General features: G+C 38.5%; 90 protein-coding genes and 1 pseudogene (1 of these 91 cut by a window edge). 56 read left to right on the top strand and 35 right to left on the bottom strand.

Annotation, left to right across the window (positions count from 1 at the left end):
- The 14 genes from ACE3RB_RS00290 to glsA all read right to left on the bottom strand — a co-directional run.
- Window positions 1-396: the 5' end (the start) of a 1-acyl-sn-glycerol-3-phosphate acyltransferase gene (locus ACE3RB_RS00290; protein WP_374462334.1), read on the bottom strand. It extends 747 nt beyond the left edge of the window; 396 of the gene's 1,143 nt are visible here — the first part of the coding sequence; its start codon is at window positions 394-396; its stop codon lies beyond the left edge, outside the window.
- 444 nt (window positions 397-840) lie between these two features.
- Complete coding sequence (locus tag ACE3RB_RS00295; protein ID WP_374462335.1) at window positions 841-1,047, bottom strand: AAA family ATPase; 207 nt, start codon at window positions 1,045-1,047, stop codon at window positions 841-843.
- 158 nt (window positions 1,048-1,205) lie between these two features.
- On the bottom strand, window positions 1,206-3,380 hold the full coding sequence (locus tag ACE3RB_RS00300; protein WP_374462336.1) for a DNA/RNA helicase domain-containing protein: 2,175 nt from the start codon (window positions 3,378-3,380) through the stop codon (window positions 1,206-1,208).
- Between the two features lie 5 nt (window positions 3,381-3,385).
- The gene (locus tag ACE3RB_RS00305) at window positions 3,386-3,712 is read right to left on the bottom strand and encodes a nucleotide pyrophosphohydrolase (RefSeq protein ID WP_374462337.1); all 327 of its coding nucleotides are present in this window, start codon (window positions 3,710-3,712) and stop codon (window positions 3,386-3,388) included.
- Between the two features lie 238 nt (window positions 3,713-3,950).
- Window positions 3,951-4,436 (bottom strand): hypothetical protein, encoded by a 486-nt coding sequence (locus tag ACE3RB_RS00310; RefSeq protein WP_374462338.1) that lies wholly within the window; start codon window positions 4,434-4,436, stop codon window positions 3,951-3,953.
- 62 nt (window positions 4,437-4,498) lie between these two features.
- Window positions 4,499-5,752, bottom strand: a complete 1,254-nt coding sequence (locus ACE3RB_RS00315) for a hypothetical protein (protein WP_374462339.1) — start codon at window positions 5,750-5,752, stop codon at window positions 4,499-4,501.
- Complete coding sequence (locus tag ACE3RB_RS00320) at window positions 5,749-7,032, bottom strand: condensation domain-containing protein (RefSeq protein WP_374462340.1); 1,284 nt, start codon at window positions 7,030-7,032, stop codon at window positions 5,749-5,751. Before ACE3RB_RS00320 ends, ACE3RB_RS00315 begins: the two co-directional genes overlap by 4 nt.
- Before the next feature lie 3 nt (window positions 7,033-7,035).
- Window positions 7,036-9,438 (bottom strand): glycosyltransferase, encoded by a 2,403-nt coding sequence (locus ACE3RB_RS00325; RefSeq protein WP_374462341.1) that lies wholly within the window; start codon window positions 9,436-9,438, stop codon window positions 7,036-7,038.
- Window positions 9,431-10,213 carry an alpha/beta fold hydrolase gene (locus ACE3RB_RS00330; RefSeq protein WP_374462342.1) on the bottom strand — a complete coding sequence of 261 codons (783 nt, stop codon included), beginning with the start codon at window positions 10,211-10,213 and terminating at the stop codon, window positions 9,431-9,433. The genes ACE3RB_RS00325 and ACE3RB_RS00330 overlap by 8 nt, the downstream gene beginning before the upstream one ends.
- A complete protein-coding gene (locus tag ACE3RB_RS00335) occupies window positions 10,204-10,503 on the bottom strand; it encodes an acyl carrier protein (protein WP_374462343.1) in 300 nt (99 codons plus the stop codon). Before ACE3RB_RS00335 ends, ACE3RB_RS00330 begins: the two co-directional genes overlap by 10 nt.
- On the bottom strand, window positions 10,491-14,756 hold the full coding sequence (locus ACE3RB_RS00340; protein WP_374462344.1) for a beta-ketoacyl synthase N-terminal-like domain-containing protein: 4,266 nt from the start codon (window positions 14,754-14,756) through the stop codon (window positions 10,491-10,493). The genes ACE3RB_RS00335 and ACE3RB_RS00340 overlap by 13 nt, the downstream gene beginning before the upstream one ends.
- A gap of 19 nt (window positions 14,757-14,775) precedes the next feature.
- The gene (locus ACE3RB_RS00345; RefSeq protein WP_374462345.1) at window positions 14,776-20,013 is read right to left on the bottom strand and encodes an SDR family NAD(P)-dependent oxidoreductase; all 5,238 of its coding nucleotides are present in this window, start codon (window positions 20,011-20,013) and stop codon (window positions 14,776-14,778) included.
- A gap of 111 nt (window positions 20,014-20,124) precedes the next feature.
- A complete protein-coding gene (locus ACE3RB_RS00350) occupies window positions 20,125-21,798 on the bottom strand; it encodes a nitronate monooxygenase (protein WP_374462346.1) in 1,674 nt (557 codons plus the stop codon).
- 911 nt (window positions 21,799-22,709) lie between these two features.
- Window positions 22,710-23,723 (bottom strand): glutaminase A, encoded by a 1,014-nt coding sequence (gene glsA / locus ACE3RB_RS00355; RefSeq protein ID WP_374462347.1) that lies wholly within the window; start codon window positions 23,721-23,723, stop codon window positions 22,710-22,712.
- A 520-nt stretch (window positions 23,724-24,243) separates the two neighbouring features.
- Here glsA and ACE3RB_RS00360 point away from each other — a divergent pair.
- From ACE3RB_RS00360 to ACE3RB_RS00370, 3 genes are all read left to right on the top strand, one after another.
- A complete protein-coding gene (locus ACE3RB_RS00360; RefSeq protein WP_374462349.1) occupies window positions 24,244-29,118 on the top strand; it encodes a PKD domain-containing protein in 4,875 nt (1,624 codons plus the stop codon).
- A 71-nt stretch (window positions 29,119-29,189) separates the two neighbouring features.
- Complete coding sequence (locus tag ACE3RB_RS00365) at window positions 29,190-31,055, top strand: T9SS type A sorting domain-containing protein (RefSeq protein WP_374462351.1); 1,866 nt, start codon at window positions 29,190-29,192, stop codon at window positions 31,053-31,055.
- Window positions 31,056-31,215: 160 nt separating this feature from the next.
- Complete coding sequence (locus ACE3RB_RS00370; RefSeq protein WP_374462352.1) at window positions 31,216-31,659, top strand: hypothetical protein; 444 nt, start codon at window positions 31,216-31,218, stop codon at window positions 31,657-31,659.
- Here the strand turns inward: ACE3RB_RS00370 and ACE3RB_RS00375 are convergent, their stop codons facing one another.
- On the bottom strand, window positions 31,660-32,478 hold the full coding sequence (locus ACE3RB_RS00375) for a helix-turn-helix domain-containing protein (protein ID WP_374462353.1): 819 nt from the start codon (window positions 32,476-32,478) through the stop codon (window positions 31,660-31,662).
- Between the two features lie 194 nt (window positions 32,479-32,672).
- Here ACE3RB_RS00375 and ACE3RB_RS00380 point away from each other — a divergent pair, with 194 nt between their 5' ends.
- Entirely contained in the window at window positions 32,673-33,371 is a 699-nt protein-coding gene (locus tag ACE3RB_RS00380; protein WP_374462354.1) for a DUF1826 domain-containing protein, read from the top strand.
- A gap of 112 nt (window positions 33,372-33,483) precedes the next feature.
- On the opposite strand, the gene ACE3RB_RS00385 is transcribed toward ACE3RB_RS00380, so the two are convergent.
- The 3 genes from ACE3RB_RS00385 to ACE3RB_RS00395 form a co-directional block, all read right to left on the bottom strand.
- Window positions 33,484-34,596 carry a hypothetical protein gene (locus ACE3RB_RS00385; protein WP_374462355.1) on the bottom strand — a complete coding sequence of 371 codons (1,113 nt, stop codon included), beginning with the start codon at window positions 34,594-34,596 and terminating at the stop codon, window positions 33,484-33,486.
- Window positions 34,593-34,742 (bottom strand): hypothetical protein, encoded by a 150-nt coding sequence (locus ACE3RB_RS00390; protein WP_374462356.1) that lies wholly within the window; start codon window positions 34,740-34,742, stop codon window positions 34,593-34,595. Before ACE3RB_RS00390 ends, ACE3RB_RS00385 begins: the two co-directional genes overlap by 4 nt.
- Window positions 34,743-34,846: 104 nt before the next feature.
- Complete coding sequence (locus tag ACE3RB_RS00395) at window positions 34,847-35,635, bottom strand: helix-turn-helix domain-containing protein (protein ID WP_374462357.1); 789 nt, start codon at window positions 35,633-35,635, stop codon at window positions 34,847-34,849.
- A gap of 87 nt (window positions 35,636-35,722) precedes the next feature.
- Here ACE3RB_RS00395 and ACE3RB_RS00400 point away from each other — a divergent pair, with 87 nt between their 5' ends.
- The 7 genes from ACE3RB_RS00400 (at window position 35,723) to ACE3RB_RS00430 (ending at window position 42,794) form a co-directional block, all read left to right on the top strand.
- Window positions 35,723-35,962, top strand: coding sequence for a hypothetical protein (locus ACE3RB_RS00400; RefSeq protein WP_374462358.1), 240 nt, complete (start codon window positions 35,723-35,725; stop codon window positions 35,960-35,962).
- A gap of 5 nt (window positions 35,963-35,967) precedes the next feature.
- The gene (locus ACE3RB_RS00405) at window positions 35,968-37,302 is read left to right on the top strand and encodes a TolC family protein (protein ID WP_374462359.1); all 1,335 of its coding nucleotides are present in this window, start codon (window positions 35,968-35,970) and stop codon (window positions 37,300-37,302) included.
- A 10-nt stretch (window positions 37,303-37,312) separates the two neighbouring features.
- A complete protein-coding gene (locus ACE3RB_RS00410) occupies window positions 37,313-38,362 on the top strand; it encodes an HlyD family secretion protein (RefSeq protein ID WP_374462360.1) in 1,050 nt (349 codons plus the stop codon).
- Window positions 38,359-39,951: an MFS transporter gene (locus tag ACE3RB_RS00415; protein ID WP_374462361.1), complete on the top strand. Its 1,593-nt coding sequence runs from the start codon at window positions 38,359-38,361 to the stop codon at window positions 39,949-39,951. The genes ACE3RB_RS00410 and ACE3RB_RS00415 overlap by 4 nt, the downstream gene beginning before the upstream one ends.
- Window positions 39,952-40,192: 241 nt before the next feature.
- Window positions 40,193-41,335 (top strand): cation:proton antiporter, encoded by a 1,143-nt coding sequence (locus ACE3RB_RS00420; RefSeq protein ID WP_374462362.1) that lies wholly within the window; start codon window positions 40,193-40,195, stop codon window positions 41,333-41,335.
- A gap of 189 nt (window positions 41,336-41,524) precedes the next feature.
- Window positions 41,525-41,977: an Hsp20/alpha crystallin family protein gene (locus ACE3RB_RS00425; protein ID WP_002977715.1), complete on the top strand. Its 453-nt coding sequence runs from the start codon at window positions 41,525-41,527 to the stop codon at window positions 41,975-41,977.
- Window positions 41,978-42,197: 220 nt separating this feature from the next.
- The gene (locus ACE3RB_RS00430) at window positions 42,198-42,794 is read left to right on the top strand and encodes a Crp/Fnr family transcriptional regulator (RefSeq protein WP_374462363.1); all 597 of its coding nucleotides are present in this window, start codon (window positions 42,198-42,200) and stop codon (window positions 42,792-42,794) included.
- A gap of 36 nt (window positions 42,795-42,830) precedes the next feature.
- Here ACE3RB_RS00430 and ACE3RB_RS00435 read toward each other — a convergent pair whose 3' ends face one another.
- A complete protein-coding gene (locus ACE3RB_RS00435) occupies window positions 42,831-42,989 on the bottom strand; it encodes a hypothetical protein (protein ID WP_374462364.1) in 159 nt (52 codons plus the stop codon).
- Between the two features lie 586 nt (window positions 42,990-43,575).
- Here ACE3RB_RS00435 and ACE3RB_RS00440 point away from each other — a divergent pair.
- From ACE3RB_RS00440 to ACE3RB_RS00450, 3 genes are all read left to right on the top strand, one after another.
- The gene (locus tag ACE3RB_RS00440; RefSeq protein WP_374462365.1) at window positions 43,576-44,172 is read left to right on the top strand and encodes a Crp/Fnr family transcriptional regulator; all 597 of its coding nucleotides are present in this window, start codon (window positions 43,576-43,578) and stop codon (window positions 44,170-44,172) included.
- Between the two features lie 429 nt (window positions 44,173-44,601).
- Window positions 44,602-45,606: an SDR family oxidoreductase gene (locus ACE3RB_RS00445; protein WP_374462366.1), complete on the top strand. Its 1,005-nt coding sequence runs from the start codon at window positions 44,602-44,604 to the stop codon at window positions 45,604-45,606.
- Window positions 45,607-45,859: 253 nt separating this feature from the next.
- Window positions 45,860-46,918 (top strand): serine hydrolase domain-containing protein, encoded by a 1,059-nt coding sequence (locus tag ACE3RB_RS00450; protein ID WP_374462368.1) that lies wholly within the window; start codon window positions 45,860-45,862, stop codon window positions 46,916-46,918.
- A 114-nt stretch (window positions 46,919-47,032) separates the two neighbouring features.
- Here ACE3RB_RS00450 and mnmE read toward each other — a convergent pair whose 3' ends face one another.
- A complete protein-coding gene (gene mnmE, locus ACE3RB_RS00455; protein ID WP_374462369.1) occupies window positions 47,033-48,418 on the bottom strand; it encodes a tRNA uridine-5-carboxymethylaminomethyl(34) synthesis GTPase MnmE in 1,386 nt (461 codons plus the stop codon).
- 445 nt (window positions 48,419-48,863) lie between these two features.
- Here mnmE and ACE3RB_RS00460 point away from each other — a divergent pair, with 445 nt between their 5' ends.
- Window positions 48,864-49,865 carry a hypothetical protein gene (locus ACE3RB_RS00460; protein ID WP_374462370.1) on the top strand — a complete coding sequence of 334 codons (1,002 nt, stop codon included), beginning with the start codon at window positions 48,864-48,866 and terminating at the stop codon, window positions 49,863-49,865.
- 16 nt (window positions 49,866-49,881) lie between these two features.
- Window positions 49,882-50,397, top strand: coding sequence for a hypothetical protein (locus tag ACE3RB_RS00465; RefSeq protein ID WP_374462371.1), 516 nt, complete (start codon window positions 49,882-49,884; stop codon window positions 50,395-50,397).
- Window positions 50,398-50,467: 70 nt separating this feature from the next.
- On the opposite strand, the gene ACE3RB_RS00470 is transcribed toward ACE3RB_RS00465, so the two are convergent.
- The gene (locus tag ACE3RB_RS00470; RefSeq protein ID WP_374462372.1) at window positions 50,468-50,938 is read right to left on the bottom strand and encodes an Lrp/AsnC family transcriptional regulator; all 471 of its coding nucleotides are present in this window, start codon (window positions 50,936-50,938) and stop codon (window positions 50,468-50,470) included.
- 143 nt (window positions 50,939-51,081) lie between these two features.
- Here ACE3RB_RS00470 and ACE3RB_RS00475 point away from each other — a divergent pair, with 143 nt between their 5' ends.
- The 5 genes from ACE3RB_RS00475 (at window position 51,082) to ACE3RB_RS00495 (ending at window position 56,694) form a co-directional block, all read left to right on the top strand.
- Entirely contained in the window at window positions 51,082-52,470 is a 1,389-nt protein-coding gene (locus tag ACE3RB_RS00475; protein ID WP_374462373.1) for an MFS transporter, read from the top strand.
- A 117-nt stretch (window positions 52,471-52,587) separates the two neighbouring features.
- Window positions 52,588-53,334: a metallophosphoesterase gene (locus ACE3RB_RS00480; RefSeq protein WP_374462374.1), complete on the top strand. Its 747-nt coding sequence runs from the start codon at window positions 52,588-52,590 to the stop codon at window positions 53,332-53,334.
- Window positions 53,335-53,568: 234 nt separating this feature from the next.
- Window positions 53,569-53,823, top strand: coding sequence for a DUF2652 domain-containing protein (locus ACE3RB_RS00485; RefSeq protein ID WP_374462375.1), 255 nt, complete (start codon window positions 53,569-53,571; stop codon window positions 53,821-53,823).
- A complete protein-coding gene (locus ACE3RB_RS00490) occupies window positions 53,807-54,121 on the top strand; it encodes a DUF2652 domain-containing protein (RefSeq protein ID WP_374462377.1) in 315 nt (104 codons plus the stop codon). Before ACE3RB_RS00485 ends, ACE3RB_RS00490 begins: the two co-directional genes overlap by 17 nt.
- Before the next feature lie 386 nt (window positions 54,122-54,507).
- Window positions 54,508-56,694, top strand: coding sequence for an outer membrane beta-barrel protein (locus tag ACE3RB_RS00495; protein WP_374462378.1), 2,187 nt, complete (start codon window positions 54,508-54,510; stop codon window positions 56,692-56,694).
- A 420-nt stretch (window positions 56,695-57,114) separates the two neighbouring features.
- On the opposite strand, the gene ACE3RB_RS00500 is transcribed toward ACE3RB_RS00495, so the two are convergent.
- From ACE3RB_RS00500 to ACE3RB_RS00520, 5 genes are all read right to left on the bottom strand, one after another.
- Complete coding sequence (locus tag ACE3RB_RS00500; protein ID WP_374462379.1) at window positions 57,115-59,379, bottom strand: glycoside hydrolase family 3 C-terminal domain-containing protein; 2,265 nt, start codon at window positions 59,377-59,379, stop codon at window positions 57,115-57,117.
- Between the two features lie 385 nt (window positions 59,380-59,764).
- Window positions 59,765-60,574 (bottom strand): methionine ABC transporter substrate-binding lipoprotein MetQ, encoded by an 810-nt coding sequence (gene metQ, locus ACE3RB_RS00505; RefSeq protein ID WP_374462380.1) that lies wholly within the window; start codon window positions 60,572-60,574, stop codon window positions 59,765-59,767.
- A gap of 125 nt (window positions 60,575-60,699) precedes the next feature.
- Window positions 60,700-61,356: a methionine ABC transporter permease MetI gene (gene metI / locus ACE3RB_RS00510; RefSeq protein WP_332387753.1), complete on the bottom strand. Its 657-nt coding sequence runs from the start codon at window positions 61,354-61,356 to the stop codon at window positions 60,700-60,702.
- Window positions 61,349-62,377 carry a methionine ABC transporter ATP-binding protein gene (locus ACE3RB_RS00515; protein ID WP_374462381.1) on the bottom strand — a complete coding sequence of 343 codons (1,029 nt, stop codon included), beginning with the start codon at window positions 62,375-62,377 and terminating at the stop codon, window positions 61,349-61,351. Before ACE3RB_RS00515 ends, metI begins: the two co-directional genes overlap by 8 nt.
- Before the next feature lie 18 nt (window positions 62,378-62,395).
- Window positions 62,396-63,334 (bottom strand): EamA family transporter, encoded by a 939-nt coding sequence (locus tag ACE3RB_RS00520; RefSeq protein ID WP_374462382.1) that lies wholly within the window; start codon window positions 63,332-63,334, stop codon window positions 62,396-62,398.
- Window positions 63,335-63,950: 616 nt separating this feature from the next.
- On the opposite strand from ACE3RB_RS00520, the gene ACE3RB_RS00525 reads away from it, so the two are divergent.
- From ACE3RB_RS00525 to ACE3RB_RS00585, 13 genes are all read left to right on the top strand, one after another.
- Complete coding sequence (locus tag ACE3RB_RS00525; protein WP_374462384.1) at window positions 63,951-64,883, top strand: ring-cleaving dioxygenase; 933 nt, start codon at window positions 63,951-63,953, stop codon at window positions 64,881-64,883.
- Window positions 64,884-65,019: 136 nt separating this feature from the next.
- Window positions 65,020-65,238, top strand: coding sequence for a GNAT family N-acetyltransferase (locus ACE3RB_RS00530; RefSeq protein ID WP_374462385.1), 219 nt, complete (start codon window positions 65,020-65,022; stop codon window positions 65,236-65,238).
- Between the two features lie 433 nt (window positions 65,239-65,671).
- Entirely contained in the window at window positions 65,672-66,625 is a 954-nt protein-coding gene (locus ACE3RB_RS00535; RefSeq protein ID WP_374462386.1) for a VOC family protein, read from the top strand.
- 5 nt (window positions 66,626-66,630) lie between these two features.
- Window positions 66,631-67,251: an alpha/beta hydrolase gene (locus ACE3RB_RS00540; protein WP_374462387.1), complete on the top strand. Its 621-nt coding sequence runs from the start codon at window positions 66,631-66,633 to the stop codon at window positions 67,249-67,251.
- A gap of 532 nt (window positions 67,252-67,783) precedes the next feature.
- On the top strand, window positions 67,784-68,095 hold the full coding sequence (locus tag ACE3RB_RS00545) for a hypothetical protein (protein WP_374462388.1): 312 nt from the start codon (window positions 67,784-67,786) through the stop codon (window positions 68,093-68,095).
- 10 nt (window positions 68,096-68,105) lie between these two features.
- Window positions 68,106-68,690: a Crp/Fnr family transcriptional regulator gene (locus ACE3RB_RS00550; protein ID WP_374462389.1), complete on the top strand. Its 585-nt coding sequence runs from the start codon at window positions 68,106-68,108 to the stop codon at window positions 68,688-68,690.
- 482 nt (window positions 68,691-69,172) lie between these two features.
- Window positions 69,173-70,048: a pirin family protein gene (locus ACE3RB_RS00555; protein ID WP_374462390.1), complete on the top strand. Its 876-nt coding sequence runs from the start codon at window positions 69,173-69,175 to the stop codon at window positions 70,046-70,048.
- Between the two features lie 386 nt (window positions 70,049-70,434).
- Complete coding sequence (locus tag ACE3RB_RS00560; protein ID WP_374462391.1) at window positions 70,435-71,064, top strand: hypothetical protein; 630 nt, start codon at window positions 70,435-70,437, stop codon at window positions 71,062-71,064.
- A 125-nt stretch (window positions 71,065-71,189) separates the two neighbouring features.
- Window positions 71,190-73,316 carry a DNA topoisomerase 3 gene (locus tag ACE3RB_RS00565; protein WP_374462392.1) on the top strand — a complete coding sequence of 709 codons (2,127 nt, stop codon included), beginning with the start codon at window positions 71,190-71,192 and terminating at the stop codon, window positions 73,314-73,316.
- Between the two features lie 615 nt (window positions 73,317-73,931).
- Complete coding sequence (locus tag ACE3RB_RS00570; protein ID WP_374462393.1) at window positions 73,932-74,354, top strand: PaaI family thioesterase; 423 nt, start codon at window positions 73,932-73,934, stop codon at window positions 74,352-74,354.
- Window positions 74,355-74,471: 117 nt separating this feature from the next.
- The gene (locus ACE3RB_RS00575) at window positions 74,472-74,816 is read left to right on the top strand and encodes a phage holin family protein (protein WP_114821738.1); all 345 of its coding nucleotides are present in this window, start codon (window positions 74,472-74,474) and stop codon (window positions 74,814-74,816) included.
- A 282-nt stretch (window positions 74,817-75,098) separates the two neighbouring features.
- Window positions 75,099-77,093 (top strand): prolyl oligopeptidase family serine peptidase, encoded by a 1,995-nt coding sequence (locus tag ACE3RB_RS00580; protein WP_374462394.1) that lies wholly within the window; start codon window positions 75,099-75,101, stop codon window positions 77,091-77,093.
- Window positions 77,094-77,392: 299 nt separating this feature from the next.
- A complete protein-coding gene (locus ACE3RB_RS00585; RefSeq protein WP_374462395.1) occupies window positions 77,393-77,884 on the top strand; it encodes a DNA-deoxyinosine glycosylase in 492 nt (163 codons plus the stop codon).
- Window positions 77,885-78,056: 172 nt separating this feature from the next.
- Here the strand turns inward: ACE3RB_RS00585 and ACE3RB_RS00590 are convergent, their stop codons facing one another.
- The 4 genes from ACE3RB_RS00590 to ACE3RB_RS00605 all read right to left on the bottom strand — a co-directional run bounded on the left by ACE3RB_RS00590 (window position 78,057) and on the right by ACE3RB_RS00605 (window position 82,633).
- A complete protein-coding gene (locus ACE3RB_RS00590) occupies window positions 78,057-79,094 on the bottom strand; it encodes a phosphotransferase enzyme family protein (protein ID WP_374462396.1) in 1,038 nt (345 codons plus the stop codon).
- Window positions 79,085-79,999: a sugar phosphate nucleotidyltransferase gene (locus ACE3RB_RS00595; RefSeq protein ID WP_374462397.1), complete on the bottom strand. Its 915-nt coding sequence runs from the start codon at window positions 79,997-79,999 to the stop codon at window positions 79,085-79,087. Before ACE3RB_RS00595 ends, ACE3RB_RS00590 begins: the two co-directional genes overlap by 10 nt.
- Window positions 79,989-81,386 (bottom strand): Gfo/Idh/MocA family oxidoreductase, encoded by a 1,398-nt coding sequence (locus tag ACE3RB_RS00600; RefSeq protein WP_374462398.1) that lies wholly within the window; start codon window positions 81,384-81,386, stop codon window positions 79,989-79,991. Before ACE3RB_RS00600 ends, ACE3RB_RS00595 begins: the two co-directional genes overlap by 11 nt.
- 554 nt (window positions 81,387-81,940) lie before the next feature.
- On the bottom strand, window positions 81,941-82,633 hold the full coding sequence (locus ACE3RB_RS00605) for an AIM24 family protein (RefSeq protein ID WP_374462399.1): 693 nt from the start codon (window positions 82,631-82,633) through the stop codon (window positions 81,941-81,943).
- 366 nt (window positions 82,634-82,999) lie between these two features.
- Between ACE3RB_RS00605 and queA the strand changes: the two genes are divergently transcribed.
- From queA to ACE3RB_RS00645, 8 genes are all read left to right on the top strand, one after another.
- On the top strand, window positions 83,000-84,049 hold the full coding sequence (gene queA, locus ACE3RB_RS00610; protein WP_374462400.1) for a tRNA preQ1(34) S-adenosylmethionine ribosyltransferase-isomerase QueA: 1,050 nt from the start codon (window positions 83,000-83,002) through the stop codon (window positions 84,047-84,049).
- Between the two features lie 40 nt (window positions 84,050-84,089).
- A complete protein-coding gene (locus tag ACE3RB_RS00615; RefSeq protein WP_374462401.1) occupies window positions 84,090-84,254 on the top strand; it encodes a four helix bundle protein in 165 nt (54 codons plus the stop codon).
- The gene (locus tag ACE3RB_RS00620; protein WP_374462402.1) at window positions 84,232-84,372 is read left to right on the top strand and encodes a four helix bundle protein; all 141 of its coding nucleotides are present in this window, start codon (window positions 84,232-84,234) and stop codon (window positions 84,370-84,372) included. Before ACE3RB_RS00615 ends, ACE3RB_RS00620 begins: the two co-directional genes overlap by 23 nt.
- A 91-nt stretch (window positions 84,373-84,463) precedes the next feature.
- The gene (rlmN, locus tag ACE3RB_RS00625; RefSeq protein ID WP_374462403.1) at window positions 84,464-85,498 is read left to right on the top strand and encodes a 23S rRNA (adenine(2503)-C(2))-methyltransferase RlmN; all 1,035 of its coding nucleotides are present in this window, start codon (window positions 84,464-84,466) and stop codon (window positions 85,496-85,498) included.
- 74 nt (window positions 85,499-85,572) lie between these two features.
- Window positions 85,573-86,523, top strand: coding sequence for a sterol desaturase family protein (locus ACE3RB_RS00630; protein ID WP_374462404.1), 951 nt, complete (start codon window positions 85,573-85,575; stop codon window positions 86,521-86,523).
- A gap of 281 nt (window positions 86,524-86,804) precedes the next feature.
- Window positions 86,805-87,683, top strand: coding sequence for a hypothetical protein (locus ACE3RB_RS00635; protein ID WP_374462405.1), 879 nt, complete (start codon window positions 86,805-86,807; stop codon window positions 87,681-87,683).
- Between the two features lie 72 nt (window positions 87,684-87,755).
- Window positions 87,756-88,733, top strand: coding sequence for a polyprenyl synthetase family protein (locus ACE3RB_RS00640; RefSeq protein WP_233334663.1), 978 nt, complete (start codon window positions 87,756-87,758; stop codon window positions 88,731-88,733).
- A 259-nt stretch (window positions 88,734-88,992) separates the two neighbouring features.
- Entirely contained in the window at window positions 88,993-89,787 is a 795-nt protein-coding gene (locus tag ACE3RB_RS00645) for a hypothetical protein (RefSeq protein ID WP_374462406.1), read from the top strand.
- A 214-nt stretch (window positions 89,788-90,001) separates the two neighbouring features.
- Here the strand turns inward: ACE3RB_RS00645 and ACE3RB_RS00650 are convergent, their stop codons facing one another.
- Window positions 90,002-90,295, bottom strand: a complete 294-nt coding sequence (locus ACE3RB_RS00650) for a hypothetical protein (protein ID WP_374462407.1) — start codon at window positions 90,293-90,295, stop codon at window positions 90,002-90,004.
- A gap of 137 nt (window positions 90,296-90,432) precedes the next feature.
- Here ACE3RB_RS00650 and ACE3RB_RS00655 point away from each other — a divergent pair, with 137 nt between their 5' ends.
- On the top strand, window positions 90,433-92,865 hold the full coding sequence (locus ACE3RB_RS00655; protein WP_374462408.1) for a thiamine pyrophosphate-dependent enzyme: 2,433 nt from the start codon (window positions 90,433-90,435) through the stop codon (window positions 92,863-92,865).
- A 55-nt stretch (window positions 92,866-92,920) separates the two neighbouring features.
- Here the strand turns inward: ACE3RB_RS00655 and ACE3RB_RS00660 are convergent, their stop codons facing one another.
- Both ACE3RB_RS00660 and ACE3RB_RS00665 read right to left on the bottom strand, forming a co-directional pair.
- Window positions 92,921-93,337, bottom strand: coding sequence for a carboxymuconolactone decarboxylase family protein (locus ACE3RB_RS00660; protein ID WP_374462409.1), 417 nt, complete (start codon window positions 93,335-93,337; stop codon window positions 92,921-92,923).
- A gap of 107 nt (window positions 93,338-93,444) precedes the next feature.
- A complete protein-coding gene (locus tag ACE3RB_RS00665) occupies window positions 93,445-93,837 on the bottom strand; it encodes a helix-turn-helix domain-containing protein (RefSeq protein ID WP_330747086.1) in 393 nt (130 codons plus the stop codon).
- Between the two features lie 165 nt (window positions 93,838-94,002).
- Here ACE3RB_RS00665 and ACE3RB_RS00670 point away from each other — a divergent pair, with 165 nt between their 5' ends.
- On the top strand, window positions 94,003-95,064 hold the full coding sequence (locus ACE3RB_RS00670) for an NADH:flavin oxidoreductase (RefSeq protein WP_374462410.1): 1,062 nt from the start codon (window positions 94,003-94,005) through the stop codon (window positions 95,062-95,064).
- A gap of 243 nt (window positions 95,065-95,307) precedes the next feature.
- Here the strand turns inward: ACE3RB_RS00670 and ACE3RB_RS00675 are convergent, their stop codons facing one another.
- Window positions 95,308-95,466 carry a hypothetical protein gene (locus tag ACE3RB_RS00675; protein WP_374462411.1) on the bottom strand — a complete coding sequence of 53 codons (159 nt, stop codon included), beginning with the start codon at window positions 95,464-95,466 and terminating at the stop codon, window positions 95,308-95,310.
- Window positions 95,467-95,656: 190 nt separating this feature from the next.
- On the bottom strand, window positions 95,657-96,859 hold the full coding sequence (locus ACE3RB_RS00680; protein WP_374462412.1) for an aminopeptidase C: 1,203 nt from the start codon (window positions 96,857-96,859) through the stop codon (window positions 95,657-95,659).
- 217 nt (window positions 96,860-97,076) lie between these two features.
- Between ACE3RB_RS00680 and ACE3RB_RS00685 the strand changes: the two are divergent.
- The 12 genes and pseudogenes from ACE3RB_RS00685 to ACE3RB_RS00740 all read left to right on the top strand — a co-directional run bounded on the left by ACE3RB_RS00685 (window position 97,077) and on the right by ACE3RB_RS00740 (window position 115,300).
- Window positions 97,077-97,595: pseudogene (locus tag ACE3RB_RS00685) on the top strand (RNA polymerase sigma factor).
- 12 nt (window positions 97,596-97,607) lie between these two features.
- Complete coding sequence (locus ACE3RB_RS00690) at window positions 97,608-99,917, top strand: T9SS type A sorting domain-containing protein (protein WP_374462413.1); 2,310 nt, start codon at window positions 97,608-97,610, stop codon at window positions 99,915-99,917.
- Between the two features lie 66 nt (window positions 99,918-99,983).
- Window positions 99,984-102,755 (top strand): hypothetical protein, encoded by a 2,772-nt coding sequence (locus tag ACE3RB_RS00695; RefSeq protein ID WP_374462414.1) that lies wholly within the window; start codon window positions 99,984-99,986, stop codon window positions 102,753-102,755.
- A complete protein-coding gene (locus tag ACE3RB_RS00700; protein WP_374462415.1) occupies window positions 102,752-105,760 on the top strand; it encodes a TonB-dependent receptor plug domain-containing protein in 3,009 nt (1,002 codons plus the stop codon). The genes ACE3RB_RS00695 and ACE3RB_RS00700 overlap by 4 nt, the downstream gene beginning before the upstream one ends.
- Before the next feature lie 91 nt (window positions 105,761-105,851).
- A complete protein-coding gene (locus tag ACE3RB_RS00705) occupies window positions 105,852-107,270 on the top strand; it encodes a hypothetical protein (RefSeq protein WP_374462416.1) in 1,419 nt (472 codons plus the stop codon).
- 125 nt (window positions 107,271-107,395) lie between these two features.
- Complete coding sequence (locus ACE3RB_RS00710) at window positions 107,396-107,899, top strand: GbsR/MarR family transcriptional regulator (protein ID WP_374462418.1); 504 nt, start codon at window positions 107,396-107,398, stop codon at window positions 107,897-107,899.
- Between the two features lie 429 nt (window positions 107,900-108,328).
- Window positions 108,329-108,739, top strand: a complete 411-nt coding sequence (locus ACE3RB_RS00715) for a hypothetical protein (protein WP_374462419.1) — start codon at window positions 108,329-108,331, stop codon at window positions 108,737-108,739.
- Window positions 108,740-108,894: 155 nt separating this feature from the next.
- Window positions 108,895-109,371, top strand: a complete 477-nt coding sequence (locus tag ACE3RB_RS00720) for a cell division protein (RefSeq protein WP_374462420.1) — start codon at window positions 108,895-108,897, stop codon at window positions 109,369-109,371.
- 17 nt (window positions 109,372-109,388) lie between these two features.
- Window positions 109,389-110,093 carry a YqjF family protein gene (locus ACE3RB_RS00725; protein WP_374462421.1) on the top strand — a complete coding sequence of 235 codons (705 nt, stop codon included), beginning with the start codon at window positions 109,389-109,391 and terminating at the stop codon, window positions 110,091-110,093.
- A 199-nt stretch (window positions 110,094-110,292) separates the two neighbouring features.
- Window positions 110,293-111,192: a TIGR01777 family oxidoreductase gene (locus tag ACE3RB_RS00730; RefSeq protein WP_374462422.1), complete on the top strand. Its 900-nt coding sequence runs from the start codon at window positions 110,293-110,295 to the stop codon at window positions 111,190-111,192.
- Between the two features lie 50 nt (window positions 111,193-111,242).
- A complete protein-coding gene (locus ACE3RB_RS00735; RefSeq protein WP_374462423.1) occupies window positions 111,243-112,688 on the top strand; it encodes an alpha-L-fucosidase in 1,446 nt (481 codons plus the stop codon).
- On the top strand, window positions 112,688-115,300 hold the full coding sequence (locus ACE3RB_RS00740) for a glycoside hydrolase family 3 N-terminal domain-containing protein (protein WP_374462424.1): 2,613 nt from the start codon (window positions 112,688-112,690) through the stop codon (window positions 115,298-115,300). The genes ACE3RB_RS00735 and ACE3RB_RS00740 overlap by 1 nt, the downstream gene beginning before the upstream one ends.
- Window positions 115,301-115,343: the final 43 nt, after the last annotated feature.

The raw sequence follows: 115,343 nt of genomic DNA on the forward strand, positions 1-115,343 counted from the left end.
AAACTTTTTGCGGACAAGATTATCTCCGATCGCCGAAGCGGTCATAATATAACCACCCTCCAGCAAGACCAGATTAAGCAGTGAAGTATCCAGAACAATATCCCTGTGGTTCGAGATGAAAAGGTAAGGGGTATTCTTATCCAGCTTATCGAAGCCCGAAGTCGTTAAGCCGTCAGAACTTTTCGCAAGGATCTGCCGAACGGCAAACGCCACAAACTGATGCTGGAAATCACTAATGGAATGAACATTTTTGAACTGCTCCAGCCAAACCTGCTCATCCGTATCAGGAAAAGTAAAATTCATCAGTGCTTTCATCATCGGATCACGGGCTATGCTCTGTAATCTCTCATTCACTTCCTGATCATAGAAATACCGGATTTCATCAAACTTAGACATGCGGTTAGGTAAAAATTAAAACTTTTTGCAAAAGAACGAAAATTTATCCGGGAAGCGGGTATAATGGGTGTTAAAGTATTATGAAGGGCGTAGGAGTTCGGGGGGAAATAAATGTATTTATAACAAAGCGATCTATGTGCGCGTTCACTTTATACACCAACACTTATGCGCTCACTTTGTCATTCCGTAGGAATCTAACCTGTTATTATCACCATGCATTAAGAAAAACTTTCTGTGTCTGGATTCCTACGGAATGACAAACTGTGCGGCTAGTCTAAGTGAGTATAAAGTCTGGATTAAGTCTGGAGCAAGTAAGCGGTTATACACTAATACTTATGCGTCCACCTTGTCATTCCGTAGGAATCTAACCTGTTATTATCACCATACATTAATAAAAACTTTCTGCGTCTGGATTCCTACGGAATGACAAACTATGCGGCTAGTCTAATTTGTATCCATTCTATGTATATCTTCTAATATAGGACTAGAATTTCTGTAAAAGAAATCGTAAGCTTTTAAAAAGCTTGATTTTCCAACATTATTTTGTCCCAGAAGGAAAATTGTATTTGAATTATTAAATTCGATTGTATTTTTTTCTATTCCACCAGAAATACCTCTAAAATTATTTACTCCAAAAGAAATTATTTTCATAATATTATTTTGTTTCAAATATATTTCAGACTATCTGTTATGCCTTACGGGATTCCATAATTACAATTGTTATTTCAATCTGTTCATATAATATGATTATAATAAAACCTTCTAAAAATTAGAAGGTTTTATTATTTATTTTAGAAGTGAAATAATTATTATTTTACAACTCTCACAAAAATACCTAGTACTTTAAAATCAACTGTTTCCTCATCTCTGAGAATAATTGGTTTAAAATTGGGATCATTTGATTTTGGTAGTAATATTATTTCTTCATGATGCCATCCCTCTTCATCAGTTAATTTTTTGCTGGAGTATTCTTTAATAGTATAGTTACTGCCAAATTCCAGATCAGCAATATTTCTTCCTTCAACTAAAGTGATTAGTCCGTTGCGCGAACCGCCACTATATTTTTTAAATAGGCAAATACTGCCGTTAGGTATAATCTTATTCATAGATTCACCCATCACAATGCACGCAAAATAGTCGTCTTTATTGTTTATATTATCTAATTCAAGATATTTTATATTTTCTGATTCTTGCAGTTCAGAAAAAGAGCCTGCAGCAATATTTAAATCATAGAAAGGAATTGAAAATTCTGTAGGTACGTCAGAAATCTGTACTGATTTATCTTGTGTATACGAATTAAAAGATGGAATATATTGGCGAAGAAAAAGTTTCATATTTTCATTGCAAGCGTAAATATATGTACCTTCAATTCCTCTTAACAATATTGTTTTATAGATATTGATAATAAAATCGAATAATTCTTCTTCATTTTGAATAGAATTTTTACCATTTTTATCTTTGTACTTTTGTTTATCAACAATGAATTTACCAGCTTCAAAATCATAATCTAATTCAGGTCCTATAATAACACCTGTATAATTCAAATCGTAACCTTGTGTGGTATGAATACACCCAACTTCATTAATAGAATTGGGAGAATTTACCCAATCTACGGAAATACTGTTCCATTTTAATTGATTTTCACCAATAATGATATCATAAGCTTCAGGGTTTTTGTTTGAAACCCACTCCCATGCATATCCTGCTACTATTCTAGACAACCCATAAAGCTCATTTTTCTTTTTAATCCTGTCAATCATTTGTGATAAGTCATCAAAAAGATATAATTCGTAATCATCAGTTTTATTCTTTTCTAAGGAAGGTGTAGCAGGTGCATCAAAAATTTTATGTATTAATTTTATATAATTATTGCCACCTCGTACCCGAAGTTGAGTTTTTAGTTTTTCAACACGTGTTGAAGGTTCCAATTCTAATTTTTTAAAGCTTTCCTTAAGAGTATCTGATGGTTTTATAGATTGATACTGATCATAAAAGATAATGGATTTAGTACTTTGCAGGATAACCCAATCCAATTCAGAGGCGGAAAATTTATCTAAATTCAACTTTTCACAGTTACGATCGAAAGTTCCAAAGTATGAACCTAGATTAACCCGTCTTCGTAATCGATGTCCTTCGTCAACTATAATAAGGTCATATTTATTTTGTGCTAAATCTGAAGGGCCAATTACCATCTTTGCTGATAAACCATTTACATTCTTAAAAACATTGGAAATCGTTTTTCTGAATGAGGCCATAGGAATTACCAGCGCCATATTTAAGTCTGTATATTTATGTTTAACTCTCTTTAACAAATCAAAAAGTTCCTCATCATCTTCATCAAAATCAGCATAGTTAAAATCTTCCAGATTTGTCTTTAATAACTTGAATAAGAAAATAGCTAAAATTGATTTACCCGTACCGGCACCTCCATGAATCAAACTGACTTTAGCATTCTCATCAAGCAGACAGTTAAGAATCATTTTTAATCCTTTAATTTGTTCTTTGGAAAGAGATTTATAAGGAGAGTATTTAAAAAGGTCTGAATTATTGATAAAATCCAGAGAATGGCGGGATATACCTAACTGTCGCAGTTCATCCCAAATATCTTTGAATAGGTCCCAATATAATTTCTTTTCATGATACTGGTGATTAGAAATACCAAGGTTAGCATTTTGTAAAGTGTATTGTCCGTCAGCAGAAATGTATTTGATAAGATTTGACTCTAAGTCCAGAGTGGCGGATTTGTGGAATAAATCGCTTAAAATGAGATTTACTGACGATAATTGCTTCTTTTCTTCTGATTTTAAGTGAGTATTTATTCTCGTTACTACATCAGTAGTCTCTCCCACATAAGCAAGTTTAGTTTTTTTATTTTTCAGGAAATATACTACAGGCCAAGATAAATAGTCTTTGTGATTATTATATATTTTTGTTTCTGTGAGACGATCCAAATCGTATTCCTCCGTAATTGTAAAATTCTTCATTTGTCCTACAAATCATCGTACTTATTTGATTTTCCTTTTGCTTTTTCTACAGGATATTTCTCGTTATTTCTCTGTAACTTTTTTAGAATAATATTATTGATATCTATATCATTTTTATTTGCAAGGAGAATTCCATACATAAATACATCTGCCAATTCTTCTTCTAGCCTGTCTTTATTAAAATCTTCGTTTTTTTTCCATAAAAAAACTTCCAACAGTTCTGACGCTTCAATCGATAGGGCAAGCGCCAGATCTTTTGAATTATGAAACTGTTCCCAATCCCGTTCATCCCGAAATTTAAGAAGTCTTTCTATTGTACTTTTATCCACCATGGTATTAATTAATAGATGAAGTTAATTCAACTTTAAAAATAATAAAAACTTAAGTATAATTATGCTTAAAGTACCAGATTATTCTGGAAATTTTGAATAAGAATGTATTATCAATATAACAAATTATATTGAATCACCATTAAAAAAGTTATAATGAGGTTTCAAAGTCTTAATAATATCAAATGATACTATAAAGGCTAAAGATTGATTAGAGCGAATTGATATTTAGGAAAATGAACTATTGTTGTAAGTCCATGGTTATGGTCTGCGTCCTCCTACACATCCACCTCCTCAATCTCCACACCGGCAAATATACAAACACCACAGACAGCACAGCAGCCAGTACACCTACCACCACAGCTATTGCCGTAGCATCCAGCTTATAATCTTTTGAGAAATTATACTGTCCTATAAAGAGCAGGGATAAAACCAATGCTCCTGTAATCAGGCCGTGTAAGATGCTGAGTTTGGTCATGAGCTTTTTAATATTCAGCTGTTCATCTACGGTAAACTCTATGGCTTCCTGGCTGGCGGCATCGGTTACCCTTTTGATGATATCAATGGTAAGGACTACCGGAAGGAAAATAGCCATCGGCAGGGTAAGGCGGGCCAGGTTCTGGGTTCCTGAGAAGAAATGCGTGTAGCCTAACTCTTTGAAGCTGGCATACGCGATGATGAAATTAAAAAATACATTCGGAAGGACATAGTAAATCGTACGCTTCATGAGAAAGCGTCTGAGGGTGGTTTTTTTGATGGGTTTTGGCTTTGGAGGCTTTATTTTCAATTTCATACGGAGGTGGTCAGTAGCTCGATGGCTTTATCTTTTATCTTGTGGGCTTCCTCTTTCGGAAGAAAATTTTCATTGGACATGAAGGTGAAGTCCATCTGCTGGTTGTACGTACTGGCGACTAAGGTATTTGAGTTCAGCCATGGGAAAGCCACGGTAGGACTAAAAACGGTTTCCAGACTGAAGTTTTTATAATCATTCGGGATATTCACCTTTCCCATATTGGATAGGGTCACATCATGGCCGCCTTCACTGGATTTCAGCATGCTGATCATACGGTCTACAATGGGGTGCATATGTTCTCCCATCCACAGGAGCTCACGGGCTTCCAGTTTATTGATTTTCTCCGTAAGATCTTTTTTGATCTGTTTGGCATTGCCCAGCACATCCTTGCTGTCTTTTTTGAGGGAAAGCTCTACCGTTGGGGCGAAAGCAAATAAATGATCCTCCTTGATTTCCGGAATAAAATGACGCACATCTACCGGACTGATCACCTTCCCTTTGGCACGGTCTCCCTGAACATCACGGAAGGCCTGCATCACGGAAGAACACAGCAAAGCATGTACAGAAATTCCGTTGGCTTTACATTTTTCTGTGATCAGTTTGGTGTCTTCAGGGGTCATTTTCCAGTGAATGGCGTAGTTTTTCCCAAGGTTTCTCTTTTTACTTTTCCGCTGGATAGAAAAGAATATCCTGGCAAAAAGCAGATAAAGGCCAGCTTTATATTTTTTAATGCCTGTATTAAAATCCGAAGGCAGAAAATCATCTACCGATTCAAAAGCAACATAAGGAATCAACGGCAGATAAGGATTGTCCAGCAGGCTCAGAAGCTCCCGCATTAAAGTCACTCCGGTAGTTCCGTCTGAAATGCAGTGGGGCATGATCCAAATGATTTCCGAAGTATCCTTTCCTTTTACCCATACTACTTCAGCCAGTGGTTTTTTAGGTTCTCCAAAAAATCTGAACCATCCTTTTTCGGATTCCTTGAACCAGTCGTCGTCTGTTTTTCTTTCTACAATCCGGAGCGGAATAGGTTCAATATCCTTTTGTTCTATAAAAAAAGGATAACGTCCTTTGCTGTGATCAATATTGGCTCTCAGCATAGGATGTTTCTGCTGGATTTTGAGTAGGGCCGTTTTAAACGTTTCCTCAGCAATCTGCCCGTTGATCTTTGCGGTGTAAACACTGTTTAAGGGCGTTTCAGGATCTACATACATGATCCTTTCCACCATCATTAGAGGTCTTTTGATCATGATACTGCCATTTGTTTTAGTTGTGAATGAATCGTTTGCATAACTTCGTCACGTACTGCCATGGCTTCAGTATATGGTAAATAGCCTTCGCTTCCCATGAATGAAAAATCCATTTTGCCACGGTAGGTAGAAACCACCAGGGTAGTGGTATTTCCCAAAGGACCAATGACAGACGGGCTGAGGATGGTTTCCACTGTAAACGCTTTGTACTCATGAGGAATCTGAATACGTCCCAGATTGGAAAACATACAGTCGTTGGATGATTTCCCGTTCTTTAAAAGCTTGGTGAAATTCTTAAGCGCATCATGCCCGGATTCCATAACCATCATGGTGAGGTAAGGATTCAGCTTTGAGGTCTTCTGTTCCACAGATTTCTGCATGGCCCGGAGATTATCTGTAAAGCTTAGCTTTTCATCAGCAGACACCACAATCATCAGCCCGAAAGCGAAAATGTGGTCTTCTTTGATCTGTTGGGCAAAACGCCTGATGTCTACAGGGCAGGAAACTTTATTGAAGGATTTTTCTCCCCTTACTTTTTTAAATGCCTGCAATACTGCTGCGCTCAAAAATGTATTCACTGTTACCTTCTGGGATTTACAATAAGCGATTAATTCTTTGCTTACCGTTTCATCCAGTTTCCAGTTGATCAGGTAATCACTCTGTCTTTCCACAGCTTTTTTACCTACCGGAATCCATTTGATCGCAGTAGCAGCCAGCCTTCCGATAAATCTGGCTTTCAGTTTCTGTCTGCGGCTGTTCAGAATATGTGCAGGAACCACATCTTCAATTCCTAAGATCGGGTTTTCTGTCCCGATATCGGCCGCCGGGTTGTCCAGTGCTACCAGGAATTCTTTTAAAAAGGCCATTGCAGAACCACCATCGCAAAGACAATGGTGGAACGCAAACAGCATGTCAGAAACGTCTTCCCCTTTGATCCAGATAAACCGGATCAGGGGTAATTTTTCGTAATTAAAGGTAGTGTTCCATTCTTTCCTGGATTCTTCCTGCCACTGATCTTCACTTTGTCTGGTGACGATTCTTACAGGAATGGAAACTGTTTTTTCAGGAACATTAAACCATGGAATATTTTTTTCATCATGGCTGATCAATGCTCTCAGCCATGGGTGTTTGTTTTGAATTTTGGCTAATGCCTGCTGGATCTCTTTTAAGGTAAAAGTCCCTCTCAGTCTGAACGGGATGACTGCGTTAAAAGGTTCTGTTCCGTCCCCTAATAACATACGTTCCCCGAACAGCAATCTTCTTTTTATAGGTGGATTCATAGGCTACACAGAAGCTAATGTTGAATGTTCGCGTACAAAATTTTCTAACAGTTCTACGGCTTTGTCATTTCCTCCGGCAAGGGTGAAGGTGTTCTGAACTTCCCTGGCGGCTTCCCTGTATTTAGGATTTTCCAGCAATTCAAAAACGGTTTCACGAAGCGCATCTACACGCAGTCTCTTGTACCGGATGCTGATTCCGCAGCCTGCCTGCTCGATCAGTTTGGCAATATGGAAATGATCGTAAGCAATAGGTGTGATCAGCATCGGTAATCCGTTACGGAAAGTATCGTTTACCGTATTGAAGCCACCGTGGCAGATCACCATGTCCATTTGCTGCATCACTGCTGATTGGGGAACAAAGCTGTTTACGATAAAATTATCCGGCCATTCTTCAAAGATTTCCGGTGGAGTAGCGGCAATCACTGTAACCGGCTGGTCTTTAAATGCAGCAATGATCTTTTCAAAAAAGGCCTTTCTGATGTCTACCAGCAGCGTTCCCAATGATACAAATATCTTCGGAGTGGTGGAAGCGTTCAGTTTATCCCAGTCGAATGGGGCATCGTTCGGGCGACCCTTTACCGGCCCTACAAATTTCATATGAGGCGGAACGGTTTCAAATCCGGCAAAAGCCTGTGAAGTAAATACCATATTCAGTTTGTGGGAATGGATGTAAATGCCTTCCTCATGAATGCCTACTTCTTTTTGCAGGTCTTTGATCAGTTTTTGCTGCCATTCCCAGATCTTAGGGGCACTTTTTTCCGTATCTCCCATCACATCCGGTGGAACCGGAGTAGTCGTTACACAGGGAATATTGTTTTTATGGGCGAAAAGAGCGCCTCCGAAAGTGATACAGTCATTCACGATCACATCAGGCATCCAGCTTTCTGTTAGACGGGTTAATCCCGGCATCATCATTTTAGCGAAAGGAACATAGGTTTCTTCCAGTGCCAGCTTCATCACTTCAGGTCCTGAGCATGCCGGTCCGTCATCCTGTCTTTTTAAAATACGGGCAATTTCCTCCTGATAGGGAATAAGGTCTTCTTCCGGATAGAAATAAGAGCCTCCTTCAGGAATATGCTTACTGTCTAAAGGCGTAATTCCGAACCATTTTACTTCGTGGCCCCGGGCAATCAGACTGGCTCCCACACTTAAAGTAGGGCTCACATGTCCGAAAAACGGAGGAACTACGAATAAAAACTTAGAGGGCTTTTCAGGTTTTGAAGCCTTTGCAATAGCCTGTTCCAATAAAGTGGCTGCCGTAGCTGTGCCTCCTGCCTCTGCAAAAGATTGTCCCACTTTCTGAGCGGCTTCACGGTAGCCCGGGTTATTTAAGATCTGCTGTACAGCTTCTCTCAGGTGATTGGCTTTAAACCTGTTAAAATTCAGGCGCTCACCTGCTTCTGTACGTACCACACGTCCTGCAACGTGTGACTGGTCATAGGCAATCGGGATCACCACCAAAGGGATCCCGTTGGATAAGGTTTCAGAAACCGTATTGTGGCCGCCGTGGCACACCACACCGTCAAGATGAGGGAGCAGATCCAGCTGGGGAATCTGCTGATATACCATAAAGTTTTCCGGCCACTGCTCAAAAAGCTGTGGATCAGAAACCACTACAACGGTTAAATCTTCGTCTTTAAAGGCATCAATGACCTTCTGGAAGAATGCTTTTTTATGATCGTGATCGAAAGTAGTTCCGATGCTTACTAAAATCTTTTTGTTGGCGGCATTTTTCAATCTGTCCCAATCGAATTCACAAGAGATGCGTCTTTCGGTAAGAACAGGCCCCGTGAACTGATATTGAGACGGAAGATCTTCCATTTCACCAAAAAAATGACCGGAGGTTAGCACAAGCGTTAGCAGGTCTGAAGTGGCCAGAGAACGTTCCTCATGGAAACCAAGCTCTTTTTGTAATCCGATGATCTGATTGACCTGCCATTCATGTACTTTTGGCAGCTCATTCATGATCTTGATGGCAGCCGGGGCGGTAACAGATGTGGCGTAAGGAATTCCAAGCGCTTTTGCGGCAACCGGGGCTGCAAATAACTGGTGGTCACCGATAATTAAATCGGGCTGATATGTTTTCAGTAAAGCAACAACTCCGTTATAGCAATGTCTGTTTAGCGGGATAAGAACCTCTTCGTACAGGAACTTTACGCTGTCTATACCATATACTACTTTCTTTGAAATGATATCGAGATATTGTTCACTTTCTCTTTTTTCTTCGTCAGTCTGATCGTATTGGATCAGTAATAATTTTCCTCCTTCGGGAAGTTTAGCCTCTAACGTAGGGTCAAGGCTGATCCAGGCTACTTCATGTCCTCTTTCCAGCAAGGCAGCACCGATGCTTAAGGTAGGATTGACATGTCCTGTGAGTGGTGGAACTATAAATGCAAATTTAGCCATGGTTTTGTGTTAGGATTTTAGATAAAAATTGAGCAATCGTTTCAGCGATAAGTTGAGGTTCCTGGATAGGAATGTTGTGATCGCCCGGGATTAATTCAAGTTCAGACTGGCTGATTTGAGACTGAAGCCACTCACCGGTAGGTCTGCAGTTGGAATCAGCTCCATAAAGCAATAGGGTGGGAGCCGTTAATTCATTGAAACGGGCTTCACCAAGGAAATGCTTTTCCTTAATCATATCTGCTTTGATGCTGGTTTGGTTAAACAGAAATTCATACATACGGTGGTTCTTTTCCATTTGTCTTTTGCCCATCTGCACTTTGGTGGTATCTGTAAAGTTGGCTACATAATGCTCAAGGAATTCTTTGCTGTATTCATCAATGATGTTACGGGCTTTTTCATCCTGAGGATCCGGTGCCTCCATCACCACCAGTTGATTGATACGTTCAGGATAATCCAAAGCTGTTTTTAACGCAATCAGACCTCCGAAGCTGTAACCGACAAGGTGTACTTTTTCCAGTTGAAGGTGATCTGCTAAACCTATTAAATCGGATGACATGTTGTCAAGATCGTACCCATCCAAAAAGCGTTCACTCATACCGTGGCTTTTCAGGTCGTACATCACCACATGGAAATGTTTTGCCAGAATGGGGGCAATATTAAAATAATAAATGGACAGGTTACTGAACATACCGTGGATGAGTACCACGGTTTGTTCGGCTCCTTTGTTGAGTTCCTGTATATGAACTTGTCTGTTATTGACAGTGATTATTGGCATTCGTAGATATAATTGATGATCATACTAAGGTCAAGATTGATCAGCTGGTCAAGGTCCATGGAAGCCAGCCAGCCTGTAAAGTCGATCTGATCGCCAAAATGCGCTTTGATCTTTTCAGAGAAAGAGACAATCTCTATGCTGTCCATTTCAAGATCTTTGGTGAATGAACTTTCAGGAGTAATGTCCATCTCCTCTACAAATTCAGCACCTATCACTTCAGTAATAAAACCTTTTAATAAAGTAAAAAGTCCTTCGTGGTTCATTTTTAATGTTGCGTTTACAGTGTCCATCCGATAATATAATTTTTATGTTTAATAGTTTTGATTTCAATGTTGTTGATCCACAGGTGATCGTCTTTTATTTCTTCTACTCCGAAGGCTTTTGGATTCCCTTTCAGCCCGGTTCCCAGGAACTTTCCGTAGGCTTCTTTAGCTACCCAGAAACGGGTGGTCCATTCTGCCTGATCTTTTCCTTTTAATAAGGTTAATTCTTTGTCTGTAAATACAAGGTCATAGAATCCTTCGCTGCGTTCTTCCATGATTTCCATATCAATTCCTACAGATTTTCCGTATCTCGCAATTCCCACAGCATCTTTTCCTTTGTGGGCCAGTGAAATATGAATGTTTTCTGTAAAATCACTGATGAGGTAAGGTTTCCCCACTTCATCGGAACGGATTTCAAACGTGATCGGGAAGCAGGCATGATTTTTTTCTTTGCGGAGAAGATTTCTTACGGCATCCTTTACGGCCACACGGCTTACCATCCAGTTTTTCTTTTTGTTAGGCAACAGCTGTTGATGATGCTGTTTTTCCGTCTGGTTGAAATATCTTTTCAGGATAAAATCCCATGAAGCCACTCTGGTATAGGCCTGATGGAAGAAAAATACTTCAGGAGCAATCTCTTCCGAAAGGCGGTTGTGCAGCGGTGACATGGAAACATTCCATAAGGCAGCATCAATTTCCAGTCTTCTGTTCTGCCAGCCCGTAATGGCACACCATACTTTTCCGTCTCTTTTCAGAATGATATCTGCGATGGCGAATTCATCATTCAGTTCGGTCAGCATACAGGTACACTCAAAGATACCTTCCTGATCATGCATATTCCCGAAGAACTCGATATCTCTGATTTTTACAGGGAATGCAATGCGGTCTTTCACTAAAGTAAGCTGCAGCCAAAGCCCGAATAACTGTCCTGCGTTGTCCAGTAATGAACCTTTACCGCCGTTTCCTTTTATCTTTCCGATAATTCCTTTGTCTCCAACGGCTGAAACTTTAGTAATTCCCTGGTATTTTTCTCCATGGAACATGTGCATGTCATAGATTTCTTCAGGTGTTCTTTCGATGGGCAAAAGATCACCGATGGAAAGATTGAATGCTGGTGTCGGAACAGAACCCGATTTTAAAATGACTTCTGCGTTGGCAAAGTTTTCAATATCGAGATAAGCATGATTCGGTGAGCGCCATTCTCCTTTTACTGTTTTTTCGAAAGGTTTGGCAACGTTCATCCATTGGAAGACACTTACGTTCATAATCTTATGAACCTGTGTTCCGGGAATTTCCGCTTCTGCAATTTCAGCCAACTGCTCAAAAATCATCGTCATCGGGATGACCGGTTCCATATCTGCAACATGAGCCCATCCTTTTGGCTGTCTCAATAAACTGTGATCAATCAGGTAAGGATGACTTTCCAGCGTTACATACAAGTCTTTTGTGAAGGTTGTACTTCCTGGTGCTTTTGGAGCGGCCTGTTGTGCTGCAGGAGCAACCTGAGAAGGACGTGGAATTGTAATCTCCGGACGGTTCTGGAATAAAGTCAATACTTCTTCCTGCATACGGATCATATCGGCAACGTTATCCTGAAATGCCTGTACCAACGGGTGACCGCTTTTGGTTGCAATAGATGAAACGTTAGCGGTATATTGTTTTGGCGCATCAAAGGATGAAGCCAAAGCTTTTACTTCTTTAAAGTTACGGATAATAGGAGAACCTAATTCCAGCTTAATGCCTTTTCCTGTTGATTTTTTTGACTGCTGCCGGATTTCCAGAAAATCAAGAGCAATGGTTTTCCCTTCTACAAATAATGAAGCCACTACGCGTTGTAACTGCGCTAATGCAGAACGGGTAGGAACGCTGGATGCAATGGTACTGAAAGCTTTTCCTTTTAGGGTATCATCAATAAACCCGATCAGTCCGCCGGTACCGACCTGGATGAATACTCTGGCGCCCTCTTCGTATAATTTATCAGTCAGTTCACGGAAGCGGACAGGTTCAACCAAATGCTCGGCGCTCAGTTTTCTGATGGCTGCCTGATCTGCAGGGTAAGGTTCTAATGTGGTAGCGGACCACAATGGAATTTTCGTCTGCTGAAACTGCGCTTTTTCCATTCCGGCAAGGATCACATCCAGTTTATCAGCGATAAAAGGAGAATGAAACCCTGACTGGAAAGGCAGTACCTGGTGGAAAATCTGCCTGGCTTTTAACAATGGAACCAGTTCATCCAGAGCAGCATTGCTTCCGCAAAGAATCACCTGATTAGGGCAGTTGTCATTGGAAACATACAGATTTGAAATTTCATCAATAAAAGGTTTTATGGCATCGATACCTGCTCCTATAGCAATGAATTTGGAATCTTTTAATTCAAATGTCTCAGGATTCAGTACATCAATTAAAGCTTTTACAGAATTGGCTTCTGCCAGCTCAGATGAATATCCTGCCAGCCATTCTCCTAAACTGTGCCCGGCATTCATATCGGGAATAATCCCCAGTTTTTTCAATGAATTGTCAAGGATGCTACAGTTGTTGAAGATGTTTAAAGCGTCAGTTAAAAGACCTTCGCCTTCCGTTTCGATAGGCGCTGTTAATCCAAAATAACGGCTTACCGTTTCTACTTCACCTTTTGCCAGACCGTCTAAACCTGGGAATACAAAGGCTACTTTACCGCCATCCTTTAATAATGGGGTAGAAGTGTACCAGATGTCCTGTTTGTTTTTCCAGATGATATTCTTGGAAACAATTTTAATGGCTTTTTCTATTCTTGCCGGTGTTGGATCGAAAATCGCTACTCTGAAATCTCCTTCTCCAATGGCTGTTTCATTATTTTGTAATGCGGAAAGCAGTTCTTCATGCGTGGGTCTTGCCAGTATCAGTACCTGATCTTTTTTAGGCATATCATACCCTTCAAGAACAACGTGGGCATTGATTCCTCCAAATCCGAAGGCATTTACAGCGGCTACTTTTGGGAGTCCTGTTTTTGACCAGTTTTTGGCTTCCTGTACCGGTTCAAACCTTGTGTTCTGCATCTCCGAAGTAGGATTCTCACAGTACAATGTTGGCGGCAGAGTGTCATGGTGTAATGCTAAGCAGGTTTTAATTAATCCTGCAATTCCGGCAGCCGGCATCGCATGCCCGATATTGGACTTCACAGATCCGATACCTGCAGCCGGAGCAGCTTCTTCTTTTCCGAAGAACTGAGCTAACGTCTGAAGCTCTGTTTTATCGCCAAGCGGTGTTCCTGTGCCATGGGCTTCAAGGTAACCGACTTTATTTTTATCTAAATCAGCATTGATCCATGCCTGTTCCAACGCCTTCAGCTGACCTTTTACGGACGGACTCATCACACTGGTTCCGGTACCGTCACTGCTGACTCCCACACCTTTGATCACGGCATAGATTTTATCCTGATCGCGAACGGCATCTTCCAATCGTTTTAAGACGACAAAACCACAGCCTTCACCGATCAGTAAGCCATCAGCATCACTACTGAAAGGTTTAATCCGCTGCTGGCGGGACATGGCTCCCAGCTGGGCAAAAATACTCCAGAAAGCAGCATTCTGTCCTGTGTGTACTCCTCCTGCAATCATGATATCGGAACGGCCTCTCTGAAGTTCCTGCACAGCATGGTCTACAGCGATAAGTGCAGAAGCACAGGCTGCGTCTACCGTAAATGCAGCACCTCCCAGATTGAATCGGTTGGCTACAAGAGAGGCAACCAGATTGGGAATTAATCCCATGGCGGTATCTGCTGCAAAACGGCCCTTACGTTCCTGAAAAGCATGCTTTACCTTTTCAATATCGGAAGAAGAAACGTGAGGCAGCAATTCCTGCAATAATGAGGAGATCTGTTCACCGGTTCTTACAATTTCAATAGCGCGGGTAGCTCCCGGACCTGTGTAGTTTCCTTTTCCGATGATGATTCCTGTTTTTTCAAGAGAAGTATTCTTTTGGAATATGCCTGCATCTTCCAGTGCTTTCTGTACCAGATCAAGGGTAAGCAAATGGTCGGGTTCCGTTCCTTCAACAGCCAGCGGCAAAATACCGAATGCTGTGGGATCAAAAGTATAATCAGGGATAAACCCTCCACGCTGACAGTAAAAACGGTCAACGGGACTGGTCGCATCACTGAAATGAACCGGATCTATCCGGTCAGCCGGAGCCAACTCGGTAGAATCGACTTTATTGACAATATTCTGCCAAAAAGTGTTGGCATCCTGTGCCCCGGGAAAGACACAGGATAGGCCAATTACAGCAACATCTGTTTTTTTCATACTTTGTTTATGCAGAGTTTTACCAATTATTTCCTGACATGATCAGCACCTGGCTTTCAGTTCCGTATTTGATCTCATTTAAGAAGATTTCTTTCCCTTCATCCAATGGGATCATGGAAATTCCTCTGCGTTCGTATTCTGATTCAAGGGTGGAAGAAACCATTCCGGCACCTTTCCATGGTCCCCAGTTGATGGAGATTACTTTTCCTTTTAATCTTTTGTTTAAGGCATTGGCATAATCATCCAGTACACTGTTGGCAGCCGCATAGTCTGTCTGCCCTTTATTACCGTATACGGAAGCGATACTTGAGAATAATACCACGAACTGACAGTCTTCACGAAGCTGCTCTGCCAAGACGCGAAGTGGTTTCACTTTGGTATCAAATACACGTCCGAAAGAGCTTGTTGTCTTTTGTTTGAATAATTTATCTTCTAAAAGGCCCGCTCCATGGATTACTCCATCCAGACGGTCATATTTTTCATAGATATTGCTGATTAAATTGCTTAAGCCTTCTTCGTCACACAGATCCAATGATTGGTAAATGATTGTATTTCCAAGCTCTTCCATATCACGGATGGTGCGGAGAATCTGATTGTTTTTGAAAATTTTCGTTGTTTCTTTTTCAATCTCTGCCGGAGAAGTGAATTGTCCGGATCTGATCAGAAAACCTCTGATTTCCTCTTTGGTTTTCATTCCTTCAAAATCTTTTGCAGAAATTTCATTTCTCGGGTCAGCAGATCTTCCTACCAGAATGTAAGTACACGGATATGCCTGAGACATATGTTTTACCAGCTCGGCGGTAATTCCCTGTGCGCCTCCAAGTACCAATACTACAGATTTCTGATCCAGCTGAATGTGGGCTTCACTTAAACTTGTTGACAATGGAGAAGGGATAATGTCTACTTTGTGCCTCTGGTCATTTTTATAAATGATTTCAGCAGGTTTATCATTGGTAAGGATTTCCTTTAAGGTAATCTCAGCAATCTGATTTACTTCCTGAGGAGTGCTCAGACTGATCAGTCTGCAGGCTGTATTGTCAAATTCTCTTGCCAGGCTCTTGAAAAGTCCCGGATATCCCTGATGATGGCGCAATACGCTTACATCCGTAATTTCCTGAAGGTGAGCAGGAATATCTGAAATCAGGTATACCCATTTCGCTTTATCAAAATCCAGTTTTTTGATCAGATCTACATGATCGATGATGCTTGGTTTATCAGCCGCTGAGAAAAGGTCCAGCATAATTAATCCGTCAATGTCTGAAAGATTTTTTTCTGTGTCTACCAATTCTACGATGGCTCCATGTTTTTCCAGAGCTTCTTTAATTGCAGAGGTTTGTTTGCTGTTATTCTGAGTGATGGCAAAACGTTTTCCCTGCAATATTTCAATATTTTGTACTAAAGAGGCATCAGTAGGCGTAATATCAAAACGAAGACGTGAAAGTACATTTTGGGTTGGTTCTACGGCATTTGTTTCTTTTGCTTCCTGGGTAGTTTCGTTCGATTCACCATTCATTTCGCTGATCCAGCCTGCCAGACCGCGAAGTGTTTTAATGGCAGCCAGTTTTTCCATCACATCATCCGCCTGTTCAAGGTTTTGACCAAAACCGATCTTGGTTTTAAGATCACCGATGATTTCCATACGTTTAATAGAGTCAATACTCAAATCTGCTTCCAGGTCGAGATCAAGACCTAACATTTCTTTCGGATATCCTGTTTTTTCACTTACGATATTCAGAATAGCATTTTGAAGGTCTTCAAGAGAGATTGCCGGCTGGGTCTGTGTTTGTGAAACTGCTGGCTCAGCTGTTGATCCGTTTTTTTCAGCAGCAGTTGTTTCAGCCCCTGAGAACTCAGTAAGCCATGAAACAAGACCACTTAGGGTTTTTATTCCTGCTAACTGCTCCATAACGGTATCTTCACTGGTGTTTCCGTTACCCAGTGTTCCCAGTTCGTTACGAAGTGTTCCGATGATTTCTACTCTTTTGATGGAATCGATACTTAGATCCGCTTCAAGGTCCATTTCCATACCCAGCATTTCCTGAGGATATCCTGTTTTGTCACTTACCACCTGAAGTAATAAGGATTTGATATCTTTTGAAGGAGCTTGTTTCACAGCTGCAACGGCTACCGGTCTTTCCTGCTGAACAGGCTGAACCGAAATAGCAGATATTGGCTGTTGAACCGGAGTCTGTACCGGAGCATTATATACAGGAGCTGGGAATGCCTGCGGATTCTGTCCCATAAAGGAAAGCATCACATCACGCTGTGCCTGTATCATTAATTTCATGCTGTTTAAATATTCCTGCAGCATACGTTCAGCGGTAGATTGCGCTTCAGCTGCCGGTGCCTGGTGATTCGTAGTAAAATTGTTCATGGGAATAGGGTTTATAAGCGGTAATGCACCATTGGATGGCAGATTACCATGAGTTGGATGGGCAGTTTGCCCGTTTACACGCCAGATGGCAGGGCTTTTCTTGTAAAGCTCAGGTTGGTCAAGATCAATAACCTTAACGTGGCGTCCATCGAAAAGTTTACTGATATTGAAGCTTCGGCCTGTTCCTAAATATTGCGCCAGCATACAAAGCAGATGGCTGAATTTATTATGGCTGTTGTCTTCAACATATAAGGTAAGCTGGTCTTTTTCCAGACAGGATTTGGTCAATCCGGTAAGAACTTTCCCAGGTCCTACTTCGATAAATATTCTTGCTCCATCGTTATACATTGCCTGCAGCTGTTCTACAAATCTTACAGGCTGTACCAGATGATCAGTAAGTCTTTCTTTTATTTCAGATGGATTCTTAGGATATACTTCTGCTGTGGTATTGGACCATACCGGAATCTGCATTTCCCTGAAAGGAACATCTTTCAGTACTTCAGCATATAAATCCTTGGATTTTGCTAGTAACGGACTGTGGAATGCGCAGGCAACTTCAAGCTTTTTGGCCGAAATACCTTCCTGTTTAAGAACTTCCAGCAATTTATTGATCGCTTCTGTATTTCCTGCAATGACACATTGTGTAGGAGCATTAAAGTTCACCGGATAGCATCCTTCTACTTTAGCAATGATCGGTTGTAAACGTTCCGGAGTAGCGCTTGCTGCCAGCATTGATCCCGGATCCCCGCCTTCTACCGAGTCTAAAATAGACTGAGCTCTCTGAATACTTAAGTCCACCAGTTTATCTTCTCCAAATACTCCTGCAAAGCATAATGCCGGAATTTCACCGTAGCTATGGCCTGCCAGCATATCCGGGATAATGCCCAGAGATTCTAAGAATTTAGCCAATGCAAGATCAACAATTCCTAAAAGCGGTTGTGCTAAACGGGTATCTTTAATGGTTTCTTTTTGTCTTTTTACATCAGCTTCATTGAATGTTTTGGATGGGAAAACCACTTTTTCAAGTTCAGGATAATTATCAATAATCTTACGCATAGCGGGGAAGACTACGAATAAATCACGAGCCATATTGATTCTCTGGCTGCCCTGTCCAGGAAATGTGAAAGCTACTTTACCTTCTTTTTTATTTACAGTAAAAGTGTCTTTGGTTTCAATGCCCAGCAGTACCAGTTCCAGCTTCATCATCAGGTCTTCAACAGTGTCTGCCACGATGCTGAACTGGATCGGCTTTTCTGAGCTGATGCTTAAGCTGTATGCAATATCCTGTAACGGAATACCATCATTAATTTCTAATAAAGCTTTTATCTGGTCGGATTGTCCTTTTGCTTCTTCATAGGTATCTCCACGGAAAACAAACAATTCTGAAGGCCACGACTGCATTACGATTGAATCATCTTGCTTAGGATGGCTGGCAATGGCCGTGTGGAAGTTGGTTCCCCCAAATCCGAAAGCACTGATTCCAGCATAACGGTTTTTCTCTGACCATAATCCGCTTTCTGCATGGAATGCAAACGGACTGGTTTCAGCATTATAATATGCATTAGGCTGCTGAAGATGAAGGGTAGGTGGTTTTACCCCGTGATATACAGCAAGGGAGGCTTTGATCAAACCTACTAATCCTGCAGCACACTTGGTATGTCCGATCTGCGTTTTTACCGAACCTAAATGAGTCTGACCCGGTAAAGCCCCTGAGCGGCTGAACAAATTCGTTAATGCACTGAGTTCTGTTTTGTCACCTACTACCGTTCCTGTACCGTGTGCTTCTACAAGACCTACGGAAGCCGGACTTATCCCTGCCTGGGAATAGGCGCGTTCCAAGGCTCTTACCTGGCCTATTTTTCTTGGAGCAGTAAGCCCAAGTGCTTTACCATCACTGGATCCGCCGACACCTTTGATCACGGAATAGATACGGTCACCGTCACGTACAGCATCTTCATATCTTTTTAAAACAAGGATAGCAATACCTTCCCCGAGGGCAATACCGTCTGCCTCACCATCAAAAGTAGCACATCTTCCTTTTCTGGAAAGGGCATGAGTGCTGGAGAACATCAGGTAATCATTGATTCCATTGTGTAAATCTGCTCCACCTGCAAGAACCATATCAGATTTTCCCAATACAAGTTCCTGACAAGCCAGATCAATAGCAGCTAATGAAGAAGCACACGCTGCATCTACGGTAAAGTTTCTGCCGCCAAGATCCAGTCGGTTCGTAATCCTACCTGCTATAACATTGGCAAGAATACCCGGAAATGAGTCTTCTGTAGTATGTGGGAAGGCTTCTTTTACTTCTTCGTGAAGCTCTCCGAAAACCTGCTTATAATATCCTCTGAAACTATAGCTGTTGGCAAGATCATTACCGCCTTCAGCACCTATAATGACAGAAATGTTTTCTCTGTTGATTTGTTTTTCACCATACCCTGCATCTTCCATTGCACGTTTTGCAACCAATAAAGTCAGCAGTTGTGTTGGTTCAATGGCTGCTAAAGATTGTGGCGGAATTCCGAATGCCAGCGGATCAAAATCAATTTTAGGAATAAATCCTCCCCATTTGGAGTGGGATACATCAGGGCCATCAGAATCCGGATGGTAATACAGCTCTTTATTCCATCTTTCATCCGGTACTTCGGTAACGCTGTCTTTTCCTAAAATAATATTTCTCCAGTATTCCTCAAGGTTTTTAGCGCCAGGGAAGATACATTCCATTCCTACGATGGCGATGTCCAATGGTTTTTCAGTAGAAATCGGTTCTTCCGGCAATGCTGCATTCTGAACATACTCATCATTGTCCACGATACTTTGGTGAAGGGCTGCTAATGAGATCACACGGTTGTGCATCGTAGCTACCTGGCCAATCATGTACATTCCTAAGTCTAGTTGGTCATCTTTAGGAATGCTGACAAGTTGATCGCCCTGGCGTTCAATACCTTTAGCTGCAATACGTAAGCGGCCTACATTTAATTTTTCAAGCTGTTCTCATACTTCTTTTTTATCCATTCCGGCAGCCAGAAGCTTTGCTTTTTCTGTGTTGAAATAATGGGCAAATGCTGTATTTAAGCAACGGGTCTCATGTCCAGGGGCCGTTTCCAGTAAGACCGTATCTTTTGCCTGCATGGCCTGCAACTGGAATTCTTCCTGAATGGCTCCGGTTTGTACAGCTTCATGGGTGTACAGATAAGCTGTTCCCATCAATACCCCGATTTTCACTCCTCTTGCGGCTAATGGTGCTGCCATAATGGATACAAACGCTGTTGAAAATGCGTCATGAATTCCTCCGGTAAAAAAGACACTGATATCTTCCGGGTGATCCTCTTTTAAGATACGCTCAATCTGTTTTTCCCAAAGAACCGTGCTTGACAGTGGTCCTACGTGGCCTCCGCACTCGCGTCCTTCAAAAATGAAATTTTTAGCGCCTTCTTTCAGGAAAATATCCAGAAGGGCAGGAGAGGGAACATGTAAAAATGATTTTATACCTGCTTTTTCAAACACTTTGGCCTGGGCAGGTCTTCCGCCTGCAATTAAAACCACAGGAGGTTTTGCTTCTAATATATAGGAAGTCTGTTCATCTCTTAATTCCTGTGGAGCAAATCCTAAGATTCCTACACCCCAGGTTTTTTCACCAGCCAGTTTTTTGGTGTCCATTACCAGAGATTTTGCTGATTCTCCTTTTAATAAGGATAAAGCAACGAAAGGTAAAGCTCCGGCATCTGCAACTGCATTGGCGAATAAAGGAACATCACTCACACGGGTCATCGGGCCTTGAGCAATAGGATATTGCAGACCGAGATCCCGGGCTAAGGCATTTTCTTTATCAACTACCTTAAGCTTTTTTGCCTGCTTCAGGTGTCCGTGCATGGCTTCTTTAAATCCGAAAACCAGTTTTTTCAGTGTTTTAAAGTCTTCATACAGGTCTGTGGCCAGTGAAATGTCTTGTCCCATTGGGATATAGCATGTATTAAGGTCGAGACCGTAAAAGAATTTTTTCAGCTCTTCAGCAGTAGTATTTTCAGGTAAAGCGGGTGAGTTGGGTCTTACCAGTACGGGATGGTTTGCAATTACCTTAGTTTCTGTACCATTCAGTTTTGAGCATACATCTTTCAGCTCCCGGGGAACCGAACTTTCGGGGAACAGGGCCAGCTGGCTGTCCAGTACAACTCCTGTTGCTCCCAATGCTTTTGATGCCGCTGCGGTATGGGGACCTATTCCTCCCTGTACCCACGCCGGAATATTCCGGATTTCATTGATCACACGCTGGAACAATACAAACGTGGATTCATATCCTACCCGTCCGCCTGCTTCATTTCCTTTGATAATGATTCCTTCTGCTCCCGATTGTTCAGCCTGTATGGCTTCTTCCAGGCTGGTTACCTGATAAACAAGAGGCAGATTGGAAGGCGCAGACATTCCGAACGGAAGAATTGCAAATCTTACTTTTTCAGAAATCTGAAGGCCGGAGGAATTGTCGTTAGAAAAATAAATACCATACGATGGTACGTCTATCTGATCAAGTTGATGTAACGCTTCCTGGGCAGTTGTAAGCTCATCTCCTAAACTCAGGACGGGAAATGCACCCGCCTGATGCAGTTTAAGCATAAGGTTAACGTCCGGTTTTTCAAAAGGCGTTAGTCCAATAATGGTTAATTTTTTCATGGCGTGATAATTATTGAATGATAGCAAGAGTTTATAATAAAAATGCAAAGCTTTCGGTAATAAGGACTGTGCTTTTTATTATGATATAATAAAATTGGTTTTTGTCAAATAGTTAACAATATGTATTGTTTGGTGTTGATTATTTAATAATCTTCCAGTTATGGACGGGTTGTAAGTTGTGTTGGTGGCGTCCGGCTTTTCAACGGGCATTAGCCTGATTTTGGTCAAGTTTTTCATAGCATCACGGTATAGAAATAGTTAATGATATCTCATAGCAAAAAACGGATACCACTTGTTTTGATGGTGTTTTTATGTTATGAGTGAATAAAAATAATAAAACTGTATATATATATTAAATATAAATGAAATTTGATAATTATTTCTTAATAGAAAAGTATCAATTGTTCATGTGTTATTAAAATATAATTATTGTTTATTTATTCTTAGAAATATGCCGGTACAATCTTATTTACTATAATTATAAATATTTATAGTTAAAGAAATGTTAAGTAAATATAGGAATAAAAAATAAAATATTTCAAAAACAAGAGATTTGTTTTTGCTTATATTACAAAAAGATAATATAGGATGAATCAGGTTCCGAAATGTAAAAATGGCCTTTATCAATCTGATAAAACGGCAAAGCGAATTTAAATAAAATTAATCAATATATTGTGATTTAATTTGAATTATTTATGAATTTTTCCTATCTTTTTGATAAATAAACAGATAGAGAATTTTAAGAATAATTAATATATCTTTCCGGAATTCATAAAAAAACAGTAAGTGCCTGATTCACTTACTGTTTTTTTTGAGGGTGTAGCTGTTAATATTTTTTATAAATCAACTTTCTGAAAGTTATATGGCATCAATTATGTAATGCCGATCTGCAGTTGATTAGATTTTGAGATTTAAAATATACTTAATCCGTACTGTTTTGCCAGATCTAAAATCATATGGTAACCTGCCAGTGAATTACCATGCTGGTCCAAAGCAGGGCTGAATACTCCGATTCCTATTTTGCCGGGTACGCTTACCGTAATGCCGCCTCCTACACCGGATTTACTTGGCAGGCCTACTGTTCTGGAATATTCACCGCTGAACTCATACATGCCGGCTGTCAGCATCTGTGATTCCACCAATTTTGCCATATCGGCATTTTTATAGGTGGAGTCACCATCAAATCTTACACATTCATTGGCAAAGAAGTACCCGATTTTCGCAAGGTCTTCTGCAGTAAGTTCAATAGAACACTGCTTGAAATAATTGTCCAGCTGATCTTCGTTATCTGAAATCAGTCCGCTGTTTTTCATAATATAAAACATCCCGCGGTTGCGGTGTCCTGTAGATTTTTCGGATTCGTAAACAGATTTATTGTAATCTATTGAAGGGTTTTTGGTGATGTATCTTACCATGTCAAGTATTTTCAGAAATGGCTTTTCACCATCTCCTGAAATGAGGGAAGTGGTAAGAATTGCTCCCGCATTCATCATAGGATTAAGCGGTTTGCCTGTAGTTTCCAGGTTTGAAAAATGGTTGAAAGGTTTGTCGGAACCGAAATACCCCATTTTATCAAAGATATTGGTTTCTCCTTTTTCATTGACAGCCACCATTAATGATATGATTTTTGAAATGCTCTGCATTGTAAATTTCTTATGGACATCACCGGTATTGAATACTTTTCCATTTTTGTCTACCACTGAAAAAGCGATTGCTTTAGCATCCATCTTTCCAAGTTCAGGAATATAATCTGCCACTTTTCCCTGGGTGTAATAAGCTCTGTTTTTCTCCAGAATGGTGTTTAATGTTTTTTCAGAAATGGTTGAGATATCTGCTGTTTTCTGTGCATAAACAATAGTGCTTAAGGAAATAAAAGCTGCTGTACAGATTCCTTTTGCAGAAAATAAAAAGCTGTTGTTTTTCATATAGGAAGATCTTCAAATAAATGGTTTATGATAAGCCTTAAAAAACAAAGATAAAGTATTTTAATCTTGTCAGCAATTCTCATTTGCTGCACTTGCCTGTAACTGGATTGATAATGAATCATTACAGAAGAGGCAGGTATTACTGAAGTAAATGAGAAAATATTGCGACGGTATAGAACGAATTAAAAGCAGTGCTTTTTTTGCAGTTTTAAATGTGATTAATTTTAATCTAAATGTAATTTATGTAGTATAAAATAAATAAATGTGAATTTTTATTGTTGATTTTATTGTTTTTAGTTATTGAAAATTAGAATTTTATTTGGTTTTAATATAGAAAATTAATAAAAAATGCATTTTTTCTGAATAATTAATATGACGGTGAAATAGCATATAGACAGGAATTCTTCTATATGTTTGAAATTCACATGTAAAATATTGTTATTTTTTCACGATTAAATGATTTTTTGTATTAAATTTTTTATTAATTTGATAAAAAATTAATAACACTTTTTTAATAACTATGAAAAACAACACCTATTTTGGTAGGCAGCACATCTTCAGATGGCTCCTGCTATGTTGGCTTTTGGTACCCTGGGTACTGCAAGCACAAGCTCGAATTACATGGACCGCTCAGGTCGGATGCCAGGAATTCCGTGGCGAAAAAGATGGTCCGATCCCTGACAACGGTATCGCTTATTCCTACATCAATTCATCACAATGTCTCCGTGTCTGTGAGGTATCCAATGTGGTATATGAGGTTCAGGGATCTAATGTTTCCGCCGTTCAATGGACGGTTGCAGGCGGAACAGTCACCACTTCAGGACCTGGTAACGCTATAGGCAATGTAGCCTGGGGAACGGCAGGTAACGGATCTTTGCAGGCTGTGATTACGTACAATGACGGAACTGTAGAAACCCAGACGATCTGTATTGAAAAGATCAACAGGCCGATTGCCAAGTTTGAAATGCTAAATCTGGATGAAGCGGTATGCAGAAATACGACGATCTATTTTGATAACCTTTCTGACCAGAACAGAGGATCGGATATTATCAATTATTTCTGGGACTTTGGTGACGGTACAACTTCTACGGCTTTTGAACCGTCTCACTTATATGCTAATCCCGGAAATTATACGATTCAGCTGACCGTAACCAATAAGTGCGGCTGCCAGAGTAAATTTAAAAAGCAGATCAAGGTATTGAAAGCAGATCCTGTGCAGATCAACTGTGCTTCCGTAGTGTGTGAAGGCAGTAAAGAAACATACAGTGCTCAGGATGGATGTAGCAAAGGACAATGGAAAGTTATCGGAGGCACAATTGTGGGTACTAACGGTAACGAAGTTGAAGTGGTTTGGGATCAGGTAGACCCTCTTGAAGGCTTCGGATATGTAATGTATATGTCAGAATGTGCCTGCCCTGAATGGACTACAATCAAAATTCCTGTAGTTTTAAAGAATGCAAAAATTAAAGGACAGGCAGTGATATGTTCCGGCAGGCAGTATACCTATTCAATTCCTCAGTGGCCTACAACCAAGGTTCTATGGAATGTAACGGGTCCTGCGGGAGGCCAGCTGACCAATACCCAGCAAAGAAATGAAATTGTTTTCTCTGCCAGTCAGCCGGGTACTTATCATCTTACCGCTAATTATTTCAATACATTATTGACCTGCGAAGGGCAGGCTTCTATTGATATTGTTGTAGAAGCACCGGTACTGGTAAGCGGTGGTGTAGATGAAATCTGTGCAGGAACAAGCCAGGGATTCACGGCTTCACCTAACGTTCCTGTTATCTGGAAAGTAACAACCGGAAATTCTACATATACTTCTTCGGTAATGACAGGAATATTCAACTACAACTTTGTAACAGCAGGAACTTATACGGTTACAGCTACCAAACAGGGTGGAGGTTGTGAAAGCAATGCAAGAATTATCAAGGTTCTGCCTATTCCCCAGCCACCTTTAGGAACAATATCCGGAGAAACAAAAGTATGTCCGGGAAGACCTTATGTTTATACTATTAGTTCTGTTGACTCAGGAATGGTACCCGTTTGGAGTGTAACCAACGGAACCGTTCAGGGAAGTAATGCCGGATCTTCTGTAACGGTTATATTTAATGCAGGAGCCACGTCATATTCGGTGTCTGCTCAGAACAAATCTATCAGTAATGCAGGATGTCTTTCAGCTCCGAAATCATTTAATGTGACGAAACTGGATCTCAGCACGATTGAAATTAATCCTAACTCAGGGCCTTTCTGTCCGAGCAGCACTCAGACTTTCAGTGCCAATCTGAACGGAATTGTTCCGGATTCTATGGAATGGTCATTTGCGAGCTCTAACTTCGGAAGTGTTGTTGGCGGACAGGGTACAGCTAATATTACTGTAAACTTCAACGAAATTTCCTCAACGAGTACAACCAATCTGATTCTGAAAGTCGTAAAATGCGGAGTAACGCAGACGATTCCTATGCCGGTATCATTAATAACGCTTCCGGTAGTAAGCTTTACAAATGTTGGCGGAATCTGTTTAGGTTCAAATCTTACTTTCACAGTAAACCAGGGAACCATTACTTCTGCAACGAATGTGACTTTCACTTTTGCTAACGGAAATACGTATAATACAGCCTTCAACCCGGCCGGAGTTTACAGCTTCCCGAATACCGGGTATATCCAGAACAATTCAGGAAACAACGTTTCCCAAACGGTTACTGTAACGTACGAAGGTACTAACGGCTGTAATTATAAGCCTACAGCAAGTGCTAACTTTATTATCTATCCTGAAACCATTATTACAATTTCTCCGGTATATAATATTGCAGTTTGTGATCCTACAACAATGACACCGTATACGCTAACGGCTAACAGTTCTACAGGACTTACGAATATTTCTTCATGGCAATGGTATAAAGACAATACAGTTATATCAGGTGCTATGACTAATTCATATGTTATCTTTGGTGCTGGTGCTTTTGGAACCTACAAAGTACAGGCCATAGACATCAATGGTTGTGTGGTTTATTCTCAAAATGTTAATGTAACACAGTCTTGCCCGAGCAGCGGAAGCTGTACAACAGATCCACAGATTAATTTCATTCCGGCATGGTCAGCCTGTAATAACATTACCGTTTCAGGTTTAACTTACAACGGAACTCCGGATGAAATCCAATGGTTATCCGATAGTGTACTTACTTTAGTTTCCGGCCAGGGAACAGCTTCTCCGGTATATCAGACTAATCTTGCAGGAGCACATATTGTTTTTGTACGTTTAAGATACGGATCATGCTGGTACAGCAAGGGAGTGGAAGTAAGAAAGCATTATGAGCCTAAATTCAATATCAGTACAGTCTGTAACGGAAGCGGATATACGGTAACGCTTTTCAATACCTCTACTATTTTTGACATCAATCCGGCGTCTGTTACCTATACCTTCACTTCATCAGGACAGCCTACTCAGACAGGACAATCGGCTACTTATAATCTGATGCCAGGTACTTATACCTTTACAATGACAGTATCTGCGCCAGGAAAACCAACGTGTACAACTACACAGACAATTACATTAGCTCCGGTTCCTGATACAACATTCCTGGTTCCTGCGTGGTTATGTGCTCGCTCACCTATTACGTTCAGCCCGATAACATATGTACCCGGAAATACCTACACATGGATTTTTGATGGTACATCTTATATTACGACAGGTCCGGATGCCACGATAACTTACAATACAGCAGGAACAAAAACAATGCAGCTGAAAATAAGAACCCCGATGGGATGTGAATATACTTCTGCTGTAATTAGTGTTAATGTGAAAGAAGCAACTCTTAACGGTGATATGACACCACCTGCTCTTGTAGCCTGTATGGGAAGTGCTCCTAATATCGTATTTACAAGCACACTTGGATCTCCTAGTCAATATATCTGGATGAATGGTTCTCAGCCTGTATCAGGAGCACCAAACTCTCCTGTATTCACACCAACACAGTCCGGCAGCTACTGGCCGGTGCTTGTATCATCAGAGGGATGCACAACCAGTATTATGAGTACTAAAGCTATACCCGTAACACTTAAAAATCCACCATATGTCAATATATCAGGAACTGCTAATATCTGTGACGGATCTTCAACAGTACTTACCGGCATTGTAACAGACAACACCCTGGAATATCAATGGAAAAAAGGAAATTCGGTAATAACACCATGGACTTCTGTTCCTTATCCTATTGCTTTGAGTACGGGGCCATTAACAGCAGGTACCTATGTTTATACACTGGAAGTAAGAACTCCGGGTACATCAGGATGTACAAGCAGTAAAAGCTTTACCGTTACTGTAAGCAGTCCGCCGGCACCGATTTCGGTAAGCTATAATCTGGTTAACTGCCAGCCTTATGAAATTATGCTGACTGCATCAGGACCATCTGCCGGAGTTTATAACTGGAGCAACGGAATGACAGGCCAGTCCATCACCGTAAATGAAGGTGGTGCTTACCAGGTGATTTACACTGCGCCAAGCGGTTGTAAAGTTATAGGTAATACACAGGTACCGTTAAGCCTTGAAAGCCTAATGTGGGTATTCCCTACAGGATGCTATGACGCATGTTTTAGAGAAGGTAAATATATCTTAGGACCAAAAGGCGTTTTCGATCATCATGAATGGCAGCTGTTCGGAAACAATATCCAGAGCGGAAACAATGATTATATCTACCCGCTGTATATCAATTCTGCAGGTACCTATCAGCTTCAGATTGATCATCTGGGATGTCAGTTTACTTCAGGAACCATGAATTATTATCCTGGTAAAGAATGCGGATTCGAAACAGATTGTAAACTGGAAGCGGATGTCAAAGGTATGAAATGGGTTGGAGATCACTATAACGTTTATGGAGTCATCTACAATACAGGAAGCCAGCCGATAAGCCTTACGGTCTCAAGTCTTAGTGGATTTGGAGTTTATATTCCATCCATTATTACGATTCCGGCAGGAGGTATGTATGATATGAATGCAAATCCACTGGCATTCTATCCAAACTCAGGCTTCCAGGGGGCTGATGAGATCTTATTCTCAAATAATACATGTAAGTTTACTACTAAAGCGGTAGATCCGGACTGGATGGGTATGAGAAGTGCAGGAAGAAATGTAGTTGCGGCTTCAGTTTCTTCTCTGAAAATGATCCCGAATCCTGCTAAGGAAAAAGTGAAAATCTCGTATAATACGGGCGATGAAAAATTACTTGCAAAACAGGTTACAGTTTTTGATGCCATGGGCAATGTCAAATTCCGTAAGGAACTGAAAGCGGCTTCCGGAGAGGTAGACGTGGAAGTTACCAGCTGGCTTCAAGGTGTTTATATCGTTATTGTACAAACGGGAGATACATCATTACAAGGAAAACTAATTAAAAATTAGGAGCTTATAAAGCAGTGTTCTCTTCGGAGAGCACTGCTTTTTTATAGTATTTGATAATTAAATGAATTTTTATGATACAATTAAAAAACAAATTGTGGGGATTACTTCTGATTTTGCCGGCGTTATCTTTTAGCCAAACTTACCAATGGCAATGGGGGAAGCAGGCAGGAGGACTGACAGGCTCTGCTGATCCGGGATTTCATTATGTATTTGATGAATTCATAAGGGATATTGTAGTAGACAACAACAATAATACCTACTATCTTGCAACAATGCGTGAACAGGGACAAAACCTGAATGGAACACCGGTAACCAACTACGGTCTCAGTGATCTTTTTCTGTTTTCTACAGACTGTACGGGAAATATAAGATGGTCCAGACCTATAGGAGGTACAGGAGATGGAGAAAATGCATGGCATATTAAGGTGGATAACAATGGAGGGTTGTACATGGTAGCTACAATCTATAACAATTCATACGCCGGAGATCCGAATGCTACTCCGGTACATTTTGATGATACTCATACACTGCCTCTGTATACCTATTATGATCAGACGATAGACCCTGCCCACAAAGCAGCTTTTCTTTTAAAATATAATACTTCAGATGGTACATTGGCATGGAGCAAGCCTTTACAGGGAGATGTCAGTTTTTTCTCTCGCATGTGCGATGTTCAGACTATGTATATGGATTCTTCCAAAAACATCCATGCTGTCATGGGGTTCAAAGCGGGAACGCATTTAAACGGTTTAATTACAGTACCTTCAACCTATACATCAACCTACCAGTATTATGCGGTTAAGTTCAATTATGATGGTGGTAATATGACACCGGCTGCTCCTTTGCTTCTTCCCATTACAGGAGATGCCATAAATGCTGTGGGGAGAGAAGGGAAAGTTAATCTGGTGTATGATGAAAGTCTGAACCGCTATTATCTTGCGGGTAAAAGAATGGATCCGGGATTCAGTAACCTTATTGATCTTTCCTATAATAATGTTCCGTTTACGAAAGCGGCTTATGTGCTTGCTTTTGATGGTACCACCGGAGCAGAGGTATGGAGAAGGGAGATCAACAATGGTACAACAAGTACGGATGATGAAATTCATTCCATTATAAAAGATCCGGCTACATCAGATATTTATATTTCAGGGCGTTATTTTAACGGAATAACAGTACCTGCCACTTTCGGAACTTATACTTTTCCACTGAGAAGCTATGTGGAAGCTGTTCCTTTTGTGATGAAGATCAATGCTTCGGGTACCGTGCAGTGGGCAAGGACTCCGGATGGGATGTCTGGTCTTCAGTTCGGTTATCGTTTTACTAAGGGGACCCTTGCTCTTAATGGGAATGAAATAGCATTTGCCAAAGGAAGCTGGTCTGATATCTGGGGTAGCTATGCAATGGTACGTCCCGATGGAGACCGGTCAGATCCATTACTGGTAAGGCTTAATAAAGATACCGGAGATGTTTTGGGAATAGGAGAGATTCGCAGTAACTTTTATGTTATTGATGAATTTACAGCAGTGGCAGCAGATCAGGATGGAAACTATGTAGCAGGCGGTTTTTTTCATGATCAATTATTTACAGATCCCAATGATAATGTCAATACAATGACAGTTAATGTAGCAGGCGGGAAATCTCAGTCTTTTTTTACAAAATTTGCCAAATCAGCGTGTAGCCAGATGTCAGTAGAAGAAACGGCTGCTCAGGCAGGAATACAGCTATACCCTAATCCGGTTCAGGATGTACTTACCATCAGAAGCAAAGAACCATTGATTTCTTATGAAATTTTTGGTGCTGCGGGACAGCTGGTGAAACAGGGAACTTTGACTATAGCGCAGGAACAGGTAGTATTATCCTCTCTTCAGACAGGAGTATATTATATTAAACTTAAAACCAAATCTTCAACAGTAACTGAAAAAATACTGAAGAAGTAAAAAACAAAACTGAAAATTAATAACCTTATATATTAAGCAGTGCTCTCCAAAGGGTGCTGTTTTTTTATAGGTATTTTTTTGATTGAAAAAAGATAGGATTGTTCGCAATTTTACAATTTTCTGCTTTCGGGAATGCTTTGTTTTGTATAAAATTTTTAAAATGAAAAAATTATTTACCCTGAGCGGATTATTACTATTTACCTTCTGGTGTAATGCTCAAAACACCGATCTTATGAAAACAGTAAGAAAGACCATAGAAGCCAGTAATGAAATCTATGCTGATCTGGCGAATAGAAATGACGGATCTATCCTTACACGGTATACCAGTGATGCATGCCTGCTTCCACCCAATGCTGTCCCGCTATGTGGAAAAGATGCAATACTCGGTTTCTTTAAGAACGGGCCTAAGGTTCATGTTAAGTTTACGATTCAAAATCTGTATGGAGATGGTAAAACATCGGTCACAGAAGAAAGTTATTATGAAATGACAGATTTGGAAGGGAAAAAGCTGGATGACGGCAAAGTGATTGTGATCTGGAAAAATACAAAAGACGGCTGGAAGATGCACCGTGATATGTTCAGCAGCAATCATCCTGCAAAATAATCAAAAGCCAATATTGACAGCCTGCTGAAGATCAGTATCATTTTTAATCAGGTATTGCCTGGATGCAGAGGGAGTGATACCTGTAAATTTTTTAAACTCTTTGGTAAAATGAGCCTGATCATAATATCCACATTCATAAGCGATGGAGGTAAGTGATTCCTGGGTGTTGAGAACCATATGCAGGCTTTTGTTAAATCTGATTACCGCTGCAAAAGAGGAAGGGCTTATCCCGATATGGGTAAGGCATAGCTTCTGAATATATCTTTCCGATAAGCCTGAACTTTTTGCTATGGCAGGTAAGTCCAACAGTTGACTGTCTATGAAAAACTGCTGACTGAGTGCCTGAACTATTGCCGTTTTCTTTATCCGGGATTCATTTTTTTTCAGCTGCTGAAGAAAATACATTTCCAGAACATGAATTTTTGAATAAATATCACCGGCCTGCATGATACGGTCATACAAATCTCTGGTGTCATTTTTTGTTATATCGTACATATCAGTGGCATAGTTCGTGAATTCTGACAAAGGATCAGAAAAAAATAAGTGCCCGGCGTGCGGATAGATCCGTGCTATGAGAACTGAAGTTCCCTTTGCAGCACTGAGGCGGGTGGGAAGGGTAAGATGTCCTAGAAATTCTATATCCGGAGTGTCTTTTTGCCTGCCATTGATCATGGTAGCAGCAAAACCACCGGAAATATTGATAATCAGGTCACAATATCCGCTGGGATAAAACACTTCATCCCTGAGATCCTCGTCAATCGTAACAATGGTATAACTCTTTATGTAAGGTGCTAAGCGGGCAGATGGTAAAATTTGCATAGCTGTTATGGGTGTTAATTCATTGATGCATAGTTTATTCGAAGTTAGGAATAAAAAATCATATGAATTAAAAATGATGGCATTAAAATAAAAAATCCAATATCGAAAGATGTTGGATTTTTATGGTAAAGGTTTTGAAAAACCTATTCCGTATTTTTGCAGAGAATTAAACCGCAAAAGGTTTATCTAAAAATATGAGCGATACATTTTCTGAGAATTCCCAAATAGAGGTGGTTTCTTCCTTTTTCGAACTTGTAAATACCCGTTTTCAGGGAGTCAGAAATGCAGTTTGCTGGCAGAGAAACCTGGCTGGTGATTTTAAAGAAATTGTTTCTAAGCTTCAGTTAAAAGAGAATGTTACCGAAGTTTCTTCCGGTGATCTTCTGGCACTGGGTCTTTCAGAAGAAGGAAATAAGGCAAGAGAAATTATTTTAAATGACTTACGCTTATTGACAGATTTTGGAGCTTCTCCGGTTCTTAATTTGCTTAAAAATTATGAACGGGATGAGGAACTCGGCTTTATTTCAACAGATGTCTACTCTTACCATGTGGATCGTTCACCTGTCGGAACCGATACTTTTCTGTGTACTTATCATGGAGCTGCAAGTGATATTATTTCTAATGACCAGGTGGAACAGAAAATTTTAATTCCTGAAATCCGGGAACAGCTCAAAAAATTACATGATGGTCCGGAAGAAGAATTTGAAGACTTCCTGAAAGACTATTTTTTTGACCTTCATTATCAGCCTAAGCCCAGTGCAGAACCTGTCAATCTTGGAACAGGACATCTTTGGAGGATTGCGGTAGATCATCCGGACCAGCATGCGTTGCCATGTGTTCACAGGGCGCCTGTAGAAAACGATGGTGAATACCGTCTGCTGCTGATCTGCTAATGCCGGCCTGTTAATTCAGTTTTCAATTAGAAATTACCAGTTTAAAAAAATCCGGCATCAGAAAAATGCCGGACTTTTTGTGATCGATAAATTTATTTCCTCCGGATGGTCTTTACCATTTAATTTTTATTTTAGGAACAACTTTTCTTATCTCCTTGGCTACATTATTTCCTGCTTTTCCCAGCTCATTGCTTATATTTCTGACCAGTTTTACCGCTTCATGATTTTTCCCGGGGCCATATTGTAAATCGTGAACTGTAGTGTTCCATGTTTTAACGATATCGTTTGTGGGGCCAAATTGATCTTTTAGCGCCTCCCCGATTTGGTTCAGCCCTTTAACAATTGTATTGTTTTTTCCAAAACATCCTTTATCACCGCCGACTCCGTTGGTCAAGCATTTACTTAATTCCCGGTAGGTCAATTGTCCGCCGGTACAACCTGCAAATGCATAAGGCTGGCCTCCTGTACTTATAGCGCACTCTACCGCTATCTGTGCTTCCGTGTTCAGATTAAGCTTGCCTGCGCCGTAGCAGACAGCAGTTCCCATAAAGGATACTTCTCCGCTATTGGCCTGGTCTTTAAAACAGGATACGAGTTGCTTTAATTCAGGGTCATTTACCTTATCAGCAAAACATAACGGATACATTTCGTAATGATCACCGTATTCTTTATAACATTTCATCATATCCTGAGTAATCTGCTTCTCTTTGGAACCGCCTAATATACTTAGCATACAAAGGCTTTGTTCCTCCGGACTGGCTGAATTTTTGGCGCACTTGTAAATTTCAAGCTCTTTCCTGCCAGCCATATTCGTCACCATACAGTCACCGAATTCCAGCTGATTTAATGTGCCGTCAAAGTTCAGGGAATTCTTATAACAGTCTACGGCAGCTTGCTCGCTCGTCACCATAACATCTCCAAAAGGCTTTTGCTCATCAACAATCTGTGTCGGTATCGGCCTTACGCCGTCAGCCGTTTCAATCCCTGTCTGATTATCATAAATTGGTTTTGGCAGGTGCATAACCGGTGGAGGAGGGACAGGAATATTGGAATAGCCAACAACCCGATATCCATATCTGTAATCCAGTTCGATAATATTTTTATTAAAATCCAGAAAAAATGCCTTTTGATAAGGAACAGCTGACGGCAGGCATAAATAGTTAATTCCCGTCTGGTCATATACTGCCTGACCTGCATTTCCCGGATTGCCATCCTGAACAATCACCCCGTGTTGTACATGGTAAAGGACTGACCATACGTTGTCAAAAAAAACTGACCGATAGGATAAACCTGTGCAAACAGGAAGGAACAGAAACTAATAAGTGAAACCAGTCCGCTTATAATGAATAATTTTTTGATGATAGTATTCATGGTACTTCTTTTTTGATAAAGTTACCACAGCAGACAAATATTAAGAAATTACCCGTTTTCGCTATTTTTTAATGATGAGGAGTTGCAAAAAATTCTACTATAATTTATATTCTTGACATTGCCTTAAATTCGGTAGGCCTCATATTGGTTAGCTGGTGAAAATTATTACTGAAAGCTGCAATATTGGAATACCCGACTTCATACGCTATTTCAGTCATATTCAGGTCGGTATCTTTGATCAGTTCCATAGCGCGGATGATCCTCAGCATTTTTATATACTGAATAAAAGTGATATGAAGTTTGGTCTGAAATAATCTTGTCAGGCTTCTCACACTCATCCCTGACTCCTTTGCCGTATTCTCTAAAGTAAGCTTTTCCTGTAACCGGTTTCTAAGATAATCTGTAACAGCATTAAGACGCGGATCATCTGTTGTAGGAAGCTGGATCGAAAACTTTTTAAGATTTTCCCTCGGTAACAGATCTTTTAACGTGGTCAGAAATTGAAATTCCCAGGAACCTTTATAATAATTCCCCTGCCATTTCTCGCTGAAGGCAAGCATTTCAGATAACAGCCTGCTCACCGGATAAATTCCCAGTTCATTATAAAAGCCATCAGCAATTTCTTCAGGGAAATAGATGTTGATAATATACAGATCCTGAGTATTAAACATCAGGTTATGAGGATATTTTCCCGGTATCCAGATATAGTGACTGGACGGAATATAAAAATCTTTTTCGGCTGTCTGAAGATAAGCAATCCCTCCGAAAACCAATAAAAGCTGGGCTTTGTCATGTTGATGTGAAGGCAGCTGCTGTTCGGTCTGCTGTCTTACCACCAGGATAGAGTCAGGATTTTCATCTACACTGTCTATGAGTTGCTTAAGAATTTTCATTTGGCCAAATATAACAAATATTAGGCTAATTATATAAAAAGATAAATTACCCTCATGAATAATTTTGTTACATAAAATAATAGCATAATGAAACATAACATAGTAAGTTCTGATCAATCTCCTGAAATGAGAGCAAAGGACAAAAATTTTAACAGTAAAACATCTTATCCGGAAGACCATAGTGAAGTATCTGATTTCTGCCGCTTTACCTGTTCATATCCTTTTATAACTCTGATGGATCTGACCTGGGCTTTTGATGAATTAAGAAGAATAGTAAAACACCTGTTTTTTAAAAAAAGAGAAAATACAAACAGATCTAAAAAATAAAATTCATGAAAACATATAAATCCGTTGTGGTATTGGGAGCTGTATTGTTGTTTTCAGCGCCTTTTCTCCATGCTCAAGATACGGTAACTCCTCAGGCAATAAGCCTGAAAGAAATGTGGAATGCTGCCGAAATGAATAACCGCGTGCTGAACCTTTCAGATTTATATCTTCAGCAAAGTAAATTAGAAGTACTGGAAGCCAAAGACCGGCAGCTGCCGGAATTTTCGCTGGGTGGAGATCTGAAACTTAATTCCAGATTTCTTATTTATAGTGACGGCTTATTTTCCTCTCCACAGGATGTTCCTGTAAAAAGCTATGGTTACGGAGCAGGTTACAGTCTGAATTTTAACCTTTTTAATGGTGGAAAAGAAAGAATACATATTAAAATGAAGCAGGAAGAAGAAACACGCCGCCAATATGAGGTTCAACAACAAAAAAATAATGTGAAATACAATATTGCGGTTGAGTATTTTGATCTGTATAAGTTTCTGTACTTCCGTGATTTTCTCAATGCAGAAATTGCCGCAGAGAACAAGCAGTTGTCACTTATTCAAAGCTTACACCAAAACGGAGTAGTGCTAAAAAGCGATGTGCTGCGAACCTCGGTCAAACTATCCCAGCTGAAATTAAACCTGTCTGACATTGAAAAGAAAATTGAGATTAAAAAACAGCGTCTGAATGTATTGATGGGACGTAGCCAGGAACAGCCCTTGCTGATAGATTATAAAAACAGTCACGAAACTGAAAATATTCAGGACAATGATTATGAAGGCTATCTGCATACTGCCCTCAATCAGTCCCCTGAATTTAAGATGGCAGACAGTGATATTGAGTGGAGTGAGCTAAACATCAGGCAGACCAAAGCAGCTAGGTTACCCAAAATATCGTTGTATTCAACGTATAATTATACCTATCCGCAGATCTCATTTTATCCTTACTCAAATGATTTATGGGGATTCGGACAAACAGGAATCAAAGTACAGTTTTCTATCGATAATTTATACAAAAGTAAACATTCCGTTGCCCGTGCCCGGATCATAAACAGCGAAACTAAAGAAAAAGCCGGGATTAAAAAAGATGAAGTTTCCCTTCAGATAAAAGAAGCCTATCTCCAGCAGGAACAGGCTTTGGAAAGTGTGAAAACTGCAGAAGAGAATATCTTAAAAACAACAGAAACACTTCGGGTGATCAGAAACAGTTACCTCCATCAGGAATCACTGCTGACTGATCTCCTGGAGGCAGAAAACGCTTTGCTGGAAGCGAGATTTAATTTAACCACTGCACAAACAAATGTAAAGCTTGGCCGCATCCGGTTACTGGCTATCGCAGGAATTCTTTAATATAAATATTATGAACAAAAATAAAACAGATAAACTTATTGTCAGCTTAACCCAATGGCTGGGAGCCGCATTATTAGCGGGTATCATTATTTGGGGAGTCCTGTATTTCTTAAAGGAATACCGTTATGAACAAACCAACGATGCGCAGGTAGATGCCTATCTGTCTCCTGTGAATGCAAAAGTAGGCGGGTATATCAGCCGGATTTATTATAAAGATAATCAGCAGGTTCGTAAAGGAGACACACTTGTGGTGATTGAAGTAGATGAATATGGACTGAAAAGAGATGCCGCATCAGCAGAACTGGCCGGTTCATATGCCAAATTACCTATTCTGGCAGCTAATGAAGAAACACAGATCAAAAGTATTGAGGTTATAAAAGCACAGGTTTCGGGAGCACAGGCGAGATTAAACCAACAGAGGAAAGAGTTTGAACGGTATAAAAATCTTCTGGCAGACGAATCAACCACACAACAGAAATTCGACAACGTCAGTACCACATTGTCTATCACACAATCAGATTATGAGCAGGCCAGAGCTTCTCTTCAGGTCGCTGAATCAAAACTCAAGGACCTTCATGCACAGCGAAATGCGGCAGAAGCAGAAATACAGATTAAAAAATCCCTGCTCAAACGTCAGGAACTCGATATTAAATATACTGTAATCACTGCACCTTTTGACGGGCAGATCGGTAAAAAGACCATTCAGGAAGGACAACTAATACAGCCGGGACAAACACTGGCATTTCTGGTGAATAAAGCGGAAGAAAAATGGGTAATTGCCAACTTTAAAGAAACACAGATCGGAAGCTTCAGGCCGGGCCAGGCTGTAAAGGTAGAAGTAGATGCTTTTCCGGATGAGCAGTTCAACGGGGTTATCGAATCACTTTCTCCAACTACAGGTTCCCGTTATTCTTTATTGCCTCCGGATAACGCCACCGGTAATTTTGTTAAGATCACCCAGCGTATTCCTGTCCGCATCAGGCTGGCGGATACTCCTGAAAAACTGGCAAAACTCTCTGCGGGAATGAATGCGAATGTCTATGTTTTAAAAGAGTCATGATGCAGGCACATAAAATTCCGATTTTTAAACCCTGGGTTTCCGAATGGATGGCAAGATCCATCATATTCGCCATTCTTATGACCTGCCTGTTTAGTTTTGCTTATTATGGAAGTCCTGTTTCGGCAATGGGTTTTTACGGTATACAGGCTACTGATGTTCAATATGGTATGGTTGTCCTTTATGGCTCTACCGTAGCCTTTCTGGCACTGGATTTTCGTATTGTAAAGTATTTTGCCCCGAGGAAATATCTGTTGTCCGCATTGGCAGCCAATACATTATGTTCTATTATCTGTTTTCATTTTAAAGACTGGACGTTGTTTCTGATCTGTCAGTTTATACAGGGAATTACCTGTGCGTTGATGTCCGGGATCGTCTTACAGCTTATTTTTCCAAGATTACACTCTGCACGTGCAAGGGTAATTGCCTACAGTCTTTTATATGGAAGTATACAGATTGCTGCCCCGTTCTATTCCATCTATTCTGGTATAGTACTACATTTTTATGATTTCAATCGGTTGTTTTTGGGATTCATAATTATACTCATTTTACTTGCAGTAGCGGTGCTGATAACAATGAACGGCAAAGCAAGATTTACCAGAAAGATCCCGCTTTATCAGGTGGATTGGGCCGGTTATCTGTTGTATGTATCTTTTATTTTGATTCTGGGTTATATCCTTGTATATGGACGGCAGCTAGGTTGGTATGACAATCCGTTAATTGTTTTGCTCAGTGCTGGTAATCTGGCTGTACTTACGTTTTTTGTGATCAGGGAGTTGAACCTTAAAAGACCATTGATCAATCTGCAGATTTTCAGGGCGAAGAATTTTGTAGAAGGTCTGGTGCTGCTCTTTATGTTTTATATTTTCAAAGGAAGTGCCGGGCTTGCTTATGGTTATCTTGAGGTTATTTTAGGAAATGATCCTTTGAACACCATTCCTGTTTGGGTGGCGGTAATTTCAGGAACTGTACTGAGTATGTTTGTTACCTCCCGTTTTGTACTGATGGGGTTTAATCTGGTAAGGATCATTATTGCAGGTTTTGGTATGATGGCCTTATATTATGCCTATATGCTGGCATTTGTTTCTGTGCAGGGTGAAACCGTTGACTTTCTTTTGCCCATGTTTATATATGGCGTGGCAACAGGTGTTTTGTTTGTTCCCATTGTTTCATTTACAGCATCCGCTGCGCCGCCGAAGCTTGCGGTCAATGCTTCGCTGGTCGGCATACTGGCCAGATTTATTGGTTTCACAGCTAGTCTGGCCTTCAATAATGAACTTCAATTGTTTACAAAATCAGTTGTCAGGGAGAAAATCAGGGAAGCAGTGACTGAAATAAACCAGCAATTACCGGTCACTTTGCTCGATATTCAAAATCAGTATATGATTGCAGGCAGTGATATGTATACAGCAAAAGGTGCTTCCACAAGCCAGTTTAATGCTATGGTGCGGGAACAGATTTTAGCCCGGGCAACACGGGATTATTATGACTGGATGCTTTTGGGATTGGTTGGTGTCATTGTAATACTTCTGTTGTTTCCTGGGATTCAGCGGGTAATACTTAGAATAAGGAAAGGAAATATACCTTATTAAAGCATTTTCAAATGCACGAATTGATAGTTATATGACTAAAACCCAGCCAGCCAATCTGGAAATTTTGACAGTGATCCGGAAAAAATATCATACTGTTTTAACTGGTATTTTTTTTGTTATCCCCTGAAAGCCAGCCAGCTTTATCAGTGAGTATACATTACTGGACACTGCCGTTTAAAAGACGGTTTTTCAGCTTGATTTTTAAGATTGGTAATACGTAAATATAAACAGTTACAGAGATATGCTTTGGACAGTATGTGTTTTGTGTATGACTATTTTAGGCCTGATGTTTTTACTGAAAAGACTTCATCAGCCCTATCTTATTGCTTATATCATAGCAGGGGTGCTATTGGGCCCTTATGGAGTAAAGCTCTTTGATAAGCCTGAAGAAATAGAGGCCGTTGGTGAGGCAGGGATTTTATTACTGATGTTTTTTATCGGGATGGAAATCAATGTTCCCAATAAAAAAAGCCTTATTATTAAACCGGTATTGGCTCAGGGCATCAAAATATTGCTGAGCTTTATATTCGCTTTTTTACTTGGAGGGATCCTTAAACTTGATTTTAAAAGTATTTTGCTCATCGCAATCCTTTTTACCTTTAACAGTACAGCAGTGGTTGTGGAATTTTTGAAGAAGCACGGAACACTGCATACAGCCTTTGGTATTGTTATCCTTAATATTCTGTTGCTGCAGGATCTTCTCCTGGCCCCGGTTCTGACCTTGCTGAAGTTTTGGAATGGTGAAAAGTTCAATATGCTGAACTTTGTCATTCCCCTGGCTATCTGTATCGGGATTTTTTTAATATTCCGAAAAATAAGGAATTTGAGGGAAATCAGATTTTCAAGTACGTTTCTTGAAAATGATCATGATCTGCAGGTATTTTCCGGTCTTTTTATCTGTCTTGGGTTTGGGCTTGTTGCAGAAGTTGTTGGTTTGAGTGCTGCATTGGGAAGTTTCATTGCCGGAGTTGTCGTAGGAAAGATCAGGGCATTCCACTGGCTTGAGCATTCCCTGATGCCCTTCAAGGTATTCTTCGTGGCGCTTTTCTTTGTATCCATTGGTTTGAGGCTGGACCTCCATTATCTGTTTTCCAATTATACGCTCATTACCATAGGTACTTTAGTCGTACTGATCAGCAACAGTGTCATGTCATCTATATTCTTCAGGATATTGAACTTCAGATGGAAAGACAGTTTTTATGGAGGTGCGTTGCTGTCCCAGACGGGAGAATTTGGAATCCTTGCCCTTTCCATTGCTTATAAAACAGGAATGGTGGGATATGATCTTTATAAGGCAGGATTGGGAATTACCTGTTTATCACTTCTGTTGTCTACTATCTGGATCAGTTGTTCTGTTAAGTTTCGTAAAAATAAGGCTGTCTGAAAGTAAAGGAGTGAAATGCATGAAAGATTATATATACAGCTATATGTCAGAAAACTGAAATTTTGACAGTAATGCGGAAAAAATATCACACTTTGCCAACTGGTATTTTTTTTGATAAATTCTTCATATACAGCTGGCCGGCTGATGTGTAATTAAATGATTGTTAAACTTATTTAAAAAGAAATTGCTATGAATAATCTAGTAAGAAGAAACGGAAACAGCAACCTGGCTTTTTCAAACATCTTTGATGATTTTTTTGGTCGTGAACTTTTTAACTGGGGAAATAACAATTACTCTTCTACCAGTACAACGGTACCATCAGTAAATATAAAGGAAAACGGAGAGGCATATGAAGTTCAGGTTGCCGCTCCGGGAATGGACAAAAATGATTTTCAGATCAAGCTGGATGGTAACCTGCTGACCATTTCATCCATGAAACAGGACAGCAGTGAAACAAAAGAAGAGAATTTTACAAGAAGAGAATTCAGTTATCAGTCCTTCCAGAGAAGTTTTGAGCTTCCAAAAGATGTTGTGGACCAGGATAATATTAATGCAAAATATGAAAACGGGTTGCTTATGCTGACCATTCCTAAAAAAGAGGATGCAAAGCAGAAACCACCTAGAATGATTGAAATATCATAAAACAGAAAAATGGCTGCTACAGGCAGTCATTTTTTATTTTTATATTTTTTTAATATTGCAGTATTATATGATAATATTTGGTGAAATATATAACGTAAAATATTGGTTTTTAATATTTTATTGGATTTAAATAATCAAAGTGGTCCAGAATTTGCATCTAAAAATAATGCCGATTTTACTAAGATATTGTTTTTGAAACCATAACAAATAACTAAGTAATATGATCATCGATGAAAATCTTTTACTTGAAAATGGAGCAGTGTATGAGGATTATCAGGCAAAGGGGATTATTTATGAATTGGGAGATACTCCCCATTATTATTTCCAGATTGTTGAGGGAACAGTGGAGCTGAATAATTACCATGAAGATGGAAAAGAGTTCACCCTGAATATCCTGTCGAAAGGACAAAGTTTTGGAGAAGCTTTGCTTTTTGGGGATAAGAATTATCCGATGAATGCCATTGCAAAAACCGATTGCAGAATCCTTAAACTGCCAAAATCCAATTTTTTGAGTATGCTGAGTGAGAATATGGAACTGATTTTTACCATGTTCCGCTATCTTTCGGACCGGCTATTCTATAAATATGTAATGCTGTTTAATAATTCAGCTATAGACCCGGTGCTGAAGATAAAATCTTTAATGGATTATTACAAGGAAAGCGCACTAAACCAAAAACCTTATTCTTACCAGGTCCCGCTCACCAGACAGCAGATTGCCAATTTAACGGGATTACGTGTTGAAACAGTCATACGTACCATTAAAAAGATGGCAGACGATGGACTTCTTAAACTGGATGGACGGCGGATTTTTTACTGACAGTCTTGTTGAGATTCCTGTTTTACAATAGCTGATTTAAGTTCCGGTAATTTGAATCCTGTCGTTCTCTCCGGAAGCAATTAAAACGGTCTGGAATAATCCTAAAATTAATATATTAATCAATAATGCCGGGAAAAAAGTAATGAATTCACCTATTCTAAAATAAATACCCTGTAGTTTCTTTTTTGTTTCCATATGATCCGCGTCATAATATAGATTTTATTATCCTGTTATATTTGTAACAATAAGATCAAGAAAAATAAGAAAATAAGAACAACAAAACCCAAACTAACCGTTGTAAGAAACTTATTTTTAATAAATGGCAGAAAAAGGAGCATATTATTACCTATCGAAAGATGTACTCACAGAACCAAAGATTTTACCATTAAAAAATTATCACGGTTCTATAGCTAATAATATTGTGGTATTGCCAATTAATGCATCTGCATTATACCAATGATTATGTCGAATATTCCCCACAGCGTTACGAAGATTTAAAAGGGAGATAGTGATTCTCAATCTGACCATACTATAACGCTTCACGAGAGTAACTATATTTTCTATACCTCAAACTTTACCTTATTAATACCAACCTGACGTTATACCGATGAGTCAGGAAAATAAATTGGCAGCTATTCGGAATTGAATATTTACGAATGTTCAACAACCATGATTTTTATCCTTTGTGAGAAAACTTTGGGTTGTTTAAAATTTGCATTTACAAATACTGCCGATTTTACTGAGATATTCATTCGTAAGCATAACAAAAAAAATAAATAATATGATTATCGATGAAGATCTTTTGCTCAAAAATGGAGCAGTTTACGAGGATTATCCTGCAAAGGAAAATATTTATGAAATGGGAAGCACTCCCCATTATTATTTTCAGGTTGTTACAGGAACAGTAGAATTGAATAATTACCATGAAGATGGGAAGGAATTTACACTGAATATCATTTCGGAGGGGCAAAGCTTCGGGGAATCTTTACTTTTCGGGGATAAGAATTATCCGATGAATGCCATAGCAAAAACCGACTGCAGAATTCTTAAATTACCAAAATCCAGTTTTTTGAATATGCTGAGTGAAAATATAGAACTGGCTTTTACCATGTTCCGCTATCTTTCAGACCGGCTTTTCTATAAATATGTAATGCTGTTTAGTAATTCAGCCATAGATCCTGTGTTGAAGATAAAATCTTTACTGGATTATTACAAAGAAAATTCATCCGGACAAACGCTTTATTCTTACAAAGTCCCGTTTACCAGACAACAGATTGCCAATTTAACGGGGTTACGTGTTGAAACGGTTATACGCACCATTAAAAAGATGGCAGATGATAGTATTCTTAAGCTTGATGGGCGACAGATTTTGTACTGATTTAGGAATATTTATCACTCTGTTTAAAAATTTAATCACCGGTGTTCATATTGCTTAAAAATAATTTTGAATAATAATACTAATGTTTTGCAGGCTCTGAGAGAAGAACAGTTTTTTGACAATTCTGTCGATCCGGACAATTCATAAAAGGGTTTAAAGCAGCGATGAATGAAAACCTGGTTAAATTATGATTTGTCTCATAAAACTTTTGCTATTCAATCCATTACATTTATACTTTACTTCATTTATAATGCAGTGAGATTACACCCATTACAACCTTTCATTATTTGTAAGTGAGGTATTGGGATAGTGGCTTTAATCCCTGACGGCTGACGATCAGTACCCGGCTGGAATGCGCTCTGAATATTGGGAATTTTGCTGCCTGTTTATAATTACAGAATTCTTAAACACCAAATAATTTATATTGATATGGAAAGTAAAATAACAAGAAGAGACGCTATCGGAAAAATAGCCGCAACCGTTGCCATCGCAGCGGTTGCCCCAGGTGCTTTGGCACAGACACAGAGTAGCAATACAAGAAAATCGAATGTTAAAGCGCTTACTGATCCCCGAAACAAATATCCCAAACCACCTTTTAATAAACAGTCGCAACCTTTTCCCGGACTGGCAGGTAAAATGACACCGGTGCCCGACCATGGAGAAAAGAGCTATGTAGGTTCAGGAAGATTGGAAGGAAGAAAAGCATTGATTACAGGTGGTGATTCCGGGATCGGCAGGGCTGCAGCCATTGCTTATGCCAGGGAAGGTGCGGATGTAGCCATTAATTATCTGCCGGCGGAAGAGGACGATGCCAAGCAGGTAATAGAGCTCATCAGAAAAGAAGGCCGTAAAGGAATTGCCATTCCTGGCGATATTCGCAGTGAAGACTTCTGTAAACAATTGGTCAGTCAGGCCGTACAGCAACTCGGAGGACTGGATATTCTCATCAATAATGCAGGACATCAGAAAGCCAACGAATCTATACTCGATCTTAGCTCTGAAGACTTTGACTGGACAATGAAAACAAATATCTATGCACCTTTTTGGATCATAAAGGCTGCTTTACCCCATCTGAAACCGGGGTCTTCTATTATCGGGCTATCGTCCATTCAAGCCTATGATCCGTCCGCTGATCTTTATGATTATGCGCAAACCAAAGCAGCAACAACGAACTATGTGAAATCTCTTGCTAAGCAGCTTGGCCCGAAAGGTATAAGGGTTAATGGTGTTGCGCCCGGGCCTGTTTGGACCCCTCTTCAAGTAAGTGGCGGGCAGACACAGGAAAATCTGCAAAAATTTGGAGGCGATACACCTCTTGGAAGACCTGGACAGCCAGTAGAGCTGGCTTCTATATTCGTTCAGCTAGCAGCGGATGATGCCAGTTTCGCGACAGGGCAGATTTACGGGGCAGCAGGAGGAAAAGGGCAGCCGTAGTATATAACAAATAAAAGAGAATTTTTCAATTCCTGACAATTGAAGTTATTGAGATGCTGATGACTCATCTTTTTACTAACTTTATATAGTTGGATTGTTTGAAAAATAATCCTTTTAGGTTTTGCTGTGGTTAATATTAAAAATAATAATAATTATGCTTCTGCTCCTGAGAATTAAATTTAAGTGCCTATTTGCATTTTTTGTCATTTTTTATCTGTTTGCAGTTTCTCATGTAAATCGTCTCAATGGCCAGATGACTGAAAATATTATGTCGGATGGGAAAATGAAAACGAGGCTGGATAGCATGGTAAGCCAGTCTGCGAAAAATTATCTTAAGAATAATTATACCAACGGTGTATCGATTGGGGTTTATTATAAAGGTAAAAGTCACTGCTATAATTTTGCCAAATCCAAATTGGCCTCTGAAAAGAGTTTTTATAATATCGGGTCTGTTGCCAAGACCTTTGTAGGAATGATATTAGCGCAGGCCGCATTAGATAAAAAGATCAATTTAGATGATGATATAAGAAGGTATCTGGATGGTGATTATCCTAATCTTCATTATCAGAATAAACCCATCAAAGTTGTTCATCTGGCTAATCATACTTCAGCATTACCGAAGGTATTCCGTTCATTTCCACCGAAAATATTGGACAGTTTACGAAATCTGGGATTAAAAGATCAGGTAGACTTTTATGCTTTGTATACCAGAGACTCTTTGATGGCAGATCTTCATCAGGTAAAGCTTGATACAATTCCCGGGACCAAATTCAGTTATAATAGTACTGCAATGACACTTATGATTGTTTTGCTGGAGAATGTATATCATGATTCTTATGAAAATATTGTCACCAACTATCTTCGTACCAGGCTCAACATGCCAAATACAAAACCTTTTCTTAATGAATCAGAAATGCATTTAACCGTGCAGGGGTATAATAATAAAGGAATACCTCAGCAATTTGTCAATCTCAAAGGATATTATTTCGGTCCCACAATGAACTCAACGATAGAAGATATGTTACAATATATTAAAAGTAATCTGGACCCAAAAGAAAAAGCCTTGCAGATGGCACACCAGCTCACATTCGGATCAAAGAACAGCTTTGGTGTAGGGCTAGGTTGGATGCTGAATAGTGAGAATGGCAAAAGGTACATTTACCATGACGGCAATACCAAAATCGGATTTAATACTTTGTGCACTCTATATCCCGATGACGAGTTGGGAATTATAATCATCACTAACGATACAGTAGATCAGAAAAAAGTAGGCGAGATTGAGAATAGTATCAAACAATCAATCTTACAATAGAAGGGATAAATAGTCCTAAACAAACCAATTTCCGAAAATGTTTTACAGTTTTATAAAATATAAGTTATTGATTTTAAGAAATTGGTTTGTTTTAATTTGTTCTGATTGGATGAACTACTTTCCGATACAAAACTTAGAAAAAATATTCCCCAGCACCTCATCATTGGTCACTTCACCGGAGATTTCACCAAGATGTTCCAGGGCATTTCTAAGCTCATATGCCAATAGTTCTGTAGAGATCTGGAATGAAATAGCTTCTTTCACTTTATGAACGGCATCCAGAGACTTTCTTAAAGCTTCAAAGTGGCGCTGGTTGGTGATTACGACATTATTTTCTTCAGATTTTAAATGCTCAACATATGATGAAAGTTCATTCTTGAGATCCTGGATGTTTTGGTTTTCAACCGCGGAAATTTTAATGAAATCAAACTCATGGGAAATGGCATTTCTGAAAATGTCTTCCACTGTTTCGTATTTGGTAGGAATCACTTCATCAATTTTTGTAGCGCAGATAATCAGTTTCAGATCTTCTCTCAATAAGGACTGAATCATTTCAATATCCTCAGAAAAATCTTCAGTGGCAGCATCAGCAAGATAAACAAGAATGTTGGCATTTTCTACCTTTTCTTTGGCTTTTTTTACCCCGATTGCTTCAATTTCATCCACTGTTTCACGAAGTCCTGCCGTATCGATTAATCTGAAAGCATGCCCTTTAATATGAAGAACTTCCTCAATGGTATCTCTTGTAGTTCCTGCAATATTACTCACAATAGCTCTTTCTTCCTTCAGAAGCGAATTCAGTAGAGTAGACTTCCCGGCGTTGGGTTTTCCGATGATGGCAACAGCAGTTCCGTTTTTGATGGCATTTCCGTATTGGAAGCTCTCAATCAGTGAATTTAATTTTAATTCAATTTTATCCAGTAATCCGCTTAAGGCGCTTCTGTCCGCAAACTCCACATCTTCTTCAGCAAAATCAAGTTCCAGCTCAATTAAGGAAACGAAATTCAAAAGATCGGTTCTCAATAGAGAAATCTCATTGGTAATTCCTCCCTTCAATTGATTGATGGCGACTTTTCTCGAAGCCTCATTCTCGGATGCAATCACGTCAGCAATTGCTTCCGCCTGGGAAAGGTCAATTCTGCCGTTGATAAAGGCGCGAAGGGTAAATTCACCAGCTTTAGCCATTCTTGCTCCGTTTTTGATCAGGGTTTCAAGAATACGTTTTCCGATATGCGGCGAGCCGTGAAAAGCAATCTCCACAGAATTTTCGGTGGTGAAACTTTTCGGGGCCAGGAAAATGGATAGCATTACTTCATCAATAGCTTCTTCCTCATCCATAAAATAACCGTAATGGATGGTATGGGATTTTTGTTTTGCCAGGTTTTTAGCCGGAAAACTTTTCTGAACTACAGATAAAGCTTCATTTCCTGAAACTCTGATGATGCCTAAGGCACCTATTCCATTGGCAGTAGCCAAAGCACATATCGTATCGTTATTCATGCTGCAAATTTACGGTTTTTAATATGAATTTTCGTTGAGGTCTGTTATTCAGATTATCTATTGTTTTATTCAGGTTAAAAAAGAGCGGTTTGAAAAGTTGCCTGTTATTTTTGAATTAAACTTACATTCTCACAAGCTGGAGGATACAAAATTTTAGAATTAAATAAAGCTCTTATGTGCAGGACTTTTAACGGGTGTAATTCATTGCAGCATAGAATTTCGGGTTGTTTTGAATAAAGTTGAAAATGTAGAATCAAGCAAACGATTTTATGATAAGAGAAAAATTAAACACTTGTTTGGTATGTTAATTGTTTCTTAGTGCGGCAATGATGTTGAAAATTTAAATATTTTTCATTTAAACGGTAATAATTCGTTAAAATATTATAAATGTACATGAATAAATTATTTTTTTTTAAATATTAATAAAAAATTGATTGTTTTATTAATGCTTATTCTCAACGCTTTAGTTTACGCTCAGTGTATTCCTTATACAGGGCAGGCAATGGCAGGCGGAAATACCTATTGTCTTAACGGGAACCTTACCGTAACTACAAATATCAGTATCCCGAACGGAGCAACGCTGATGATACAATCCGGACAGCTGCAGTCTAACAGTATTCAGGTAGATGGGATTCTGGAAATCAGTGACGGAGCAAGTGTAAAGTCTACAGGAACGGTGAAAGTAGGAACTTTCGGGTCTCAGAAAAATTCAAAAATTAAATTGGGAACCAAGTCTTTCCTGTCCCTTGTAGGATCAGTGATTCAGGAAGATCCGACCTTCGGAGGCTTTTACCCGGGAACGACTTCAGTGATAGAGATGGGAACAAGCAGTGTAGTGGAGATTTGTGGAACATTTACCCAGCAGTCTACTACTTATCCTTCTGTTGAATATGTAGGTACTCCAGCCGGCAAAGCATATTGTATTGCAAAAGCAGATGTAAGTGGAGGCGGAGGAGCTTCCATTATCAGTGATGATAGTCAGATCATAACCATTGCCATGGGATCTGTGATAGGATTAGGGATGGGGAATTCAAGCTTCTGCGGACCGAATGCAACAAAGGCCATGTGTCCTTCTCTTTGGCCTGAAGGATTATCAGAAGATAAAACAAGCTGTGGGAATGCCCCGGTTATTATTGATGATATTGACGGATTCTGTACAAAGCCCGGAATTACCAGTACACCGGATGGATATACCAGGTTCGGGATTACTGTACAGGAGAAAAACAATTCCTGGCCGGAAAACATCCCTAACGGATTTTTAGCGATGGAATCAAAAAATAAAGGATTTGTCATTACCAGAGTTCAGCATGTAAGCCAGACACCGCAGCCGGCAGATGCCATTGCAGATCCGAAAGAAGGAATGCTTCTGTATGATATTCAGGATAAATGCGTAAAGCTTTACAATGGGACAGAATGGAAATGCATCCAGAAAAGCTGTAATGATTAATCTAAATGATAACAAAATGAAGAATATAAAAAACATAAGTATAGCGGTTGCTCTGGTTGCCTTTAATTCATTTTTTGCCCAGGTTGCCATTGGTAAACAAATGGTAGACGGAAACAGTACCGTATTAGACTTTGATAACGTTCCGGGAAACACCAGAGGTTTGATTCTTCCGGCTACATCAGGTTTTCCCACCGGGAATCTGGCCAACGGAACACTGATCTTTGATCTTACGGATAACAAAGTGAAAGTATATGAAAATGATACCTGGAAATCTTTGTCAGATGCCGGAGATTCAAGTCAGGTAACCCTTAATAATTCTGCAGAATCAGGGAAAGGAGTGATTATTGGAAAGGCTGAAAGTACAGCTGATGGAGTATTGGTACTGGAATCTGAGAATAAAGCAATGGTACTGCCGAAAATAGAAGCTCCGCATCTTAATGTGAAAAATCCTTATCCGGGAATGATGTGCTATGATACAGTCAGTAAAACACTTGCAGTATTCGACGGTTCAGTCTGGAATTACTGGAAATAGAAATAGAATAGTTCTGATTTAAGATAATAAAGCAGCTGTGTGAAAATATACAGTTGCTTTTTCTTTGGACTTAAACAATCTGAGCACTTTCCTTGATGCTGTTCATCACAAAAATACTTTTGGTTTGGCCTATTCCTTCAATCTCAGATAATTTGTTCACAAAAAACTCATGGAACTCATCCATGTTGGGAGCCAGGATCTTAAGCATAAAATCAAAATCTCCGCTGATGTTGTAAAATTCTACAACTTCTTTAAGCCTGCCAACTTCTTCAATAAATTTTCCTGCTGTTTTTTTATTGTGAACATTCAGGGCGATCATACAGATCACCATCATTCCCTTATTGACCTTTTTACGGTCTACTACAGCGGCGTATTCTTTAATAATTCCCTGTTTTTCCATACGTTTTATACGCTCGTGCGTAGGCGTGGGACTCAGGTTGATTCTTGCAGAAATGTCCCGGATACTCATTTTAGCGTCTTTTTGAAGCAGACGGAGAATAGACAGGTCCTTTTCATCGGGGATATAATTTTCAGTTGCCATTTTGTTCTGTTTTTACAGGTGATTATTAAGTGTGTCAGGTATTTTGTTCTTATAATTGTTTTATATATTTTATTTTGTTCCAAATTTAAGGTTAAATTTTTAAATATGTTCTGTTAATTTTAATTTTGCAGGAAATTTGAAACATGGGTACAAAGAAGAATATCATATTAATTTTAGCATCGGTAGGAACATTTGTGGAGGCTTTGGATATTACCATTATTAATTTAACTATTCCTTCTATTCAACAGCAGTTTCAGATTGGAGCAGAGACTGTACAGTGGCTTCAGACACTTTATGTACTGTTCTTCGGAGGTTTCCTGATTATTGGCGGAAAACTTTCAGATCAGATCGGAAGAAAAAAAATGTTTTTACTCGGGGCTTTGATTTTCATGCTTACTTCATTAGGTGCCGGATTATCGCAAAATTTTGAAGTACTGGCCGTATTCCGAGCTTTGCAGGGACTTGGAGCTGCTTTGGTGATGCCGTCAGCATTATCCATCGTAACCAATACCTTCAGGGAAGAGCAGGAAAGAAACCGGGCCATCGGGATCTTCAGTTCATTTGCAGCCATCGGTTCAGGGAGTGGTCTTTCGGTGGGAGGAATTATCAGTACTTACCTGAGCTGGCACTGGGTTTTTCTGATCAATGTTCCTGTTCTGTTAATCACATTGGTGCTGTCATACTATTATCTGCCATCAGATGAGAAAGAGGAAGCCGGCAGGAAAACGGATGTATTGTCCGGTATATTAATGGTATTGGGACTTTTGGGCCTGACTTACGGAACACACGAATTGGTTCATATTAAAGAACAGCCTTTTCTGGTAACAGGTTCTCTGGTTGTAGCATTGATACTTCTTGTTATGGTATATTACCGATTGAAATCTGTTGCAGAACCTTTAGTTGATTTAAAATTATTTAAACATAGATCATTGGTTGTTTCCAATGCTGCATTTTTTACCCTGGGAGCATTTTTTATAGGATTTTTATTCCTGATTTCACTGATGCTTCAGAAAGATATGGGATATAGTGCTGCTTCAGCAGGACTAATGCTTGTTCCGTTCAGTATCATTTCCGCTTTAACGGCAAAGTTTATTCTGCCTCAGGTCTCAAAGCGTCTGGGCTCGTCCCAAATGGGTGTTTTAGGGTGGCTGTTTATGCTGATGGGAGGCCTGTTATTGCTGATCTCTGTTTACACCGGACATCTGCTGGCAGTTGTTTTGTTCGGAGCCGCTTGTATTTCGGGGGTTGGAATGACGTTCTGTTTTACCGCGCTTTCTGTAATGGGGATTCAGGATGTTGAACCTTCTAATTACGGATTGGCATCAAGCCTTAGTTCTACAAGTTACTTTTTGGGAGCCGGAATAGGATTGTCATTCATGACTTTGATGGGGCAGATTTTTCCATCGGAATTTTCAGTGGGAAGCCTTAACCTGATAATATTGATCGGTTATGCTCTTTTAGCGCTAGGAATGTTATTTTATTTTATATTGAAAAGTTTAAAAATAAAGCAGGCAGAAGTAGCTGTTTCATAGTAAGAAACTTAAAAATACACAAACTATATGAAGAAAGAATCGATGCTTAGGTGTCGGTTCTTTTTTTTGCCCTTAATCTCTTCACTTTTTCACTATATTTGTCGCTTACTATACATCATGAAAATACAGGTTATCAGCGATCTTCACAGGGAATTTGGAAGTACGGAATTATGTTTTGATCATTCGGATATTGTTGTGCTGGCAGGAGATGTCAATCTCGGAACCAAAGGAATTGAATGGATTAAAGATGCAATTCCTGACAAACCTGTAATCTATGTTTTAGGCAATCATGAATACTATAAAGGTTCATATCCGAAAACACTTAATAAAATAAGAGAATCAGCTCAGGGCTCCAATGTTCATGTGCTGGAAAATTCATTTGTAGATATTGACGGAATTCGTTTTCATGGTGCAACCCTATGGACGGATTTTTCAATCTTTGGGAATCCTGTTGAGTACGGAATGCTCTGTCAGTCTAAAATGAATGATTATAAAATGATCAAGAGAGACCCTTCCTATTCAAAAATGAGAACAGTGGATACTTTTAAGATCCACCAGTTCTCAAGGCAATGGCTGCAGGAAAGTCTTGAAAATTCAAAAGGATTAAAAAATATAGTCGTTACCCATCATGCACCAAGCATACAATCTGTACCGGAGTCATATAAAGATGATCCGTTGACTTCTGCTTATGCTTCAGATCTGGAGGATATAGTCAGAGAATATCAGCCTTTGTACTGGATTCATGGGCATATTCATACTCCATGCAGATATAAAATTGATGAAACAGAAGTGATCTGCAATCCTCATGGGTATATTGATGAGAAGTACAACGGCTATGATAAGGAATTGATTATTGTTGTTTAAGTACAAAGCAAATATTTCCGCAGGTTGCTTTCTTTTTTTGTGAAAAGGGGTAAAAGGCAAAACCGCTAAATTGCAAAATAGCAAAACTGCAAAATTCACCTGTCTGCCTTCTATGCCTTTCTGTCTTTTCGCTCTTTTGCTGTTTTACCTTTTTGCTTCTTGCCTTAAAATAATAAAGTAAAATTAAATCTGCTTCGTCTGTACTGATGAAGCAGGTTTTTAATCCATATCATTATGAAGACAAATATACAAGAGGGGATCATTCTTATTCCGGATTTCAGCGGATTTACCGAATTTGTGTTCAATACAAAATTGTATACAGGTGAGTATATTGTGCGACAGTTATTGTCTACACTGATTGATGTCAATGATCAGTACTTTGAAATTTCCGAGATTGAAGGAGATGCCATTTTATTTTACCGTTATGATAAAAAATCCGTCTTATCACAGTATTTCAAGAATGCTGTGGAAGATGAGAGCTGCCTTTAACAGGAAAATTGAGGAGCTGAGTAAGAGTTTAAGTATTACTATTGATCTGGCTCTCAAATTTATTGTTCATTATGGATCTTTTTCACAATACAATATCGGAAGCTTCAGAAAACTATATGGAAAAACGATTGTTGAAGCTCATCAGCTTTTGAAAAACGGAGTGACAGAGCAGCCTTCTTATGCGCTTTTCAGTAATTCTTTTCTGGAAAACAGTAAGAATCAGGAATCTGATTTTAATAAGGATCCGTTTCGGCTGCCTGAAGTAGGGGTAATCCATTATTTTGAAAATTTAAACTAGCGTATATTTTTTAATATCATTCCTTGTAAATTTGCTATTGCTAGCGGCCCGGATGAGATCCGGGCTTTTTTATGGGCAGGTCTTTCGGAAAATATATGAATGAAGAATTATTTCTGTATGATGTAAAATATTCATGTATTGACAACTCATTTTAAAATTTTTTAATTAAAATTTGAATTATATATAAAATACTTTTTTAAGAATATTTATTATGGAGGTAGTTTGTATTGTGCTAATTTATTGAAAAATATATATTATTTCCTGCTTTATGTTTAAGATTTACCCAGGTATCTTGCTGTAAATTAAGTATTTATTTTATTTTTTTTCTTTTTTAATGTAACAAATTTATGTTAATAGTGGTCTTATAGAAAAAACTATAATTTCACATGAAAATAATCTTATTTCCAATAGCAGTATTAACAGGCTCATTAGCAATGGCCCAGCAGGCTCAGACACCGGCTGCAAGTGATACTGTAAAAGGAAATGCAAAAGAAATAGAAGCTGTTACTCTGGTTGCCAGAAAACCGACAGTAGAATCTAAAGTAGACAGAACTGTATTTAATGTAGCGAATAGTGCAATTCTGGCAGGAAATACAACCTGGGATGTTCTTAGAATGACTCCCTTGGTAAGCATTGATAATAACGATGAGGTAAAAGCGGAGGGGCAACTGGTTACCGTTTACATTAATGACAGGAAATCTGTTTTTACAGGAAAAGAATTAAAGGAATATCTTAAAACAATTCCTGCTGATAATCTTATGAAAATTGAAGTGATTACCAGCCCTTCTTCCCGCTATGAAACTTCCGGATCTGTCATTAATATTGTTCTTAAAAAAAGGGAAGATGAAGGATTGAAAGGAAGTATATCCCTGAACAACAGGCAAAGTACCAAAAATTCACAATACACGAACTTCAACCTGAACTACCATAAGAAAAAGTTTACCCAAACCCTCATAGGAAGTTACAATAGCGGAAATTATGTACAGAAAACCCAGACATGGGATAACCGCTATGAAGGAAATAAGCTTACACAGTTCAATCTTGAAAATCTTATGCGAAATGAAAGTCCGTCTCTTTCTTCCACTTCAGAGTTTGAAATCAATGAAAAGAATAATTTCGGTCTTGTCCTGGAATATTCTCAGAACAGGAATTTAGTTTCAGCAGAATCGGATGGGATGACTTCAAAAGACGGAGATCCGGGAGAATCTTTTCACCAAAACCAAAACAACTGGGGATTCAGCCGTAATCTGGGAACTAATGCTTTCTATAAATATTATGACAAAGAAAAGAACCGAATTTTAGATATTAATTTAGGGACCAACTATTCCAGTGATAACAGTGATAATTTAATAGATAAGCAAATTGATAAACAGGGTGTGAAAACAGATCAGCAACTGGGAGTTGTCAGTTCAAATCAGATGCGTAATTATTATCTGAAAGTTGATTATACACAGCCTTTTGGTAAAACAGGAGGAACAATGGAAGTGGGAGGTAAAACCGAACTGAACAACCATGTCATTCCCAATACGCTCTATGGTTTCAGTATCAATGACCCGGCATCAGAATTTTTTAATCTGTCTAAAAACGACAGATTCCATTATGAGGATCATCTGAGCTCTTTATATGCCAACTACAGTAAGACATTTTTCAAAAAACTGGAAACCCGGATCGGGATCCGCTACAAATATATTGATTACAAAGTACGGCAGGATGTAGCAGGTACAGAAAGAAAAGATTCTTATGGTACCTTTTTACCCAATCTGTTACTGAAATATAGTTTTTCAGAGAAATTTGACCTGAGCCTTACCTATAACCGAAGCATCTGGAGACCGTGGTATTCCGAGTTTAATCCCTTTCTGGTGCCTGAAATTAACGGAACTTATTCCAGAGGAAATCTTTATCTGAATCCGAATCCTAATGACCGGCTTTATCTGAAGTTCGGAATTTTGAAAAAGTATTTTATTTCCGCAAGGTATATGCATACCAATCAGGATTACTGGACAACTTATGTGACAGAAAATGGAAGAACGGTTTCATTACCCGGAAACTTTGACGGAAAGGTTGAGAAATATTATCTTTTTGCCAATACCAATCAGAATTTCCTGAAAAATAAGCTGAATGTAAATGCCGGATTTGGCTGGTACTATATTAATAATAAAGATTTCAACGAAAAAAATAAGTTAGGTGCCAAGGATTATATCAGCTATTGGGGAGCTTCTGCGAATATTTCCTATACCAATCTGTTTAATAAAAATATTAATGTAAGTGCATGGATGGAGCTTGCCAATCAGAATAACGGGAATTCCTATGCGAATAACACCAATGTTTTCCATAATATTTCTGTCACCAAAATATTCCCGAAAACACAGATGGAACTTAGTATGCAGCTGATGAATATCTTTAAAAGACCTTATGGGGATAACACAACCTATAGTCCTGACGGAACTTTCAGGGAGTATTCAAAATGGGACTGGTATGGTGTTTCGCTCACTTTTGTAAAACGTTTCGGAAACCAAAAGGTAAAAGAAAATACCAAAACAGATGTTGAGAAAAACGGTGGCGGCGGAAAATAATTAAAGATTGTTAGATAAAATGAAAGCAGGTTTCGAATTGGAATCTGTTTTTTATTTTGGGTTGGAAGCAGGAAGCTGGGAGAGAGAAGTAGTGAGAAACATCCTTGATTATCTCCAAAAATCTGTGCAATCTCTTTAATCTGTGGGAAAATATCTACACTCAAATTTTAAAACCATTAAGAAAATAGCAAGCTGTTAAGAGTATTAAGGGAATGTCTAAAGACATTTTTGTCCAGGTTGCTTCACTCAAATTTATTTGAACCTTAACTTTTCTTCATCACTTAAAACTCCTTAATGGTTTAAAAACTTCAGCAGCTCTTAAGAAATCTGTTGGAGAATAAAAAAACAGATCCCGATCTGGAATCTGTTTACATTCTATCAAATAATTATCAAATAGAGTTTTATACTCTTAACGCTTTTTTATTTAAGGGTAAATTTTACTTTCGTTTTAATTGCATCTGAAGAATTTCCAATCAGTGCTTCAAAGTCTCCCGGCTCAGCGACCCAATCATGTTTTTGGGCATCAAAATAACTTAAGGCCGTTTTATCAATCGTGAAAGTAACTTCTTTCTGCTCTCCCGGATTCAGGTATACTTTTTCAAAGCCTTTCAGTTCTTTTGCCGGACGTGGGACCGATGATTTTAAATCACTGATGTAAAGCTGGGCAACTTCAGCACCTGCTTTTTTACCCGTATTTTTAACTGTTACTGTAAAGGTGATTTTACCATCCTGTGATACTGTGGTCTGATCTGCTTTCGCTTTTCCGAATTCAAAAGTGGTATAGCTCAAACCATGCCCGAAGCTGAACAGTGGTTTTATATTTTTAGTGTCATGCCAGCGGTAACCCACAAAAATGCTTTCGTTGTAAGTAATATTAATCGGATTTTTCTGATCTTTACCTTTTCCTGCCGCCAGTTCATCTTTCTGCCCCGGATATTCTCCAAGCTGGTGTGCTGAATTGTCTTCAAGTTTTACCGGGAAAGTAAACGGAAGTTTTCCTGATGGATTTGCATCTCCTGCAAGAATTGCTGCAATTGAATTTCCAGCTTCAGAACCCAGATACCAGGCCTGTACAACGGTAGGAACTTCTTTAATCCATGGCATGGCCACAGCATTTCCCGATACCAAAACTACAGCAAGGTTTTTATTGGCTTTTGCCAGAGCAGAGATGATCTGATCCTGATTATAAGGCAACCCATAGCTTTTTCTGTCATTTCCTTCACTGTCCTGGAAATCCGCCTTATTCAGGCCGCCTACAAAAATTACATAATCAGATTTTTTGGCCAGCTCTACAGCTTCTTTCAGTAATTCAGCTTCGGAGCGGGTATCTTTTAAATCCTGACCGGATTTTACGCCGTTATATTCTCCGCCGATATCGCCTACATATCCTCTGGCATACTGTACATCGGCTTGCTTTCCAAATCTGGTTTTGATTCCGTCCAAAGGCAGCGTCTCATATTTTACTTTTAATGAAGATGAACCACCGCCAACAGTCATTATTTTAATGGCATTTTCTCCGATAACTGCTATCTTTTTAGCCTTATTAAGATCAATAGGAAGAACATTTCCCTGATTTTTTAATAAAACGATTCCTTCTTCACCAATTTCTTTGGCAACCGCTTTATGCTCTTCAGAAGCAATATTTCCGAATGGTTTATTACGGTTCATTGTTGTTTTGTAGGCAAGACGTAGTAATCTCGTTACCTTGTCATCAAGCTCTTTTGTGCCAACTTTTCCAGCTTTAATTAAATCAAGATAAGGCTTTGCCAGATAATAATTATCATAGGCATTTTTAGTTCCTGCAGAAAGTCCGTTCGTCCATGATCCGAATTCCAGATCAAGACCATTATGAATAGCCTGTTCCGTATTGTTTACAGCACCCCAGTCGGATACCACAACGCCTTTATAGTTCCATTCTTTCTTTAAAATATCATTTAAAAGATATTGGTTCTGGCTGGCATACTGACCTTTGTACATATCATAAGCTCCCATGATCGTCCATGAATCCCCTTCTGTTACTGCTGCTTTGAATGCAGGAAGGTAAATCTCATAGAGCGCTCTGTCATCCACATTCACATTACTGGTATGACGGAACATTTCCTGGTTGTTCAGAGCAAAATGTTTTACAGAAGTTGCCACACCATTAGACTGTACGCCTTTGATATAAGGAACCACCATCTTTGAGGTCAGATAAGGATCTTCTCCCATGTATTCGAAGTTTCTTCCGTTCAGCGGAGTTCTGTAAATATTAACTCCGGGGCCTAGAAGAATATCTTTCTTTCTGTATCGGGCTTCTTCACCCAGCGCTTTCCCGTAGTTCCATGCCATTTTTTTATTCCATGTTGCGGATAAAGCAGTCAGGGCAGGGTAGGCGATGATAGAGTCGTTGGTCCAGCCGGCCTGATCCCATTCATCCCACATCACTTCAGGACGGACTCCGTGCGGTCCATCCGTAGTCCAGAATTCAGGAATTCCCAATCTTGGAACGCCCGGTGAGCTGAATTTCGACTGTGCATGAAGCATAGCCACTTTTTCTTCCAGTGTCATTCTTGATAATGCATCCTGAATACGCTGTTCTACAGGTTTGGATTCGTCTAAATAAACGGGAGTCTGGATATTGGTCTGAGCCATATAAGATGCAGAAATAAAGGTGAGTAAACTTATAATGACGGTTTTCTTTAACATAATGCCTTTCAGTTTGATTAAAAACAAAAGTAAAGAAAATTTTTATTATCTCAAATTGAGAAAATAAAAAAATAATGAATAAAAAACTGCCTGCTTGTTTGCAGACAGCTCATTATGAAATATTTTTAATTATTAAAAAAAATGAAGAGAAGTTGCTGGATTGAACATAAAAGTGAAAAGGCTAAAAATCGAAATTGCAAAATGGTGAAAGACAAATGAAGCTACTCCTATACTTTGACTCAATACCTTGAACCCTTCAATACTTCTAACACAGTACTAAGATTCCTACGGAATGGACAAATTAAGTACTTTATCTATACGTCCACCTTGTCCATTCCGTAGGAATCTACACTCTTACCCTCAAACCCTCTTACTCTCCAACTCATTAATCCCATCCCTTCACAGCACCTCCTTTGAAAATTTCCTTAGCTTTCTTTTCCACTTCAGGAGACTCATAGGCTTTTACAAAGTTTTTTACTTTCTGGCTGTTTTTATTGTCTGGTCTTGCTACAACCACATTCACATAAGGTGAGTCTTTATCCTCAACAAGGATTCCCTGTTTTTCCTGATCTAAGCCTGCCTGAGCGGCAAAATTATTATTGATTACCCCTACCACAACATCCCTGTCATCCAGAACTCTTGGAATCTGTGCGCCTTCAATTTCCATAATTTTCAGCTGTTTCGGATTTTCTGTAATATCGGTTACTTTTGGAAGAAGCCCGACTCCTTCTTTTAATTTCAATAATCCGTTTTTCTGCAGCAGAAGCAATGAACGTCCTCCGTTGGTGGGATCGTTTGGAATAACAATCGTACTGCCATCTTTTAGTTCACCAATATTTTTAATCTTTTTTGAATAAGCCACAATAGGATACACAAATGTATTGCCTACAGGTACAAGGTTGTAACCTCTCTGCTTGGACTGTTCCGTTAAGTAAGGAATGTGCTGGAAGGCATTGGCGTCAATATCTCCGTTGGTTAACGCTTCATTGGGAACTACATAATCATTGAAAGGAATGAGTTCCACTTCCAGATTATATCTGTCCTTGGCTACTTTTTTAGCCACCTCAGCAATTTCCTGTTCAGGGCCGTAAGTGATCCCGACACGGATAAAATTGGGGTCGTCCTTTCTTCCCGAACAAGCGCTGAACAGTAATATCCCCGCAGCCAGTAAACCAAAAATTTTTATTCTTTTCATTCTATTTCTTATTTAAAAATTAAAAATGAGGGTAGCTAAATTACGAATGGCAAATTAGAAATTGGCCAACCCATACTCTCAAACCCTCCGACTCTCGAATCCCTCAAACTCATATCCGGAACCAACTATCTGTGATCAAATCTTTTTGACAGCCTGTCACCCATAAACTGGATAATGAAAACCAAAAGAACAAGTAGAATCAAAACCGTATTCATAATGACAATATCATACCCGATATATCCGTACTGGTAGCCCACCTGTCCAAGTCCTCCGGCACCAACAGCACCTCCCATTGCGGAGTAACCTACAAGGGTAATCAAAGTGATGGTTGCATTGTTGATTAATGAAGGAAGCGCTTCAGGGAGCAAAACTTTTCTGATAATCTGTAACGGGGAAGCTCCCAGCGCTCTCGCGGTCTCTATAAGGCCATGAGGCACTTCAATAAGACTGTTCTCTACAAGTCTCGCAATAAAAGGTGCTGCTCCCACGCTCAGTGGAACCAAAGCGGCATTCACTCCGATAGATGTTCCGGCCAGAACTCTGGTAAAAGGAATCATCCAGACGATCAGGATAATAAAAGGAATTGCACGGAAAATATTAACGATGATGGAAAGTCCTCGATGATAGAAAGCATTTTCCAGCAGCTGGCCTTTTCTAGTTAAAAACAACAGGATTCCTACCGGAAGTCCCAGGACAAAACCGAAAAAGCCGGATAAAAATGTCATGTAAACCGTTTCCCAGGTTCCTTTTGCCAAAAGGGCAATTACAGCGTCACTAAGCATATCCTTTTACTGTATTTTGAATTTTATTTTGATTGAAATAATAGATCGCCTGCTGGTTTTCCTCCGTTCCACCCTGAAGCTGCAGCAGAAGTTTACCGAAATTGGAATCTCCGAAGTATTCCACATCAGCTTTTAAAAGTTTATAAGGAATTTTATATTGGTTGTATAGTGTTGAAAGAATTTGCTCAACACTGACGTTCTCGTTAAGTTCTATTTCTATCAGCGGAAATAAACCGTCTTTTGGTTCTTTCTGCAGTCTGCTGATGAGTTCCTGTGGCAGGGTCATGATGTCTGAATTTATAAATTGGCGGATGATCGGGTTTTCTCTGTCCGAAATAATCTCGCTTAATGTACCTTTTGTTAATAATTTTCCTTTGTCGATCACTGCAACGTGGTTACACACCGATTTGATCACTTCCATTTCGTGGGTAATTAAAAGAATTGTAATTCCCAGTCTCTGGTTGATGTCCCTTAAAAGCTGAAGAATAGACTGGGTTGTAGCAGGATCCAGTGCACTGGTGGCTTCGTCACAAAGCAGAAGGTGAGGATCATTGGCCAGAGCTCTTGCAATAGCAACTCTTTGTTTTTGTCCTCCGGAAAGGCTTTTAGGATAATCATTGGCTTTATCCTCAAGTCCTACGATCTTCAGGAGTTCGTTCACCTTTCTGTTGATATCTTCTTTGCTGGTATGATCCAGTTCCAGAGGAAGTGCTACATTATCAAAAACAGTTCTTGAAGAAAGAAGATTGAAATGCTGGAAGATCATTCCTATTTTTTTGCGCTCCTCAGCCAGCTGTCTGGAGTTGAGCGCAGTAAAATCTTTTCCGTTAATAATAATCTGTCCTTCATCCGGTCTTTCCAATAGATTCACTGTACGGATCAGGGTACTTTTTCCTGCCCCTGAAAATCCTATAATTCCTACAATATCTCCTTTCTCTATGGTAAGACTCACCTTATCCAGCGCTTTAAAAGACTGTTTTTTCTGGTGAAATGTTTTTGATATATTTCTGATTTCTATCATTCTGATTTTATATACTGTTTAAATAGGCTGATAGGGTCTGCCTGTTCTGTTTAAAAATCTTCTAATTCTTCTGATTTTGACCTTCGACCGTTTTGAAAGTTTGAAATACTTGGTCACATTCGTTAAAAGTACTCCAAGCAATATGACAAATAAACCATACAGCTGACCTCCATTGATACTTTGATGGGCAACAATCCAGCCTGCAATCACTGTTACAATAGGATTGATATAGGTGTGGGTGCTTACCAAAGCCGCGGGTTTTACGGACAGAAGCCAAATGTACGACAAATAAGCGACTATCGATCCAAAGAAGATCAAAAATAGCACTCCGGACCATGCAGATAACGGAACCTCAGAAACCGAAAAACCGGTCCATTCTTTTCTGAAAAAAGCAATTAAAAAAGAAGCCAGTCCCGCTATTATAAGCTGTTGCGCAATATTCATAAAGGTAGATTGCGACGCCGGATTTTTCTTCGAATATAAAGAGCCGAGCACCCATGCGATAGAACTTAATCCCAAAACCACAAATGCAGTAATGCGAAGATTTCCATCCGCGGTTGCATGGGCTTCATTCGCGTGTACACTGCCTTTTAAAAAGAGTACCAGCCCTACAAATCCGATGACCAGTCCTATCGGAATAAATTTATCTGAAAAATAATACTTCCAGTTTTTTCTGTCGATGGCAATAAACCAGAACGGTCCGGTTGCAATAGAAATTGCGGCCTCGGAAGCTGTTACATATTGTTCTCCCCAGGCAACAAGTCCGGTTCCTCCGGTAAGGATAAGAATCCCGGTAATTGCATTTTTTTTCCAGTTGATGAGGGAATTTGCTTTTTCTCCTTTAGAAAGAAGATATCCGATCATCAGAATTCCTGCCACCAGAAATCTTAATCCGAAAGAATAAATGGCGGAAAACCTTTCAAGCCAAATGAAATAGCTAAAAACGTAATTCCCCATATCACATAAATGTTTGTAAACGCCAATGGAATCAACCATTTGTTTTTAGAATTGCTCATTTTTATGTTTTTAATGTTGTTGTGTTCAATAAAAAAAGGCCTACAACGTGGTAGGGCCTTTACAAAATATGTCTAAATAAAAGTAAGGTCAACCACAGTATTCCCGATATACAGGCATACAGATATGCTTCATCATGTTTTTGATGATATGTTTCTTCATTGAATTATTTTTTAATTCTGCCTTCATTTTATTTTATTTCCTGAATACGGTTGCAAATATATAATATAATTTTTATTAGTCCACTAAAAAAGTAGACAATTTAGATGTTAATTTATTGTTGATGATTTAATTTGTTTAAAATCAATGTTTTGTGGTTTTTGTTTTTTAATGTTAAAAAGTAACTTGCTGATATCTTTTGATTTTTAATTGAAATTATGCTGAAATCATATCATAGATGATGTTGTGAAAAACATAAAATAAATTAAATTTTTTGAGAATTGTGTAAAGTTTATTCCCGGGCGAAAAAATTTGACAAAAGTGGAGGAACTGCATTTATTAAACTAGTTAAATGCACAGGATGTCTGTTCACTGTAATTTAGCATCAAAATTAAAAGACATGGACAATAGAATATTAGGTCTGCACCATATTACAGCAATAGCAGACAATGCGAAAAGAAATTTAGATTTTTATACAAAAGTTTTAGGCGTAAGACTGGTAAAGAAAACAGTGAATTTTGATGATCCGGGAACCTATCATTTCTATTTCGGAAATGAAAACGGAACTCCAGGAACCATCCTTACATTCTTTCCGTGGGAAGGAATTGGTAAAGGAACCAACGGAAGCGGAATGGCTACCCACATCGGCTATTCTGTACCGAAAGGAAGCCTTGAATTCTGGAAAAACCGTTTGCAGGGTTTTAACGTCAATGTGGAAGAAGGAGAAGTGTTTGGTGAAAAGATGATCTCTTTTACAGATCCGGACGGACTTCAGTTACAGTTTATAGAACCTTCAGGTGATGATAACAGAAAAGTATGGACAACTGATGATATTAAGGATGAAAATGCATTGAAAGGATTTCATAACGTTACTTTAACTTTAAAAAAAGCAGATCCTACGATCAAAGTTCTGACTGATATTTTAGGATATGACGTGAAAAAACAGGAGGGGGAAAGATACAGACTGGCTACCGATGCGATTGATACCGCTAATCTGGTAGATATTATTGAAAACGATACCATTCCTGCCGGAAGAAATGCTGCCGGAACCAATCACCACATTGCATTCAGGGTAAAAGATGATAATGTTCTGATGGAATACCGCGAAAAAGCTTTATCTGCAGGATTGAGCATAACTCCGAAAATCAACAGGGATTATTTCTATTCACTGTATTTCCGTGAGCCGGGTGGTGTTTTGTTTGAAATCGCAACAGACAATCCGGGATTCACAGTGGATGAACCTCTGAATGAACTGGGAACTAACCTGAAGCTTCCTGTACAATACGAAGGAATACGTGAGAAAATAGAAGGTGTGCTTCCGAAATTATCATAGATCATCGGAGAACTCTGATAAAGATGCTAATTTTGAATTAAAATTTAAAACAAACAAAAATGGAAAGAACAGAAATAGTGTTGGAAGGAAGAAAAGGAGAAATCCAGCTTTTCTCAGACGATCATAAAGCAGGTAAATGGATATTTCAGTCATTGGAAAAAAACTGACTGTTTACCATACGGAAGTGAATCCGGAATATGAAGGGAAAGGCTTTGCCAAAATTTTATTAGAGAGATTGGTATCTTACGCAAGAGAAAATGATTTAAAGATTCTGCCGTTGTGTCCGTATGTGCACGCTCAGTTCAAACGCCATCCGGAAGAATATAATGATGTCTGGCTGAAGGAAGAACTCTAATGAGTTTGAGAGTCGGGTTTCGGGATACGAGCTTTAGAGATTTGGCTGAATATGTTTGAGAGTAAGAGGGAAGTGTAGATTCCTGCGGAATGGACAAACTATGCGTTTTATCTATCCTCCCACTTTGTCATTCCGAAGGAATCTAAATATTCTATGTAGCTTTTTAAGATACGAGATTTTGAAGTTAGGGATACGAGTTTTAGAGATTCGGCTGAATATGTTTGAGAGTAAGAGGGGAGTGTAGATTCCTGCGGAATGGACAAACTATGCGTTTATCTATCCTCCCACTTTGTCATTCCGAAGGAATCTAAATATTCTAGGTAGCCTTTTAAGATGTGAGATTTTGAAGTTTGGGATTCGAGTTTGAGAGTCTCGGCCTTATTAACCCAAACCCCGAATTCCATCATAATAACCAATTAACAATTTTATCACTATGAACCTTATCACAGGACTGCATCACGTTACGGCAATTACCGGCAATGCACAGGAAAATATAGACTTTTATACCGGAGTATTAGGACTTCGTTTGGTCAAAAAAACAGTCAATTTCGATTATTCGGATGTTTATCATTTTTATTTCGGTGACGAATACGGAACACCGGGAACAATTATGACTACCTTTCCGTATGGCAAAGATCTGATCAATGGAAGACATGGTAAAGGAATGCTCAATACCACAGCTTTTTCAGTTTCCATAGATGCTCTGGATTATTGGATAAGCCGTCTGGAACAGTTTAATATTCCTTTTAAGCAGCCTCAGCAGAGATTTTCAGATGAAGTTTTTATTTATCTTGAAGATTTTGACGGGCTGGGACTGGAGTTGGTTTTTAATGATAAGGACGAAAGAAAAGGCTATTATAATGGTTATATTCCTAAAGATTATGCAATCAAGGGAATCCATCACGTAGAAATCTGGCAGGATGCCTATGAAAGAACAGCAGCGCTCCTTACAACTCAGATGGATCATAAAGTAATCAAAGAAAGTCCTGACAGACTGAGATTGGGAACAGAAAATCTGCCGGGAAAATATGTAGATCTGCTTTCTACGCCTAATGCCTTAAAAGGACTAGCCGGAAGGGGAACCGTTCACCATGTGGCTTTTGCTACTCCGGATGCGGCATCTCAGCTTGAAATGGTAAAGAGATTAAATGCATACGGACTGGAACATACCGAAGTAAAAGACAGAAAATATTTTACTTCTGTCTACTTTAAAGAGCCGGGAGGTGTTTTGTTTGAAATTGCCACTTCAGGCCCAGGTTTCGATGTGGATGAAGAAGCAGAGTTTTTAGGACAGGATCTGATGTTACCGCAGCAGTTTGAAAAAAGAAGAGAGCGTCTTACAGAAGTCCTTCCTGTAATCAATTATCCAACAGAAAAATTCAGATAGAAATAATGAGTCATATTTTAAATATAAAAACAGCAGGAATACCGTTGAATCAGGCAGAAAAAGCTTTGATCATGATTCACGGGCGTGGGGGAAGTGCTCAGGATATCTTAAGTTTATCCCAGCATTTAAATGTGAAAGATTATGCACTGCTGGCACCACAAGCCCTTAATCATACCTGGTATCCCTATTCATTTATGGCACCGGTAGAACAAAACGAACCGTGGTTGTCATCAGCCATTGAAATGGTTGAAGAAACAGTAAAAGCAGCTGTAGAAGCAGGAATTAAACCAGAAAATATATATTTTTTTGGGTTTTCTCAGGGAGCCTGTCTTACCCTTGAGTTCCTAGCGCGTAACGCACAGAAATTTGGCGGGGCAACGGCTATTATTGGAGGAGTGATAGGGGATAAAATCAACCGCGAAAATTATAAAGGCGACTTTGCCGGAACTCCGGTGTTTCTGGGAACCAGCAACCCTGATTTTCATGTTCCTGTAGAAAGAGTATATGCTACCGCCAATATTTTAAGAGAAATGAATGCTGAAGTAACAGAAAAAGTATACGCCAATTTCGGACACTCTATTAACGAGGAAGAGATTGAATTGTCCAACTCGATTATCTTTAATTAAGTACATTAACTTTGAATTATTTGTAATTTTTAATGATCCTTTAAGTGTTTAAATGAAGTGAAGATCCCTCTGGAATGACAAAGTATTCGCATTATCTATCCGCGCACATTGTCATTCCGTAGGAATCTAACCCAATGTATAAATTAGCATTCAATAGCGGCGGGCTTTAGCCCACCAAAAAACAAAAATCACTGGCTTTAGCCAAAACCTAAATAATCCGAACCTGAAAATTAACTTCGGGAAAACAGGCATTTGTAGAATGACGAGGGATGCGGGTTTTGAGTTAGAGAGTTGATGGGTTTGAGAGTTATTAGGGGTGGAGGCAGGTTTCGAGGTTCGGTTATTGAGTGGGAGCATTTGGAGTAAAAGTGTTTAGATTTCTACTGAATGGACAAACTAAGCACTTTATTTATCCACACACTATGTCATTCCGCAGGAATCTAAATCGTCATTTTACCTTTTTACGTAAACAATATAAATATTAAACCCTGAACCTTGAACATTAAACCTTGAATTTTAAACCTTAAACAAAATGAAAACATTACATTTTTTAGTAATTGGAAAGAATCAGGAAATTCTTAATACTTTAAAAAGAGTTATAGAGAATAATGAAGGCTGGACGGCAGAAATACACAGTGATGAAAACTTCTGCTATGACTATATAAAAAATAATACGGTAGATATTGTCCTTTTAAGCTCCGGCTTAGAGGATGATTTTGAGAAAGATATAAAAGTTTTTTGTGCCGGTTTAGATAAAGATGTAAAAGTAATAGACCATTATGGAGGAGGAAGTGGACTTTTAAAGAACGAAGTTTACAGTCTTTTTCCTAATTTGCAGGGGTAAATCCTGCGCTATGTTTGAAAATATCATCAAAAATATTACCCGGTTCATTTCCATCACTCCGGAAGAAGAGAAAGTTTTTACAGATCTGCTGGTATGTCAGACGTTTCCCAAGAAAACAGTTTTATTGAGGGAAGGAGAAGTCTGCCAGTTTGAAGGGTATATTCAGAAAGGATGTTTGAGAATGTATTGTCTGGATGATGACGGCACGGAAGTTACTCTTCTGTTTGCCATTGAAGACTGGTGGATCAGTGATATTGCATCATTCCAGGAGCAGAAGCCTTCTAAGGTTTTTATAGAAACGCTGGAAGATTCGGAAATCTATATGCTGAACCCGGCAACAAAAGAAAAACTGCTGCAGGAAGTTCCAAAATTCGAAAGAGTTTTCAGAATGCTGGTTCAAAGAAATCTTGCCACCCTTCAGGGAAGGTTGGTAGACACTATCTCCAAAACTGCATCCTACAGATACCTTGAATTTATCAAACTGTATCCTTCCATCCCGCAAAGAGTAGCACAGTATTATATTGCTTCTTACCTTGGGGTTTCAAAAGAATTTGTAAGCACCATCAGAAAACGTCTTACTTCAAAAGAGAAATAAATCTCTGAAAAATGTTTATCCGCAGATTTGCCGATGACTAAACAAATTTTTGCTCTTGATGACTTTACGTTTGAAACCACCCCGTCAAAAATTCTCTGAATTTTCGCCACCCTTCGGAGGAGGGGATTTTTACATCTTCATTTGTGGAATTTGTGAATAAGGTAAAGATTGTGATTGAAGGAAATTGTAAGGCTGGATTCCTGCGGAATGACAAATAAGACGCTTTAGTTTATTCGTATAGCTTGTCATTCCGCAGGAATCTAAATAAAGTTATTCTTTAAAATATCTATAAAATTAAATATCTTTAAGAGTAAAACATACTTGTGTTTTCCCAAAATAACAATCCAATATAACCACACTCCCGGATACAAAAGTTTCCTGAATTTTTTTGCTGCAAAGTCATTTATTAAACTAGTTAAATGTACAGGACTTGCAACATCTCTAAATTTGTCCTATCAAACAAGAACAAATAACAATCTGATATGGACAGAAAAGATTTTTTAAAGAAAGGATTATTGGGAACAGGAATGTTTGTGGCATCAGCCTCTCTGGCAAGTGCTATGAAAAATGACATCGATGAGATCGAACCATTAGAACCGATCGGATACAATCATCTTCCCAATACAGAATTAAAAATAAAAGAAAACTCTGTGATCCACAGAGCTGATACAAGAGGAAAGGCCGATCACGGATGGCTGTTGAGCAATCATACTTTCAGTTTTGCCAATTACTATAATCCTGAAAGAATGCACTTCGGAGTTCTGAGAGTTCTGAATGACGATAAAGTGGAAGCAGGAAGAGGTTTCGGAACGCATCCTCACGATAATATGGAGATCATCAGCATTCCTTTGGAGGGCGATCTTGAACATAAAGACAGTATGGGGAATACAGCCGTGATCAGAAGCGGAGATATCCAGGTGATGAGCGCAGGAACCGGGATCATGCACAGTGAGTTCAATAAAAACAGCGATAAGCTTGTAAAATTCCTTCAGATCTGGATTTATCCGAAAAAGAGAAATGTGACGCCGAGATATGATCAGATCACCTTAGACAAAACAAAAGGTCACAATCAGTTTCAGCAGATTCTTTCCCCAAATGCAGATGATGAAGGGGTATGGATTCATCAGGATGCATGGTTTCATTTGGGAACCTTTGATCAGAATACAGAAACTGGCTATCAGATCAGAAAAAAAGGAAACGGAGCCTATGCTTTCATCTTGAAAGGAAGCGCAGAAATAGGCGGTGAAACTTTGGAAGAACGTGACGGCTTCGGAGTATGGGATATCCAGGATCTCAATATCAAAGCCCTTAAAGAAGGCACGGAAATCCTTTTAATGGATGTACCCATGACGCTTTAAGTTTACTCTAAATCTATTGAATGGCCAATGCCATTTTAAAATAAAAGAAATAATGAACCTGGTTTCATTACATTGTTGATTGAGCCTCCTTTTTTAAGGGGGCTTTTCTTTTGTAAGTCTTTAATTATTGTGAATTTTCATCAAGAGCTTTTCTTGTATTTTTAAATCTAAAATGTATTAGAGATACATACTTCATAATTACTTCATTTTTTTTGCAAATTATTGTTTTATAGTGTCTTATACCGTTGAAGTGCTTTTGTAGTATATGTTTTTTATGGTCATATAGATACTTTTGTAGCGTAAAAAGAAGTTTCTCTCTGCTATTAAAATTAATGATTCAGAGTTCTTCCCAATGGAAATTTCTCCTCAATACAATTTAAGAATACATGATGAAAAAAATGGTTGTCATTTGTCTTTTCCTATTGTTTCCTGGGAAAGCTTTCTCGCAGTTTTATAATGAAAATACGAAATGGAGTCTTGGGTTCAATTATAGTGGAGGATATCTACAAAATAATAATGCTGAAAATCAGTGGATGAGCAGATACTCGGCAACTTTAGCCGTGGATGTGGCACTTTCTGAAATTGCCTATTTCAATTCCAGTGAACTTTTTTTACAGCCATTTACGGAAGTTTCACTTCCTGTAAAGAATCCATATAATTCCAATTTTAAATTAAATAAACTAGGAGGAGGAGTTAATCTTAAAAAATACCTGAGTTTTAATCGTGTAAAAAGCAGATATTATATATTTGCAGGTGGGCAGGTTGATTACATTGTGTGGAAAATAAATTATACGAGTAATGGACATGAAAAGCAATATCGGGAGAAAAATATTGATTATCTCATAAATGCCGGAGCAGGAGTCGTGCTCACAGATTGGATAGAAATTACTGCAATGTATTCAAAAGGTCTTAAAAAAGTATATTTATCAAATGATCTTGATAATAGGAATGCTTTTAATTCATTTACAATCGGATTTAAAATTGGATTAAGTAGAAATCTGGGCTTTGATAAGTAATTTTTTCATGCTTACTTATATCTCGTTTTTTTATTCATAATTAAGCTCTAAAATTCAATTGCTCTCCCAATTTGAAAAGTCAAAAAAAATACCGATTTTTGTACTCCTTCAATAAACCCGAGTTCATGAAATTATGTATTGCCGAGAAACCTAGTGTTGCCAGAGATATCGCCAAAGTATTGGGCGCTACCACGCCTAAACAGGGGTATATGGAAGGGAACGGCTATTGCGTGACATGGACGTTCGGACACCTTTGCACCCTCAAAGAACCTCATGACTACGGTCCGCAGTACAAATCCTGGAATCTTTTTTCACTACCGATTATTCCCAACAGCTTTGGAATCAAGCTGATCCCGAATAAAGGAGTGGAAACCCAGTTTAAAGTCATTGAGAAATTGGTGGAAGAATGTGATGAGGTCATTAACTGCGGGGATGCCGGGCAGGAGGGAGAACTCATTCAGCGTTGGGTATTGCAGAAGGCAAAATGCAACAAACCGGTTCAGCGTTTATGGATTTCTTCCCTGACAGAAGATGCTATTAAAGAAGGGTTTGCAAGTTTAAAACCTGCAGAAGATTATAAAAATTTATATCTTGCCGGAAACGCCAGAGCGATAGGAGATTGGCTGTTGGGAATTAATGCTACAAGGCTTTTTACGAAGAAATTCGGAGGAAATAAAGCCGTTTTATCCATTGGAAGGGTACAGACTCCCACACTCGCGATGCTGGTTCAGCGTCAAAAAGAGATTGATGCCTTTACCACGGAAGAATATTGGGAACTGAAAACCAGATACCGTGACGTCCTTTTCAGTGCGGCAATTGATCGTTTAAAAACATTGGAACGTGCAGAAAAAGGATTGGAATACCTTAAAGTCAATCCATTTGAGATCGTTTCTTTCGAAATTAAAGAAGGAAAAGAAAAAAATCCACGTCTTTTTGACCTGACCGGGCTACAGGTAGAAGCCAATAAAAAATACGGATACTCAGCGGAAAATACCTTGAATTATGTGCAGAGCCTTTATGAAAAGAAGCACGTAACCTATCCGCGTGTTGACACCACTTACTTATCAGATAGTTTATATCCGAAAATAGCAGGCATTCTTCAGAAAATGTATCCTTATCAGGATCTGATTGCCCCGTTGCTGGAAGCTCCGATTCCAAAATCAAAAGCTGTTTTCGATGATACGAAAGTAACCGATCACCATGCCATCATTCCTACAGAAATTCCGCCTTCCCAGAATCTGAGCAGGGAAGAAAAACTGATTTATGACCTGATTGCAAAGCGCTTCATTGCTGTATTCTATCCGGAATGTAAAATTTCAAACACATTGGTGGAAGGAAAAGTAGGAACCATTCCCTTTAAAACCAGTGGAAGACAGGTTCTTGAAGCAGGCTGGAGAGCCGTTTACGCCAAAGAGCCTAAAGAAGAAGCAACCGATAAGGAAAAAGAAAAAGAGGAAGAACAGACCATTCCTGAATTTGTTGTAGGAGAAACCGGACCACACGATCCGATGATCCACCAGGGAAAAACGACTCCTCCAAAACCTTACACCGAAGCAACCTTGCTGAGAGCCATGGAAACGGCCGGAAAACAGGTTGAAGATGAAGAGTTGCGTGAAATGCTTAAAAACAATGGTATTGGAAGACCTTCCACCCGTGCCAACATCATTGAAACTCTTTTCAAAAGGAAATACATTGAGAAGAAAAGAAAAAATCTGATCGCTACCCAAACCGGAATTCAGTTGATTGACACCATCGAAGACGAACTTTTAAAAAGCCCTGAACTGACTGGTGAATGGGAATCCAAACTCCGTAAAATTGAAAAAGGCGAGTACGAAGCCAACCTTTTCAAAGAAGAACTGATCCAGATGGTTACAGAACTTACGGAAAAAGTAGTGTATGGAAAAGGAAAAGTAATCACCCTGCAGGAAGAGGAAAAAGAAGAAGTGAAGGAAAAGAAAAAAAGAGAACCTGCACAGAAAAAAGAACTTCAGTCCTGGGAAGAAACAAAATGCCCGAAATGTAAAGAGCATACTCTGATCAAAGGAAAAACCGCAGTTGGATGTTCCGATTTCAAAAACTGCGGCTTTAAAATTACGTTTGAGATTTTCGGTAAGAAATTATCAGATAAACAGCTTTTAGACCTGGTTTTAAAAGGGAAAACCTCTAAACTGAAAGGCTTCTCCACACATCCGGAAGCAATTACAGAAGGCGTTTTGACTTTAGGTGATGATTTTCAGGTACAGCTTGGTTAAGCTATACCGAGATTCCTCCGCAATGACAAGCTGTACGGATAGGCTAGGCATCGTATGTGTCATTCCGCATGAATCCAGCCTTGTACTTTTCTAGTTATCAAACAATAACCATTTTATCGGAGATAAAATCATTGCGCCTTAAAAATATAAGACTTTAGAAATAATCTGCGCCTTTGCGTTTTCCAACCAAGCCATACCGAGGAGAAGATTCCTACGGAATGACAAGCTGTACGGATAGACTAAGCATCGTATGTGTCATTCCACAGGAGTCCAGCCTTGTACTTTTCTAGCTATCATGAAATAATAACATTTTATCGGAGATAAAATCATTGCGCCTTAAAAATATATGACCTGGGAGATAACCTGCGTCTTTGCGTTTTCCAACCAAACTATACCGAGATTCCTACGGAATGACAAGCTATATGGATAGACTAAAGCGTCTTATTTGTCATTCCGTAGGAATCCAGCCTTATATTCTACCTTCAATATTTCCATAATCTAAATACCTCTACTGAAAACGGAAAACTTCAACATTGTTTTTTTGCTTTTTAAAAATTATACTTTTCATTCCTTACTGTTTAAATGAATGTTTAAATTTACATTTAAATTCAAATTATGACACCAGAGAAAAGAAAACTCATCACAGACAGCTTCAACCGTTCGGAAACTTTACAGTTTTATAAAGCAGAACTGCTGGAAATAGAAACCGGTTTTATATCCATGAAAATCCCCAAAATGGAAATGATGACCAGAAAAGCAGGAATGTTCAATGGGGCAATGATTGCTTCCCTAGTGGATGTATCTTCAGGATACGCAGCCGTGAGCCATTATCCTGAGGACTGTTATGTAGTGACCGTTGAGCTGAAAGTAAATTATCTTCGTCCTGCAATGGGAGATGCTCTGGTTTCAAAATCATATGTCATTAAAGGCGGAGGAAAAATCATTGTGGTGAGGACGGAAATCTATGTTCAGACTGAAGGCTCTGAATCGGAAAGTCATGTAGCGACTTCATTAGTGACCATGATGAAAATAAAATAATACATTAAGGGAAATAAAAGACAGAATATTCCTTAAATAAAGGGTTTCAAAGAATTCTTTTTCCTGAATGGAATGGCTTTTGCTCCACAAACCCCATAAACATTAAAAAATATCACAATGAACTTAATTATCCGACTATTTATTACCGCGATTGTCGCTTACCTTTTAACCAAAATCTTACCTGGGGTACAGTTTGAAGGATTTTCTTCAGCTATTATCTTTGCTATTGTGCTTGGGGTTCTTAACATATTTGTAAAGCCAATTTTAAGTCTTTTCGGCCTTCCATTGACGATTCTTACCTTAGGATTCTTTGCTCTGGTAATTAATGCTGCAATTGTCCTGATTGCAGACTATTTTATAGACAGTATGGTGGTAGATGGCTTCTGGTGGGCATTTATCTTCAGTATATTACTGTCAATTGTAACTTCTCTGGCAAACTCAATGTTCTCAGATGGAGATTAATTAAAACATAGCATATTTAAATAAAAATCTGCTCAATGGGCGGTTTTTTTATTTTTTGATAACGAAATAAGCAGAAACTTTTTCATAGAAGAGGGTTATTAGTTTTTTTTTTATAAATTAATAAAGTTTACCTGTTAATAAATCACCTGGTTTAAATTTTAATGTTAATTCTTTCGTCCGTTTTTATTTTAAATATTAACTTTGGCAATCTTTGAATTTAATAAAAGGATTTCATGAAATCACTGTAATTTCATAGATCCGTTAAAAAATGAATATCAACATATGAAACTTAAGTACAGTCTGCTGGCTTTGGCAGCTCCGCTTTTAATGAATGCACAACAAGTAATGACGCCTGAAATCCTTTGGACTTTGAAAAAAGTTGGAGTACAGGCAGTTTCACCGGATCAGGGTTCCCTTATCTATAAAGTAGGACAGGTAGATCTGAAAACAGAAAAAACAAAAAACGAGAACTATTTTCTGAATGTTCTTAATCATCAGTCCTCTAAAATTGATTTCGGTAAAAAAGCACTTATTCAGTGGGATAAAAACGGAATCTATGCTCAGGAAGGTGATAAAATCTACCTTTCTAAAGATGCCGGAAAAACATGGGCAGAATTCTATACCATTGGTGAAGCTGATAATATTGTCATTTCTCCGGACGGAAAGAAAATAGCTTTCAGCAAGCAGGTGTTGGTGGAAAAAGTAATGGGGAAAGACAAATTCAGTGATACTCCTAAAACCACAGCACAGGTATACACAGATCTGAACCACAGACACTGGGATTACTTCAATGAAGGAAAATACAACCATGTATTTGTAGTGAACGTTTCTGATAAAGCAGAAGGAGCTAAAGATCTTCTGGAAGGGAAAACATGGGATTCCCCTCAAAGACCTTTCGGAGGAGCTGAAGACTTTATCTGGAGCCCGGATTCTGCACAGCTTTTATATGTTACCAAACCTAAAAGCGGTAAAGAGTATGCTACCAGTACCAATACCGATATCTTCGCTTACGATTTGGCATCAGGTACCACCAAAAATCTTACAGAATCCAACAAAGGATATGATGTAAATCCAAAATTCAGCCCGGACGGAAAATCTCTGATCTGGCAGAGCATGGCCAGAGACGGATATGAAGCAGATAAAAATGATGTGAAAATCCTGGACTGGAAGTCAGGGAAGATCACAAATCTTACTTCAGGCTGGGATGAAAGTGTTTCAGGAGATGTACTTTGGGGAGCAGATTCAAAAACGATCTACTTCACAGCGGCATTCAGAGGAACAAAACAGCTTTTCTCACTGGATTCAAAATCAGCAAAAGTACAGCAGATCACGAAAGGAGATTTTGACGTTAACGAAATCTTTACAGACAACAAAACTTCACTTTTAGTAGGAAGAACAGATATCAACCATGCCACAGAATTATTCTCTGTAAACGTTAAAAACGGAGAAATGAAGCAGGTTACTGAAGCCAACAAAGAAACATACGCTAAGCTGGCTCAGGGGAAATCTGAACTTAAAATGGTGAAAACTTCAGACGGTAAGGAAATGGGAGTTTGGTTCCATTATCCACCGAACTTTGACCCGAACAAAAAATACCCGACTTTGGTATATTGCCAGGGTGGTCCGCAGTCTGCTCTTACTCAGTTTTTCAGTGTAAGATGGAACTTTGCCCTAATGACAGCCAACGATTATATTGTGGTAGCTCCTAACAGAAGAGGTATGCCGGGCTGGGGAACAAAATGGAACGAAGAAATTTCAAGAGACTGGGGCGGGCAGCCAATGAGAGATTATCTGGCAGCAACAGACTTTGCGAAAACTTTACCGTACGTAGATGGTGACAGAGTAGCAGCAGTAGGAGCCAGCTATGGAGGATACAGTGTGTTTATGCTGGCTGGAATCCATGAGAACAGATTCAAAACGTTTATCGCTCATGACGGATTATTTGATATGAAATCATGGTATCTGACCACAGAGGAACTTTGGTTTGCGAACTGGGATCTTGGTTCACCTTGGGAAAAGCCACTTCCAAAAGCGTACACAGAATTTAATCCAAGCAACTTTGTAGATAAATGGAACAAACCGATCATGATCGTTCAGGGGGGAATTGATTTCCGTGTTCCTTACGAACAGGGGCAGGAAGCTTTCCAGGCTGCAAAATTAAGAGGATTAAAATCTAAACTGGTATACTTCCCGAACGAAAACCACTGGGTGCTTCATCCACAAAACGGACTGGTATGGCAGAGAGAATTCTTCGATTGGCTGAAGGAAACTTTATAGGATAAACAATATAAAATATCAATAGAAACGGGCTTTAGCCCGTTTTTTTATGATTAACAATTCCGATGGCTTTAGCCAAAACTTAGATACACTGAGTTGGATTTAGGAAATTAAATTCAGACTATTGGAAGCTGGAAGAGGGAGACTGGAAGTTGCGGTCAATCTTAAATAAATTAATGATATCACTGTTTAAAAAGGTGAAAATATAGCCAACCCGTTTTTCATAGCCTCAATAACTTCCTTCTTCAAGCTCCCGGCTTCCAGCCTGATTAAAATAAATAAAATCTCTATATTTGAATATGCAAAAGCGTATTTCTTCATTTCCACCTATTATTGACGCTCGGTCTGAAATTCTGATTTTAGGATCAATTCCCGGAGTGAAATCATTGGAAAAGCAGCAGTATTATGCCCATCCTCAAAACAAATTCTGGAAAATCATTTTTGAATTGCTGAATGAAGACTTTACGGATGATTACATCCAAAGAATCGAGACCATAAAGAAACATCATATTGCCCTTTGGGATGTCATCGATTCCTGCGAGAGAAAAGGAAGTCTGGATTCTGAAATCAGGAACGAAGAAGCCAATCAGATCGAAGAACTGCTGAAAGAACATCCGAACATCAAAGCCATTTTCTGCAATGGCGGGAAGTCTTACAAAAACTTACAAAAGCTGCTGGGAAAAAATTATAAACTGCCCATCTTTCAATTGCCCTCCACAAGTCCGCTTCACACCGTTTCCTTTGAGAAGAAACTGGAAGAGTGGAAGGGGATTCTGGAGTTTTTGGTTTGAGTGTTTGAGTGTTTGAGAGTGGGAGAGTTTATGAATTAGAGTGCTGAAATTGTAAACATATAGATTCCTACGGAATGACAAACAGAGCGCTTTATTTATATGTATACACTTTGTCATTCCGTAGGAATCTAAATATAGTATGTAATCTTAATGTGAAAGATAGGGCTAAAAATCATTCATTCTCTAAATATTCCCTTAATCCTTTTAACAACTCCAGCTGGTTTTTCGTCCGGTCTAAATTATGTTCAGGATATTTCGTAGAATAATAAATACTGCCATTAAGATAATCTGTCAAAAAACGAAGTTCCTGGATGTAAATAGCGACCTGTGCGGCATAGTCAAGGCTCTCAGTTTCTTCCAGGGTCAGTTTATCTTTTAAATGGAATAGAAAACCTTCTTTTACCGCTTTATACATTTCAGGATTGAAGTTGTTTCTGGCACTTCCGTCATCTTCATTGGTTGTATTGGTATAGGATTGGATCATTGTTCCGAAATCATACAAGATCGTGGAAATCATCGTAGTATCCAGGTCAATTACCGCTAACGGATGATGCTCCTGATCGAAGAGAATATTACTGATTTTCACATCTGCATGGATAATCCGTTTAGGAATATGACCGTTTTTCTCCATCTCTATCCATTGATCTGGCAAAGACAGAAACCGGTTGGTGATTTCTATTTCGGCTTTTGCATTTTCTTTTAAATGAGGTGCAGCATTTTTCAGTGAGCTCTTATAATCTGCAATTCTTTTTTCAAAATTGAGAAAGCCGGGAATCGGATCTTCAACGGCAGGAAGCTTTTCAGTATTATTTACGGTGTTAAGGAAATAACTGAAAGTTTTAGCCGCTTCAAAAGCCGTTTGTAACGATGGAGCGGTAAGAAAGGTAACACTGTTTTCTATAAAATTGAGCATGCGCCATGGATGTCCATCCGCATCTTTTATCAGAATTTTATGGGTTGGTGAGAGTATAGGTTCAATAATTTGAAACTGATAGTTATTGGCCCTGAGAATATCATTGATCATTAAATGATTATTGACGATCACCTCCGGCTGTCTGAACACATGATGGTTAATTTTCTGGAGGATAAACTTTTTCTCCTGATCTTTGTCTTCCAGAAGGTAAGTGGTATTGATCAGCCCGTCAGTAACAGGCGTAAGATTATAATGATCTGTACCGATAAATTCAAAAATAATATCGTTTAGCTCCATAAATTTTCCGGGTATCTGTTGTTGCTGATCTCTGAAATCAGAAAGTCTTTAATATCCTTTTTATCATCGGCATACGTTACACCCATCCATTGGGAAGGAGAAGCTTTTACCTTCACTTTTACCTTTTCTTCATCCATCATTCTCTGTACAGCGGAAGGAATATAAAATTCCTGTTTGGGCAAAGGGTCAGATTCAATAAAATCATAGAAATAGGCTTCCAGATAACAGAAGATATGAGGATGGAAAATAAAAAAGTTCATGGACACCAGTGCTTCCGGATCCAGTTTTACATTTTCTCCGTTTTTAATGTAGACAATAGAGTTATTTATTCTTTGAATAGAAGTCTGTTCCTCTATTCTGATCAGGTAATTTTCCGCATCCAGCGTACATATTCCTCTTGCTACGGCTCCGTTACCACTCAATGTTGTGCCCACAGGATAAGCAATCATTCCCAGCTGTGTATCTGAAATATGATGATGGTTGATTTCATGGGCAGCCAGCTGATAGGCTTCTTTTCCGTAAAAATCATCCGCATTGATCATTACAAAAGGCTCCTGTATTGAATATTTGGCGCAAAGTACAGCATGAGCAGTTCCCCATGGCTTTTCACGGTCAGGATAATCAAAACCTTCCAGTGAAATAGGAATGCTGTCTATCTCCTGATATACCCAATGCAGCTCAAAATTTTTAGCTTTTGAAATAGTGTTGAGCCTTTCAATATAACTTTCAGGAATCAGTTTGTTGACAATAATAACCACTTTCTGGAAGCCGGCTTCCAGGGCATCAAAGATAGAATATTCCAGAATCGGGGAACCGTTGCCGAGTATCCCATCCACCTGTTTGAGCCCTTTGTACCTGCTTCCTAATCCGCCTGCCAGTATGAGTAATGTCTTCTTAGAACTCATCCGTCATTCCAAATACGGGTTTACGGGTTTTCCATTTTCCGTTGGTGAAATCAGGGATATCAACTACCTGACCGCCTTTGGCAATAGACTCTTCACTCAATGGTGTAATTGAATACCACAGGGCCAGATCGTATACATCCATCGGGAATTCTATATTTCGTTTGATACATTCTATAAAAGTATTCATTACAAAGAAATCCATTCCGCCATGTCCTGCTCCTGCGGCAGTGCTTTCAAACTTCTTCCATATCGGATGGTCATATTCTTTCATCCATTTTTCAGTATTATCCCAGCGGTGGGTATGGTTCATTGTTTTTTCAAAATAAATATGTCCCTGGTTAAAATCTCCCCATCCGAAATCCTGCCACAGGCCTTCAGTTCCCTGAACCCTGAAACCCAGATCATAAGGTCTCTGTAAACTTGTATCATGAGTAAGAAGGATGGTTTCGCCGTTGGCACAGGCAATCTGAGTGGTTACAATATCTCCCTGGTTGAATTTGACTTTGGCGCTAGAATGATTTTCTCCACCTTTTGGATGTTCAACAATATATTTATGAAGTCCTACAGATTTTGATGAGAATGAAGACAGTTTTGTTAATCGGTTTCCTCTGTTGATATCCATCATCATGGCAACCGGACCCAATCCATGAGTAGGATAAAGCTCTCCGTTACGTTTTACATAATGTTCGGTTCTCCATTTAGCCTCACTGAATCCTTTTTCTCCGAATTCAGCACCGGAATTGTATGGAGTAACCCCGTCATTGAAGAGAACGCCTCTCAGATCATGCTGATAGCCACCTCTTCCATGCACCAATTCCCCGAACATTCCTTTACGGACCATGTTCAGAATAGCCATGATATCTCTTCGGTAGCAAACATTTTCCATCATGAAGATAGGAACTTTCGTTTCTTCGTAAACTTTTACAAATTCCCAGCAGTCCTGAAGCTTTATAGCTCCTGAAACCTCCATGCCCACAATTTTTTTGGCACGCATAGCTTCCACACCTTGAGTAAGATGCCATTCCCATGGTGTTGCAATAACAACGGCGTCTATTGTTTTTAATTTTAAAAGATTCCGGTAGTCATATTCTCCGTTGGAAAACTCCTGGGCAGCCGGTTTATTATTGTCTTTTAGTATTTTTTGAGATGCAGCAAGCATCCTTTTCTCCGGATCAGCAAATGCTACAATCTCTACATCATTACGTTTTGCCAGTAATTTTACATGTTCCTGCCCACGGAGACCGACACCGATAAAGCCGACGCGGACCTTTTTATCTGTTTTAAAATCATTGGAATAGGCAAATAAAGAATTGGGTAAAACCAGTGCCCCAAAGCCTGCTAAAGCTGCTGTCTTAAGAAAGTTCCTGCGGGAGTTGCTATTGTCCATCTGTTTTTTTTCTAAATATATTAAAACTTTTGTAAATCCCGGTGAGGTGACGCATATTAAGTAGGAGGGTTTGAGAGTCAGAGAGTTTTAAGATGCGGGATTTGGTTTAGGGAGGAAATTTTTTATTTCCGGTTTAGAGATTAGTGAGGGTTGAGAGCTTGAATGAGATGAGGGATTCGGATTTGAGGTGAGAGTGTAGATTCCTACGGAATGGACAAGCTAAGCGTTATCCGCCCACATTGTCATTCCGTAGGAATCCAGCTATTATATTTAGTTTTTGAGATCAGGATTTGAGATTCGGAGCACTACGTGTAAATACTGAAGAATATTTCCATTCATCTTTTTATTTTTCGTCCTCTTTACGGTTTTACTCTTTTGTCATTTAGCCTTACATCCTTTCGTATAGAAATCTATTGATTGATCCAGGCTTTTCTTAAGGCAATTTGTTTTGATATTGGGCAGTATAATGATCATGAGAAATAGCTTTATAAGAGTATTCATTGGCTTCAATGGTATTGATTACGAATTTTTAAGTCACTTCTAAGTTGGATGTCTTATTTTTCCATATAGTACACTTCTTCGTAAGGCTGAATCAGCACCCATCCGTGTCCTGAGAATTTCATCTGGAATTCTTCACCGCTTCCTCTTCCGATAAGGCTTTTGAAAGAAACATTGGTTTTCAGTTCCGGGCTTAGGGTTCCGGACCATGCAACAGTAGCATTCGGATCTGTGAAGACAGGTGTATCAGGAGTTACCAACAAGGTCAATGGATCTCCGTGTGTGGTAATGGCGATATGTCCTGTTCCTGAAAGTTTCACCTGGAAAAGACCGCCAGACATCATTCCTGCAATACTTTTCAGCATGGTGATATCACTTTTTACACTTTGTTCGTGGGCAAGAATGTCATTCCCGTTCACGCAGACCGATTCATTATTCAGATATAAAATACGGACTTTCTTCCCGGAATCTGCAACATACAGTTTTCCTGTACCTTCTGCTTTCATCAGCCTGGCTCCTTCACCACTGATAGCTTTCTTTAAAAGATTTCCAATTCCGCCGGCCAGCATTCCCTGTCTTTCAAAATTGATATTTCCTACATAGCTTACCATGCTTCCTCTTTTCGTCCATACCGCCTGGTTATTAAGGTTGATTTCTAAAAGATGTTTAGTTTCCAACTCAAAATAATCTCTTTGTTGTGGATTCTCCTTTGTTTCGTTGATAAATGCTTCAATCGAATATTTGCTCATAATGATATTTTTAATTTTATAGTGTTATTATTTTAGTTTGTCGGGTTTATAAACTCTTTTGTTACTTTTGGGATTCAGATTTGTGTCTTTTTTAGTTTTTAAATAATTCGTCTGGTTCAATTGAATATTTCAAATGTATAATCATCAGGATACGGATTATCAGTGAAGTATATTTTGCTTACAGATTCCATGTTGAATTTTAATTTTCCCAAAAATACTCTTTTTATCCCTTGAAACTCCCCGTAAAATCACGGTTTTATATCTGATTGTAAATAATACTTGACAAAGGGGTGTTCAATGTCGTATATTTGCACTCCGAAAATTACACCTTGTAATTTCAGTAATTTTTAAACCGTAATTTAAAAAATGAAAACATCAGATTTTAATTTTGATCTTCCTGCGGAATTATTGGCAGAACACCCATCAGGGCACAGAGACGAAGCGAGATTAATGGTACTTGATAGAAAAACACAGACTATCGAGCATAAATTATTCAAAGATGTAGTGGATTATTTTGATGAAGAAGATTTGTTCATCTTCAACAATACAAAGGTTTTCCCTGCACGTCTTTACGGAAACAAAGAAAAAACAGGGGCTAAAATTGAAGTTTTCTTATTGAGAGAACTTGATAAAGAAACCAGAGTTTGGGATGTTTTGGTAGATCCTGCAAGAAAAATCAGAATTGGTAACAAATTATTCTTCACTGAAGATGAATCTCTGGTAGCTGAAGTTATTGACAACACAACTTCAAGAGGAAGAACATTAAGATTCTTATTCGACGGTTCTTACGAAGAATTCAGATCTAAATTAAAAGAACTGGGGGAAACTCCGCTTCCAAAATATATCAAAAGAGCTGTAGAGCCTGAAGATGCAGAAAGATACCAGACGATCTACGCAAAAGTAGAAGGAGCAGTTGCTGCACCTACAGCAGGTCTTCACTTCTCTAAGCATTTGATGAAGAGATTAGAGATCAAGGGAATCAATTTTGCAGAAGTTACGCTTCACGTAGGATTGGGAACTTTCAACCCGATTGAGGTAGAAGATCTTTCCAAGCATAAAATGGAATCTGAAGAGATCATCATTGATGAGAAAAACGCTGCTATTATTAACAAAGCGGTAGAAGCTCACAGAAGAGTTTGCGCAGTAGGTACTACTACGATGAGAGCACTGGAAACTTCTGTTTCTTCAAACAAAAAAATCTCTGCTTTCAACGGATGGACGAATAAATTCATTTATCCTCCTCACGAATTCGGAGTTGCCAACTCAATGATCACTAACTTCCACACACCGAAGTCTACTTTGATCATGATGATCGCTGCATTTGCCGGAAGAGATTTCGTAATGCATGCTTATGAAGAAGCCGTAAAAGAAAAGTATAAATTCTATTCTTACGGTGACGCAATGTTAATTCTGTAAAAAAGTAAAAAGAGCCAAGTTAAAGGTAATACAAGTAGAGATGAGACAAAATGATTTACTTATAAGAACTTTTACATTTGGAGTTGATTGTCTTAAGTTTTTAAGAACACTTCCCAATGATTCTGAAAGTAAATTAATAAGATTTCAACTCGGGAAATCAGCTACTTCAATAGGCGCTAATTATGAAGAATCCCAGGTCCTCTAAAGCAGATTTTAAAAATAAAGTAAAAATTGCTTTAAGAGAAGCCAGAGAAAGTCATTTTTGGCTTCGGGTTTTAAAAGGATTGATGGTTATGATTCTGAGGAATTTAAAGCTTTATTGAATGAAAGTAACGAATTGAAAAACATTTTGGCTGCAATAGTTAACAATACCAAACTTTAAACCTTTTACTTTTAACTTGGCTCTTTAATATTATGAAAGATATCCGTACATTATCATTAGACCAGCTTAAAGACTATTTTGTGTCTTTAGGAGAAAAGCCGTTTCGTGCAAAGCAGGTCTATGACTGGCTATGGAGCAAAAACCTCCATTCAATTGACGAAATGACGAATCTTTCAAAATCACTTCGTGAGAAAATTTCGGAAGAATACACCATTAATCCTGTTTCCGTAGACCTTCTTCAAAAAAGTTCTGACGGAACCATCAAAAACGGAGTGAAACTTCATGACGGACTGATGGTGGAATCTGTTCTTATTCCTACAGAAACAAGAACTACAGCCTGTGTATCTTCACAGGTAGGATGCTCCTTAAACTGCGAATTCTGCGCTACAGCAAGACTGAAAAGGATGAGAAACCTTGAAGTCGCTGAAATTGTAGACCAGGTAGCCCTGATCGACAGCCAGAGCAGAATGTATTTCGACAGACCGCTTTCCAATATCGTATTTATGGGAATGGGAGAGCCGATGATGAACTACAAAAACGTAGTGGAAGCCATCAAAAAGATTACCCAGCCGGAAGGATTTGGAATGTCTCCGAGGAGAATTACCGTTTCTACATCCGGTATCCCTAAAATGATTAAAATGCTTGCGGATGATGAGCTGCGTGTGAAGCTGGCCTTATCCCTTCACTCTGCCATCGAATCCAAGCGTAACGAGATTATGCCTTTCTCCGATAAATTTCCGTTGACGGATATTATGGAGGCGCTTCAGTACTGGTACCAAAAAACCGGTTCTGTTATCACCTTTGAATACTGTGTATGGAAAGGGATCAATGACGGAGATGAAGATATCAAAGCCTTAATCAAATACTGCAGACAGGTTCCTTCAAAAGTTAACCTGATTCAATACAACCCGATAGGGGATGGAAAATATGATCAGTGCAACAAACAGGCGGAAGAAAACTATATCCGTCAGCTTGAAAATGCAGGGATTACCGTAATGGTCAGAAGAAGCCGTGGAGGTGATATTGATGCAGCTTGCGGACAATTGGCCAATAAAACTACAGATTAAAATTTCCTTAAAAAAAGCCTAAAACTTTCTTAAAAAATAGGTTAAAACCCTACCTTTGCACAAATTATTTTGTGATGATGGATTTTCTTATGAGCGAGGACGGGCTGGAAAATGTTTATGCATGGGCTATCCCATTGCATGCTACAGTTATTTTAGCTGAAATGATTTACAGCCACGTTTCAGAAGCTAAGTTATATAGCGGAAAAGATCTTGCTACCAATATTTATCTTGCATTGATGAACTTTGGTCTTGACCTTATCATGAAGGCATTTGCCATGGGAGTGATGTTTTTCTTTTACCATCACAGGATTTTCTCATGGGATCTTAGTATCTGGTATTTGCTGGCTTGTTTTGTAATCACAGATTTTGCCTATTATGTGCTGCATTATGTAGACCACCGTTCCAGAGCATTCTGGGCTGTTCATATTACGCACCACAGTTCAGAATATTTCAATCTTACAACAGGATTCAGAAGCCCTGTATTACAGCCGCTTTACAGATATTTATATTTTTCACCGCTTGCCTTTTTAGGATTCAATCCTTGGCACATTATGGTCGCTTATGCAATCGGGCAGGTGTATGGAACATGGGTACACACTCAGACAGTTAAGAGCATGGGATTTTTAGAGCATATTCTGGTAACGCCTTCCCACCATAGAGTACATCATGCATGTAATGTAAAATACCTCGATAAAAATATGGGAATGTGCCTGATTATCTGGGATAAAATATTCGGTACCTTTCAGAAAGAAGACCCCAATGTACCTGTGAAATATGGAATTTATCCAAAAATGCCGGATAACAGACCGGATACGGTACTGTTTTACGAATGGAGAAAAATTTGGAAAGACCTTAAGCAGCCCGGATTAAAATTCACAGACAGAATCAATTATATTTTCAATTCACCGGGATGGAGACATGACGGAACCGGAAAAACTGTAAGGCAATACCAGAAAGAGTATTTTGCAAGACAGGCTAAAAGAAAAGAACAACAGCAAAATCAGAAAGAGCAGAAAACGGCTTAACTTCTGATTTAAATCAATAGAAATCTAAGTGAAAAACAGGCTGTTTCAGCCTGTTTTTCTTTTTTAGAATTGCATTTCCAAAGGCTATATACAATATTTAGATTCCTACGGAATGACAATGTGGTCGGATAAATAAAAACACTTAATTTGTCCATTCTGTAGGAATCTAAATTTCGCCTCAAACCCGAATCCCGAAACCCGAAATCCCGTATCTCATTCAGGCTCTCAAACCCTCTTACCCTCCAACTCACCAGCTCAGAATAAAACCCTATTTTTGTCTTATGAAAAAATTTCTGCTGATAATTTTCCTTGTTACCGCTCACATTGCATTTTCACAGCAAACCGATTTTCTGAAAATTAAAAAATACAGAATCAGCCATATTGATGATAAAATCCGGGAAACTTCCGGACTGAATCTGTTTAATGGCAAGCTGTATACATTCAACGACAGTGGAAATGATCCCGAATTATTTGAAATCAATAAAGCTTCCGGGGAAATTGTAAAAGTTTTAAAAATCAATGCAAGCAATAAAGACTGGGAGGCACTTACAAATGACGGTACACATTTTTATATCGGGGATTTCGGAAATAATGATGGAAAAAGGAGAGATCTTGAGATTTACAAGGTGCCTTTCCTGAATGACAGCCTTCAGAACAGTCGGATTAAAAAAATACAGTTCCGGTATCCGGAGCAGGATGATTATATATCAGGATATTTAAAAACAGATTTTGATGCGGAAGCTATGATTTATCTGAATGGGAAAATTCATCTTTTCACCAAAGAATGGTCCTCAAAAGCTACCACACATTACTTAATAGATCCTGAAAAAGAAGAGAAGCAGGATGCTGTAAAAACAGAATCCTATAAAACCAACTTTGTAGTTACCGATGCTTCTTACTTTGATAAAAAGCTTTATCTCGTTGGATATACCAGAAAAACGGAAGTCTTTTTAGATGTTTTTACAGAAACAGAGCCTGGAATATTTTTTAAAGAAAAACCTAAGCATTATTATCTCGGAACCGCACTTTCGTTATCACAGATTGAAGGAATAAGTGTAGATGAATCGGGAATTTATATTTCCGGGGAGAAATTCAGATCTCCGCTGGGAAGTACAAAACCTTCATTTTATTTTATCCCGAAAGATCAACTCAAAGATTAATTTTATCTTAAAATTGAGCGAAAAAAATTATCTTTGTGAGAATTAATAATTATTCACCCAGCATCGCAGATTGTGGCAAACATTGTAGAAGAGATTAAACGACCGATCAATGATGAAATGAAACTTTTTGAACAGAAGTTTTATGAATCAATGCAGAGTAAAGTAGCTTTATTGGATAAAGTAACCCGTTTTATTGTTACCACGAAAGGAAAGCAGATGCGTCCCATGTTCGTATTTCTTTGCGCGAAACTGGTGGGTGAAGTAACGGAGAAGACCTACCGCGGAGCTTCTATGATTGAGCTGATCCACACTGCCACCCTGGTGCATGATGATGTAGTGGATGAAAGCTTTAAGCGTCGCAATTTCTTTTCAATCAATGCATTGTGGAAAAACAAAATAGCGGTTTTGGTTGGAGACTATCTTCTGTCTAAATCTGTTTTATTATCTACGGACCATAAAGATTATGATCTGCTTGGAGTCATTTCCAGAACCATCCGTGAAATGTCTGAAGGAGAGCTGCTGCAGCTTGAAAAAGCCAGAAAACTGGATATTACGGAAGATGTTTACTATGAAATTATCCGTCAGAAAACTGCCACGCTGATTGCAGCCTGTTGTGAAATAGGGGTTCTTTCTAACAATGCAGATGAAGCTTTAGCCAAAAAGATGATGGATTTCGGGACCTTTACAGGAATGGCGTTCCAGATCAAGGATGACCTTTTTGATTATTTAAGTTCAAATGTAATCGGAAAGCCGGTTGGAATTGACATTAAAGAACAGAAAATGACACTTCCTCTAATCCATACCCTTAAAACAGCGAACGAAAAGGACAGAAAATATTATTTTGATACCATAAAGCGTTATAATAACAATCCAAAACGGGTAAAAGAGCTTATAGAATTTGTAAAAACTTCCGGCGGATTGGAATATGCTATTACAATTATGAAAGATTTTCAGCAGAAGGCAAAAGATATCCTGAATGAATTTCCCGATTCTGAAGCAAGAAAATCGCTGCATATTATGCTGGATTATGTTATTGAAAGAAAATTCTGATTGTAACACTTTTTTATCAATCCTGATATTTTTGTTCTTCTGTTTCCTTTAATCCTGCATGGTGTAAAGGATTCTTATTATTGAGAAGAAAATTGTCCTATCTCTCAATAATTCAATGAGTTGTGATTATTTTGACTTTTTATAACAGTAAATTACTGTAAATTAATATTTTGCATAAATCAACTAAAATAATTGCTAATAATTCATTGATATTCAATATAAATGTTGTTTATTTGTTATTACAAAAAAACAACAAATAATGAAAAAAATCAAAACAATGATGATAGCATGTGCTATCAGTTCAAGTTTTCTTACGTACGCGCAAGTCGGAATAGGAACTCAAAATCCCCAGACAACTTTTCATATTGACGGATCTAAAGACAACCCTGCAACGGGAGCTCCTTCCGCAGCTCAACAGGATAATGACTTTAGTGTTACTTCAGGTGCTAAGGTAGGGATAGGAACAGCTTCCCCAACTGAAAAATTGGATGTGGCGTCCGGAAATGCCCGTATCCGTAACATCAATTCGAATGTAGGTATTGGAGGGACCGACAGGGTTGTTGTAGCTGATGCTACCGGCGTATTGAAAACTATAGATTTTACTGCTTATTCTCTGTTTCATGCACGCTTAGCAGCTAACCAGAATATCAGTTCTTCTACAATTACGACTTTATTATTCGCTACACCGTTAGCAACTTCTCCGTTCTATTCTTATAATACAGGAACCGGAGTACTGACCTTCAATCAGTCCGGGAATTATCTGGTAACGTTACAGGCAAGTTTTACCAATATGCCTGCGGATACTCAGCTGCTCATCGGCATCAGACCTGTGCCGGATGCTAATTATCTGGGAAGGGGAAGTCATTATAATGCGGTTGCTTCTTCAGGAACAGTAGGTGAACTGATGAATTATACAACTGTAATTGTAGCTCCTACAGCAGGGTATCAGATCCGTTTTACTGCAGCTCCTAATCAGAATGCTACAATTATTGCAACAGAAACAGGATCTACAGGAAGTGGAAATGTTACCAATGTAACTGTTCAGAAGATATAGCTCTATCTTTACATTACAATTAAAACAAGTAAAGTGTTTTGTATATGTTTTCGGGAAACTGGAATTGTATACAGAACACTTTCTCTTTATATTCAAATTCTGATACTGATTCAGAAATAGAAGAGCTAAAAAATCTTCTTAATGAATTCCCGGATCTGATGCCAGGATATTCTTATTTATTTCCTGGATTGTGCAATTGAGCGAAAATTTTAAATTAAATTATTTTCAGGGTTACAATAATAACGGCCAGGACTATACAAAATAAAGCGATTAAAAATAAATAATCCGCAATGTTCTCAAACGTATATTCCCGCTTTTCGTTTTTTGTTCTGATAGCAAGAAACGAAAAGAAGCAGCTGCAGGCAAAAAGGATACAGGCAAACCCTGCAAATTCGTCCAAATAGGTACTCTGACTGATCTTAGAGATTTTTAATGAGGTAATAATAATCAGTGAAAACCCTAAAAGATTGCTGGATGCATTCAAGATGTGAGGTGACTTTTTTTCCATCTTTTACATTTTTTTTCAAAATAAAGCACAATTTTTTTTATTATCAAATTTTTAAAAAAGATTATTAAAAATTAAAATTAATTTAAAAAGTGTATATTAGCAAAATACTTGAAGATTAAAAACTTTTTTACTTAGCTATGCAAACAACCTATATTGAAACACAGCAAATATCCTTTCAAGATTTTAAAAATCAGATACTTGGAGATTACAGGTTAGGAAGGATTTCCCGTGAAATGTCTTATCTTGGAAGAAGAGAAGTGCTCACAGGAAAAGCTAAATTCGGAATTTTTGGGGATGGAAAAGAACTTCCTCAGCTTGCAATGGCGAAAGTTTTCAGAAATGGAGACTTCCGTTCAGGATATTACAGGGACCAGACTTTTGCATTGGCAATAAATGCTCTGACAGTAGAAAGTTTCTTTGCACAGATGTATGCAGATACAAGTGTGGAAAGAGAACCTGCTTCAGCCGGAAGACAGATGAACGGGCATTTCGCAACAAGAAGTTTAAATGAAGACGGAAGCTGGAAAGATTTGACAGCCCAGAAAAATATTTCTTCTGATATTTCTCCTACAGCCGGTCAGATGCCAAGATTATTGGGACTGGCACAGGCTTCAACAATTTATAAAAGTGTAAAATTTGACGGGTCAGAAAAATTCTCAAGAGAAGGTAATGAAATTGCTTTCGGAACCATTGGTGATGCTTCTACAGCGGAAGGGCATTTCTGGGAAACACTGAATGCTGCTTGTGCACTGCAGGTTCCTATGATTGTTTCGATCTGGGATGACGGGTACGGAATTTCAGTTCCTACCAAAAACCAGAGAGCAAAAGCTGATATCAGTGAAATGCTAAGCGGTTTCCAGAGAAAGGAAGGGGAGAACCAGGGATGTGAGATTATCCAGGTGAAAGCGTGGGATTATCCTGCATTATTGGATGCATATGCAAAGGCAGAACATTTTGCAAGAACAGAAAGTGTACCGGTGGTAGTACATGTAGTTGATGTTACCCAGCCTCAGGGACACTCTACTTCCGGATCTCACGAAAGATATAAAAACGAAGCACGTCTTGCCTGGGAAGCTGAGTTCGACGGATTAGTGAAATTCAAAGAATGGATCCTGAATTATTCTATCGAAATTGATGGGAAAGAAGAAGTAATTGCTACTGCTGAAGAGCTGGACGCCATTGATGAAGAAGCTAAAAAAGCAGCAAAAGCAGGTCAGAAAACAGCCTGGGAAAATTATCAGAAAGCCATTTCAGAACTTACACAGTCTATTTTACCTTTAGTAGAAAATCTTAAAGGACAGAATGCTGAAGTGGAAGCTTATATTGCTCAGTTCAACAAATTGGTTTCCAAAGCTAAAAAAGATATCTTCCACCTGGTAAGAAAAACATTACTGGCGACAAGAGGAACAAATTCTGCAGAAAGAGCTCAACTGATACAGAAATACAATGAAGTGACAGCTGTTGAAAAAGACAACTATTCTTCTCACTTATATTCTCAGTCTCAATGGAAGGCTGAAAATGTACAGGAAATCAAACCTGTGTATTCCGACAGTTCTGAAGAAGTGGGCGGAAGAGTCGTGATCAGAAACAATTTTGATAAAATTTTTGAAAAATATCCTGAAACACTGATCTTTGGTGAAGATACCGGAAACATCGGTGACGTAAACCAGGGACTGGAAGGAATGCAGGAAAAATATGGTGCCTTACGTATCGCCGATACCGGAATCCGTGAAGCAACGATTCTTGGACAGGGAATTGGTATGGCGATGAGAGGGTTGAGACCCATCGCAGAAATCCAGTATTTAGATTATGTTCTTTACTGTCTGCAGGGAATGAGCGATGATCTGGCAACAGTACACTACAGAACAAAAGGAGGTCAGAAAGCTCCGTTGATCATCAGAACAAGAGGACACAGATTAGAAGGAATCTGGCATTCAGGTTCTCCAATGGCAGGAATCCTGAACCTTTCAAAAGGTATTTTGGTATTGGTACCTAGAAACCTTACAAAAGCAGCAGGTTTCTACAACACGATGCTTCAGGCGGATGAGCCTGCAATCATTGTAGAATGTCTGAACGGATACAGACTGAAAGAAAAGCAGCCGGATAACTTAGGTGAATTCACTGTTCCGGTAGGTAAAATTGAAGTTACTAAAGAAGGAAAAGATGTTACTCTAGTAACTTACGGTTCTACATGGAGAATTGTAACAGAAGCTGCCAATGAATTGGACAAATTAGGAATTTCTGCAGAAGTAATTGATATCCAGTCATTGATCCCTTTCGATTTATCTCATGAAATTGCTGAAAGTGTTAAGAAAACCAACAGATTAGTGGTGATTGACGAAGATGTGGAAGGAGGAACTACCGGATACATCCTGCAACAGATCCTTGAAAAGCAGAAAGCATTCAGATATCTGGATTCAGATCCGTTGACAATCTCTGCCAATGATCACAGACCTGCCTATGCAAGTGACGGTGACTATTTCAGTAAGCCGTCTGCAGACGATATGGTAGAAAAGATCTACGCCATGTTTAATGAAACAAATCCTCAGAAATATCCTGCGATATTTTAATTGAGATTTTAAATAAATTTTGAAACCGCTTCTTTTTGGGAGCGGTTTTTAATTGTTAATCCTCTTCAGCCAAAGTAATCCTAAGTTTATTCAAAGTATTCATCAGTGTTATACTTGCCGTAAGCTCCACAATTTCTCGTTCTGTAAAATGCTTTATAAGTTTTGCTTTAGTGTCTTCCCAATCATCTTTGCTGTAAGTGAGAGCTTCAGCCCAGTTTAAAACAAGCTTTTGCTGATCATTGAAGGCATTGGTATGTTTCCAGCCCGGAAGCCTGTTAATAATATCCTGTTCAATGCCGAAATCTGAAAGTTCTTTCGCATGATAGCTACAGCAATAGGCACATCCATTGATTTGAGAAACCCGCAGCTCAACCAGAGCGATTAATTTTTCATCAATTCCTGATTTTCTGATACTGTTGTGAGCTCTGTATAGATTTCCAATGGTTTCCTTTGCAATGTCTTTGTAATTCATAATGAAATTTTTTCTGCAAATTTGCATCAGAAAGACTTCAGAAACTATATACTTACACTTTGGTGATATACTTACCTTTTTGAAAGTACTATCCAAGATAAAGGCCATCAAACATTGACAGCCTTTTTATTTTTTACCTCCTCATTCAGAAAAGCGCAATCTTTATCTTCATGCTGACCTTTCACCTGATATTTTGCTTCCCACTCTTCCAGCAAATATAAAATCGGCAGCAGAGCCAGTCCTTTTTCAGTAAGAGAATATTCCACACGTGGAGGGAGTTCCTTAAACTCTTCACGGATCACAAGTCCGTCTGTTTCCATTTCTCTAAGCTGATCAGTCAGTACCTTCCTGGAAATGACATTAATGCGTACTGCCAGTTCTCCAAAACGTAACTTCCTGTCTTTAATCACCAGAACAATAATAGGCTTCCATTTGCTTCCCAGAGCGGCCATTGCTTTGCCCAGAGGACAGCTGTATTGCATTAATTCATTCTTTTTCATAGAGAGATTTTTATTTTAATACCATATAAAACCGGAGTTTCATACGTTACTTTGATGTTACTAATGTAAGTTACTGCGAAGTTACCACTATTTTTTTAATAAAAGATACAAAAGTGAACTATTATTAGTTACTTTGTGTAACAATTATAAAATATAAATTTAAATATGAACACATCATCATTATTTAAACCGTTTCAATATAAAAACCTACAGCTAAAGAATAGAATTGTAATGGCTCCTATGACCAGAGCACAGTCTGACAATGGAATTCCAACGCAGAATATTGCAGATTATTACGGAAGAAGAGCTGCTTCAGAAGTAGGATTAATTCTTTCCGAGGGAACTGTAATCAACAGACCGGGATCAAAGAATATGCAGAACATTCCGGATTTCTATGGAACAGAAGCTTTGAACGGCTGGAAAAATGTAATTGATACTGTACATCATAACGGAGGCAAAATGGGGCCTCAGATCTGGCACGTAGGAGATACAAGAATGTCTGAAGACTATCCGTTGGTTCCAATGGAAAAAGCTTCTACAATGACCATCGAAGATATTCAGGATACCATTGCACAGTTTGCAGCGTCTGCAAAATCAGCGAAAGATCTTGGTTTCGACTGTATTGAAATTCATGGGGCTCACGGGTATTTAATTGACCAGTTCTTCTGGGAAGTAACTAATACTAGAACAGATGAGTATGGTGGTAAAACATTAAAAGAAAGGAGCAGATTTGCTGTTGATGTCGTTAAGGCGATCAGAGCAGCAGTAGGAGAAGACTTTACCATTATTATCCGTCTTTCACAATGGAAACAGCAGGATTATAAAACCAGGCTGGCATTCACACCTAATGAAATGGAAGGCTGGTTATTACCATTAAAAGAAGCTGGTGTGGATATTTTCCACTGTTCACAGCGTCGTTTCTGGGAGCCTGAATTTGATGGTTCTGACTTGAACTTTGCCGGCTGGGCTAAAAAAATTACCGGGCAGCCAACCATTACAGTAGGTTCTGTAGGATTGAACGGAGACTTCCTTAATTCTTTTGCAGGCCAGGGAACAGAAAAATCAGATCTTACGGAGCTGATCAGAAGGCTGGATAATGAAGAATTTGATCTTGTTGCGGTAGGAAGAGCTATTCTTCAGGATTACCAATGGGTACAGAAGATCAAAGAAGGAAATACAGAAGCTCTCCTTGATTTTTCAGCAGAAAGTATGGGCGTTTTATTTTAATATCAACAAGGAATGGTGATTCGTTTTGCTTGTCGATTTCTAACAGCATAATTTTTTGGCCTGCGAAGCAGAATTAACCATTCAGATGGTATTAAATCAGCATAATTCACTTTATTTTATATTTAATTTTCACCTATTTATTAAAGAATCGGCTTTCAGGATTTCCTGAAAGCCGGTTTTTATTTATTAAACTTGTAAATTGTACATATTCTAAACTTTAACTTCAAAATGTGCTAATTTTTATTAAGGACATTCTGTAGTATCCGGAATACATTTCCAGCGGGGTGGAATCCCATTGCTGCCTGGAATATAACAGGCTGTTGTTCCTCCTGGACAATCAGGAGCATTTCCACCATTAATTTTTTTTAATTCTGATTTTAATAATTTTCTTAGATTTTTCATATGTAATAATTTGTTGATTTACACAAATATAATATTTTTTGAAAATGGAACAAAATTTTACGCTTAAAAATGTAAAATACATTATTTCAGTATGACAGGATAAAATAAACCCGCTCACAGAATTTCCATGAGCGGATTTTTAACAGATTTAAATATCTAAAACTGCCTGTAAAATGGCAGAAATGATTTTCTATAAACCAATATTCTTAGTTGGCTTCAGTTGCTTCAGAATGCTTTTCGGGATGGCATTTTTGTGAACAAGGATTGCTGTTGATTTGTATTCAACATAAGGTCTTGTCACATAAATATACCCTGCGAAATCATTGGTTACTCCCCATGAGTTTTTCACCATATAATACTCTTTACCAGTCTGATCTTTTGCCAGCCCTACGATATGCATACCGTGATCATCCGTTGTAGAAAGGTTGTTAAGGGCTTTCTGACGCATGTCTTCAGTGATTGTTTTATCTTTTTTAGGTTCTGTAAACAAAGTCTGCTTATTCTCTGCAGTAATTTGGTCAAGATCAATATCCGGAACGTAAGCTACACCATTTTTGTAAGAGAAATAAGGCTCAGAAACGTCAGTTGCCCAACCAACAGAATATCCTTTATTTACGGCATTGTCAATAATTGCTGTAAGATCTTTCATTGGAATATTCCAGTCAGAATCATGGCTCCAGTTATCGGGAATCGGAACTACAAATTTCTGGAAATATGGGTAATCTTTGTAAGAAGATAATTCCACATAATCTTCAGGATTGATTCCTACTACTTCTTTAGCAAATGTTTTCGGAGTATAGTTTTTCCCTTCATACGTAAAGTTGGCAGGTACTTTTCCTAAATACTCATCAAGAATTGCATCTACAGAATCCATCCAGTTATCAGTAAGTTTTCCTTTTGAAGAAGCCTGAACAAGGCTGTCAAGAACCGGCTTCCGTTTCCCCTGCATTTCCTTGAAATTGTTTGTTGTCTGTCCGGCTTTTAGTCCAGTATAAACATCCTGAGGAACGGCTCCATACTTTTTGTACATATTGATTACATCGTGAAGTTCTCCTCCGTCACCCCAGCTGATAGCGCCATTATTCAAAACATATAATTTTGCTTTATCGTGGTAAGAATTTCTTGCCGTAAAGATTTCAGCAAGATCCACGGGTTTTTTGCCCATTCTCTGCATTTCAGATTCAAGGAAAGAGTTTCCTGAGTAGCTCCAGCAGGTTCCTGATGAACCTTGGTTCTTTACAGAAGTTGCACCCACGTCTTTTAGCGTTGTGAACTGAAAATTAGCATTTTGTGATTGGTTGTTTTTTAACTTGTTGATTAAGTCATCTTGGGCAAACATCATACTTCCTGCAGACAAAACAAAAAGTAATGATGCAATTTTGGCATTTTTCATTACTATAAAAAGATTATTTATATTAAGAGTCGTTGATAATAGAGATTTGTTACAGGGGGAAAAGTTAAATTTGGAATGCAAAAAAATATGATAAGGTAAATCGTAAAAAGAGAAATACACATTTTTAAATTGTCTTTTTTACCTTTTTGCCAAAAAAGTGATTATGTTTCCAACCCTTACTAAAGTTTCTGCATCTATACTCATATAACTCCTGACTATGGAACGAGAATTATTATTGGAATGTCAGCGTAGCGACCGCAATGCACAGCGGAAAGTTTACGAGAAAATGGCAGGCAGACTTTACGCAGTCTGCAGACGCTATCTGAAAAATGATGAAGATATAGAAGAAGTATTGGCAGATACGTTCTACAAAATCTTCACGAAAATCACCCAGCTTTAGAATCCCGATACTTTTGAAGCCTGGGCGAGAAAAATTGCGGTGAACGAATGTCTGCAGAAATTAAGATCCAATAAGGAGCTTTTGATTTCCCTGGAAGAAAATTTTATGGATCATTCTGAAGGTACTGCAGAAAACCTTTCTCTGGAAAAAGATATTTTAAGTTTACTCAACTTTCTCCCTGAAGGCTGCAGAGCAATTTTTAATCTTTTTGCTATTGAGGGATATCCTCATAAGGAAATAGCAGCTATGCTTTCCATTAGTGAGGGAACCTCAAAATCCCAGCTCAATTTTGCGCGGAAAAAACTGCAGGAACTTTTAGGAAATCAAAACATTTAAACTTTTACAACAATGGAAAATAATCATATAGATCAACAATTCAATGAAGCGTCCAGGCTTTCAGAGGAACCAACAGTTTTTCCTGGTTTTGAAAAAGTATGGGAAGAAATTGAAGAGAAGCTGGATAAAAAGCAAGAGAAAAAGAGAGTAATGCCTCTTTGGTTGCCTTATGGTATTGCGGCAAGTTTAGTGATTGGTATGGGAGCTTTTTATTTTATGAATAAAAAACAGGCTGTAGAACCTTTAAAACCAGTAATCGTAGAAAATACAGCTTCCAGAGGTCCGGTTAACAGAACAGATATTATAAAAATAGACAGCACAATAAAAAATAATATCAAAAAAGAAGATTTACCTTTATCTGTACCTGTTCCCATAGCATATCAACCTTCATCAGTTGTGGGACCAGATCCATATAAAATGCATCCGAATTGTAATATACCGACAGTAGATGCTCCTGACAGAATAACATCTTTACCACAAATATACAATGATACTTTAAAGACAAAAAGTATTGAAGAAGTTGTTGTGATGGGATATTCAAAAACAGTTAAGAGTGAAATCACGTCATTTTCAACGGCTATGATTGCTTCTACAGATAAAATTCCCGTGCATGCTCCAATGGCTGTCTCTTCATTAGCTGGAAGGGTTGCCGGGATAGAAGTGTCAACCGGAATTAAAAAACGTGATGAAGTAGTAATCAGAGGAGCAAAAAGTGTAGATAGCCGTTCTGCGAACCCTTTATATATTGTAGACGGAATTGTATTAGGTAGGGAATCTGAGTTTTTAAATATCCTGGACTCCAAAAAAATAAAAGAATTAAAAGTACTGAAAGGACTTGAAGCTACTGCTTTGTATGGAAGCAAAGCCAATAACGGAGTTGTTGTAATTACTACCAAAGGGTTATCTGATGCAGAAATGGAAAAGCTCAAGAAAATTTCCTCAGAGAGTACGGCGAAAAGACTAAAAGAAACTGAAGAACCTGAAAATGCACTTCCGAAAGCAGGTCAGCTGACAGCAGGAGAGGTCAATGATTTCTCTAAGTGGGAGTATTGGAAAGATATTGCCGTTCCTGCGCTGGATCAGTATAAAAATACATGGAAATTCTTTCCGGATAAAAGAGTCTCTGTTCAGTTGGTCAATAGAGACAGAAGACCTGTAACAGGTGAAAAAGTAAAACTGCTGGATGATAAGAAAAATATTGTCTGGGAAGCAGTTTCAGATAACCTGGGCAATGTAGAATTATGGATATCGCCAATGAATGATGAAAGCCAGGATTCAGGCAAATATTATTTATCTGATGGTTCAGGGCAGATCATCAGCAGTAATCTCAGATCCTTTAAAAATGGACAAAACTTAATTATTCTGGATAAACCATGTCTGCAGAAACAGATATTGGATCTTGCTTTCGTAGTGGATGCTACCGGTTCTATGGGCGATGAGATTTCTTATCTTCAGTCTGAACTTCTGGATGTGCTGAAAAAAGTTGAAGGACATCTTAAAAATACAACAGTAAGGTACGGATCGGTTTTTTACAGAGATCTGGGGGATGAATATGTGACCCGGAAATTCGATTTTTCAGAAAAAGCGGAAGACCTTGTTGGATTTATTAAAAAACAGAAGGCCGGAGGTGGCGGAGATACACCGGAAGCTGTTGCAGAAGCACTGAAAGTTTCTGTTGACGAGCTGAAATGGAGCCATGAAAACTCAACCAAAATAATGTTTTTAATTCTGGATGCACCGCCACACCATTCGGAGCAGAATATAAAGGATTTGTATAGTACCATAAAGACTGCAGCAAAAAAAGGGATTACAATTATTCCACTGACTGCCAGTGGTACTGATAAGCAGACGGAATACCTGATGCGGACATTTGCTTTACTCACCAATGGTACCTATACTTTCCTTACGGATGACAGCGGGATTGGAAACAGCCATATCAAGCCGACTGTAGATTCTTATGAGGTTGAAAAGCTGAATGATTTATTATTAAGATTAATTCTTCAAAGAGCCGTTTTACCGGAATGTGGGACAGGAATTTCAAACGACCATATCAATAAAAAAATGGAGAAAGAAATTGACAGCAATATTGATAGTAAGACGGTGATATTTCCGAACCCGACAAAAGGACTGCTGCAGATAAAAACAAAGAAACCAATTGAAGAACTTTTTGTGTATGATCTTGCCGGAAAAATTATTATGAGGAAAGAAAAGCTGCCCGAGGGTACAAACACAATTGATTTAACTTCTTATCCTCAAGGGATTTATCTTGTACGTGTTCATACTAACGATCTGTGGGAAACATTTAAGGTCATTAAAAATTAACCCTCTTGAAAAAAGAAATTTCCACGGAAATTTCTTTTTTCATATTTTTAAGCATACTAATAACTGATGAAAAAGAATTATTTGCTGTTATTGCCGTTTACAGTTACTCTATTACAGGCACAAAATTCACAACTCTATTACTTTGGAAAATTTTTGACAGCTAAAAATAAAGAGCAGAATTTTTTAAAGGTTTATAATAAAAACAGTGGTATTTATGAACTGACTGATGAAAAAGGACTGGCCATTATTGCAGCCAAACCTTATGATACGCTTGTCTGGAATCAGGGTAAGAATACTCATGTTATTTCTACCTATGAACTCAGGGAATTGAAAGCTATTTTAGAAAATCAGACAGAAAAGAAAAGAGTAGAAAATGTTTACAGTAAAGACTATGACAGTCTCATTTCAAAGGAAACTAAAGATGATTTCAGTATTGAAAAAAATAAGAATCATTTAAGTAAAAGCTCACATTCTTATTTTGACCGGATAAGAAAATTAGAGCAAAAAAATGACAGCATTTACATTCTGAAAAAGCTTAACCAGAGAACATTACTGTTGAATGGAAGCTTTACGACCTCTTTTGATATAAAAAACAGGAATGCTGTTCCGGCAACTCAAACCAGATATGTGCAGGGAAGATCAGAAAATGGAAACCTTGTTTGGAAAGGCCCTGAAACCAATGAAATGTTCAGTTTTGGACCGGATATTTCAACGCTGGGATTTAATGGGCTACCTTATGAATACGATCAGAACGGAAAACTGATCCCATGGATTGATGGGCGGCAGCATGCAAAAAGATATGATAACAACCTTTTTAAAACAACGGTAGGATACAACAATCAGCTGAATGTAAATGCTTTTATAAAAGAGGGATACAACGAAAAGATCAGGCTTTCACTGAATCTTGGTCAGCAGAAAAACCAGATGTATTTTATAGATCAGTTTGATATTGCCAACACTTTCAAAGCAAAGCTGAATACAGAACTGGGGGGATATTACATCAATCTTGCATTTAATTATGAAGAAGATAAAGCAACCAACACCAATAGAATAGGACTATTCAACAGGGTATACCAGAATTCATTGCTGACTCCTGTTTCTTTTTCCAATGAACAAGATACTTTTCTGAATAATGGCTCACAAAGAAGTTACAGCAAATATGCAGACAACCCGTCTTTCCTTTTTCAACAGGACAGTAAGTACCATTATCAGAACCGTGAAAGGCAGTTTAGTCTCAATGCAGCAAAAAACTGGAATAACTTTAAACTGAATGTCAGCCAGTCCTATGAAAGTAACAACATCCGGAATCTTGATCAGTATAAACCTTCTGCTTATGGGTTCAGCAACGGAATACAAAATGAAAGGATTCAAAACAACAGTTCATATCATTCCAATATCCTGGGTTCTTATACTTTGGGTAACTATGATTTTAAAAATACCTTCAGCCTGAATTTTATCTTAAATGATAAAAAATCTGATGTTTATAACAGCCTGATCAATCGCAAGTACTTCTACCAGAGAACTTCACAGGATCATATTTTTAATTATAATATGGAAATCCGTGATTATGATTTTGAAGCAGGCTTTAATCTTGGAAATTCATTTTATATATCCAATACTTCCTTTAAAAATAATTATTGGCTTCCAAAGGCTAACTTCTATCTGAAGTTTAATGACATCTTCGATTGGAATAATCACAATTTCAAATTATTGGGAAGTTACACACAGTTGAGCTCAGAACCGGAAATGACAAGGTCATATGCCTCTTATGCCACTACATTGCTGAATGCAGAAAATTATAATCAATACTTTCCTGTGCAGGAAGTAGAAAGCTTCAAAGGTTTATCCAATATCAACACCAAAGAATGGAAAGCTGGAGCCAGGCTGAATCTCGGATATTATATAAGTTTTGACGGCGAATATTTCAACAGAAAAAGCACAGGCGATATATTTCCTGTTTTCGAAAACAATCAGTTGAGATTGAAAAATATTGCAGACCATACCTACAGCGGATACGAATTCAATTTTGCCTATGATAGATTGCGACTTGGATATGACGCGTATACAACCAATAAAGTTTCATTTTTCAAATATAAGGACATTGTAGATCGCATCGCTCCCGGATATCAGAATATGGCCGTTTCCGGTTTCAAAGACATTTACAAAACACTGGTGGAAGGACAGGCTTTGGGAGTTGTCATGGGAAGTTACTTTGAAAGAAATGCAGCCGGACAACTGATCATTGATGAGTTCGGATACCCAAAAAAAGCAGATGGAATGAAAATTATAGCAGATCCTACACCGGATTTTGTGATGAAGTTCAATCATAGTCTTGCTTATAAAAACCTGTCTCTGGATATCAATTGGGAATGGAAAAAAGGAGGGCAGCTCTGGAATGGAACGCAGGCTGTTCTCGATTATTACGGACGTTCTTACGAATCGGGAGAAGAAAGAAATAGTAAGAATTATGTATTCCAGGGGGTGCATTCCAATGGAAGTGTTAATCAGATTCCTGTAGATTTTTATGACCCGAACCGGAATGTTCAGGAAAACAGATGGTCAAGGTATGGTTATCTGGGGGTAGGGGAAAATTATGTTCAAAAGGCAGATTATATAAGAATCAGCAATATTTCGCTCTCATCCACTTTCCCTGTTAACTACGGGAAGCAGAATCTTAAACTGACCTTTTACGTAAATAATATAATGCTTTGGCAGGCCAGTAAAGGATCAGATCCCAATCAGAATTTTTATGATATGGATAACGGGAGAGGACTGGATTTTTTCAACCTTCCTTTAAAACCTTCGGATGTATTGTTTCATTTAAATTTTAACTCATGAATCTCAAGTTTATATTTACCTATATCATGTTGGGGCTGTTATTATCGACCTTTTCTCTGAAGGCGCAGCAGTCATTCCAGGATTTTGAAAAAGAAAAAACGTACATTCAGACCAACCATGTTTTTTATAAGCCTGGTGACGAAATGTATTTTAAAATATACGTGGTAAAAGGAACCAGTAACCTTCCGGTGGAGGAAAACAGAGTGGTTAATTTTGAAATCATTGATCCGGCAGGAAGTGTTGTGCAAAAATTAAAATATGAAATTACCAATGGCTATGCACAGGGCTATTTCTATTTTTCTGAAGATATGAAAGGCGGAATCTACAAGATCAGGACTTTTACCAACTGGATGCAGAATGAAGAAGGGAAAAATGCCTTTGAGAAAGAAATTACCCTTCAGAAAATTGTATCTCCCAGAATTCTGATGAAACTGGATTTTCCTAAAAAAGGATATGGACCTGGAGACGAGGTAACCGCCGATTTTTCAATGAGAAGTCTGAGTAACCTTCCAATTCCTTTTTATGAAGCAGATTATACGGTAATGCACAACGGGGAAACTGTTTCCGGGGGAAAATTTATTACTGATAAAGAAGGGAAAAAACTTTTGACATTTAAACTTCCGGAGACATTGAAATCTTCTGATGCTCTTTTGAATATTAAAGTCAGTTTTGATGGATTTACAGAATCCATTTCCAGGAATATTCCAATTGTTTTGAACAATCTGGATGTGAAATTTATGCCTGAAGGCGGTACTTTTATCAATGGAATAGAACAGAATATCGCTTTTAAAATCCTTGATGAATTTGAAAAACCTGTAGATGCCGTACTGGTTATTTACAATCAGAATCATGAAAAAATAAAGGAAATCTCAGCCTATAATTTCGGAATGGGAAGTTTTCGTTTTACTCCTGAAAAGGGAGAAAATTATTACGCAAAAGTAGTAAAGCCTGAAAATATTGCCCAGACTTTTAATTTTCCGTTGGCAAAGGATGAAGGATTGATTTTAAATATTAAAAATGAAAACAAAAAACTGATCTTTTCTCTCATTTCAACACAGGAAAAAACGATTACCCTGAAAGGAAGTTTCCGTGGAAAAGAAGTGTATTCCAAAGTTATTCCGTTGAAAAATGGAAACAACCCACTGGAAATTCCTGAGAAAGACTTTCCGGCAGGAATCTGCAGATTTACCGTTCAGGAAAATAATATTCCTCTTGCAGAACGTATTGTTTTTACCAATAAAGAAAATCAGCTGAATATAAAGGTTAAGCCTGTAAAACAGCATTATCTGCCAAGAGAAAAAGTAATCCTGGAGATTGAAACCACGGATGACAATAATAAACCTGTTCCGGCTAATCTTGGAGTAAGCGTAGTAGATGATAAGCTATGGACTTATGCTGATGACAAACAGAATCATATTGTTTCCTGGCTTCTGATGGATTCTGAGCTGAAAGGAAAAATTGAAAAACCACAGTTTTATTTCGATAAAAAAGAAGAAAAAGCGGATAAAAGTTTAGATCTTGTGATGCTGACAAACGGCTACCGTTATTTTGAACTCATCCCGGAAGTTCTGAAAACCAATAAATACAAATACCTTCCTGAGAAGAAAAATACAATCTATGGAGTAGTGGAAGATCAAAATAAAAACCCTGTGAAAGCTGATGTTTTTCTTTTGAATACCGACAACAGAAAAATTCTCAAACAGACTGTTGCAGAAAACGGAAAGTTCTATTTTTCAGATTTAAATGCAGATGATTCATATAAAATCATTGCTAAATCTTTTCAGCCTAAGCATCAGGTTAAAATCAGGATTTTGTCTTATAATCTGGACATTAATCCTTTAGTAAAACAAAAAATGTCTCATATAGATGTGGAAGAAATTGTAAAGGAAGCTGAAAAAAAAGAGGAAATAAAGACTGAAAATAAAAATAATACCCAAACATTGAATAAACCGGGACGTTCAAGATCTGATACCATTCAGAATAAAAGAATTGAAGAGGTTGTTGTAGTAGGCTACAATATGAACAAAGAGAAAGCAGCGGTTGCTTCCACAACTATAGCCTCTTCTATGGAAATTCAGAATCCCAACGTAACTTCTTTATTGAATGGAAAAGTTGCAGGAATCGTTATAACACCTTCTACACAGCAGGGAGCGGGTGAACAGATCAATATCAGGGGGACAGCCTCTATTGCCAATAAAAATCCTTTATTCATCGTAGATGGCGTCCCTGTAGAAAATTTCAATACCACCATCAACCCGAATGATATCAACAGTATAACCGTTCTCAAAGATGCTGCTGCCACTGCTATTTATGGAAGCAGGGCTGCAAATGGAGTCATCATTGTAAACTCCGGTAAAAACAGCAGCTCAAAGATCAGTTTTGATATCACTCCGGAATCTTATTTTGCCATACAGGCTGTCCCGTACGGAAAACTTATCTCATACGCTCCATCGAGGGCGTTTGCCTATCCTGAATACAAAACTACCAATACCTCGTACCGTTATGATTACAGGGAAGTACTTTACTGGAACCCGGTAGTGGAAACCGATAAAAACGGAAAGGCAAAAGTGGAATTTTATAACTCAGATGCCAGTTCCACGTTTAGAATTATGACAGAAGGTATTGCTGCATCAGGACTTGCCGGAAGGGATGAAACAACCTATGCGGCGCAGAGCCTTATTTCAATAGATGCCAAAATTCCTCAGTATCTGACAAGAACCGATCAGATGATAATTCCTGTTGTTCTTAAAAATAATTCTTCAGAAACCAGAAAAATGACCATGGACGTTATTGTTCCCAATCATGTCAAACTGATGCATTCTGACAGCTTGATTACCTTAAAGCCATTGGAGTCAGGTAGATTATTTGTTAAAATACAGACTGATGAAATTGTGGATTCCAATATCCAGTTCAGCATAAGATCCGGAGATTTCAGGGAGACGATGATCCTACCGTTTAAAGTAGAAGAAAAAAGGATTCCCACATCAATTTTCCATTATCAATAATAAAACAGAAGATATAAAAATCAATATTCCGGAATATATCAACGGAAGTCTGTTTTCCTCATATTATGTATTTGAAAATGCTGCTTTACAGATGTTTGACAATCTGGAACAACTGAAGAAAGAACCTTACGGATGTTTTGAGCAGCTTTCCTCAACGGTATATCCTAATATTTTTATCCTGGATTATTTAAAGTCGGGTAGAAAGATCGACACATCTACGGAAAATCTGGTGGTTAAAAATATGAAAAAAGGTTTCCAGAAAATGCTGAGCTATAAAAATAAAGACGGTGGCTTCGGATATTTCAGCAGTGAAGAATCAGATGTGGCAGTTTCAGCATTTGCCTTATTGGAGTTTACAGATTTAAAGAAATATGTCAATACGGATGCTAAGCTTATTCAGGGGCTGTCCTCATTTATTTTATCTAAAAAAACTGGAAACGGATTATTTGAGGTGAGAAAAGGGTATGAACTAAAAAAGGAGTATTCTGAGTATTTCTGGGCCAGAAATATGTATGTTGTATATGCTTTAGCCAGACTGGGTTTTAAAAACGAGATTGAAGACTCTTTTAAAGTGATGATGAAAAAAGCCCTGGCTACAAAAGATTCCTATCAGCTGGCTTTGCTGGCCAATGCAGCTGCTCATCTCGGAAAACAGAAAGAATATGATGGTCTGATGAAAATTCTGGACCAGCAGTATGAAACAAAGAATGTAAAATGCGACATCACCTTTACAGGCTCATGGTGGGGAAGGTCTGCTGAAGCGGAAACACTTTCCTTATACATCATGGCACTTCAGAAAGATGAAAACCTTAATCAGTTGAAAATTGCAGAGGCAGCAGATCAGCTTATTAATTTCAATGGATATTACGGGTTCGGCTCTACTCAGGCAACGACATTAGCCGTGCAGGCACTGTCAGATTTTTTGTCTGAAAATGAAAAATTATACGGAACAGAAAAGCCGGTAATAAAGATTAATCAGGCACAAGCTTCAACGATGATGAGCCTTTCTTCAGCATTTAAATCCGGAGAAAATACAATCGGTGTTCATTATCCAACGCAAAAAGGGCTTCCTTATAAACTCGAATATCAGTATCATACCCTTCAGGCTCCGGAAAGCAAAGATATTCCTCTTATTATGGAGACAAAACTAAAATCAGGAATCTCAAAAGTAGGAGAGACCAACAGACTGACTGTCACCGTTAAAAATAAAATCAATGGCCAGCTGCCAATGACTATAGCGAAGATCGGTATTCCCGCAGGACTGACATTACAAAATGCTTTGCTGAAAGACCTGATTGATAAAAAACAGATTTCCTATTATGAAATCTTTGATAATTATCTGGTGCTGTACTGGGAACATTTCAAAGCAGAAGAAACAAAAACCATCAATCTTGATCTCAAAGTAGAATTTGCAGGAACATATACAGGAAAATCAAGCAATGTATATCTGTATTATATACCGGAAGCCAAATACTGGAACCAGGGAATTACAGCAAGTATTGAACCTTAATTTGTAATAAGCTAAAACAGGCATCTTCAGGAATGTCTGTTTTATTTTAAAATTAATTTTCAAAAATTATTGAAAATTCAAAAAATATAATTACATTTGTTACAGGAATTTAAAAAACAGACAAAATGCAGCTTTCAGAAGCCAAAGAAAAATACATCCAAACCTGGGGAACCTTTGCTACCAATTGGGGAATCAACCGTACGATGGCACAGGTGCACGCATTGCTTTTGGCGAGCAACAGACCACTTTCTACTGATGAGGTGATGGAACAGCTGGAAATTTCAAGAGGAAATGCCAATATGAACCTTCGCGGCCTGATTGATTGGGGAATTGTGAAAAAGGAACTGATAAAAGGAGACAGAAAAGAATATTTCGTTGCAGAAAAAGATGTCTGGTACCTGTTCAAACAGATTGTCAAAGAGCGCAGAAAAAGGGAAATAGAACCTGTAATCTCTTTTCTTGAAGAATTAAAGAATATTGAGGATAAAGATTCGGAAGAAGCTCAGGAATTCATCAAGCTGATGAATGACTTCAGTTCGGTAACCGGGAAAATCAACAATATTATGGATCTGGCCATCAAGAGTGATGATCACTGGCTGGTAGGAAAGATTACCAATCTGTTGAAATAGAAAATGGAAAGAGGATGAAAATCCTTTTTTATTTCAATTTAATTTTCAAAAATTACTGAAAATATAAAATTTATAAGATGTTCAATATTGATTCATATATACTATTCCTAAGCATCTGCTCATATATAACGATTGATGTAGGAAGAAGATGTTACCATGAAGGGAAGGTCTATCTGAAATATCTGCTTCATGATGAAGGTCTTTGCCTCACGATTAACAGGATACTTCTCGGCTGTTATTACTTATTGAATTTAGGTTATATCGCCATTAATCTTACAATCTGGAACAAAATAAACAGTTTGGAAGAAATGATAAGTATTACCGCAATGAGAGTTGGAAGTATCGTTTTAATCCTCTGTGTATTGCATTATATGAACATTTTCGTGCTTTACTTTTTAAGAAATAAATTAACATTAAAATAATATCATTATGGCAACTACAGTTTTAACCGAAACGTATAATTTTTCAGCGTACATGATCTATTTACCAATCGTAATTACGCTTACGGTTTTGGTATCCCAGTTTTTATTTAAGAATTCGAAAACATTCATGATTGATATTTTTCATCAGAAAACGGATATCGCAATGGCTACCAATTCACTCTTTAAAATAGGTTTTTATCTTTTAAACATTGGTTTTGCTTTATGCATCATAGAGTTCTTTCAAATTGAAACCGTGGAAAGGCTTGTTGTAGCTCTGAGTAAAAAAATCGGAGGATTTTCAATTTATTTAGGCATAATGATGCTCCTGAATCTGTTATTATTTCTAAAAGGACGTAAACATGCTTTGAATAAAGAAAAATTAGCAATTGATAAAACTACAGCTTTTAAAGATAATTAGTTTTTTATTTGACACATTATTTCAAAAATTACTGAAAGTATAAAATTAATAATAATATGAAAAATCTAATCATTCATCTGTTCCTGGTTATTTATTTCACAAGAAAAGGATCATTATAAAGGATAGTAAATCTAACAATTGTAAAACCATTTGAAATGTCAATAATTTATTTAAACACCGTAATCAACGCAGATATTCATTATGTCTTTGATCTGGCAAGAAATATAGACCTGCATCAGCAGTCAACCTCAAAATCCCATGAAAAAGCAATTGCAGGCCGTACCTCAGGATTGATTGAAGAAAATGAAACCGTTACCTGGAGGGCAAAACATCTGGGCGTTTATCAAAATCTCACTACAAAAATTGTCAGCATGGAAAAACCGTTTCAGTTCATTGATGTCATGCAGAAAGGTGCTTTCAAATCTATGCGGTACCGGCATATTTTTAAATCTGTAAACGGAAAAACGCTGATGACAGATATTTTTGAATTTGAATCTCCATTAGGTATCATTGGGAAATTATTCAATATCATTTTTCTCAGAGGCTATCTCAAGAAATTTCTGATTCAAAGAAATGAAATGATCAAAACTATTGCAGAATCTTCTATCCATGACGGAATTGCAGTTTTTTAATCCTAAAAATTACACTTATGAACTTTTTAAAAGCAGAATGGCGAAAACTGGCCATCATCAATTATGAGATCAGTCCTGAAATTTTGCTCCCATACCTTCCAAAAGGAACAGAGTTAGATTTTTATAAAGGCAAATGCTATGTAAGTCTTGTAGGATTTATGTTTTTAAATACTAAGCTTTTGGAGCTGCCAATTCCTTTTCATCGGAATTTTGAAGAGGTAAATTTAAGATTTTATGTAAAGAAAAAAGAAAAAAGAACCTGGAAAAGGGGCTTGGTATTTATTAAAGAAATTGTTCCCAGACCGGCATTAAGCTTTGTAGCTAATACTATTTACAAAGAAAATTATCATACCATGCCGATGAAAAACCTGATTCATCAAAAAGAAGATGAGCTGCTGATCCGGTATTCATGGAAAGATAAAAACTGGCATTCCATTCAGATTATAGCAGAAAATACACCGAAACCTATGGAAGAAAACTCAGAATTTGAATTTATCACGGAAAATTATTTTGGCTTTACGAAAAAGGGAAATACCACTTCCGAATATGAAGTATACCATCCGAAATGGGACTACTATGCTATAAAAGATCACCAGTTGGACATTGATTTTCAAAAAAATTACGGAAATGATTTTGAATGCCTGAATCACCAGAATCCTATTTCTGTCATGCTAGCAGAAGGCTCAGAAGTTCAAGTTAAGACCAAAAAATATGTCAGCTAAAAATCTTTGGGGCAAAAAAACAATCCTCAATAATCTGTGAAAATCTGCGTCATCTGTGGGAAAAACTAACCACAAAAGTCACAAAAGTTTTTAAAATCTTCGATTTTTATAAGTGTAAAAAACATTTAAATATACACATCTGTGAAATCTGTGGTTAAAACCTTAAACATTGAATCCTAAACTTTAAACTTTAAAAACAATGAAAATAATCATAGCCGGCGGTACCGGATTTCTCGGTGAAAACCTAGAAAAATACTTTACAGAAAAAGGATATCAGGTATATATTCTGACCCGTAATCCAAAACGTAACAATGAAATCTATTGGGATGCCCAAACCATAGGAGAATGGAAAAACAGTCTTGAAAAAGCAGAGGTTCTGATCAATCTTACAGGAAAATCTGTGGATTGCCGGTATCATGAGAAAAATAAAAAAGAAATCTACTCCTCGAGAATTGACAGTACAAGAATATTACAGAAAGCAGTGGATCAATGCTCTGAAAAGCCAAAAATATGGTTGAATGCAAGTTCTGCAACCATTTATGTTCATTCCGAAAAGCATCTGAACACGGAAGAAGACGGAGTTATCGGAGACGATTTTTCAATGAATATCTGCAAAAGCTGGGAAAAAGAATTCTTTGCTGTTCAAAATAACGAAATACGAAAAGTGGCTTTGCGAACTTCTATTGTTCTTGGAAATAACGGGGGAGCTTTTCCTAAATTGAAAATGATTACAAAGCTCGGATTAGGGGGAAAACAAGGCAGGGGAAACCAAATGGTAAGCTGGATTCATATTGAAGATTTCTGTAAAGCCGTAGACTGGATTATTCAACATGAAAATATTTCAGGAGCTGTCAATATCACTGCTCCGGCTCCATTATCGAATGAAATCATGATGAAAAAACTGAGAAAAGAACTGAAAGCACCTTTTGGACTCAACGCTCCCGTCTGGCAGCTGGAAATTGCGTCCATATTCCTGAAAACAGAAACCGAACTGCTGTTAAAAAGCAGAAACGTTTACCCGGAAAGACTCATACAAAGCGGATTTCAGTTTTCCTATCCAGGATTTGACGAAGCTATTATTAATCTTCTGGAATCCTAATGTTTGCGGGTGTCCCAAAGGATAATTAAATTAGCGGAAAACTATTCCATATGCTGGTGATCCCCAAAATAAAACCCTTTTTTCTTTCATCCTTTTTAATAAGTTCAATCGTATTTTCACAAGCCCATAATGTATCCGAAGGATATCAGAAACCCACAGATCCGTTGGTTGCCCAGAACCTGGACCAATGGCAGGATATGAAATTCGGGTTGTTTATGCATTGGGGAACCTACAGCCAGTGGGGAATTGTTGAAAGCTGGAGCTTATGCCCGGAAGATGAATCATGGACTCAGAGAAAACTCGAACACGGGAAATCTTACTACGAATATGTAAAAAATTATGAAAATCTTCAGACGACTTTCAATCCTGTTCAGTTTAACCCTCAAAAATGGGCTGATGCTGTAAAAAAAGCTGGAATGAAGTACGTAGTTTTTACTACCAAGCATCACGACGGTTTTGCAATGTTTGATACCCGTCAGTCGGATTATAAAATTACTTCTCCTAAAACCCCGTTTTCAAAAAATCCAAAATCGGATGTGACGAAAGAAATTTTCAACACATTCCGCAAAGAAGGATTTAAAATAGGGGCCTATTTCTCAAAACCTGACTGGCATTCTGATGATTACTGGTGGTCTTATTTTCCGCCAAAAGACAGGAATGTCAATTATGATCCGAAGAAATATCCGGAAAGATGGGAAAGCTTTAAAAAATTTACTTTCAATCAGTTAAATGAAATTACCTCCAATTACGGGAAAATTGATATTCTTTGGCTTGATGGAGGCTGGGTGCGCCCTTTCAACACCATAGATCCGAAAGTAGAATGGCAGCGTACCATCAAAGTAGAGCAGGATATTGATATGGACAAAATAGGAACCATGGCGAGAAAAAATCAGCCTGGAATTATCATTGTTGACCGTACCGTTCCCGGCAAATGGGAAAACTATGTGACTCCCGAGCAGGCGGTTCCGGAACACGCACTTTCCATTCCATGGGAAAGCTGTATCACTATGGGAGATTCCTTTTCCTACGTTCCCAATGATAACTATAAAACCTCTCAGAAGATTATTGAAACCCTGGTGAAGATCATTTCAAGAGGAGGAAACTACCTGATGAACATTGCTCCCGGGCCTAACGGAGATTATGATGCTATTGTCTATGAAAGATTACAGCAGATATCCGGCTGGATGGATAAGAATGGATCAGCTGTTTTTGCAACCAGAAGCATTGCACCTTATCACGAAGGAAATTATTATTATACCCAAAGCAAAGACCATCATACGGTGAATGTCTTTCATCTTGATGAAAAATCAGAATACCAGGCTCCGGCTGTACTTACTTTTACCATTCCGGAAAACTTTAAGCCCAAATCCTTGAAAGTCCTGGGTATTTCATCAAAAATTCAGTGGAAAAAAGCAGGAACAAACACCATTGAAATCAAATTACCTGAAGAAAGGAAGAATCTGAAATATGCAACCGTAATTCAAATTGCACAATAATGAAAGTCCTTAGCTTTAAACTTACGGGAATTGCTTTATTGCTGAATGTTGTTATTGTTTCCGCTCAGAAACCTTTATATAAAGATTCCAGACAACCCATTGAAGCCAGGGTGCAGGATTTGCTGAAGAGAATGACACCTGAAGAAAAGTTCTGGCAGTGTTTCATGATTCCCGGGGATTTGGATAATGTTCCTAAAGAACAATATGCTCACGGGATTTTTGGATTACAGGTGAGTGCCGGAAACCAGGGAGGCGGGGCAGCCGGTCAGCTGCTGAAATACAATGCCAATGAAGACGCAGAGAGACTGGCAAAGAAAATCAATGCGATTCAGAAATACTTCGTGGAAGAATCAAGACTGGGCATCCCAGTTATTCCTTTTGATGAAGCATTACATGGATTGGTAAGGGAAGGTGCCACAGCTTTTCCACAGGCAATTGGTCTGGCCGCCACTTTTAACCCGGAACTGATGAGTAAAGTTTCAGCAGCTATTGCAAAGGAATCAAAATTAAGAGGAATCCGCCAGATTCTGACACCGGTAGTGAACCTTGCTAACGATGTACGATGGGGCAGGACAGAGGAAACCTATGGTGAAGACCCTTTTTTAACATCGGTGATGGGAGTAAACTTCGTCAGCGCTTTTGAAAATATGGGAATTATTACCACTCCCAAACACTTTTTGGCCAATGTAGGGGAAGGAGGAAGAGATTCATATCCTGTCCATTGGAGCAAAAGATACCTGGAGGAGACCCATTTGATCCCTTTTCATAATGCTTTTACAAAAGGGAAAAGCCGTTCTGTCATGACTTCCTATAATTTGCTTGACGGAAGACCTTCAACAGCCAATCACTGGCTTCTGACAGAAAAACTGAAAAAAGACTGGAATTTCAAAGGCTTTGTAATCAGTGATGCAAGTGCCGTGGGAGGAGCAAACGTCCTGCATTTTACAGCTAAAGATTATGATGATGCCTCTGCACAGGCAATTAATGCCGGACTTGACGTGATCTTTCAGACAGAATATAAACATTATAAGCTTTTTATTCCTCCGTTTCTGGATGGAAGGATCTCAAAAGAAAGAATAGACGATGCCGTTTCAAGAGTGCTGAGAGCCAAGTTTGAGCTCGGTTTGTTTGAAAACCCTTATGTTTCACCTAAAGATATTGAAGAATTAAAAAGACTTAACCACAAACCCTTAGCAGAAAAAACAGCTGCAGAGTCTTTTGTATTGCTTCAGAACAATAACCAGACACTTCCTGTTCCTGAAAATATAAAAAAGATTCTGGTAGTGGGAACTGATGCTGTGGAAGCAAGATTAGGCGGATATTCAGGGCCGGGAAATAAAAAAGTAAGTATTCTGGATGGTCTTAAAAATTATGTAAAAGATTTTACTACAGTTCCTGATCAATATTTATCATCTGAAAACAAAAAAGGATTAAAAGGAATATATTTTTCCAACACAGATTTAAAAGGTGAGCCTGCTTTTGAAAAACAGGACGAACAGTTCAGCTTCAAATGGACCTTATATTCTCCCGATCCTGAAAAACTTCAACCCGATCATTACAGCATCCGCTGGACCGGAAAACTGGAGGCTCCGGATTCCGGGAAATACCGGCTCGGATTGCGTGGAAATGACGGTTTCAGACTATATCTGGATGGAAAACTGGTTATTGATCAGTGGGAAAAACTGAGCTATTCCACAAAAACGGTCGGGGTAGATTTTGTAAAAGGGAAAAAATACGATATTACAATTGAGTTCCATGAAAACCGTGGTGAAGCCAGTCTTGAGCTGATCTGGAATTATGGGCAGCATGATTATCAGAAAGAATTTAAAGAAGCGTTACATCTTGCCCAGAAAGCAGATTATATTATTGTTACAGCCGGAATTCATGAAGGGGAATTTCAGGACCGTTCATCTCTGGGGCTACCCGGAAACCAGGAAGCATTCATTCATGAAGTTTCAAAATTAAATAAGCCAACCACAGTACTTCTGGTAGGAGGATCAGCCATAAAAACAACAGCATGGAAAGACAAAGTAGGTGCCATCCTGGATATCTGGTATCCGGGGGAAGAAGGTGGAAATGCTGTTGCAAAAACACTCTTCGGAGCTGAGAATCCATCCGGAAAATTGCCGGTTACTTTCCCGGTGGAAGAGGGGCAGCTGCCTTTGTCCTACAATCATCACCCAACGGGAAGAGGAAATGATTATTACGATCTGAGCGGTGAACCGTTATATCCTTTTGGGTTCGGGCTAAGCTATACCACTTTTGAAATCTCTGATTTGCAGTTGGATAAGACCCGTTATTCGGAAAATGAAACAATAATTGCTAAAGTAAATGTGAGAAACACGGGAACAAAAGCCGGAAGTGAAGTTGTTCAGCTCTACGTCAAAGACCTGTTGGCAAGTGTTTCTAGGCCGGTTATTGAGCTTAAGGGATTTCAGAAAATAGAATTGCAGCCGGGAGAATCAAAATCCGTCACCATTGAAGTTCCTGTGAAGCAGCTGCAGTTTCTGAATGAAAAGATGGAATGGATAGTAGAAAAAGGCACCTACAGAATTATGGTGGGAAATTCATCTAAGAACCTTCCTTTAAAACAAAATATTGAAATTTTATAACAATAAAAAAGAGCAGGAATTCCTGCTCTTTCTGTATATATTC

Origin of the sequence: Chryseobacterium sp., assembly GCF_041914225.1 — a bacterium.
Lineage (GTDB): Bacteria > Bacteroidota > Bacteroidia > Flavobacteriales > Weeksellaceae > Chryseobacterium.

What these genes read in the sequence shown, in the direction of transcription:
- ACE3RB_RS00560 (WP_374462391.1), top strand. Translation starts at nt 70,435, where the DNA reads ATGATGAAAAAAATGGTTGTCATTTGTCTTTTCCTATTGTTTCCTGGG.
- ACE3RB_RS00340 (WP_374462344.1), bottom strand. Translation starts at nt 14,756, where the DNA reads ATGAAAAAAACAGATGTTGCTGTAATTGGCCTATCCTGTGTCTTTCCC.
- ACE3RB_RS00375 (WP_374462353.1), bottom strand. Translation starts at nt 32,478, where the DNA reads ATGCAAATTTTACCATCTGCCCGCTTAGCACCTTACATAAAGAGTTAT.
- ACE3RB_RS00605 (WP_374462399.1), bottom strand. Translation starts at nt 82,633, where the DNA reads ATGAGCAAATATTCGATTGAAGCATTTATCAACGAAACAAAGGAGAAT.
- ACE3RB_RS00330 (WP_374462342.1), bottom strand. Translation starts at nt 10,213, where the DNA reads ATGCCAATAATCACTGTCAATAACAGACAAGTTCATATACAGGAACTC.
- ACE3RB_RS00370 (WP_374462352.1), top strand. Translation starts at nt 31,216, where the DNA reads ATGAAAAAATTATTTACCCTGAGCGGATTATTACTATTTACCTTCTGG.
- ACE3RB_RS00475 (WP_374462373.1), top strand. Translation starts at nt 51,082, where the DNA reads ATGGGTACAAAGAAGAATATCATATTAATTTTAGCATCGGTAGGAACA.
- ACE3RB_RS00580 (WP_374462394.1), top strand. Translation starts at nt 75,099, where the DNA reads ATGAAACTTAAGTACAGTCTGCTGGCTTTGGCAGCTCCGCTTTTAATG.
- ACE3RB_RS00735 (WP_374462423.1), top strand. Translation starts at nt 111,243, where the DNA reads ATGCTGGTGATCCCCAAAATAAAACCCTTTTTTCTTTCATCCTTTTTA.
- ACE3RB_RS00715 (WP_374462419.1), top strand. Translation starts at nt 108,329, where the DNA reads ATGGCAACTACAGTTTTAACCGAAACGTATAATTTTTCAGCGTACATG.
- ACE3RB_RS00695 (WP_374462414.1), top strand. Translation starts at nt 99,984, where the DNA reads ATGAAAAAGAATTATTTGCTGTTATTGCCGTTTACAGTTACTCTATTA.
- ACE3RB_RS00700 (WP_374462415.1), top strand. Translation starts at nt 102,752, where the DNA reads ATGAATCTCAAGTTTATATTTACCTATATCATGTTGGGGCTGTTATTA.
- ACE3RB_RS00445 (WP_374462366.1), top strand. Translation starts at nt 44,602, where the DNA reads ATGGAAAGTAAAATAACAAGAAGAGACGCTATCGGAAAAATAGCCGCA.
- ACE3RB_RS00365 (WP_374462351.1), top strand. Translation starts at nt 29,190, where the DNA reads ATGATACAATTAAAAAACAAATTGTGGGGATTACTTCTGATTTTGCCG.
- ACE3RB_RS00325 (WP_374462341.1), bottom strand. Translation starts at nt 9,438, where the DNA reads ATGGCTAAATTTGCATTTATAGTTCCACCACTCACAGGACATGTCAAT.
- ACE3RB_RS00450 (WP_374462368.1), top strand. Translation starts at nt 45,860, where the DNA reads ATGACTGAAAATATTATGTCGGATGGGAAAATGAAAACGAGGCTGGAT.
- ACE3RB_RS00295 (WP_374462335.1), bottom strand. Translation starts at nt 1,047, where the DNA reads ATGAAAATAATTTCTTTTGGAGTAAATAATTTTAGAGGTATTTCTGGT.
- ACE3RB_RS00410 (WP_374462360.1), top strand. Translation starts at nt 37,313, where the DNA reads ATGAACAAAAATAAAACAGATAAACTTATTGTCAGCTTAACCCAATGG.
- mnmE (WP_374462369.1), bottom strand. Translation starts at nt 48,418, where the DNA reads ATGAATAACGATACGATATGTGCTTTGGCTACTGCCAATGGAATAGGT.
- ACE3RB_RS00320 (WP_374462340.1), bottom strand. Translation starts at nt 7,032, where the DNA reads ATGAATCCACCTATAAAAAGAAGATTGCTGTTCGGGGAACGTATGTTA.
- metI (WP_332387753.1), bottom strand. Translation starts at nt 61,356, where the DNA reads ATGCTTAGTGACGCTGTAATTGCCCTTTTGGCAAAAGGAACCTGGGAA.
- ACE3RB_RS00690 (WP_374462413.1), top strand. Translation starts at nt 97,608, where the DNA reads ATGGAAAATAATCATATAGATCAACAATTCAATGAAGCGTCCAGGCTT.
- ACE3RB_RS00350 (WP_374462346.1), bottom strand. Translation starts at nt 21,798, where the DNA reads ATGAAAAAATTAACCATTATTGGACTAACGCCTTTTGAAAAACCGGAC.
- ACE3RB_RS00305 (WP_374462337.1), bottom strand. Translation starts at nt 3,712, where the DNA reads ATGGTGGATAAAAGTACAATAGAAAGACTTCTTAAATTTCGGGATGAA.
- ACE3RB_RS00665 (WP_330747086.1), bottom strand. Translation starts at nt 93,837, where the DNA reads ATGAAAAAGAATGAATTAATGCAATACAGCTGTCCTCTGGGCAAAGCA.
- ACE3RB_RS00655 (WP_374462408.1), top strand. Translation starts at nt 90,433, where the DNA reads ATGCAAACAACCTATATTGAAACACAGCAAATATCCTTTCAAGATTTT.
- ACE3RB_RS00590 (WP_374462396.1), bottom strand. Translation starts at nt 79,094, where the DNA reads ATGGAGCTAAACGATATTATTTTTGAATTTATCGGTACAGATCATTAT.
- ACE3RB_RS00635 (WP_374462405.1), top strand. Translation starts at nt 86,805, where the DNA reads ATGAAAAAATTTCTGCTGATAATTTTCCTTGTTACCGCTCACATTGCA.
- ACE3RB_RS00430 (WP_374462363.1), top strand. Translation starts at nt 42,198, where the DNA reads ATGATCATCGATGAAAATCTTTTACTTGAAAATGGAGCAGTGTATGAG.
- ACE3RB_RS00360 (WP_374462349.1), top strand. Translation starts at nt 24,244, where the DNA reads ATGAAAAACAACACCTATTTTGGTAGGCAGCACATCTTCAGATGGCTC.
- ACE3RB_RS00730 (WP_374462422.1), top strand. Translation starts at nt 110,293, where the DNA reads ATGAAAATAATCATAGCCGGCGGTACCGGATTTCTCGGTGAAAACCTA.
- ACE3RB_RS00555 (WP_374462390.1), top strand. Translation starts at nt 69,173, where the DNA reads ATGGACAGAAAAGATTTTTTAAAGAAAGGATTATTGGGAACAGGAATG.
- ACE3RB_RS00480 (WP_374462374.1), top strand. Translation starts at nt 52,588, where the DNA reads ATGAAAATACAGGTTATCAGCGATCTTCACAGGGAATTTGGAAGTACG.
- ACE3RB_RS00660 (WP_374462409.1), bottom strand. Translation starts at nt 93,337, where the DNA reads ATGAATTACAAAGACATTGCAAAGGAAACCATTGGAAATCTATACAGA.
- ACE3RB_RS00595 (WP_374462397.1), bottom strand. Translation starts at nt 79,999, where the DNA reads ATGAGTTCTAAGAAGACATTACTCATACTGGCAGGCGGATTAGGAAGC.
- ACE3RB_RS00440 (WP_374462365.1), top strand. Translation starts at nt 43,576, where the DNA reads ATGATTATCGATGAAGATCTTTTGCTCAAAAATGGAGCAGTTTACGAG.
- ACE3RB_RS00335 (WP_374462343.1), bottom strand. Translation starts at nt 10,503, where the DNA reads ATGGACACTGTAAACGCAACATTAAAAATGAACCACGAAGGACTTTTT.
- ACE3RB_RS00420 (WP_374462362.1), top strand. Translation starts at nt 40,193, where the DNA reads ATGCTTTGGACAGTATGTGTTTTGTGTATGACTATTTTAGGCCTGATG.
- ACE3RB_RS00425 (WP_002977715.1), top strand. Translation starts at nt 41,525, where the DNA reads ATGAATAATCTAGTAAGAAGAAACGGAAACAGCAACCTGGCTTTTTCA.
- ACE3RB_RS00530 (WP_374462385.1), top strand. Translation starts at nt 65,020, where the DNA reads ATGGATATTTCAGTCATTGGAAAAAAACTGACTGTTTACCATACGGAA.
- ACE3RB_RS00740 (WP_374462424.1), top strand. Translation starts at nt 112,688, where the DNA reads ATGAAAGTCCTTAGCTTTAAACTTACGGGAATTGCTTTATTGCTGAAT.
- ACE3RB_RS00620 (WP_374462402.1), top strand. Translation starts at nt 84,232, where the DNA reads ATGAAGAATCCCAGGTCCTCTAAAGCAGATTTTAAAAATAAAGTAAAA.
- ACE3RB_RS00460 (WP_374462370.1), top strand. Translation starts at nt 48,864, where the DNA reads ATGCTTATTCTCAACGCTTTAGTTTACGCTCAGTGTATTCCTTATACA.
- ACE3RB_RS00515 (WP_374462381.1), bottom strand. Translation starts at nt 62,377, where the DNA reads ATGATAGAAATCAGAAATATATCAAAAACATTTCACCAGAAAAAACAG.
- ACE3RB_RS00345 (WP_374462345.1), bottom strand. Translation starts at nt 20,013, where the DNA reads ATGTACATGATTGGCCAGGTAGCTACGATGCACAACCGTGTGATCTCA.
- ACE3RB_RS00615 (WP_374462401.1), top strand. Translation starts at nt 84,090, where the DNA reads ATGAGACAAAATGATTTACTTATAAGAACTTTTACATTTGGAGTTGAT.
- ACE3RB_RS00500 (WP_374462379.1), bottom strand. Translation starts at nt 59,379, where the DNA reads ATGTTAAAGAAAACCGTCATTATAAGTTTACTCACCTTTATTTCTGCA.
- ACE3RB_RS00645 (WP_374462406.1), top strand. Translation starts at nt 88,993, where the DNA reads ATGAAAAAAATCAAAACAATGATGATAGCATGTGCTATCAGTTCAAGT.
- ACE3RB_RS00725 (WP_374462421.1), top strand. Translation starts at nt 109,389, where the DNA reads ATGAACTTTTTAAAAGCAGAATGGCGAAAACTGGCCATCATCAATTAT.
- ACE3RB_RS00570 (WP_374462393.1), top strand. Translation starts at nt 73,932, where the DNA reads ATGACACCAGAGAAAAGAAAACTCATCACAGACAGCTTCAACCGTTCG.
- ACE3RB_RS00575 (WP_114821738.1), top strand. Translation starts at nt 74,472, where the DNA reads ATGAACTTAATTATCCGACTATTTATTACCGCGATTGTCGCTTACCTT.
- ACE3RB_RS00465 (WP_374462371.1), top strand. Translation starts at nt 49,882, where the DNA reads ATGAAGAATATAAAAAACATAAGTATAGCGGTTGCTCTGGTTGCCTTT.
- ACE3RB_RS00710 (WP_374462418.1), top strand. Translation starts at nt 107,396, where the DNA reads ATGCAGCTTTCAGAAGCCAAAGAAAAATACATCCAAACCTGGGGAACC.
- ACE3RB_RS00300 (WP_374462336.1), bottom strand. Translation starts at nt 3,380, where the DNA reads ATGAAGAATTTTACAATTACGGAGGAATACGATTTGGATCGTCTCACA.
- ACE3RB_RS00540 (WP_374462387.1), top strand. Translation starts at nt 66,631, where the DNA reads ATGAGTCATATTTTAAATATAAAAACAGCAGGAATACCGTTGAATCAG.
- ACE3RB_RS00310 (WP_374462338.1), bottom strand. Translation starts at nt 4,436, where the DNA reads ATGAAGCGTACGATTTACTATGTCCTTCCGAATGTATTTTTTAATTTC.
- glsA (WP_374462347.1), bottom strand. Translation starts at nt 23,723, where the DNA reads ATGAAAAACAACAGCTTTTTATTTTCTGCAAAAGGAATCTGTACAGCA.
- ACE3RB_RS00650 (WP_374462407.1), bottom strand. Translation starts at nt 90,295, where the DNA reads ATGGAAAAAAAGTCACCTCACATCTTGAATGCATCCAGCAATCTTTTA.
- ACE3RB_RS00670 (WP_374462410.1), top strand. Translation starts at nt 94,003, where the DNA reads ATGAACACATCATCATTATTTAAACCGTTTCAATATAAAAACCTACAG.
- ACE3RB_RS00630 (WP_374462404.1), top strand. Translation starts at nt 85,573, where the DNA reads ATGATGGATTTTCTTATGAGCGAGGACGGGCTGGAAAATGTTTATGCA.
- ACE3RB_RS00485 (WP_374462375.1), top strand. Translation starts at nt 53,569, where the DNA reads ATGAAGACAAATATACAAGAGGGGATCATTCTTATTCCGGATTTCAGC.
- ACE3RB_RS00535 (WP_374462386.1), top strand. Translation starts at nt 65,672, where the DNA reads ATGAACCTTATCACAGGACTGCATCACGTTACGGCAATTACCGGCAAT.
- ACE3RB_RS00405 (WP_374462359.1), top strand. Translation starts at nt 35,968, where the DNA reads ATGAAAACATATAAATCCGTTGTGGTATTGGGAGCTGTATTGTTGTTT.
- ACE3RB_RS00720 (WP_374462420.1), top strand. Translation starts at nt 108,895, where the DNA reads ATGTCAATAATTTATTTAAACACCGTAATCAACGCAGATATTCATTAT.
- ACE3RB_RS00565 (WP_374462392.1), top strand. Translation starts at nt 71,190, where the DNA reads ATGAAATTATGTATTGCCGAGAAACCTAGTGTTGCCAGAGATATCGCC.
- ACE3RB_RS00395 (WP_374462357.1), bottom strand. Translation starts at nt 35,635, where the DNA reads ATGAAAATTCTTAAGCAACTCATAGACAGTGTAGATGAAAATCCTGAC.
- ACE3RB_RS00380 (WP_374462354.1), top strand. Translation starts at nt 32,673, where the DNA reads ATGAGCGATACATTTTCTGAGAATTCCCAAATAGAGGTGGTTTCTTCC.
- ACE3RB_RS00525 (WP_374462384.1), top strand. Translation starts at nt 63,951, where the DNA reads ATGGACAATAGAATATTAGGTCTGCACCATATTACAGCAATAGCAGAC.
- ACE3RB_RS00545 (WP_374462388.1), top strand. Translation starts at nt 67,784, where the DNA reads ATGAAAACATTACATTTTTTAGTAATTGGAAAGAATCAGGAAATTCTT.
- metQ (WP_374462380.1), bottom strand. Translation starts at nt 60,574, where the DNA reads ATGAAAAGAATAAAAATTTTTGGTTTACTGGCTGCGGGGATATTACTG.
- ACE3RB_RS00600 (WP_374462398.1), bottom strand. Translation starts at nt 81,386, where the DNA reads ATGGACAATAGCAACTCCCGCAGGAACTTTCTTAAGACAGCAGCTTTA.
- ACE3RB_RS00490 (WP_374462377.1), top strand. Translation starts at nt 53,807, where the DNA reads ATGAGAGCTGCCTTTAACAGGAAAATTGAGGAGCTGAGTAAGAGTTTA.
- ACE3RB_RS00705 (WP_374462416.1), top strand. Translation starts at nt 105,852, where the DNA reads ATGTTTGACAATCTGGAACAACTGAAGAAAGAACCTTACGGATGTTTT.
- ACE3RB_RS00390 (WP_374462356.1), bottom strand. Translation starts at nt 34,742, where the DNA reads ATGAATACTATCATCAAAAAATTATTCATTATAAGCGGACTGGTTTCA.
- ACE3RB_RS00680 (WP_374462412.1), bottom strand. Translation starts at nt 96,859, where the DNA reads ATGAAAAATGCCAAAATTGCATCATTACTTTTTGTTTTGTCTGCAGGA.
- ACE3RB_RS00495 (WP_374462378.1), top strand. Translation starts at nt 54,508, where the DNA reads ATGAAAATAATCTTATTTCCAATAGCAGTATTAACAGGCTCATTAGCA.
- queA (WP_374462400.1), top strand. Translation starts at nt 83,000, where the DNA reads ATGAAAACATCAGATTTTAATTTTGATCTTCCTGCGGAATTATTGGCA.
- ACE3RB_RS00550 (WP_374462389.1), top strand. Translation starts at nt 68,106, where the DNA reads ATGTTTGAAAATATCATCAAAAATATTACCCGGTTCATTTCCATCACT.
- ACE3RB_RS00470 (WP_374462372.1), bottom strand. Translation starts at nt 50,938, where the DNA reads ATGGCAACTGAAAATTATATCCCCGATGAAAAGGACCTGTCTATTCTC.
- ACE3RB_RS00675 (WP_374462411.1), bottom strand. Translation starts at nt 95,466, where the DNA reads ATGAAAAATCTAAGAAAATTATTAAAATCAGAATTAAAAAAAATTAAT.
- ACE3RB_RS00315 (WP_374462339.1), bottom strand. Translation starts at nt 5,752, where the DNA reads ATGATCAAAAGACCTCTAATGATGGTGGAAAGGATCATGTATGTAGAT.
- ACE3RB_RS00585 (WP_374462395.1), top strand. Translation starts at nt 77,393, where the DNA reads ATGCAAAAGCGTATTTCTTCATTTCCACCTATTATTGACGCTCGGTCT.
- ACE3RB_RS00400 (WP_374462358.1), top strand. Translation starts at nt 35,723, where the DNA reads ATGAAACATAACATAGTAAGTTCTGATCAATCTCCTGAAATGAGAGCA.
- rlmN (WP_374462403.1), top strand. Translation starts at nt 84,464, where the DNA reads ATGAAAGATATCCGTACATTATCATTAGACCAGCTTAAAGACTATTTT.
- ACE3RB_RS00415 (WP_374462361.1), top strand. Translation starts at nt 38,359, where the DNA reads ATGATGCAGGCACATAAAATTCCGATTTTTAAACCCTGGGTTTCCGAA.
- ACE3RB_RS00435 (WP_374462364.1), bottom strand. Translation starts at nt 42,989, where the DNA reads ATGGAAACAAAAAAGAAACTACAGGGTATTTATTTTAGAATAGGTGAA.
- ACE3RB_RS00520 (WP_374462382.1), bottom strand. Translation starts at nt 63,334, where the DNA reads ATGGGGAATTACGTTTTTAGCTATTTCATTTGGCTTGAAAGGTTTTCC.